A 114,124-nucleotide genomic window follows, 5' to 3' on the forward strand; every position below is an offset into this window, starting at 1 on the left:
AGCAGCCTCGGCTACCGCAGTCCCGCCGAGTACGAGACCGCGCTCGCGGCCTGACCACCACACCAATGGTGTCCGTCAAAGCGGAGCAAGCTCAGGCGGTCGGGTCGGGACTGGGGCTCGGGCCCGGGTCTGTGGGGCTCGGGTCGGTCGGGTCCGTCGGGTCGGGGCCCGGGTCGGTGGGGTCGGGGTCGGTGGGGTCGGTGGGGCCCGGATCGGTCGGGCCCGGATCGGACGGATCGGGGTCGGTCGGGTCCGGATCGGTCGGGTCCGGGTCCGTCGGATCGGTCGGGTCCGTCGGATCGGTCGGGTCCGTCGGGTCCGTCGGGTCCGTCGGGTCGGGGCTCGGTGAGCCGGGGTCCGGCGGGCCGGGCGGGGGCGTCGGGCCCGGCGGCCGCGTGGGCTGTGGGCCGACAACGATGCCTCCGTCGCCCTTGCCCGGACGTTCCGGCGTGCCGGGGCCGTCGCCGACCGGGGCCTTGGGCGGGGTCTTCCCGCCGGGGCCTGGGCCGGCCGGGAGGACTCCCGTGCCGTCGGCGACCGGATGGCTGCCCTCGCGGTAGAACTCCAGCCAGGACAGCACCGTCCGCAGATAGGTCTCGGAGCGGTTGTAGCTGAGGATCGCCCGGTCCAGGTCGGCGCGGCGGGCCAGATCGCGGGACCCGGCACAGAGGTAGTGCCCGGCGGCGAGCGCCGCGTCGTAGATGTTGTTCGGGTCCCGGCGGCCGTCGCCGTTGCCGTCCGCGCCCCAGGCCGCCCAGGTGGACGGGATGAACTGCATCGGCCCGACGGCCCGGTCGAACGTGCGGTCGCCGTCGTACGCCCCCTTGTCGGTGTCCCGGATCAGGGCGAAACCGTTGCCGTCGAGCGCGGGGCCGAGGATAGGGGTGAGCGTCGTCCCCCGCGCGTCGACCCGCCCGCCGGACGCCTGGCCGGACTCGACCTTGCCGATCGCCGCGAGCAGCTGCCACGGCAGCCGGCAGCCCGGATCGCTGCGCCCCACCGCTCTCTCGGCCTTGCGGTAGGCGGCCAGCACCGTGGCCGGGATGCCCGCCTCGGACCAGACACGGGCCACCACGGGATCGGGTTTCGTCCCGGGCTTCAGAGGCGCGGGCGGCTTCGGGGACCGCAGCGGCGGTAACTCGGTGTGGTAGACGTCGTCTCCCGGCACCTCGGTCCACACGACATCGTCCGAGGACGCCGCCTTCTCCTGCCGGGGCTCGGGCCGCGCGAACCCCGGGGCCTGGGACGCGGTGAGCACGGTCATCGCGGCGACGGCGGTGGCCGTGGCGCCGAGCCGGCGGCGCACCGTGCGGTTGACACTCATGCGGGCTCCCCTCTCCCCCGGCGTCCGGGGTTCTCTGCCGGTCTCCCGGGGGCCCGGGGTCCGGGCTCCCGGCTTCAGCGGGTGAACGTGTCGATGGCGGCGATCAGCCAGGTGTCCCCGCGTCGGACGGCGTCCACGGCGAACATGGCCGCCGCGTACGTCGTCTCCTCGTCCTTGCCGGTACGGGTGTTGCTCTGGTCGGCGAAGATCAGCAGGCGGGCGCGCTCGCCGTCGAGGAACTCGACCCCGCTCCCGGTGACGGTGGTGGTCAGGACGAGCTTCTGCTTCGGGGCCTGCTCCCGTACGTCGGCGAGCATGTCCTTGTGCTGCTGCACGGCCCGGCCGGTCAGATAGGTGCTCGCCGCGCGGTCGGACCGGGCGGGTGAGGCGTAGTCGTACGAGAACACCGCACCGACCGCCTCACTGATCCGGCCCTTCACCTCACTGGTGCGGCCGATGTCGGTGAGCGCGGTGTTCTGCCGGGCCGGCTCGTCGCGGAGGCTGCCGGCCGAGGCGAACGCCCAGGCGGCGAAGGCTCCGAGGACGACGGTGAGGACGCACAGGACGACGACGGGGAGCGGGACCCGGGGGCGGGATGCCTTGACACGGGGAGCAGCCGCCGGGGCATCAGGATCCGTGCCGGTCTCGGCAGTGGCATCGGTGCCGGTCTCGGTGTGCGTGCCACGGCCGATGCCGGTGTCGGTGTCGGTGTCGGTTTCCGTGTGGCGGGCGGTGTCGGTGCTTGCTTCGGCCTGTGGTCCGGCGTCGGTGGCGACAGCCGTGTCCGGCGCGGGTGCCGGATCCGTCTCGGCCCCCGGCGTACGCGGTGGAGCCGTGGCCAGTCGGCGGCGGCGGTTGACGAGGTGACGGGTCGTCGACATGGGCGGATCCTCTCCGGGGCGTGCGGGGCGGGCGGATGCGGGGCAGAGAGGTCAGCCGGCCGTGCCGCCGACCGGCGCCTGGCCCAGCGCGCTGAGCTTCCACCCCTCGGCGGTCCGGGTGAGGCTCCCGAGCAACCGGCTCTCCTTCACCGCCGGTTCGCCCTTCGGTGCGGTCACGGTGACCCGGAGCGCCACCATCACCCCGGCCCGGCCCGCCCGTTGGTCCAGTTCGGTCACCGCACCGGAGAGGACCTTGGCCGTGCTCACCGTCTTCGCCTCGGCGATCTGCTGAGCGAACGTGTCACGTCCGTCGATGAGTTGGCGGTGCAGATCGCCCGTGGTGGACTGCTCCCAGTTGTCGAGCCCCTTCTCCAGTGAGCGGTGGTCCAGGGTGTTCATGTTCTGCACCGCCTGTTCGCCCGCCGCCAGCACGTCGTCCCGCGCCTGCGCGAAGACCGCCGCGTCGTCGTGCGTGGCCTCGTAGCGCAGCCAGCCGCCCCAGCCCGCCGCTCCGGCCGCGCACACCGCCAGGGCCAGCGCCGCGATCACCAGCGGATTCCTCGCCCGCGCCCGTGCCGACCCCGCCGGTGCCGGCCTTGCCGGTGCCGCGTCCTGCCGTGCCGTCCGCTCGCGTGCCATGTGCTGCCTCTCCCCTGCCTGCCGAACCGGACCGGTGCGCCATCGCCTCCGGCCCGCCGTCATGTGGAGCCGATCTCGACGATCCACCAACGCCCGTCGCGCAGTTCGGCGGTCACCGTGAGCTGCGCGGAGGCGGTGGCGGGGGCGCGGCCCCGGCGCTCGTAGACCTGGTCGAGGAAGACCAGGAGGTGGGCGCTGCTGCCGGTCAGCCGGGTCACTCCGGCCTTGACGACGTCGGTGGTGAGCGTCAGTTCCTGGTCGGTGGACTGCCGCTCGACCTGGCCGAACAGCGCCGCGTACTGCTGGAGCGCCTGGTCCGCCAGGACCTCTTTCGCCGCCGCCCTGGTGGCGGCGGTGGCCCCGGGGCCGTACGAGAAGACCTTCCGGAGGGCGCTGCTGACGTCGCCGGTGACGCGGGCGGTCGCCTCGGCGTCGGTGAGCGCGAGGTTCGCGGTGGCCGGGGTGTCCCGCAGGTGGCGTCCCTCGGCGTACAGGGCGCCCCCCGTGGCGATCAGGGCGACCGTCAGGAGCGCGCCGAGGACGCGCGGCCACCGGCGGTGGGACGCGTCCACGGAATCCGTCAGATCCACCGCGTCCGTCACGTCTGCCGTGTCCGTCACGTCTGTCGCTTCCACCACGGCCGCCTCTGCCGTGGCGTCCGCCGCGTCCGTCGCGTCCGTCGTCGTGCTGTTCACCGTCGGCGTTCCTCCCCGCGGCCTCATCGGCTGCCGCCCGTCCCGATCGCCGTGAGCGACTTGACCTTCCAGCCGTCGGACGTACGGGCGAGGGTCGCCGCGAACCGCTTGCGCTGGGTGCCGGCCGGGCCGGTGCGCGGGGTGACCTCGACGTCCACGGTGGCGATCAGCTCCGCCGTGCCCGTGCGCTCGTCCAGTGCGGTCAGCGCCGCCGATGTGACCTTGCCCCGGGCCGTGTCGCCCGCTGTCGTCAGGGACTTCGCATCGGTGTTCCGGGTCCGCTCCAGCTGGTCGTGCAGCGGTCCCGTGGAGGAGTCCAGCCAGGCCCGTAACCCGTCGTCGACCCGCTTCGCGTTCTCGCCGTCCAGGCTGTTCAGCGTCGCGAGGTGCCGTTTGCCCTCGGTCAGGGCGGTGTCGCGGGCCTTCGCGTAGGACAGCGTGCGGTCGCCGCGCGCCTGCCCGTACGACCAGGCCCCCAGGCCGCAGAGCAGGGCGGCGACGAGCAGCACGGCCCAGCCGGTCCGGCGTCGGGTGCGGGGGGTCATGAGCCGCCTCCCAGGCCGAGCAGCCCGGCCATGCCCTCGGTCGGCGGCTGCGCGGTCGCGGAGGCGCCGTCCACGGTTCCGGGCAGCTTCATCGAGCCCGGAACGACCGGTTTCGGCACCGGGCCGCCCTTGGGGGCGTTGGCGCTGCCCCGGACGTTGATGCCGGTGCCGGGCGAGGACGTGCAGCGGGCGGCGGTGTTGACGGCGGGCCCGGCCGAGGTGTTGAGGCCGTTGCGGTAGACCGTCCCGCCGTAGCCGGCGGTGCAGGGCAGCGGTTCGAAGAAGGTGACGGACATCCCGAACCGGGCGCCGTCGTCGTCGACCGCGCTCGCTCCGGCGGCGGCGACGGCGGGCAGCTTCACGAGGAGTTCCTCCAGGCCGCGTTGGCGGGTGACGGCGACCTCCGAGGTGGTGAGGAGGTTGGCGACGACGACGCCGAAGGCCGGGTCCAGGTCGCGCAGCAGTCCGCTGATCTGGACGGCGGCGTCCGGGGTGGTCGCGATGAGGCGGCGCAGGTCGGCGTCGGATCCCTTGAGTTCGGCGGCCAGTTCCCTGGCCCCCGAGGCGAAGCCCTTGAGGGCCTGGCCCTGTTCGGCCTGGGTGCGCAGGACGCGCTCGCCGTCGGCCATCAGCCGGGTGGTGACCGGCAGGGCCTTGTCGGCGGCCTCGATGAAGTCGCCCCCGGTGTCCAGCAGGACCTGGAGGTCCTCGCCGCGCCCTTCGAAGGCGGCCCCGAACTCCTCGACGACCGTCCGAAGGCTCTCCAGGTCCACCGAGCTCGCCAGGTCGTCGACGCTGGTGAGGACGTCGGTCGGGGGCGCGGGGATGGTGGTGTCGGCCTCGTCGATGACGGAGCCGTTGCCCAGGAAGGGGCCGTCCCCGCGGGTGGGCCGCAGATCGACGTACTGCTCGCCGACCGCCGAGAGGTTCGCGACGACGGCGGTGAGGCTGTCCGGGATCGGCGGGGCGTCCTTCTCGATCCGCAGCTCGGCCTCGACGCCCTCCCCGGTCAGCTCGATGGGGCCGACCCGGCCCACGGAGACGCCCCGGTAGGTGACGTTGGAGTGGGTGTACAGGCCGCCCGTCTGCGGGAGTTGGACCGTGACGGTGTAGTAGCTGCGGAGTCCGACGTAGTGGCCGAGATCGGCGTACCGCACGCCCAGATAGCCCAGCACCAGGACGGCGATGACGAGGAAGGCGATGTTCTTCAGCCGGATGGCGAGGGTGATCACGGTGTCGCCTCCTTCTCGGTCTTCGGCGCCCCGGACACGTCGGTCCCCGGTGTGCCCGAAGCGGTGCTCTTCGGCGTGCCCGACACGGCGGGCAGCGGCAGCGGGAGCGCGCCGCGGGCCGCCGCCACGCCTTCGCCCTCGGACGGAGGCAGCGGGATCCCGGGCTCGTCCGGGGTGAGCGCGGGGATGATCTGCGTACCGGGCAGGGCCGTCACATCCAGGTAGACGTTGAGGTAGTCGCCCTTGACGCCGCGCAGCACCTCGTCCGTGAAGGGGTAGGTCAGCAGCACCTGGAGGGAGTCGGGGAGGTCCTGGCCGGAGTCGGCGAGTGCCTTGAGGGTCGGGGCGAGCGCCTTGAGGTCGGCGATCATGTCGGCTTTGCTCCGGTTGATCGTGTCGACGGCCACCGTGGAGAGCGTGTCGAGGGAGCGCAGCATGGTCAGCAGCGAGCCGCGCTGCTTCTCCAGGACCTTGAGTCCGGGGCTGAGCCCGGTCAGGACCGTTCCGACGTCCTGTTTACGGGTGGCGAGGGTGGCGGCGAGCCGGTTGACCCCGTCGAGGGCCTTGGTGATGTCGCCCTTGTTCTCGTCCAGGTTGGTCACGAGTGTGTCGACCCGGTTGAGCATGGAGCGGATCTGCGGTTCCTGCCCGGCGAGCGCCTTGTTCAGCTCGGTGGTGATGGTCTTGAGCTGGTTGACGCCGCCCCCGTTGAGGAGCATCGACAGGGCTCCGAAGACCTCTTCGACCTCCGGGTTCCGGTTGGTGCGGGAGAGCGGGATGCGTCCGTCGGCGGCGAGCGAGCCGCGTCCGGTGCCCTCGGGCGGCGGGGTCAGCTGGATGAACTTCTCGCCGAGCAGGCTGGACTGTTCGAGGCGGGCGTAGGCGTTGGCGGGGAGCTTGATCTTCCCGTTGACCCGCATGGTGACCCGGGCCCGCCAGCCGTCCGGGGCGAGGGCGATCCTTGTGACGCGCCCGACGGACACGTCGTTGACCTTGACCGAGGACTGCGGGGCGAGGCTGAGGACGTCGCCGAACTCGGCGGTCACCTCGTACGGGCGGTCGCCGAGGTCCGCGCCGCCGGGCAGCGGGAACTGCTCGATGCCGGTGAAGGAGGGAACGTCGGGGCGGACCACGACCAGGGCGGTCAGGGCGCCGGTGGCGAGCAGGGCCACGGTTGCGACGGCGGCCCGTACGACGGGTCCGCGCCGGGCGTCGTCGTTCATCGTCGCGCCCCCTTCTGCTCGCCGGGCTGCTTCTCGGACTGCTTGCCGGGTTGCTTCTCGGACTGCTTCTCGGGGGTGCCGTAGACCGTGCCGACCTCCGGCAGCGGCAGGACGGGCAGCGCCTTGCGGCGGTTCGCGTCGACGGGGGCGAGGCCGGTGAGCCGGCCGGCCGAGGCGGCGGGGTCGACGAGCGGTCCGCCCATGGACAGTTCGTTGAGGTTGGTGCGCCCGTTGAGGGTGCGGTTGGCCGGGTCGTAGGCGTTGAGGACGTTGCCCGCGGCAAGCGGGAGGGTGTCCATCGCCTCGGCCAGCGAGGCTCGCTGGTCGACGAGTGCCTGGGTGACGGGCACCAGGGCCTCGACGTTCTTCTTGAGCGCGCCGCGGTTCTTGGCGATGAAGGCCTTGACCTGGCCGAGGGCGGTGCCGAGTTCCTTGAGGGCCGCGCTGAGGTTCTTCTTGTCGTCGGCGAGGAAGGAGGTGACCGTGTTCAGCTGCTGCTCGGCGCTGCGGACGTTGCCGTCGTTCTCCTTGAGCATGGTGGTGAAGGTCTGGAGGTGGGCGAGGGTGTCGAACAGGTTTCCGCTGCTCTTGTCGAGCGTCTTGGTGGCCTTGCCGAACTGCTCGATGGACTCCCCGATGGCCTTGCCGTTGCCGTCGAGGTTCTTCGCCCCGGTGTCCAGCAGCCGGGCGAGCGCCCCGTCGGCGTTGGCCCCGTTCGGGCCGAGCGCGGTGGAGAGTTCGGTGATGGAGGCGTACAGCTCGTCGACCTCGACGGGGGTGGCGTTGCGGGCGGCGGGCAGGACCGCGTCGTCGGCGAGCCGGGGGCCGCCGTCGTAGGCCGGGGCGAGCTGGATGTAGCGGTCGGCGACGAGGCTGGGGGCGACGACGACGGCGTGGGCGTCCTCGGGGACGTCGATGCCCCGGTCGAGGCGCAGGACGACCTTCACCTCTTCGCCGCGGGGCTCGACGGAGTCGACGGTGCCGGCCTTGACGCCGAGGATGCGCAGGTCGGATCCGGCGTAGACGCCGGTGGCCCGGTCGAAGTAGGCGGTGACGGTGGTCTTCCCGTCCTCCTCCAGGGCGCTCACACCGGTCGCCGCCGCGACGGCGACGAGGGCCAGTCCGGTGCCGATGCCGATGATGCGGGTGCGTCTCATGTCAGCGGCCCCCTTGCTGCCGGGGTGGCATGCATCCGGTCGCCGGGGGTGTGCCGGCGGGAAGGTAGTTCTTGGGCACGACGCCGCAGACGTAGTTGTCGAACCAGCGCCCGCTGCCGAGGGTGTTGCCGACGAGCCGGCTGTACGAACCGGTCATCGCGAGGACCTTGTCCAGGCTCTTGCGGTTCTTCACCAGGACGGCGGTGACCCGGCCGAGGGACTCCAGGGTCCGCCCGAGCTGCTTGTCGTTGTCCCGGACGAGTCCGGTGAGCTGGGTGCCGAGGTCGCGGGTGCCGGTGAGCAGCAGATGGATGGAGTCGCGGCGGGCCCGGATCTCGCCGAGGAGCAGGTTCCCGTCCTCCAGGAGCGTCTCGAAGCTGCTCTTCTTCCCGGCGAGGGTCTTGGTGAGCTGTTTGCTGCTGCGGAGCAGGGTGGCGAGCTGGGCGTCGCGTTCGGAGACCGTACGGGAGAGGGCGGAGAGTCCGTCGGCGGCGCTGCGGACGTGGGGCGGGGAGTCCTTGAAGGTGGCGGAGATCGTCTCGAAGCTCTTGGCGAGCTGTTCGGTGTCGATCTCCCCGATGGTCTCCCCGAGCCCGTTGAACGCCTGGGTGACGTCGTACGGGGAGGTGGTGCGGCTCGCGGTGATGCGGGAGCCGGGGTCCTGCGGGGCGTCGCCGAGGGGGTCGACGGCGAGGTACTTCTCGCCGAGCAGGGTCTTGATGGCGATGCCCACGGTGGAGGAGTCGCCGATCCAGGCGTCCTTCACCCGGAAGTCGACCCGGACCTTCGCCCTGTCGAGCGAGACTCCGGTGACCTCGCCGACCTTCACCCCCGCGATGCGTACCTCGTCGCCGTCGGCGAGTCCTGCGGATTCGGTGAAGTCGGCGCTGTAGGAGGTGCCGCCCCGGACGAAGGGCAGGGAGTCGGCGCGCCAGGCGGCGAGGCCGACCAGCGCCAGGACGAGGAGTCCGACGACGGCGACGGCGACCGGGTTGCGTTCCCGGATGGGGGTGATTCTCATGCCAGGCACCTCGGTTGGGTGATCGCGATGCCGCCTGGCGGCGTGCTGCCGTCGTCGTGGGTGACACCGCTGACCTTCGCTTCGCAGAGGTAGAGGTTGAGCCACGATCCGTAGGACGTCAGCCGGCTGATGGCCGCCATCTTGGCCGGGGTCTTCTGCAGGAAGTTCTCGATCTGCGGGGTGCCCTTCTCCAACTCTCCGCTGAGTCTTCCCAGTTGACGGATGTCGTCCTTGAGCGGCTTCCTTCCGTCCTGGAAGAGGTCGGCGGTGACGGTGGTGAGCGCGCCCATCGCGGTGATGGCCTCGCCGAGCGGTTCGCGGTCGCCGGAGAATCCGGTGACGAGCTTCTGGAGGGTGACGACGAGGTCGTCGAAGCCCGCCTCCCGGTCGTTGACCGTCTTGAGGACCGTGTTGAGGTTCTTGATCACCTCGCCGATCACCTTGTCCTTCGCGGCGACGGTGGTGGTGAGCGAGCCGACGTGCCGCAGGATGCTGTCGACGGTGCCGCCCTCGCCCTGGAGGACCTGGACGATGGAGCCGGCGAGCTGGTTGACGTCGGGCGGTGACAGCCCTTCGAACAGGGGCTGGAAACCGTTGAAGAGCTGGGTGAGGTCGAGCGCCGGGGTGGTGCGGGAGAGCGGGATGGTGTCCCCGGGCGCGAAGGCCCGGCCGACGGGTCCGGCGCCCCGGTCGAGGTCGACGTACCGCTGGCCGACCATGTTGAGGTATTTGATGGACGCCGTCACCGAGGCGGGGAGGGAGCGCCCCTTGCGCACGGCGAAGGCGACCTCGGCGACCCGCCGGTCGGCGACCTTCACGGATTCGACCTGGCCGACCTTCACGCCGGCGATCCGGACGCTGTCGCCGGGGATGAGGCCGGTGGCGTCGGTGAACCTCGCCTTGTACGTGGTGGTGTCCCCGACGCCCGTGTTGGCGATGGAGAGCCCGAGGACGGTGGTGGCCAGCACGGTGACCACGATGAAGACGAGGGACTTGGCGACCGGTCCCACGAGCGAGCGGCGTTTCACTTGAGCTTCACCTCCGCACCGCGGAAGGCCGGACCGATGAGCACGCTGCTCCAGTCGGCCAGGTCTCCCGGCCGGACCTTCAGCGAGGGTGCGATCAGTTCGTTGACGAGCCGGGACTCCTGGGGCGAGTTGGGCAGGCCGAGCGCGGTGTCCGTGTCGCCGCCGCCATCGTCGGGGTCCGGCGGCGGTGCGGTGACGTCGGCGGCCCGGCGGGTGTCGGCGGTCGGCGCGTGCTTGCCGACGTACGGCACCGAGTAGCAGTGCGGTCCGCCGGAGGCGCTGTAGACCGGTGTGTCCTTGCCGGGGACGTACTTGCCCTTGGAGGGAACGGACTTGACCGTCACATGCAGTCCCGGCTGGTCGGATCCCTTGCCGAGGGCCTTGTCCATCGCGGGCACGAAACCGGCCATGGTGCGCAGGGTGCAGGGGAACGCATCGGCGTATTCGGCGAGGAGTTCGAGGGAGGGCCTGCCGGCGGCGGAGAGCCGGATGAGGTTGTCCTTGTTCTCCCGCAGGAAGGAGGTGACGTCCCGCGCGGCGGCCGTGGTGGTGCCGTAGAGACCGGCGAGCCGTGCTTCCTGGTCGGCGAGGGTGGAGCTGGTGACCGTGGCGTCGGTCAGCGCGTCGAGGACGTCCGGCGCGGCGTCCGCGTACAGCGTGCTCACCTTGACGAGTTCCTTGATGTCGGCGTTGAGCGTGGGGAGTTGGGGGTTGAACTTCTTCAGGTGACCGTCCAGCGTGGTCAGCGTCTCGCCGAGGCGTTCGCCGCGGCCCTCCAGGGCCTGGGAGACGGCGCCCAGGGTGGCGGCGAGCTTCTCGGGCTTCACGGCGGTCAGCAGCGGCAGGACGTTGTCCAGGACCTGTTCCAGCTCGATGGCGTTGCTGGAACGGTCCTGCGGGATGACCGCACCGGCGCGCAGGGCACCGCCCGTGGGGATGCGGGGCGGGACGAGTGCGACGAACCGTGCGCCGAAGAGGGTGGTGGGCAGCATCTGGGCGGTGACGTCGGCGGGGACCCGGCCGAGCTGGTCCCGGTCGATGGCCAGGGTGAGGCGGGCGCCCTCGCCGTCGGTGGCGATGGAGCGGACCTGCCCGATGACGACGCCGCGCAGCTTCACATCGGCGTGTGTGTGCATCTCGTTGCCGACCGAGCCGGTGCGGACGGTGACGGTGGCGTCGTCGGTGAAGTCCTTCTCGTACACGGAGACCGAGACCCACACCAGGACGGCGGGCACCAGCAGGAAGGCGATTCCCGCCAGTCGCCGGCGGACCGTGCGCGTGCTGGATGTACGCATCAGCCGGCCACCTTCACGGTCGTCGTGGCGCCCCAGATGGCGAGCGAGAGGAAGAAGTCGGTGACGCTGATGAGGACGATGGCGTTGCGCACCGACCGGCCGACCGCCACGCCCACGCCGGCCGGTCCGCCGGTGGCGTGGAAGCCGTAGTAGCAGTGGGCGAGGATCACCAGCACGCTGAAGATCAGCACTTTGAGCACCGACAGCAGGACGTCCTGCGGGGAGAGGAAGAGATTGAAGTAGTGGTCGTAGGTGCCCGCCGACTGCCCGTTGAAGAAGATGGTGATGTAGCGGGAGGCGACGTACGAGGAGAGCAGCCCGATCGCGTACAGCGGGATGATCGCGACGACTCCGGCGATGATCCGGGTGGTGACGAGGTAGGGCATGGAGCGGACGCCCATCGCTTCCAGGGCGTCGACCTCCTCGTTGATCCGCATCGCGCCGAGCTGGGCGGTGAAGCCCGCGCCGACGGTGGCGGAGAGGGCGAGTCCGGCGACCAGGGGGGCGATCTCCCGGGTGTTGAAGTAGGCGGAGATGAATCCGGTGAACGCCGAGGTGCCGATCTGGTTGAGGGCCGCGTATCCCTGGAGTCCGACGACCGTCCCGGTGAACAGGGTCATGGCGACCATCACGCCGATGGTGCCGCCGATGACGCCGAGTCCGCCGCTGCCGAAGGCGACCTCGGCCAGCAGCCGCTGCACCTCCCGCAGATAGCGGCGCAGGGTGCGCGGGATCCAGACGAGTGCCTTGACGTAGAAGATGAGCTGGTCGCCCGAACGGTCGAGCCGGCTGAGCATCGCCATGGGTCAGCTCCCCTTCGCGGGGACGATCTGGAGGTAGATCGCCGTGAGGACCATGTTCACGAAGAACAGCAGCATGAAGGTGATGACGACGGACTGGTTGACCGCGTCGCCGACGCCCTTGGGGCCGCCGCGCGGGTTGAGGCCCCGGTAGGCGGCGACGATGCCCGCGATGAAGCCGAAGACGAGGGCCTTGAACTCGCTGATGTAGAGGTCGGGCAGCTGGGCGAGGGCGGAGAAGCTCGCGAGGTACGCGCCGGGGGTGCCGTCCTGCATGATCACGTTGAAGAAGTAGCCGCCGAGCGTGCCGACCACCGAGATCAGTCCGTTGAGCAGGACGGCGACGAGCATGGTGGCCAGCACCCGGGGGACGACGAGGCGCTGGATGGGCGAGACGCCCATGACCTCCATCGCGTCGAGTTCCTCGCGGATCTTGCGCGATCCGAGGTCGGCGCAGATCGCGGACCCGGCGGCCCCGGAGATCAGCAGCGCCACGATGATCGGGCTCGCCTGCTGGATGACGGCGAGGACGCTGGCGCCGCCGGTGAAGGACTGGGCGCCGAGCTGCTGGGTGAGGGAGCCGACCTGGAGGGCGATGACCGCGCCGAACGGGATGGAGACGAGGGCGGCGGGCAGGATCGTGACGCTCGCGACGAACCAGAACTGTTCAATGAACTCCCGCACCTGGAACGGTCTGCGGAAGATGGCCCGTGCCACCGCGACGGCGAGCGCGAACAGTTTCCCGGTCTCACGGAGCGGGGCGAGCAGCCGGGACGGGCGCCGCTGCTCGGGTGCGGGGCGGGCGGCGGAGGCGGGGCCGGTGGCCGGCGGGGGTTTCTCGGGCGGCTCGGGCGGCCGCACCGGCATCGGGGCGGTCACGCGCGCGCACCTCCCGCGGCCGGGGTGTAGCTGTTGAGGATCGCCGTACGGGCGGCCTCCGGCAGCTGGCCCATCATCGACATGACCCGCTCCCGGCGGCGCAGCGCGCCCTGGCGTACGGGCATCCCGGGCGAGGGCTCCAGCTGGGGGACGACGGTGCGGAGTCCGGTGCGCAGCGGGGCGGTGTCGCCCCGCTGCTCGGCGGCGAGGGTGGCGGCGTCCTTCTCCTCGGACATGCCGATGGGTCCTTCGCGGCGTCCGGCGAGGAACTGGGAGACGACCGGGGTGTCGCTGGTGAGCAGCACCTCACGCGGGCCGAAAGTGACGAGGTTGTGGCAGAACAGCATGCCCATGTTGTCGGGGACGGTCGCCGCGATGTCGAGGTTGTGGGTGACGATGAGCATCGTCGCGTCGATCTGTGCGTTGAGGTCGATGAGGAGCTGCGACAGGTAGGCGGTGCGGACCGGGTCGAGCCCGGAGTCCGGCTCGTCGCAGAGGATGATCTGCGGGTCCAGGACCAGGGCGCGGGCGAGGCCGGCCCGCTTGCGCATGCCGCCGGATATCTCGCCCGGCAGTTTTCCCTCGGCGCCGAGGAGCCCGACGATATCGATGCGCTCCATGACGATGCGGCGGATCTCGGATTCCTTCCTGCGGGTGTGCTCGCGCAGCGGGAAGGCGATGTTGTCGAAGAGCGACATCGAGCCGAAGAGTGCCCCGTCCTGAAACATGAGGCCGAAGAGCTTCCGGGTCTCCATGATGGCGCGTTCGGAGCTGTTCACCATGTCGACGCCGTTGATGAGGACGCGTCCCTGTTCGGGCTTCAGGAGCCCGATGATGGATTTCAGGAAAACGGTCTTTCCGGTTCCGGAAGGACCGAGCATGACGCTCACTTCACCGGCGGGCAGCGTGAGGCTGACGTCCTGCCAGATGTTCTGCTTGCCGAAGGACTTCGTCAGGCCCTCGACGACTACTTCGATTCCCATCGGCCCTCCCTCGAAGTGGCGGTGAACGTGTTCATCGTTATGCGCTCCGGCTCTGAGAAAAACGACGGCGGCTCGTCACACATGCACCAGGGGGCGCACGTTATGTCCGCCGAAACCGCCAGGGCAAGCCGTTGAACAGCAGAGATCGACGAACGCGGGGCTGAGAATGGATCACTTGTCATTCAGTGACAAGGCCGTTTCCCGACCTTGTCGAAATCTGCGCAAGCACCCGGGCATCCTCCCCGGGGTGACCCGGGACCGGAGCGGAACGAACCGGGACCGGGCATGCCCGACGAACAGGTGCACAGGCATCTCCGGTCGGCACGTCTGGGACGCTACGGGCCGGTAACCTGACTTCGCAATACTGGGTACAGATTTTCCTCGGCGAGAATTCATGTGCGGCGGAGGATTGTTGCCGGGTGAGTAATCCGGCCGCCAAACCTGTCGGATGATGAGGAATCACACGGACGGCGGACGGCCCCGGGGGCCGGACAGGAAGAGCCCTTCCGGTCCTGGGAACCGGAAGGGCTCGGGGTGTTCACGCTTCGGCGGCCGTGGCGCCGCCTGAGGGCTGTCCCGTCATCCCTGGTGGATCAGCGCGCGGCGTCGGATGCGGTGCATCGCAAGGCGGAGGGACGTCCGCGTACTGGATGTATTCGGGCGTTCCGACAACGCGGCGAGGTGCCGTAGCTGTCGTCGTGCGCCCGCCAGGGATGACGGGACAGCCCTTGGGCTCACCGTTCGGGGTCGGGCACCTTCGGCGGGCAGTCCGGCCCTTCCGGGTTCGTGGCCACGCACAAGGGCGCCTGCGTCATCTTGGTGTAGTTGTCGGCCTTCTTGCCCGGACTGGAGATGGCCGAGGTGAAGATCGGGTCGAGGTCCTCGGTCACTCCGCAGCCCTCGAACGGCGGGATGTGGGCGTACCCGGTCAGACTGCCGCCGAACGCCACCAGGTAGCCGGCCGGCGGATAGCTCTGGCCGTAGCCTCGCAGGACCTGTTCGAAGGACCGTTCCGTGCGGCAGTCGGGCCCCACATCCAGGGGCACCCCGTTCACCTCGACGTCGGACAGCCGCATGACGAGCTGGGCCGTGACCGTCGTCTCCTCCGGGTAGGTCGGCGTGTTGGTGACCGTGTGGGTGTGGATCGCGGCCGGGGGGCCCACCTGCTCCAGCGTCATGGTCGCGGTCGTCGGCATGAATCCGTAGCTGAGGAACGTGGCCTTCGTCGGGGGGAGTTGGCGGCGTCCTTCGTAGTCGAAGTCCACCTCCGAGGTGACGTCGACGGTCGAGGCGCAGGAGTCGTTGATGTAGCGCTTGTTCAGCACCACCTTCATGAACGCCGGCCCCAGCGCCGCCGCGCCGTCCAGCTTGGCGGCGTTGGCGTAGCCGGCCGCGTAGGTCTCGGCGGTGGTCATCACCCACTCGGGCGGGATCTCGATCGGGCAGCTGCCCGGATCCTCGTCGGCGAGGGCTTCGCGCCGTTCGTCGGCGAGGGCGTCGATCCGCTCCCGCGCGGTGGGCGGCAGGCCCTCGTCGGGGCGGCTGGGCGTCGGTTCCGGTGCGGGGCCGCTCTCCTCCGGCCGGGGGGCGGGGGCCGTGGGTCCGGTGTCGCCGCGGACCGTGATCGCGGCCAGTTCGGGCTCCTGGCCCGGGACCGGTTCGCAGGCGACGTCGAGTCCCGGGGGCGTGGTCGGCTCGCCGTCACCCGTGCGGCCGGCGAGCGACAGGGCGAGCGCGGCGGGGGCCAGCGCCGCGCGCCCGGAGCTGCCGAAGGAGACCGTCGGCACGTCCCCCGTAGCGGTCAGGGCCAGGTCGCCTTCGTCGGGCAGGGCGACGGCCGGGGCGTTCAGGTCCTGCCAGGAGGCGTCGGCGGACCGGTCGCCGACGGTGTTGCGAACGGTGAGCCGTGCGACGGCCGACAGGGTCTCGGCGTCGAGGTCACGGAACCGGGCGAGCGCCGTGGGCGGCAGGCTCACGTCCACCGAGACCTGGCCGGGGCGGATCTCCTCGCCCGTACGGGCCGAGGTGGGGAGCACTGCCGAGACGGCGACGTCCACTTCCTCGGTCCCGGAGGGGAACGGGCAGGCGTAGCGGAGGGCGACCTCCGACCTCTGTTCCGCGGCGGCCGATTCGGCGCTGGGGACGAGCGCGGTGGCGACGACGAGCGCCCCGCCCACGGCCCAGTGGATCGGTCGTCTCGCTGCGGGGCGTGCATCGACGGTCATACGGATGTGTCCTTCCGGCGCGCGTGGGCCCAGGGGGTGTCTTGTCGGTCAGGCCGGGTCAGGGAGCGGGGTCTGGTGCCGTGCATCGCAAGGCGGAGGAGGGAGTCGGATGGGGTCTCCCCTGCTCGAGCGCAGCCGAGAGCTTGGGGAAGGAGCCACGGCGACCGACGACAACGCCGCGAGGTGCGGCGCCAGGGCACGCGAACCCGGCCTGACCGGCAAGACACCCCCTGGAGGATGGGTGGGCTGCGGACAGCGGGTCCGGTTCGCGGCGACGGCCCTGCGGGCGGAGGCCGGACGGACCGCGATCGGACGTCGAGCGGGGATTCGGCCGTACGCCGGGTCGGGTTCGGCCGTAGGTCGACCGGGCTCGGCCGGGCTGCGGATCCCCCTACCGACGGGTACGGTACGCACGCCGACGACGCCTGGGAAGGGCCTGGCTCCCGATCGGATCACCGGCCCGCGGACTTTGGCAGACAGTGACAATCCGCCGTCACGTCCTTGTCGTCGGGTGCGCGAAAAAAAGGGGGCGTGCCCGGCCGTCGGGTGCGTACGGCCGGGCACGACGCTCATGTACGGGACGTCATCGGCGGCAGGTCAGCCACTGATGACCGGGGACTGGCCCGTTGCCGCGTTCACGATGGTGTACAGGCCCTGGAAGCTGGCGCTGGTACCGACGATGCCGCAGCCGCCGCCGGACTTGTTGGTGATGGCCAGGGTGAGCCCGCCGCCCGAGGTGTCCAGGGTGCCGTTGCTGCCGCCCGCGCTCGGGTTGTTGTACTTGGCCGCGACCTTGCCGGTCACGTCGAAGGTGCAGGGGCCGAGGATGCTGTTCCCGGACACCTTCGCCTTGATCGCTCTGATCTCACCGGTCGTCCGGCCCGTGGAGTTGGTGCCGGCGCCCGCCGCGTAGTCCAGGCCCCAGATCTCCCACGGCGGCGTGGTGGCCACCGACCAGGTGGAGCTGAACGGCCCGGTGCACGGCGAGTTGAACGAGATCGCCGAGATGGACGCGAGCTTGGCCGGGCTGCCGGCGACCGGGGAGCTCGGAGCGTTGCCCGAAGCGGCGGAGGTCGCGCACTGGATCTTGTTGCCGTTGTTGTCGGTCAGGACGGTCACTCCGGCGCTGCCGTCGAAGTCGCCGGTCGGGCTGATCGTCCAGCTGGTCGGCGCGGCGACGGCCGAGGGGGCCGCGAGGACGACGGCTGCCGCGGCGGCACCGATCGCGGTCAGGACACCGGTTCTCTTGAACATGGGGGTACTCCCTTTTCTCGTCCCGTTGGGGATCTGATCTGAACGTGACTGGAGAGGTGCTTGCTTGTTGTTCGCCGTGCCGGACGGTTCGGCACTCGGCGGGTCCACGCCACGGATGTGAGGTGCGTGGACGAGGATCTGAGGTGTGCGGGCAGGGACTTGAGGTGCGCGGACAGGGACCTGATGTGCGCGGGCAAGGGCCTCGAGGTGCTCGGGCAAGGGCTTGCGGGCGGCTTTCGCATCACCTCCTCGTACCGGGGGGAGGGCCTACCGCTTCGCGGAGTGCCAGAATTCCGACAGCTTCCTGCCCTCGTCCGGCGCGAGGCCGGCGGGGTCGTAGGGGCTGCCGAAGTACGTCGTGGTGGCGTCCAGCGTCACGCTGTTCTTCCCGGCCGCGGACGGGAGACCGGTCTTGAGGTTCACCGCCCAGTCCAGTAGCCCGGCGCCGCAGCCACTGGCTCCGGGAACGGCGAAGGCCGCATCGCCCTGGTCGGCGCCGTCGAAGGTGTAGCGCCCCATCTCGCCCTCGTCGTCGTTCGGGGTCCCGTCGGCCGCGAACCGCTGGAGCGAGAGGCTCGGCGCCGTCACGTTCTGCGGCTTCAGGAGCACCGGATCCGCGGTGGTCCCGATGTAGCACTTGTCACCCAGGAACGGATTCTTGAGGTGGATGCGGACCGGGATGGTGAGAATGGGCTCACCGGTGGAGAAGGCGGCGCTCATATTGAAGTCGCGCGGCGCTCCGGCCGGTTCGATGGTGGCCGTCACGCGGTTGAGGTCGTTGTCCGTCAGCAGGCGGCAGATTCCTGATACGAGAGGAATTCCACTCGGGCACATCAGCCCGATCAGGCCGCCCGGGATCTCCGCCGGATCCGCGGTCAGCGCCCCCTCGGGCGGGGCCACCAGCGAGGGGGAGCCGTCGGGTCGCTGGATGACTCCGAGCTGCAGATCGGTACGGCCGGTGGAGACCTCCGTCGCGCCCAGCGTGATGGACCCGGTGGCCGAGCTCGACGCTATGCAGGTGGCGATGGTGTTCACGCCGTCCGCGGCCAGCATGGCGGGCGCGTCGACCGGGCAGCGGTCGAAGGGCGCCCAGTCGCCGTTGAGCTGGGTGGCGGCGGCGGCCGATCCGGTGGAGAGCAGAGCGCTGAACGCCGTGAATGCCGCGAGCAGACCTACGCGGGTTCGATTGGAAACGGATCTCATGTCGTCCCCTCTGTCGGCCGCCGTGGCGCGGCCTCGTGCACGAAGTTGACCGGTTCTGCAACGCATGCCCGCACCGCGACGACCGTCTACGGTGATGGAGCCTCGGGTGGGCCCGGGGGCGGAGGATCGGAGCATCAATTTCGGGCAGATTTCGTGACCGAATTGATCGATGTGTGATGTTACTCGCGGGAAACAGGGCGACACAATCCGTCCGTCTAAGATTCTTTGCATCGCACTCATTTTGATCCGGAAATGAGCATCGGAGCCCGGTCCTTTTATCAAGGAATGCGCACCCGGAGGCGTGGAATTGCTCATCGGCGGCCGGAATCCCGCGCGCCGTGCGTACCCGGCACCGCCGGGCGGGGGACCCCTGGACTACCCGCCTCCACTCGCTCACCGATGGCATGGAAAATGAGCCATGCGGCTGGAAATGTCCGCTCAGGAGAGGTCGCTCACCCGCGTTCTCCATGGTGAGCCGCCTGTACGTCCGGCCGCGCCAAGGACCGGCCGCCGCGGTGCGCACCACGCCGGGAACCGCCCGGCCGCCGCCGAACGGCTTTGTTGTCATCACCGGAGCAGGCGGCCGAAATTCATTGTCCGAAAGCGCGCAGTACCGCCCGACCTGCACGGAAGTCGCACCGTGCGGCCGGGATGCGTGCCCCCTGCACTCCGATCTTGTCCAAGTGGTGTGCAGTGCCTGTTCCTTGGTCTATCTTCGTCGCGAACTTGGTACGCACCTGCCGGTTCGTGGGAGCGCTTTCCCCCCACCGCCTCACCCCACCACCGGGCGCCGAGAGCAAGGGGACATGTCATGGCACATCTCATAAGGCCGCTGGATACCGAAGACCCGCTGGGGCCCCTCCCCCAGGAATTCGCGGCGATCATGCGGCCCGAACTACCCAGCCTCATCAAGGAAATCGGCGTCGAGGTCACCCGGGCCTATCCGGAATACGCCCGACTGCTCGACGGCCCGAACGGACAGTCCATCCGGGTGGGCGTGGAGCAGAGCCTCGCCTCTTTCGTCGATCTGGTGGCCGAGCCCTCCTCCTCCACCACGCTCCGGGACGACATGTGCCGGCGCTTCGGACGGTTCGAGGCGTACGAGGGCCGAAGCATGGACACCCTCCAGGGGGCCTACCGGCTGGGCGCACGGGTGGCCCTGCGGCGGGCGAAGAAGGTCGGACAGAGCTATCACCTGTCCCCCACCTTGATGCTGAGCTTCGCCGACGCGCTCTTCGCCTACGTCGACGAACTGGAATCGCTCTCCCGGGAGGGATTCCTGGAGGTGCAGTCCCAGTCGGGCGAGCACAGCGAGGCGCTGCGCCGCCGTCTGCTCCACCTCATCCTCGCCGGACGCCCCGCCCCCGGCAGCGCCATCGCCGATCTGTGCGAACAGGCCGGGTGGACGCTGCCGGAGGAGGTCACGCTGATCGCCGTCCGCGCCCCGGCGGAGCTGGACCGGCTCAGCGCGGACCGCGACCTTCTCCTCGACCTCAGCGCCCCGCAGCCGCACCTGCTGATCCCGGGAGCACCGAACGACGCACGGAGGTCCATGCTGGAACAGGCCCTGCCGGCCGGCCGTGCGGCGATCGGGCTGACCGTCCCCACGGCGCTGGCCTGCGAGTCGATCCGCTGGGCCCGCCGGGTCCTGGAGCTCGTCGACTCCGGCGTGATCGACGACGCGCCGCTCATCCACTGCGAGGACCATCTCACCACCCTGTGGCTGCTGTCCGACCCCGCCCTGCTCGACCAGCTCGCCCAGCGGGAGCTGGCCGCCGTCGCGGGGATCAGCGCCACCCGCCGCGACCGGCTGGTCGAGACGCTGCGGATCTGGCTCGACACCCGGGGCACCGCGGCGCAGATGGGGGCGCTGCTGGATGTCCACCCGCAGACCGTGCGCTATCGCATGCGGAGCCTGGAGACCATCTTCGGTGACCAACTCGTCGACCCCGAGAGCCGTTTCGCCACCGAGGCGGTGTTACGCGCGCTGCGTCTGCGCTCCCGTTCCACCGGCACGTCCCCCTGATCCGGATCACATTCGGCGCGCCGGGTCAACTTACCGGCGCGTAAGGCGAAATAGACGGTCAGTCCCAAACGGTTGCGACACGGAGACGTATCCGGCGAGAAATCCGGAACCGCGTCCCGTACACAGGAAGGAACCTGCCGCTCATCAGGCGGCAGGCCCCGTGCACCGCCTCCTGGCCAACCATCCGAGAGGGAACGTCCCATGACCGCCTCGCACCTCCTCGTCCCCGTGCCGATCCCGGACCGGGTCGCCGCGCTGATCGGATCGTGCGTTCCGCCGCACGTCCTCCAGGCGGAGTTCGACGCCTACTGCGCGGCTCGCGAGGTCCGCAGGTTCCGCGGCCCCCGGCTCGGCGTCGAGGACCAGGCCGACCGCGAGCAGGCGCTGTCCGACCTGGCCCGCGTCAACAAGGTGCTGGCCGCGCACCACCCGCGGCTGGCGGTGCTGCCCGGCTCGCCCTTCTGAACCGCTCCCCCATCGAGCCCATCGAGCCCGTCGGCGGCGGTCACACCGGGGACCTGCGTCGGGATGACCGGGCGGCCTCCCGGTCATGCCGACGGTGGGCCGGGCGGGGGGCTGCCGGAGCTGCCCGATGTCCCCCGGTACGTTCGCCCGGCGCGCCGCTGCTCGTGGAGCTGGAGGACCTCACTCCGTATCCGTCGCTCGACCGGGTCGGCGAGGACGTCCGGGAGGCGTTCGTGGCCCGCTGAGGGCGTCGATCGCCCGCTGACCCGCTGACCCCCGTCCGGCCCGCTCCCGCATGCGGGGGCGGGGGGCCGGTGTGAGGGTGCAGAAGTGACCACTGCCAGCGAGCAAACTCCCGCCGTGCAGAGTGCCGCCGCGCCGCCGACCGTCCTCGACCGGCGGCGGCGCAACATCATCTTCGTGACGATCGTGCTCGGCATGCTGCTCGCGGCACTGGACCAGACGATCGTGGGCACGGCCCTGCCGACGATCGTCTCGGAGCTGGGCGGCGCCGCGCACATGTCGTGGGTGGTCACCGCCTATCTGCTGGCCGAGACGGTGGCCACCGTCCTGGTGGGCAAGTTCGGCGACCTGTTCGGGCGGAAGCTGGTCTTCCAGGTTTCGGCGGTCATCTTCGTCACGGGATCGTTCCTGTGCGGCCTCGCGTCGGACATGCTGCTGCTGATCATCTGGCGCGGTATGCAGGGCATCGGCGCGGGCGGCCTCATGGTCACGTCGATGGCGCTGATCGCGGATGTGATCCCGCTGCGCGAACGGGGCAAGTACCAGGGCGCGATCGGGGCCGTCTTCGGCATTTCGACCGTGATCGGACCGCTGCTCGGCGGGCTGTTCACCGACCATCTGACCTGGCGCTGGGCGTTCTACGTCAACGTGCCGATCGCCATCGTGGTGGTGATCGCCGCCGCCCGGAACATTCCGTCGGTGAAGGCCGCGGGCCGGCCGGTCATCGACTACGCCGGAATCGCGCTGGTCACCGTCGGGGCGAGCGCGTTGATCCTGGCGACGAGCTGGGGCGGGAACGAGTACGCCTGGGGCTCGCCCATGATCATCGGGCTGTTCGTCGCGGGGCTGATCGCCCTGGTGCTGTTCTGCCGGGTGGAGACGCGGGCGAAGGAACCGATGCTGCCGATGCGGCTGTTCCGGAACCCGGTGTTCACGGTCTGCTCGATCCTCAGCTTCATCGTGGGTTTCGCGATGCTCGGCTCGATGATCTTCCTGCCGACCTACCTCCAGTACGTGGACGGGGACTCGGCGACGCTCTCGGGGGTGCGGACGCTGCCGCTGGTCGCCGGGCTGCTGGCCGCCTCGATCTTCAGCGGCAACGTGGTGAGCAAGACGGGCCGCTACCGGGTGTTCCCGATCGTGGGGACGCTGGTCATGGCGGCGGGGCTGTTCCTGCTGTCCCGGATGGGGTCGGGGACCGGCGTCTGGCTGGAGTCCCTGTACATGGTGGTGCTGGGGCTCGGTATCGGACTGGCGATGCAGGTGCTGACGATCGCCGTGCAGAACACCGTCGATTACGAGGACCTGGGCACGGCCACCTCGGGCGTGACGTTCTTCCGCACGCTGGGCAGCGCCTTCGGCACGGCGGTGTTCGGCACCATCTACGCCAACGCGCTCGAACCGAACCTCGCCGAAGGCGTCGCGCGGGCGGCCGCCGCCGACGGTGATCCCGCGGTGCTGGCCGGTGCCTCGCAGAGCCCGCAGGCCCTGCACGCGCTGCCCGCCGCCCAGTCGGAACCGCTGGCGCTGGCCTACGCGGACACGCTGCACACCGTGTTCCTGTGGACCGTGCCCATCGCGCTGATCGGCTTCGTCGTGGCGCTGTTCCTGAAGGAGGTGAAGCTGCGGGACTCGGCGCGGCTCGGGTCGACGGACATGGGCGAGGGCTTCGCGCAGCCGGGCAGCGGGGACTCGGCGAAGCTCCTCGAATTCTCGGTGGCCGCGATTCTGCACGGCGCGGGCCCGGACACCGCCCGGCGGATCGTCGCCGGGTCCGACACCCGCCTCGACATGGCGGGGGCGTGGGCGGTGATGCAGGTGGACCTGTTCACCCGCATGGTCGGTCACGCGGGCCTCGGCCTGATCGCCGCCCGGCACCGCATCCCTCCGGAGGTGCTGGTGCCCGTCTTCGACCGGATGATCGAGGAGGGCTATCTGACGGGCGACGGCCGGCTCTTCTCGCACACGGCGGCGGGCCGGCGCGAGGCGGCGGTGATCTCCGACGCCTGGGGCCGCTGGCTCAACGACCGCCTGGCCGAGGACGGCGCCCGCCCCGACGACCGTCAGCTCCGGGCCACCGTGGACATGATCGCCAAGCGGCTGCTGGCGGAGGACCTGGCCCAGGAGCTGTCGCCCGCGACCGGCCACGGCGGATCGACGCGGGTGGGTGCCCCGGTCTGACGGGCGGCGCCGGTCAGTCGACGAAGACCGCCGTCGTGTAGACCCAGGCGCCCTCGTGGCGGGCGAACCGGCTCGTCTCGTGGAGGGAGTCGGGACGCCCGTCGTCGGTGTAGTGGGCGCGGAAGGTGACCGTTCCGGTGGAGTGGAAAGCGCTGCCCTCGGTGGTGTCCAGGATCTCCAGGCGTACCCAGCGCATCGACGGGTCGAAGTCGACGCCGGGTGGCCGGGTCCCGGGGTGCCAGGTGCGCAGCAGGTACGCCGCGTCCCGGACGACGAAGGCCGCGTACCGGGAGCGCATCAGGGCCTCGCAGGTCGGCGCGGCGGCGCTGCCGGAGTGGAAGCGGCCGCAGCACTCCCCGTAGGCGGCGGGAAGGCCGCAGGGGCAGGGCGAGGCGGGAGTGATGCGCGGGGCGGCGGGGCCCCGGGGCCGGGAGGTGCGTCGTGACATGGGTCCATTGTGACGCGGGGCGGCGGGCTCAGCGGGCCGGGGCGAAGCGGCGGCGGTATTCGGTGGGCGTCAGCCCCGTACGGCGGCGGAGCTGGGTGCGCAGGCTGGTCGCCGTTCCGAGTCCGCTGGCGCGGGCGATCACGTCGAGGCGTTCCTCGCCGCGCTCCATGAGGCGGCGGGCGAGGGTGACACGCTGCTCGGTGAGCCAGGCCAGCGGTGTGGTGCCGAGCTGGGCGCGGAAGCGGCGGTGGAGGGTGGCGGGGCTGACGGCGGCGCGGGCGGCGAGCGCCGCCACGTCGAGGCCGTCGGTCAGGTGCCCGGTGGCCCACTCCAGGAGCGGCCCGAGCGAGGCGTCGGCTGCCTGGGGAACGGGGTGCTCGACGAACTGGCGCTGGCCGCCGTCCCGGTGGGCCGGATGGACGAGCCGTCTGCTGACGGCCGCCGCGGTCTCGGCCCCGTGGTCGGCGCGGACGATATGGAGCGCGGCGTCCAGGGCGGCGGCGCTCCCGGCCGCCGTGATCACCTGCCCGTCGTCGACGAAGAGGACGTCCGGGTCGAGGTCGACCCGCGGGTAGCGGGCGGTGAAGGCGTCCGCCCATCGCCAGTGCGTGGTGGCCCGTCTGCCGTCCAGCACTCCGGCTGCGGCGAGGGTGAAGGCTCCGGTGCAGAAGCTGACGAGACGCGCGCCGCGGGCGTCGGCGCGTCTGATCGCGGCCAGGACGTCCGGGTCGGGCTCCTCCAGCGGGTCGGGCCGGTTGGGCACGATCACGGTGTCCGCGTGGTCCACGGCGGTCAGTCCCGGGACGCCGGAGAGCTGGAAGAAGCCGGCGTGCATGCGGACCGTGGGCGTGGTCGAGCAGAGGGTGAAGTCGTACCAGTCGACGGGCAGCTCGGGCCGGCGCAGCCCGAAGAGCTCGGTCGCGACCCCCATCTCGAACGGATTGGAACCGGCCGAGACGATCATCACCACCCGGTGCGAGGATTCTTTCGTCATATGCGATTCGTAGCACTCACGGGCGTCGGGGTCCAGCACGCAGAGTGGAGCCCATGAGTAACGAGAACGCGGCGCGGCCCGCCACCGAGCCCATCCTGCTGAGCGCCGCCCTGGCCTCCTTCGAGGCGCTGTGGAGTCCGCGCATCGTGACCCGGGTCAACGACTACGACGTACGCGTGGCCAAGGTGCGCGGCGAGCACGTGTGGCATGTGCACGAGGACACGGACGAGTTCTTCCTCGTGCTGGACGGAACGCTGGAGATCGCTCTGCGCGACGGCGACGGAAACGGCGACGGTGACGGTGATGGGAAGGGCGGGGACGGCGAGCGGTCCGTCACCCTGGAGCAGGGCGCGGTCTTCGTCGTCCCGCGCGGTGTCTGGCATCTGCCCCGCTCCGGTCGCGGCGCCTCGATCCTGCTCTTCGAGCCGTCGGGCACGTCGACGGTGGGCGATGCGCACGACGCGGTGCCCGGACATGTGGACGTCACGACGGGACACGCTCTCGACGCCTGAGCACGGATCTCCACCGCCCCGGCCCGCCCGCGTCGGACACGGGCGGGCCGGGGCGGATGAGAGCGGTCAGGGCTTCCGGGCGACGCCCGCGTATCCCGGGATCGGCTCGTCGCCCGGGACGTCGATGACCTCGCCGAGCTCCGGATGCCACGCGGCGGAGAGCGTGACGCCCGGCTCGACCAGTTCGAGGCCGTCGAAGAACGCCGTGAGTTCGGCGTGGCTGCGGGGCCGCAGCGTCATCCCGCGCGCCTTGTACATCGCCCGCGCCTGTGCCGCGCCTTCCGGGTTGAAGTCGCCGGTGGTGTGCGAGAGCACCAGATAGCTGCCGGAGGGGAGCCGCTCGACCAGCTTGTCGACCAGTTCGCCCGCGCCGTCCTCGTCGTCGATGAAGTGCAGCAGGGCCAGCAGCGACAGGGCGATCGGCCGGTCGAAGTCCAGGACCTTTCCGGCCTGCGCCAGGATGGCCTCGGGCTTGCGGGCGTCGGCCTGGATGTACTCGGTGGCGCCCTCGGGCGTGGAGCGGAGCAGGGCCGCCGCGTGGGCGAGCACGATCGGGTCGTTGTCGCAGTAGACGACGCGCGCGTCGGGGGCCGCCCGCTGGGCGATCTGGTGGAGGTTCGGTTCGGTGGGTATGCCGGTGCCGATGTCCAGGAACTGGCGCACACCGCTCTCGGCGAGCCAGCGGGTGGCCCGGTGCATGAACGCCCGGTTGACCCGCGCCATGTCACGGCCCCGCGCGTCCAGGGCGAGCAGCTGACGCGCCATCTGTTCGTCGACCGGGTAGTTGTCCTTGCCGCCGAGGAACCAGTCGTACATCCGGGCCGGATGCGGCTTGCTGGTGTCGATCTCGATGGGGCGGGGTTCTTGCCCGGTCATGGCGCGCTCCGTGGTCGGGGTCCGTACGTCGACGATGGGAATACGAATGACGAAGGAGTGTGCGGGAACGTGCCCGAGTGCGGTGCGGGAACGCGCCCTTCGGTGGGCCCCTCCGCCGGGCCCTTCGGTGCCCGGAAGGATAGGGGGTGTGGCCTCAGGTGAGAAGGAAGTCTGCCTGGCCGGCCTTGGCACCCTGGATGAACGCGGCGATCTCGCCGTTGGAATAGATGAGAGCGGGGCCGTCCGGGTCGGCGGACTGGCGTACGGCGACGCGCCCGTCGGCGAGCTTCATGGCCTCGACGCAGTTGCCGCCGTTCCCTCCGCTCCACGGCTTGTACCAGCCTTCGGAGCCGAGGTCACCGGCCGGCATGCCGTTGTATATGTGGTTCATCACAGCTCCTTGCGGAAGTCCCGGAGGATTTCCTTCGTGCGTTGTGCAGTTGCGGCCTGAGCCGCCATGCGGTCCATGACTTCGAGATAGGAGGCCACCTCGGGTCGGGCGTCGAAGTAGACGGCTCCGGTCAGGTACTCGCTGTAGACCATGTCGGGGAGTTCGGGAACGGCGAACCGGAAGAGGACGAACGGACCGTAGGTTCCCGGATGGTGGCCGGTGGCGAACTCCGCGATCTGCAGCGTGACGTGGGCGAGCTCCGTGGCTTCGAGCAGCTTGTCGATCTGCCCGCGCATCACCTTCGCGCTGCCGACGGACCGCCGCAGGACGGTCTCGTCCATGATCGCCCACAGTCTGGGGGCGTCGTCCTTGGCCAGCAGGCACTGGCGCTCCATACGCAGCGCCACATGGCGTTCGATGTCCTCGGGGCGGGTCTGGCCGACCGCGCCGGTCCGCATCACGCAGCGCGCGTAGTCCTCGGTCTGGAGGAGTCCGGGCACGAAGTGCGGCTCGTACATGCGCAGCAGGCTCGCCGCGCCCTCCAGGCTGACGTACATGCTGAACCAGTCGGGCAGGACGTCGTGGAAACGCTGCCACCAGCCCGGCTTGTTCGCCTCCTCCGCCAGTTCGACGAAGGCGTCGGTCTCCTGTTCCCCGACGCCGTACGCCTTCAGCAGCGCCTGGACGTAGGGGATCTTCAGCCCGACCTCGGCCGTCTCCATTCTGCGTATCGTCGCCGGGGCGACCCTGAGCACCTTCGCCGCCTGGTCACGGGTCAGGCCGGCACCCTCACGCAGATCCTGCAGGCGCTTACCGAGAACGACCTGGCCCACGGTCGGGGCGGACCGCGGTTCGCTCACTTCAGACCTCCCCATGCGCTGTTTTGCGAGCAGTGTGCCATGCGTGCGCCCCCAACGACACAGTCACTCTGGAAATTTCAGAGTGCCTCTTGCCAAGTGTCATCGTCAGGGGGAGAGTTGACTCCAGAACCAGTTCGCTCAGTCATGCCCGCCCCCGAATACCCGGGGAACGAAGCGTGATGCAGCCCCCACTGTGAGGAATCGGTCGTGGCACCTGGCAGTGCGCTCATCCCCCGGCTCATGGACCTCAGTCCCGGGACGGAGACGCTCCGTTACTGCTTCGCGCTGCCGGCGCACCCCGAGTCGGTGGCCGGTGCGCGCGAGCTGACGCGAGCCCGGCTGGACGCCTGGGAGCTGGGCCACGACTCCTGTGACGCGGCCGTCCTCGTCGTCTCCGAGCTGGTGACCAACGCGGTCGTGCACACCGCGAGCACCAGAGTGGTGTGCGAGCTGAGCCGCCTCGGCAGACGGCTGCGGATAGCCGTGCAGGACCAGGGGCACCAGCCCGGCGGCCCGCGGCTGCGCCGCACCTCCGACGACGAGCACGGCCGTGGTCTGCTCCTCGTCGACGCGATGAGCAGCGCCTGGGGATCGCACGACGCCGGGGCCGCCTGCGGGCGCATCGTCTGGGCGGAGCTGCCGTACGACGCCGAGTTGTCCGGCACGGAGCAGCCATGCTGAGAAACGCGCTGTCCCGGCTGCGCGCGGCGCACCGGGCCCGGACGCCCGAGCAGGCCTGCGGCGGCCGGGTGCGGCTGGCCCTGCCGGCCTCGATGTCGGCCAGCCTGGGCTGCGACGCGGTCGGGGTGCCCGCCCGGCACGGCTTCCGCCTCATGTCCCATCTGCCGCGCACCGGATGCGTCTTCGCCGACGCGGACCGCTGGTGGTGGATCGTCCCGGCCGGCTCCGACCTGGATCTCGACTGGCCCGAGCAGGTGACGTACGCGCGGGACGCGGAGGTGCCCGGCGGCCGGCCCCGGTTGATCCACTCACCGGAGAGCCTCACTCCGTACACCCCGCCCATCCCGCTCTTCCTGATGGTCTGCCAGGTGACCGGGGTGACGCCGAGCTGGGCCGCCGCCGGTGCGCCGAGCGTCGCGTCCGCGCCGTAGGAAGCCGCCGTCGGACTCCCTTGCCCACCGCGCCGGCGGCGGTTGCTCAGGGCCGGTCGAGATACGCGAGCCCCGGGTGGACCTCGGTGTACCGGTCGACCAGCCGCCGGGCCACCGCCACGGAGTCGACCAGCGGGTGCAGCGCGAAAGCCCGGACGGCCGCCGCGCGCGACCCGCTCTCCGCCGCCTCCAGCACCGCCCGCTCGGCGGCCTTCACCGCGGTGACGAGGCCGACCGCGTGGTACGGGAGGGGCGAGACGGCCACCGGGTGGGCCCCGTTGGCGTCGACGAGGCAGGGCACCTCGACGACGGCGTCCGCGTCCAGGACCGAAAGGGCGGTGCGGTTGCGGACGTTGAGGATCAGGGAGGTACGTTCGTTGCGGGCGACGGCCCGCATCAGAGCGAGCGCGACTTGTTCGTAGCCGCCGGACTCCAGGTCGCTCTCCTCCCGCTCCCCCGCCCCGGCGACCTCGCGGCTCTCCGCCATGTACGTCGCCTCACGTTCGGCGCGGCTGCGGTCCCAGGTGGCCAGGGCGGGGGTGCCGGGCTCCCGCATGCGGGCGTAGAAGCCCTCCTGGTGATCCCGGAGAAAGGCGCCCCGGGTCTGCTCGGCCTTCTGGTAGGCGCGTACGGCTTCACGGTTGAAGTAGTAGTAGTGCAGGTACTCGTTCGGGATCGCGCCCAGCGACCGGAGCAGGTCGGCGCCGAAGAGCCGGCCCTGCTCGAAGGAGTCGAGCAGCTTCGGGTCGGCGAGCAGCCGGGGCAGTTCGTCCCGCCCGTCCACATAAAGCCCCCGCACCCACCCGAGGTGGTTGAGCCCGGCGTAGTCGACCCAGGCCCGGTCCGGGTCGGCGCCCAGGACGCGGGCGATGCTCCGCCCCAGCCCGACCGGCGAGTCGCAGATCCCGATGACCCGGTCGCCCAACTGCTGGGACATGGCCTCGGTGACGAGTCCCGCCGGGTTGGTGAAGTTGATGACCCAGGCGTGCGGGGCGAGCCGGGCGATGCGCCGGGCGAGTTCGATGGCGACGGGGACCGTGCGCAGCCCGTACGCGATGCCGCCGGCGCCGACGGTCTCCTGGCCGAGCACGCCTTCGTCGAGGGCCACCCGTTCGTCGGCGGCGCGTCCGGCCAGTCCGCCGACGCGGATGGCGGAGAAGACGAAGTCGGCGCCGCGCAGCGCCTCGTCGAGTTCCGTGGTGGCGACGACGGCGGGGGCGTTCGCGATGCCCCGCCCCTGTTCCGCCAGGACGCGGGCGACGGCGGTGAGCCGGTCGGCGTCGGTGTCGTACAACGTGACCCGGGAGATGCGGCCCTCGGCGTGATCGCCGAGGAGGGCCCCGTACACGAGAGGCACCCGGAATCCGCCACCGCCAAGAATTGTCAGCTTCACGCTGCTCGATGGTACGGGCACGCCTGGGCTCCCGGGTGATCCCCGCTCCGGCAGGTCCGGGCTCCCCCGCCCGGGTGCACGACGCGGCGGCCCCGGGCCCGTGGGCGTGATCCGGGGCCGCCGCGGCCGGACGGTCGACGGCGTGTCAGTAGCCGCTCCACCAGCGGGCGACCGCCTGCCAGAGCCGGGCGGGGGCGGCCGGGCGGCGCTGCTGCGGGATCGTCGCCACCGGAGCGGGTGCGGGGGTGGGGGCCGGTTCGGCCGCGGGAGGTGCGGCCGGTGCGGGCCCGGGGGCGGCGCCCGGGGCGTGGGCGGGCTGCGCCCCGGCCGCCTCGTGCCGGGGCTCGGGAACGGGCCTGGCCGGGGAGGAGATCTCCCAGGCGTCGGCCGGGCGGGCGGTACGGGCCATCACCGAGAGCGGGTCGGCGTCCAGCTTCTGCTGCGGGCTGGGGGCGAACTGCACCGGCAGCTCGACCAGGTGGCGGGACATGATGTTGCCGACCCAGCGCAGCTCGCTCTCCCCGACGCCGAGCTCCAGGTCCGGAAGGCGCATCAGGAGCGCGTCGACCCCGACGTCGGCGATGGCACGGCCGATGTCCTGGCCCGGACACTCGTGGGGGCCGCCGCTGAAGGCGAGGTGGGCGCGGTTCCCGCCCATGTCGGCGCCCAGGTCCGGCCGGACGGCGGGGTCGGTGTTGGCCGGGGCGATCCCGACGAGCAGGGCGTCGCCCGCCTTGATCTGCTGGCCGCCGAGCTCGGTGTCGCCGACCGCCCAGCGGCCGAAGACGGCGGTGAACGGCGGCTCGTCCCAGAGGGTCTGCTCCACCGCTTCGGGCACGGTCATGTGCCCGCCGCTGAGCCGGGCGCGGAAGCGCGGGTCGATCAGGACCATGCGCAGCACGTTGGCGATGAGGTTGGCGGTGGACTCGTAGGCGGCGATGAGGATGAGCCGCAGATGCTCGACGACCTCGATGTCGGTCATCGTCGCGGGGTGCTCGACGAGCCAGGTGGCGAAGTCCGGCGCGGGGTCGGCGCGGCGCCGCTCGACCAGGCGCGTCAGCACGGACACGATGTGGGCGTTGCTGGCCACGGCGGTCTCGGTGCCGCGGGTCATGTCCCGGGCCGCCTGGACGAGGCGCTCGTCGTACTCCTCCGGCATGCCGAAGATCGCGCACATCACCATCATCGGCAGGTGCTCCGCGAACTGGCCGACCAGGTCGGCGGTGCCCTTCTCGCAGAAGTCGTTGACGAGGCGGTTACTGAAGCGGTTGATGTGGCGGCGCACCCCGCGGGTGTCGATGCGCTCCATGCTGTCGGTGACCGCGCCGCGCTGCCGTTCGTGCTTGGCGCCGTCGGCGAACACGCAGACGGGCTGCCAGGTGAAGATCGGGGCGAGCGGGTGGTCCGGGGCGACGCTGCCGTCCTGGAGGGCCCGCCAGCGCCGCGAGTCCCGGGAGAACTGGGACGGCGTACGGGTGAGGTGGAGGTTCTCGCTGTGGCCGAGCACGAGCCAGGCGGGCACGTCGCCGTGGAGCAGGACCGGGGCGACGGTGCCGTGTTCGGCGCGGAGTTTGTCGTAGAGGCCCGCGGGGTCGTTCTCCGCCTCGGGGCCGTAGAGCCGGCGCAGTCCGCCGGGGCCGATGTCGAGGTTGTGGGCCGGGCACTGGGGCGGCGGCACGGCGCCCGGTTCGTGGTGGAAGGGGGTTGTCACAGGGGCTCCAGGGATCGGATTCCAGGGCTGGGTGCGCAAGCGGGTGGGACGGGCGTTCGGGCGCGGACCGGATCGGGCCGGGGGCGTACGCCGGGGGATGGCGCGCGCTCCCGGTCGTGGATCCGGTCGTGGATCCGGTCGCCCGGGGCGTCCCGAAAGGAGAGGTTCCGGCGTCAGGCGAGCGGGACGGCCAGGCTGTGCAGATAGCGCATCAGGGTCATCAGCACATCGCGGCTGGAGGCCCGCAGCCGGGCGTCGCAGTCGACCATCGGGACCTCGTCCGGCAGGTCGAGGGCTCTGCGCAGGGCCTCGACCGGGTGGTGCGGCGCGTCGGGAAAGGTGTTCACGGCCACCACGAACGGCACTCCGCGCTCCTCCAGCCGGCCGATGACGTCGAAGCTGACTTCGAGTCGTCTCGTGTCGATGAGGACGACCGCGCCGAGGGCGCCCTCGAAGAGGCCGTTCCACAGGAACCAGAAGCGTTCCTGGCCGGGGGTGCCGAACAGATAGAGGATCAGTTCATCGCTGAGGCTGATCCGGCCGAAGTCCATGGCCACGGTGGTGGCGGTCTTCGTCTCCACCCCGGCGTTGTCGTCCACGCCGACGCCGGCCTGGGTCATGGTCTCTTCGGTCGTCAGTGGCCGGATCTCGCTCACCGAGCCGACCATGGTCGTCTTGCCGACGCCGAACCCTCCGACGATCACGACCTTCACCGCGGCGGTGGCCGTGGTGGGAAGGACGTCCTCGCTGCGGGGTCCGGTGATCGTGTCAGAGCTTCTGAAGTCCATGCATCACCGCTTCGAGAAGGGACCTGTCGGGGAGAGTGGCGCGGACGATCGGCGCGCGCGACTCGATGAGTTCGGTCGCGAGGAGATCGCTCAGGAGCGAGGTGACCACACTGAACGGCAGGCTGAGATAGGCCGAGATCTCGGCGACGGACAGGGGGGCCTGGCAGAGCCGCAGGATGGCCGCCTGCTCGGGCTGGAAGGTCGGCGAGGGCTCCGCCTGCGCGACGACCATCGTGACCAGGTCGAGCGCGGCCCGTTCACTGTCGTCGAGATCGCCGGTGATCACGTACAACCGCTCCGGATCGAGGAGGTCCGGATCGGCCTTGCGGCGCTCTCGTCGAGGACCACTCATCCGGACTGCCCGCCGTGGCGGGGCGGGCTGGTCAGGTGGGCTCCGATCCGCACGACCATGTCCCGCATCCGGGCGCCGACGAGTCCGGCGTCGACCGTCTCGCCCGCCAGGACCGCGAGATAGGCGCCGGCCCCGGCCGCCATCAGGTAGAAGAAACCGCCCGTCACCTCGATGACGACGAGCTTCATGAGTCCGTCGCTGTACGGGATCTCGGTGGCCACCGCGGCGGCCAGGCTCTGCAGCCCGGCGCAGGCCGCCGCGAGCCGGTCGGCGACGTCGGGGTCGCCGCCGTGCATCGCGATGCGCAGGCCGTCCGAGGAGAGCACCACGATCTGGTGGATGCTCGGAACGTCGTCGGCCAGTTCCTTGAGCATCCAGTCCATGTTTCCCCGCTGCTGGATCACTTCAGGTCTCCCTTGTCCCACGCCTCATCGGAGTCTTCGCCGTGCTTTCGTTCCTGCGGTACGCCGTTGACGGCCTTGGTGAAGGCCTCCAGCCACAGGCCGGGGGGCTTCTCCTCGCCGCGCCCGTCCTCCCCGCCCTCGTCCCGGCCGGGCTGGTACCCGTCGGCGGGGGCGGCGGGCGGCGGGGGCTGCTGCGGGAGGTTGTGCGAGCCGAGCGGGGCGCGGCCCCGGCTGCGGCGCTGCGGCAGCCCGTTCTCGGTCCACTCGGTGACCACGGGAAGGTCGTCCTCCATGGCCGCCGCGGGTACGGCCGGGCGCGACGTGGCCGCGGGGGCACCGGTGGGGACCGGTGCGGCCACCGACGGCACGGGCCCGGTGGCGGCGGGCTTGGGCTTGCGCTTGCCGGGCGGCGGCACCACGTGCTGGAGCTGCGACATGTCCAGCGAGCTGGTGGGCCGCGAGGTGGCGCCGATGCCGTGGGCGATGCCCGGGGCGGGCCCGGTGGTGATCATGTCGCGCGGCACGATGAGGACGGCGCGGACGCCGCCGTACGCCGACTGACGCAGCGACACCTGGAGCTGGTACATCCGGGAGAGCCGGCCGACGACGGCCATGCCGAGCCGCGGGGACTCCCCGAGGTCGTTCATGTTGATGCCGGCCTGGGCCTGGGCGAGCATGTTCTCGGCGCGGGCGCGGGCCTCCTCGCTGAGGCTGACGCCGCCGTCCTCGATCTCGATGGCGATGCCGGTCTGCACCTCGACCGCGGTGACGTGCACCCGGGTCTGGGGCGGCGAGTAGCGGGTCGCGTTGTCGAGGAGTTCGGCGCAGGCGTGGATGAGCGGTTCGACCGAGGTGCCGACGATGGCGACCTTGGCGATCGAGTGCAGATCGACGCGCTGGTACTCCAGGATGCGGGACATCGCACCGCGCAGCACGCTGAACAGCGGTACGGGCTTGGGCCATTGGCGGCTCGGACGGGCGCCGCCGAGCACGGCGATGGAGTCGGCGAGACGGCCGATCAGCGCGGTGCCGTGGTCGATGCGCAGCAGGTCGTCGAAGACCTCGGGGTTGCGCCCGTAGTGGTCCTCCATCTCCCGCAGTTCACTGGCCTGGCGGTGCACGATCGCCTGGACGCGGCGGGCGACGCTGACGAAGGCACGCTGGGCGGAGTCACGCCGCGCCTCCTCGTTGTCGATGACTTCGAGGACCTGGTAGACCTGCTCGCGCAGCGCCTTGGGCAGATGGCGGTTGGCCACGTCCGCGTCGACGATGTCGCGCATCACTTCTTCGGGCGAATTGCCCACCCGCAGCCGCCGGATGGCGGCGGGCATGACGTCCTTGGTGAGCCGTACCGTCTCGGCGTCGTGCGAGAGGATCCGGTGTTCCAGGTAGGCGATGCGCTGTTCGTACTCCGCACGCTGGACGCGCGTGGCGCGCCGATGACGGTGCAGCGCCACGGTGAGTACGGCGACCACGAGCGTGGTGATCGCGCCGCACACGGCGACTGGTATCCGCGCGGCCGGTGCGACCAGGGCCGACCCGGCGGCGGTGGCGCCGAGGAGCAGGGCCACGGGCAGCAGGACTACGCGGACGACGGGAATTTCTCTGTCGGTCGGCGGTGATTCAACACGGACCATCTAAAACCCTCTGGCGGTTGATTCCGGGATGTATGCGCACGTGAGCGGAGACTCGGAACAAGTGCTCGAATTCATCTCAACTCGTCTTCACTGCGCGTGAGCTTAGCCAGATCAGAACAGTGCTTCGGCATATTCACCCAACCCCCTGCGAAAGCTCGCCAAGAGGAATACACTCACCAGTTTTTGCACTCAACGCTGTGGAGCGTGCGCGAGGAGTGACAGATTCCGGAAGTCACCGCCCCGAGGGGCTCGTCGTCCCGAACAACGGTACGGACTTCTTCGACAAAAGTTTCCTTATCGGGCAACTCATCGCACAGGCCTACTCTGCCGTCCCACAGAGAAGGACGGAGGCACAGGTGATCGAATCGGATCGAAAGGTACGGATTCCTGAGCGACGGACGGGTGGCGCGAAAAGTCGCCGTGCTGACGCGTATGCGGACGCCCTCCGCCGCGTACGCTCCGACCGCCCTGCACGGCGGCGCCGGACCGGGAATCATGTCGGTCGGCGGCACACCGACGGTGACGAGAAGGATCGGGCGGAACATGAGCATGACGGCGGCCGGCGGCTACACGATCGCATCGCTGGACACGGGACTCCGGGCCCTGCGGCTCTTCCTGACCCATGACACCCTCACCGTCAGCGAGACCGCCGAGCGGCTGTCCGTCGGGCGGTCCACCGCGCACCGGGTGCTGAGCACCCTGGAGAGCCGGGGGTTCGCCATCCGCGACACGTCGGGGCGGGGTTACGCTGCGGGCCCGGAGCTGGTGCGGCTCGGCCGCCCCGCGGGGTTCGGCCGGGCGGCCCGCGACCGGCTGCGGCCGGTGCTGGACGACGCCGTCGCGCGGACGGGCGAAACGGTGCACTGCGTGGCCCTCATCGGCGACCAGGTCGTCGTCACCGACGGCCGCGAGTCGGCCCACCCGGTGCGGGTGGGGCTGGAGTTGGGGTGGACCGGCCCGGCCCACGCGGATGCGGGCGGCAAGCTGCTGCTGTCGCGGATGACGGCGGACCAGGTGTGCGCGCTGTACCCGCGGGAGGAGCTGGAGCCGCTGACGCCGCGCACCCTCACCTCGCGTACGGCCCTGCTGGACGAGCTGGCGCTGATCCGGTGCAGCGGGCACGCGGTCGGCCGGGGCGAGTCGGCCCCCGGCCTGAGCGCGGTCGCCGTCTTTCTGGGCGGGTCCAGCTGGCGGGACCGGCTCGCGCTGGTGGCCGCCGCCCCGGCCGACCGGTCGGACGACGCCGCGACGGCCGAACGGGCGGTGCTGCTCGGCGAGTCGGCCGCGCTGCTGCCCCCCGCGCACCCCGGCTGAGCCCGGCTCGCCCCGGTCAGCGGACCCCGCCGAGCCGCCCTTCCAGCTGCACGAGCAACTCGCTGAGCCTGGAGGTGAGTTCGTCGCGGCCGTCCTCATCGAGGCCGGCGAGCACCGCGCGTTCGTACGCGAGCTGCTCGGGCAGCAGCCGGTCGACCAGGGCCCGGCCCTCGTCGGTGAGGCGGACATGGGCGACTCTGCGGTCGCGGTCGTCGCCCCGGCGGTCGACCAGGGCGCGGCCCTGGAGGGCGCGCAGCCGCTTGGTGACGGCGGCTCCGGAGGAGAAGGTCTCACGGGCCAGCTCGCCGGGGGTCAGCTCCCGGTCCGTCCGGCGTACGGCACCGAGGAGGTCGAACTCGGCGCGGGTCAGTCCGGCGGAGCGCAGCGGCGCGTCCTGCGCCTGCTGGAGCAGGGCGGCGCAGCGGTTGATCCGGCCGATGATCTCCATCGGCCCGGTGTCGAGCCCGGGGTTGACGGCCTGCCACTGCCGGACCACCGAGGCAACGATGTCGTCGGTCACTCCGCTCCGATCGAAGGGGCGTGGACCCCAGGGGTCCCCCGCCGTCGCACTGTCGCGGCGAGCGTACGGTGTCCGGCCCGCTCGGCCGCGAGAAGGCGGTGCTCGGGCAGGGCGCGCTGCCGCCATTCGCCCGCCGCGGTGTCACCGGCCTCGCGCAGTTCGACGAGGCTCGCGGTGAGCGTCCGGCACGCCCGGTCCCGTTCGGCGGGGGCGGCCCCGGGGTCGGCGGCGGTCCGTTCGGCGTCGGCGCGGGCCCGGCGGGTGGCCTCCAGCGCCCGCTCGACCCGCCCCGTCGCCCGCCGGTTGGTGACGAGCGTCATGGCCAGGAAGCCGGCGACCGCGCCGAGGACGGTGTCCAGGACCCGGTCGCCGATCAGCTCCCCGGCCGGGTGGGCGCCGCCGAACTCCAGGACCAGCAGGGCCATCGGGGTCACCGCCACGGAGCCCAGCCAGTAGTTACGGGTGATGAGGGCCTCGGCGGCGAAGCTGAAGAAGAGGCAGCAGCAGACGAGGGCGAGCGGGCTGATCCGGGACACCGGCAGGACGGCGGCGAAGACGAGCACGCCCAGGAGGTTGCCGAGGGTGCGCTGGAGGGCCCGGTTCCACGACAGGGAGATGTTGGCCTGGCAGAGGGAGGCGGCGGTGACGATCGCCCAGTAGGGGCGGCCGACACCGAGCGCGGCGCAGAGGTATCCGGCGAGCGCGCAGCCGGTCAGGGTGCGGACGGCCAGGGGCAGCAGCGGTGATCCGGGGCCGAGGCGGCGCAGCAGGGCGCGCCGGGCCGCGCGCCGCCCGGCGGGTGCCCGCAGGGCGGTGCGTTCGGCGTCGATCCCGTAGAACTCCTCGGCGGTTCCGGCGTCCGGGGCCGACGGCGCGGGCACGGGGCCCCGGGCCCGGGTCAGGGCGGCCCAGGCGCGCAGCCGGTCCGGATCCGCCGCCCCGCCTCCGGGGCGCGGGTCCGCGAAGACCGCTTCGGCGTGCGTCACCAGGCGTTCCAGCGACCGGCGTACGGGGGTGGGGCGGCCGGAGACGAGCAGGCACTGCCGGCCGGCGTGCACGGCGGCGGCCGCGGCGTTGCGGGTACCGGGGCCGGGGTCGGCGGCGCACGCGGCCGCGGCCTCCAGGGCGCGGGCGACGGCCCGGCGTTCGGGGCCTTCACGGCGGACCAGGACGGGCGCGACGGCGACCAGCCAGGCGAACACGCCGGCGCCGAGGGTCAGGGCGAGGTGGCCGGGGATCTGCTCCGGGCGCTGCGGGGCGAAGAGGGCGGCGGAACTGACGAAGGTGAAGATCACCTGGCCGGGCGGTCCGATCCGGGTGGCGTCGCACAGCACCTTCTGGGCGGCGGCGAGCAGCGCCCCGACGGCGATGAGCACGGCGGTCGATCCGGTGAGGGAGGCGGTGACCAGGGAGACGGCGAGGCCGGCCGTCATCCCGAGCACCACGCCCGCGACCGCTCGGGCCCGCCGGGCGTACGGCAGTCCGTGGCCGTACAGCGCGCAGAGCGATCCGGCCATCGTGTACATCACGAGGTCCAGGCGCCCCGCGGCCAGCAGCGTCAGATGGGGTACGGCGGAGGCGACGACCACGCTGAGGGCCGGCTTGAACCAGGTGTCCGAGGGGCGCGAGAGCCGGAGAGCCGCCGAGGCCGGCGGGAGGGCCCGGACGGAGGGCCGCCGAGACCATATGGATGTATCACTCACCCATATACGTTAACAGGTATTACACCCGTGAATGATTACTGGCGCAGACAGCAGGATGCCGCCGCCCGGTTCCGGGCGGCGGCATCCTGCGGGGTCGGGCGGGGAACAGCCGGTCAGCCGAGGCCCCGGGCGTCCTGCTTGAGGGCGGTGTCCACCGTCAGCGCCGTGGCGACGACCAGGCTGAGCAGCGGATCGGGCAGGCGCCGGTGGATCTGGAGCACGTAGTTGTCGGCCGTCGTGAACATGGTCTTCGCGAGGCCTTCCCAGGTCTTGGTGATCCGCGCGATCTCGGTGCCGTCGTGGTCGACGACGGCGAAGTTCCAGGCGCGCCAGTTCTCCGCCCTGATCGCGCCGACCTGCACACCACCGGCCGTCATGGCGAAATTGATCTTGCCGATGGCGTTCTGCTGGACGATCTCGCCCACGGGCTGCCCGTCGGGCCGCTGGACGATGACGCGCGACTTGATGAACTTCGCGGGGCGGGTCAGCAGCAGCTGCGGCCGGCCGTGCGCGTCGCGGATCTCCAGGCGGTGCGTCAGATACTGGTCGACGCTGGAGACGAACCGGATCACCTTGCGCAGCGCGCTCTGCCCGACCTGGACGACCGAACCGACGGTCGCGCCGTGCTGGTCGAACACCCGGTACTCGTTCGTGACCTCGATCAGCTTGGCCTTCTGGCTCACCACCAGGACCGGCTGGTCGAAGAGCGAACCGGCGGACACGGCTTGCCCTGCGGGGACCCCGGCAGCGCCCGGAGCCTGCTGGGCGGGGATGCCGGCGGCCCCCGGAGCCTGCTGGGCGGCGGCGACGGCGGGGGTCTGCTGCCCCTCGGCCGGGTGCGTGTGCTCGGTCCACCGGGCCCCGTCCCAGTAGCGCAGCAGCTGGGGAGCGCCGTGGGGATCGGGGAACCAGCCCGCGGCTATGTTCGATTGCGTGGTCACTCGGGCACACTATCCCGCGGACAGCGCGACCCATATTCTTTGAACCTTCATACACCTACTACGATGACGGGCGATGACCAGGGTGAGCTCGCGGACGGACCGGCAGCGGTACCGCTCCCGTGCGCCCCTCGCCCTGGGCTGGGTGTTCTTCCTGCTGGCCATGCTCTTCTGCTGTTCGGTCACCACCTCGTCCGCCACCGTGCCGGTCGCGGCGGGCCCGGCCGAGGCGACCGCCGTCCGCGCGTTCACCCCCACGCCCGACGCGGCCTTCGAGCCGGTCGTCATGGCCACCCCGGCGGACCGCGGGCTCGGCACGTCGTGCCACGGCGGATCGACGCACACGGTGGCCGTCGTGCTTCCGGCGTCGGCCGCCCCCACCGCCGTTCCGTCCTCCGTGGCCTTCGTCCCCGCCACCCCGCTCACCGGTGCGGCGGCCATCCGGGGTCCCGCTCACGACGGTGTGCGTTCCGTCGATCAACTGCTCCTTCAGGTCCAACGGATCTAGAGGCCGGGTCCGCTCTCCCGCCGCGCCCTGGCGCCGGTTCACCGGGAGCGGCTTTCCGTATGCCCTGCATCCCCTGCCCCTTCATGCATCGTCCCGTATGCATCGGTTGAACGACGAGGACTTCCCCATGGCTTCCCCGAAGAACCAGAACAGCCCGGCCTCGGCGCGTCGCGCCAAGCTCGAAGAGGCGCGCCGCAAGGAGCGCGCCCGCGAGCGGCGGGTCCGCATCATCACCATCAGCGCGTCGGTGGCCGTCGTCGCCGCCCTGGTCGCCGGAGGCGGCTATCTGATGGCGCAGGCGAACGAGCAGGACCAGAAGGAGGAGCAGGCCAGGACCTCGCCGGTCACCGGGGAGCGCAGCTGGGACAAGCTGACGCAGGAGCATGTGGCGACCAAGGTCGACTACCCGATGAACCCGCCCGTCGGCGGCGACCACCACCAGGTCTGGATGAACTGCAACGCGGACGTCTACACCCACGAGATACCGAAGGAGAGCGCCGTGCACTCGCTGGAGCACGGCGCGGTCTGGGTCACGTACAACGACCAGGCATCGGACGCCGACATCGAGGCGCTCACGAAGAAGGTCAAGTCGACCCCGTACTCCCTGATGAGCCCGGTCAAGGACCAGAAGGACCCGCTGATGCTCAGTGCGTGGGGCAAGCAGGTCACGGTCAAGAGCGCGACGGACGACCGCGTCGGACAGTTCTTCACCAAGTACGTGCAGGGCCCGCAGACCCCTGAGCCGGGGGCCGCCTGCACCGGCGGGCTGGACAAGTGACCGCCCCGGCGGCTTCCGGCACGACCCGTCGGATGGTCCTCGCGGGAGCCCTGGTGCTGCTCGTGGCACTGGGGCTGGTGGCGCTGATGGTCGTACGTCCCTCCGCGGCCTCCCCGTCCGGGGCGTCCTCGGCGGCGCGGTCCGCGCCGGCGGAGGACTCCGTGGACGCGGGCTTCGCCCGGGACATGGCGATCCACCACCAGCAGGCGGTCGAGATGTCGTTCATCGTGCGGGACCGCACCGATGACGAGGACATGCGGCGGCTCGCGTACGACATCATCAACACCCAGGCCAACCAGCGCGGCATGATGCTCGGCTGGCTGGAGATGTGGGGGCTGCCGAAGAGCGCGGCCGGGCCGCCGATGGAGTGGATGGGGCACACCCTCACCCCGACCGACGACGGTTCGCTGATGCCGGGCATGGCCACCGACGCGGAACTGGCGGCACTCACGGCCGCGAAGGGCGAGCGGGCCGAGGTGCTGTTCCTGCGGCTGATGACCGTGCACCACCGTGCGGGCGCCGACATGGCGCAGGCTGCCGCCGGTACGGCGGGGACGGACGCCATCCGGAACCTGGCGGCGGGCATGGTCCGCGGCCAGCAGTCGGAGATCGGTCTGATGGCGGACATGCTGACGGCCCGGGGCGCCAAGCCCTGAGCGGAGCCTGAAGGGGGCGGGGGCGGTTCCGGCCGGACGGCCGGGGCCGCCCCCACCTCCTTTGCCGCCCCCTTTGCCGATTCCGCGATACGGCCCTTCCCGTACCCCCCGCCGGAAGCCCCCCATCACATAGGCTCGTCGACGATATGAAGAGCATCCTCACTCCGCTGGGGCCCAAGGCCGACAAGGACACCGTGCGGCGGCACAATCTGAGCCTGGTTCTGCGCGCCGTGCGGGACGAGGGCGAGCGCGGCGAGGCGACCCGTGCCGGGGTGGCCGCCCGGGTCGGGCTGACCCGGGCGGCGGTGTCCTCGCTCGTCGAGCAGCTGATGGACAGCGGGTTCCTCACCGAGTCGGGCAAGACGTTCAGCGGGCACGCGGGCCGCCCCGGCACCGCGCTCAAGGTGGCCCGCACGGGCCCGGCCGGGCTCGGCGTGGAGATCAACATCGATTACGTCTCGGTGTGCGTGGTGGATCTGGCGGGCACCGGCCGGGTCCGGCAGACCGAACACCTCGACAACCGGGGCGCGCCCGCCGGGGAGGCCCTGGCGCGGGCGGCCCGGATCGCCGCGCGGACCCTGGAATCGGCGTACGAGCAGGAGTTGCGCCCGGTGGGCGCGACACTGGCGCTGCCGGGTCTCGTCTCCGGCGGCTCGGTGCGGCAGGCCCCCAACCTCGGCTGGAACGAGGTCCCGGCGCAGCGGCTGTTCGCCGACGCGCTGGCCGCCCTGCGCCCCGGCCACCCCGTGCTGCCGGTCGCATCGGAGAACGAGGCCAATCTCGCGGCGCTGGCCGAGCTGTGGTTCGGCGGGCTCGATGAGGTACGCAGCTTCCTCTATCTGACCGGGGAGATCGGAGTGGGCGGCGCGCTCGTCCTGAACGGCGAACTGCTGCGCGGCGCGCACGGGTTCGCCGGGGAGATCGGCCATGTGGTGGTGGATCCGGCGGGGCCGGAGTGCCGGTGCGGGTCGCGGGGGTGCCTGGAGCAGTACGCCGGACAGGCGGCGCTGCTGCGGGCGGCCGGGATCGAGGGGCTCGGCGGCGCCTGTGGGGTGCTGGAGCTGGAGCGGCGCGCGGCGGCCGGGGACCCGCGCGCGGTGGCCGCGGTCGGTGAGGCGGGCCGGATGCTGGGCCGGGTGCTGTCGGGGGCGGTGAACCTGATCGACCCGGACGCGGTGGTGCTCGGCGGGATCTACCGGGGCCTGATGCCGTGGCTGGCGCCGCCCGCCGACGAGGAGCTGACCGGCCGCGTGGTGTCGGGGCTCTGGTCCCCGAGCGGCGACCGGCTCCGGGCCTCATCGGTGGCGGGCGACGCGGCGCGGGGCGCGGCGGCGCTCGTGGTGCAGGACGTGCTGGACGATCCGGTGGCCTACGCGGAGCCGTCCGGCGGGTGAGCCGGGGCCGGGCGGCTCCGGCTCACCCGGTACGCCACCGTCCACGGCTCACCCGGTACGCCACCGGAACCGGCTCACCCGGTACGTCAGCGGCCCCGCCTCACCCAGTACGCCGCCGGCTCCCGACTCACCCAGTACGCCACCGTCCACGGTTCGCCCAGTACGTAAAGCGGCCCCGGCTCACCCAGTACGGTCGGCTCCCGGCTCACCCAGTACGGTCGGCTCCCGGCTCACCCAGTACGGTCGGCTCCCGGCTCACCCAGTACGCCGCCGGCCCCGGCCTCACCCGGTACGTCAGCGCACGGCGAGCAGGTGGTCCATGGCGAGCTGGTCCAGCGCCTCGAAAGCCATGCCGCGTTCGGCGGCGGCGTCCACGTCGAAGTCCTCGTACGCGCCGCGGTCGGCGAGCAGGCCCGCCAGGCCCTCGTCGACGGTGGGACGCGCCAGTTCGTCCAAGCGGGACGCGCGCAGGGCCGCCCGCACCTCGGGGTCGGCGCGGAAGGCGGCGGCCCGCTCCTTGAGGATGAGGTAGTTGCGCATACAGCCCGCGGCCGAGGCCCAGACGCCGTCGTAGTCCTCGGTGCGCGGGGGCTTGAAGTCGAAGTGGCGGGGGCCTTCGTAGCCGCTCTCCAGCAGGTCCACGAGCCAGAACGCCTGGCGCAGGTCGCCCGCGCCGAAGCGCAGGTCCTGGTCGTACTTGATGCCGGACTGGCCGTTGAGGTCGATGTGGAAGAGCTTGTCCGCCCACATGGCCTGGGCAACGCCGTGCGGGAAGTTGAGCCCGGCCATCTGCTCGTGCCCGGTCTCCGGGTTGACGCCGACCAGTTCGGGGCGCTCCAGGCGCTCGATGAAGGCCAGAGCGTGGCCGATGGTGGGCAGCAGGATGTCGCCGCGCGGCTCGTTCGGCTTGGGCTCGATGGCGAAGCGGAGATCGTAGCCCTGCTCGGTGACGTACTCGCCCAGCAGGTCGAAGGCCTCCTTCATCCGGTGGAGGGCGAGGCGGACGTCCTTGGCCCCGCCGGACTCGGCCCCTTCCCGGCCGCCCCACGCCACGAACGTGGTCGCGCCCAGTTCGACGGCGAGGTCGATGTTGCGCAGGGTCTTGCGGAGCGCGTAGCGGCGTACGCCCCGGTCGTTGGCGGTGAATCCGCCGTCCTTGAAGACGGGATGGGTGAAGAGGTTCGTCGTCACCATGGGCACGACGAGCCCGCTGCTGTCGACCGCCTGCCGGAAGCGCTTGACGACCCTTTCGCGCTCCGTCTCCGGCGCCCCGAAGGGGATGAGGTCGTCGTCGTGGAAGGTCACACCCCAGGCGCCCAGCTCCGCGAGCCGCCGCACCGACTCGACGGGGTCGATGGCCGCGCGGGTCGCGTCGCCGAAGGGGTCCCGGCCCTGCCAGCCCACGGTCCACAGACCGAAACTGAACTTGTCCTCCGGGGTGGGGGTGAAGCGTTCCGTCATGGTCCGACCGCCTTCGCCTGCCGTCGGGACGCCCGGTCGAAGTCCGGAATCCCTATTTGTTCAGTGTCATGACTAATCAAGCACACCGCACCCCGGGCACGGAACCCCCTGGCCGCAAGGAGCAGATCCGGCCCTCTGTGCAGGGGACCGTGCATCCCGTAATTTGTTCGTGTCGCAGCCAAATGGCAGGCACCCGTGACCAGCACACCCGCAGCGCGAAAGAGGCTCCCCATGCCGTCACCCGCCGTCATCATCGGCGTGGACAGCTCGACCCAGTCCACCAAGGCCGCCTTCATCGACGCCCTGACCGGCGAGCAGCTCGCCGTGGGGCGCGCCCCGCATGTGGTCACCGGCGAGGCCGGGGCCCGGATGAGCGATCCGGAGATCTGGTGGCGTGCCCTGTGCGAGGCGGTGGCCGCCGGGCTGAAGGAGTCCGGCCTCCCCGCCCGTGCGGTCACCGGCATCGCGGTCGCCGGGCAGCAGCACGGGCTCGTCGTACTGGACGGGGCGGGCCGGCCACTGCGCCCCGCGCTGCTGTGGAACGACACCCGCTCCGCACCGCAGGCCGCCGCCCTCACCGAGGCGCTCGGCGGGCCCGGGGCCTGGACGGAGCGGACCGGATCCGTACCGGTGGCGTCCATCACCGCCTCCAAATGGCAGTGGCTGCGCGAGAACGATCCGGCCAGCGCGGCGAACGCGGCGGGCGTCCGGCTCCCCCACGACTTCCTCACCGAGCGCCTCGCGGGCGTCGCCGCCACCGACCCGGGGGACGCATCGGGCAGCGGCTGGTACTCCACCGCGACCGGCGGCTACGACCCCGTCCTGCTGGAGCTGCTCGGTCTCGACGCGGCCCTCCTCCCGGAGGTCGCGCCCACCGGGGCGGCCCGGATCGGATCGCTCACCGAGGCGGCGGCGGGCGCGCTCGGGCTGCCCGCGGGCATCGCGGTGGCAGCGGGCACCGGCGACAACATGAGCGCCGCCGTGGGACTCGGGCTGGGCGGCGACGGCCTGCTGGACCACCCCGTCCTCAGCCTCGGCACCTCCGGCACGGTGTTCGCCGCCTCCCGCACCCGGCCCGCGTCCACCGTGCTGAACGGGTTCGCCGCCGCCGACGGCACGTACCTCCCGCTGGCCTGCACCCTCAACTGCACGCTCGCCGTGGACAAGGTGGCCGCCCTGCTCGGACTGGACCGCGAGGACGCGGCACCCGGCGGCGAGGCGGTCCTGCTCCCGTACCTCGACGGTGAACGGACCCCCGACCTGCCGACCGCCTCCGGCCTGCTGACCGGGCTGCGCCACGACACGACCCGGCAGCAACTGCTGGGCGCCGCCTACGAGGGCGCGGCCGTCACCGTACTGCGGGCGCTGGACGAACTGCTGTCGGCCTGCGGCCTGGATCCCGCCGCACCCGAGATCGCGGCCCGCCCGCTGCGCCTGATCGGTGGCGGGGCGCGGGGGCGGATGTGGGTGGAGACGGTACGCCGGCTCTCCGGCCGCCCGCTCGTCATCCCGGGCAGCGGGGAGCTGGTCGCCCTCGGCGCGGCGGCGCTCGCGGCGTCGGCCGCGGGCGGGGGCGACCCGGTGGCGCTGGCGACGGCCTGGCAGAAGTCCGGGACGGACCGTCAGCCGGCCCCGGTGGAACGGGACGTGGAGACCTGGCAGCGGGTCACCTCGGTCCTGGAGCGCGCGTCCGGCCCCCTGCTCGGCGGCTGAACCACCGGCCTTCGGCGGCCGGAGAGCCGGGCTTCGGCGGATCCCGGGGGCCCCGGTTGGGAATGCGAACTGATTTTCCATAAGATCCGGCGATGATCACAAGAAAACGGCTGACGACCGGGGTGGGCATAGCGCTCGCCACTCTGGCCGCCGGGCTCGGCACCGCGATCCCCGCCGCCGCCGACGAAGCCCCCGCCACCCCCTCCCCCAAGGTCGAGCTGGTGCTCGACGTCAGCGGCTCCATGCGCACCCGCGACATCGACGGCCAGTCCCGGATGGCCGCCGCCAAGCAGGCGTTCAACGACGTCCTGGACGCGGTGCCCGAGCAGGTGCGGCTCGGCATCCGGACGCTCGGCGCGGACTATCCGGGCGAGGACCGCAAGGTCGGCTGCAAGGACACCCGGCAGCTCTACCCGGTCGGCCCGCTGGACCGTACGGAAGCCAAGACCGCGGTCGCCACCCTCGCCCCGACCGGGTTCACCCCGATCGGCCCGGCCCTGCTCGGCGCGGCCGACGACCTGGAGGGCGGGGACGGTTCGCGACGGATCGTGCTCATCACGGACGGCGAGGACACCTGCGGGCCGCTCGACCCGTGCGAGGTGGCGCGGGAGATCGCCGCGCGCGGCACCCATCTGGTCGTGGACACGCTGGGCCTGGTGCCCAACGCCAAGATCCGCCAGCAGCTGACCTGTATCGCGGAGGCCACCGGCGGAACGTACACCGCCGTCCAGCACAAGGAGGAACTGTCCGACCGCGTCAAGCAGTTGGTGGACCGGGCCGCAGAGCCCGTCGTCACTCCGGTGGCGACCGAGGGCGCCGGGAGCTGCTCCGCGGCCCCCGAGCTGGAGCCGGGTCTCTACACGGACCGTGAGGAGATCGGCGAACACCGCTGGTACCGCGTCGACGTGCTGCCCGGTCAGGAGCTGCGCGCCTCGGCGAGCGTGGCCGCCGACCGTGCCGTGGACAACGACTACGGGGTGCTGCTGCGCGCGGTGACCGTGCACGGACGGGAGATCGTCCGGGGTTCCGAGGCCGGGTCGGGCCGCACCGACGCGATCTCGTCCGGGCTGCGCTATCCGAAGCCCGAGGTGGAGGACGACGGCGACGGCGAGCCCGCCGCCGAGACCGTCTGCCTCCAGCTCGCCCACTCCTTCTCCGCGCCCGCCTCGGTGAAGAAGTCCCCCGGTCTGCCGGTCGAGCTGACCGTGGATCTGGTGGACGGCCCGGACAACGCCGCCGATGTCGCGGCGTTCGGGCTCGGCCGCGGCTGGTGGCTGCTCGGCGTGCTCGTCCTGACCGGACTGGTCGCCGGCCTGCTGGCCGGCTGGATCTCGCGCTGGCGCGTCGCCGTATGGAGGACCAACTGATGCGTACGACACATCGCCGCACCCACGGCGTGCGACGCGCGCTGACCGGAGCGCTGCTCGCCGGACTGACCCTGCTCACCTCGGCCGGCGCGGCGGTGGCGGACGACCCGTCGGCGAGCGCGAGCCCCGCCGAGGACGAGGCGGGCCCCACCGAGGCCGGGACCACGTTCCGTACCGCCACGGCGCTGAAGCAGGACCAGACGGGCACCGCCCAGGCCTCGGCGGGCGACTACCTGTACTGGGTGTTCCCCGCCGACGCCGGTCAGCGGCCCACCGTCGAGGCCACAGTGAAGCTGCCCGGGAGCGCCGCCCGGCGCGGCACGTCCACCTGGCAGGTCGACGTGTACGACGGGCTGCGCCGCCGCCAGGCCTGCATGTACGGGCACCAGACCAGGAAGGCGGCGGCCGACGCGGCCACCGTCGAGCTGTCCTGCGTGCTGCGGACCGTGCGGTCCTGGTCCGAGCCATGGGCGAACGACCCGCTGCCCGGCAGCTACTACATCCGTCTCACGGTGGTGGACCTGCCCGCCGCCGACCTCGGACTGCCGGTCGGCGTCGAGGTGAAGGCGACCACGAAGGAGCAGGGCGGGGCCCACGACGTGGACGGCACGCTCTCCGAGCCGCTGGTGCCGGGCGTCTCGGCCGCCTCGGCGGGCGAAGGGGACGCTTCGGCCCCACCCCGGGCCTCCGGTGAGCCGGAGGACGGCTGGGCCTCGGGCTGGTGGACCGACCGCTGGCTGTGGACGGTGGGCGGCGGCGTGCTCGCCGCGCTGGCGGCCGTGTTCGGCTACTCGCTGACGCGCGGCCGGGGCCGGCCGGCCCGGGTGCCGCAGGGCGTCTGACGGTCCCACCGGCAAGCCCCCGCATGGCGGCCTTCCCGTGCCTCGAAGATCCTGGCAGCCGACAGGGGTGGGATCGTCGGGGCCGGGAAGGCACGGCCACTGCGGCTGTTCTTCGCGGACAACCCGTGGGTCGCGGTGTCCGCCGCGATCACGCCCGGCGCGCCGCTCGGCACGGCCCGGTCCGGCTCGGCGCCACCGGGTCCTGCCCGTCGACCCGCTCCCCCGAGCTCTCGGCTTCGCCCGAGCAGGGGAGGGGAAGGACCATGGCGAGTGACGACGAAGCGGCGAGGCGCGACGCCAGGGCACGCGAGCCCGGCATGCCCGGCAGGACGCCACCCGGGCCGGCCGCTTGCCCGGCCGTGGCGGAGGGGAACGGGATGAGCGGGACGAAGTCGTACGTACGGTTCCAGAGCACCGAGCGCAACCAGCGGGGCATCTTCACCGGGATCTTCGGACTGGCCAACGGACTGGCCAGGGAAGGCCGCCTGACCGCCGAGCAGCACCGTTTCTGGCGAGCGGCGAACGACTGGTACGACGCCGCGTACACCAACCCCTCGCGTGTCGACCCCGCGGTGTACGACCCCGGGGTGAACCCGGGGGCGGTCGCCTGGTTCAAGACCTCGGCGACGCATCTGCTGGACCGGGTTCCCGGCTGTCTCGCGCTGCTGGCCGCGCACGGGGTGCCGTGCGAGCGGCTGGAGTCCACGGATCCCGGCAGGATCGTGTACGAGGACGAGCACCAGGTCGTCGTGGTGCCCCGGGACAGCTGGAGAGAGTCCGGTGGCGGAAGGCTCTGTGCGAATCCGCGGCCGACCGGGGCCGACCTCGACAACTCGCGTACGCCGCAGGGATGATGGCGGTTTCCGGCCACCCCCTGCCGATGCCCTGGTGGAGCGCCTAACCCATCCTGTTCGATGAGGTTCGAACGGTTGCGTGCCGGCAGTGGCGCGCCCCAGCGAGCGGAGTTCCTCGATGTCCACGCAGACCGGCCCGGCGCCCGGCACCCGGCCCCGCGGCCATGTGTTCACTCCGGGCCCCAAGGGGCTGCCGTTCCTGGGCAATCTTCCGCAGTTCGCGAAGAACCCCCTCGCCTTCTTCGAACTCCTGCGCGGACACGGGGACATGGTGCGCTGGCGGTTCGGGCGCAACCGATGCGTGTTCCTCTCCGATCCCGGCTGCATAGGCGAGCTGCTCACCGAGACGGAACGCACCTTCGACCAGCCGAAGCTGGGGGTCGCGTTCCGGACGGTGATGGGCAGCGGGATCATCGTGGCGCGGGGCCGGGACTGGCGGCGCAAGCGCTCGCTGGTGCAGCCCTCGGTCCGGCCCAAGCAGGTCAGGTCGTACGCGGACACGATGACGGCCTGCACGGTGGAGCTGGCGGACAGCTGGTCCGACGGTGAACGGGTCGACGTCAAGCGGGAGATGGCCGCCCTGACGCAGAGGATCGCGGTGCGCACCATCTTCGGGGTGGACACCCCGGCGGACTCGGAGGCGATGGGCCGGGCGATGGACGTCGCGCAGCAGGAGATCGGCAAGGAGTTCGCCGGGCTCGGCGCACTGCTCCCCGACTGGGTGCCGACGCCCGGCCGGGCGCGCATCAGGAAGGCCGCCGCCGTGATCGACGCCGAGGTGGGGCGGGTAGTGGCCCGGCACCGTGATGGCGGGACCGAACGCCCGGACCTGCTCAGCCGGTTGCTCACCGCGGTCGACGAGAGCGGGACGCGGCTCAGCGACGAGGAGATCCGCGACGAGACGGTCACCCTGTACATCGGCGGCCACGAGACGACGAGTTCGACGCTGGTGTGGGCGTGGTATCTGCTCGCGCGCAGCCCCCGGGTCCGGGAAGCGCTCGCCGAGGAGCTGGACCGGGTGCTCGGCGGCCGGGAGCCCGGCTTCGACGACTACGCCCGGCTGACGTACACCCAGGCTGTGGTGAAGGAGACCCTGCGGCTGTATCCGACCGTCTGGCTGATCACCGGGGTCGCGAAGGAGGGGGCGACGATCGGGGGTCTGCCGGTCGAGGAGGGGACCCGGGTGTGGACGAGCCAGTGGTCCACGCACCGCGACGGACGGTGGTTCCCCGAGCCGGAGGAGTTCCGCCCCGAGCGCTGGGACGCCACGGGCGGCGACGAGATCGCGGAGTACGCGTGGTTCCCGTTCGGCGGCGGGCCCCGGGTCTGCCTGGGGACCCGGTTCGCGATGGTCGAGTCGGTCCTCATCCTGGCCGTACTGGCCCGCCGCTTCGAGGTGGACGTCGAACCGGGCGTGATCGGGCCCGTGCCGAGCCTGACGCTCCAGCCGGACCGGGACGTCCTGGCGACGGTCCGGGCGCGGTAGCGGGTCCGGTGGTGGGTGCCCGGCCCCTCAAGCCTCAAGGGGCCGGGCACCAGGATCTCAGTCCTGCGGAAGCCACTTCTTCCAGACGTCCGGGTGACGCTCGATCCAGCGCTCCGCCGCCTCCTGGGGCGTGAGCCGCTGCTGGGCGATCATCTCGGAGACCTCGTTCTGGTCCTTCTCCGACCACTGGAACTTCTTCAGGAACGCGGACGCCTCGTCGCCGCGCTCGGCGAAGTCGGCGTTGAGGAACTTCTGCAGCGGCGTCGTCGGGTACGCGCAGTCGATGTCCGCGGGGTCCTTGGCCGCGCACGCGTCCGTGTACTCGGGGAGCGTCACCTCGACCATCGGCACCTCGTTGAACAGCCACTGCGGCTGGTACCAGTAGCTGAGGAAGGGCTTCTCCTCCTTGGCGAACTGCTGGATCTGGGTGATCTGGGCCGCCTCGGAGCCGGCGAAGACCACCTTGTAGTCCAGGTCCAGGTTCTTCACCAGTGCCACGTCGTTGGTGACGTAGGACGGCGAGCCGTCCAGCAGCTGGCCCTTGCCGCCGCTCTCGGCGGTCTTCAGCTGGTCCGCGTACTTGTTGAGGTTCTTCCAGTCGGTGACGTCGGGGTTCTGGTCGGCCCAGTACTTCGGGACGTACCAGCCGATGTGGCCGGTGACCCCGAGGTCGCCGCCGCGGACGATGGTCTTCTTCTCGTCGATGTACAGCTTCTCCTGGTCCGGGTGGCCCCAGTCCTCCAGGATCGCGTCGACCCGGCCCTGGCTGAGGGCGTCCCAGGCGGGGACCTCGTCGGTCTGGACCAGGTCGACGCGGTAGCCGAGCTTCTCCTTGAGGAGCTGCTCCGCCACGGCGACGTTCGCCTGGGCGCCGACCCAGGACTGGACGGAGAGCGTGACCGTCTTGACGCCGGCGGGGGCCGCGAAGGGGGAGGCCTGCTTGGTCATGTCGGCGGCGCCGCAGCCGGCCGTGGCGAGCAGGGCCCCGGCCGAGGCGAGCGCCACGAGCAGGCGGGTGCGGGAGCGGTTCATCTCAGCTCTCCTGTCGCTGGCGGCGGGTGGTGGGCTGGGTGACCCGGTCGAGCATCAGGCCGAGGCAGACGATGGCCGCTCCGGCGACGAGGCCGGTGGCCAGGTCGCCCTGGGCGAGGCCGAGGACGACCTCGTAACCGAGTGCGCCCGATCCGACGAGTCCGCCGATGATGACGACGGCGAGGACCAGGACCACGGCCTGGTTGACGGCGAGCAGCAGGGAGGGCCTGGCCAGCGGGATCTGGACCTGGCGCAGTTGCTGGCCGGGGGTCGCGCCGAGCGAGCGGGCGCACTCCATCGCCGCCGGGTCGACGCCTCGCAGGCCCTGGGTGGTGATGCGGATGACGGCGGGCAGGGCGTAGACGACCGCGGCGGCGGCTGCGGGGGCGCGGCCGACGCCGAAGAGCGCGACGACGGGGATCAGGTAGACGAACTGCGGCATGGTCTGGAAGACGTCCAGGACCGGTCGCAGCAACCGTTCCAGGCGCTCGCTGCGCGCGGCGCCGATGGCGACGCCGAAGCCCAGGACCAGGGTGACCGCGACGGCGGCGAGCACCTGGCTGAGGGTGTCCATCGAGGGCTCCCACACGCCGAGTACGCCGATCGCGGCCATGGCGAGGACGGCGGTGGCGGCGGTGCGCCAGGTGCCGATCGTCCAGGCGAGGGCGGCGACGATCAGCAGCACCGACCACCAGGGCAGACCGGTGAGTCCGCTGCGCAGCGGATTGAGGACGCCGCTGGTGAAGTGGGAGGCGAGGTCGGCGGTACCACCGACGACGGGCACCCCGGAGTAGAGGTGGTCGACCATCCAGTCCTTGGCGGTGTTGACCGGTCCGGCGATCGCCACGGTCATGTCCTCGGGCCAGACCCGTCCGTCGGTGGCCCGTCCCACGACGGCGACGGCCGCGGTGACCACGGCGGCCAGGGTCCAGCCGCGCGGGCCGCGCAGCAGGGCCGGTCCGGTGGGCTCGGCGCCGATGCGGCGGCCGGCCGCCTCCGTCGTACGGTCCAGCACGACGGCCAGCAGCACGATCGGGATGCCCGCGGCGAGGGCGGCGCCGACGTCCACGAAGGACAGGGCCTGGTAGACCCGGTCGCCGAGTCCGCCCGCGCCGATCACGGAGGCGATGACGGCCATCGACAGCGCCATCATGATGGTCTGGTTCAGGCCGAGGAGCAGTTCCTTGCGGGCCAGCGGAAGCCGGGCGCTCAGCAGTCGCTGCCGGCCGGTCGCCCCGAGCGAGGTCACGGCTTCCATGACGCCGCTGTCCGCGCCGCGCAGGCCGAGCGCGGTGAGCCGGGCCATCGGCGGAGCCGCGTACACGACGGTGGCGAGGACGGCTCCGGGGACGCCGATGCCGAACACCAGCACCACCGGGAGCAGATACGCGAACGCGGGCAGCACCTGCATGGTGTCGAGCACCGGGCGCAGCACGCGGAACGTACGGTCCGACAGGCCGGCCGCCAGGCCGAGGAGCAGCCCCAGCACGACGGAGGCGAGGACCGCGACGACCATCAGCGCGAGCGTCTGCATGGTCGGCACCCACATGCCGAGCAGCCCGCAGACCAGGAACGAGACGGCCGCGGTGAGGGCGAGGCGGAGGCCCGCGACGCGCCAGGCGAGGGCGGCGGCGAACACGGTGACGCCGGCCCAGCCGAGGGCCAGGAGGACCAGGTAGACACCGCGTACGGAGAGCACGACGGCGTTGCTGATGTGGCCGAAGAAGTAGAGGAACAGCGGGTGGCTGTCGCGGTTGGAGACGATCCAGTCCGTCACGTCGCCGAGCGGCGCGGAGAGGTCGGCGGTCAGCGCGTCGGGCCAGCTGCCCCCGCCCCAGCGGGCCTGCACCACGGGGACGACGACGACCGCGACGAGCGCGAGCAGCAGGAGCTTCGCCGCGGCCGGTCGGTCGCGCAGGGCGGCCAGCGGCCCCCGGCGCGCGCCCGTCTGCACGGGGCGGGCCGGGGTGGCCTGTGCGGTGGCCATCAGAGGGTCACCTCGCGGGAGCCGTCCGGCGCTTCGGACGCTTCGGGGGCGGCGGGGGCGGCGGGTCCGTCCGGGGCGGCGGACGCGGTCCGGGACGCGGTCCCGGACGTAGTCGCGTCCCCAGGACCGGACGTAGTCGCGTCGCCGGAGCCGGACGCGGTCGCGTCGCCGGAGCCGGTCGTTCCGGCGACGACGTCGAGCAGGCACGCGTGGTCGACGACGCCGACGAGCCGGCCGCCGTCCATCACCCGGGCGGCGGGGTCGCCGGAGCGGGAGACCGCTTCGATGGCCTCGGACACGGTGGCGTCGGGGCGCACGGCCGGGCCGCGCTCGCTCTCCCCCGCGCGGGCGGGCCGCATGGCGGTGGCGACGGTGAGGACCTGCTCGCGCGGCACGTCGCGGACGAACTCGCGCACGTAGTCGTCGGCGGGCGAGCCCACGATCTCCTCGGGAGTGCCGAGCTGGACGATCCCGCCGTCGCGCATGAGCGCGATCCGGGTGCCCAGGCGCAGCGCCTCGCTGAGGTCGTGGGTGATGAAGACCATGGTGCGGCCCTCCTCGCGGTGCAGCCGGACCACCTCGTCCTGCATCTCGCGGCGGATCAGCGGGTCCAGCGCGCTGAACGGCTCGTCGAAGAGGAGGACGGACGGGTCGACGGCGAGCGCGCGGGCGAGCCCGACGCGCTGCTGCTGGCCGCCGGAGAGCTGGGACGGGCGGCGGTCCTCCAGGCCGGCGAGGCCGACCTTCGCCACCAGCTCGACCGCCTTGGCGCGGCGTTCGGCCTTGCTCAGGCCCTGGATCTCCAGGCCGTAGGCGACGTTGTCCACGACCGTGCGGTGCGGCAGCAGCCCGAAGTGCTGGAAGACCATCGCGGCGCGGTGGCGGCGCAGTTCGCGCAGCCGGGAGCGGTCCATCGCGAGGACGTCCTCGCCGTCGATGGCGAGGGTGCCGCTGGTCGGCTCGATCAGCCGGGTGAGACAGCGGACGAGCGTCGACTTGCCGGAGCCCGACAGGCCCATGACGACGAAGACCTCACCCTTGCGGACGTCGAAGGAGACGTCACGTACGGCGGCGGTGCAGCCGGTGGCCTCGCGCAGTTCGGCGGGCGGGAGCGCGGCGTGCTCGCTGCCGGGGATCCGGTCGGCCTTGGGGCCGAAGACCTTCCAGAGGTTGCGTACGGAGAACACGGGGCTCTCGGCGTCCCCGGCGGACGCGGCGCTCCCGGCGGGCTCGGCGGCCTTGAGGGTCTCGGTCGCGGTCATCGGACATCGCCTCCGGTGCTGGTGCTGGTGCTGGTCCCGGCGACCGGCGCGGTGACACGCGCCTGGTCCGCGAGGAGTTCGGCGCACTTCTCGCCGACCATGAGGACGCCGATCATCGGGTTGACGGCGGGCATGGTCGGGAAGACGGACGCGTCGGCGATCCGGATGCCCTCCAGGCCCCGGATGCGCAACTGCGGGTCCACGACGGCCTCGTGGTCGTCACTCGCGCCCATCTTGCAGGTACCGGCCGGGTGGTAGACGGTGTGGGCGACCTTACGGGCGTACGCGCTGATGTCCTCGTCCGAGGTGACCTCGGGCCCGGGGCAGACCTCGCGCTTGAGCCAGTGGGCGAGCGGTTCGGTGGCCGCGATCTCACGGGCGAGCTTGATGCCGTCGACCAGGGTGCGGCCGTCGTAGTCGTCCTCGTCGGTGAAGTAGCGGAAGTCCAGGGCCGGCTTGACCTCGGGGTCGGCGCTCGTGAGGTAGAGGCGGCCCCGGCTGCGCGGCTTGGGAATGTTCGGCGTCATCGACACCCCGTGCTCGGGCTTCTCGTAGCCGAGCCGCTCCGGGTTGTCGGTGAACGGGATCTGGTAGAAGTGGAACATCAGGTCCGGGCCCCGGGATTCGGGGTCGCGGCGGACGAAGAGTCCCGCGTCGGAGTCCATCGCGGAGTTCTCCGGGATGGGCCCGTCGGTCTCCCAGACGATGACGGACTCGGGGTGGTCGAGCAGGTTCTCGCCGACGCCCGGCAGATCGTGGCGTACGTCGATGCCGAGCGCGGCCAGGTCCTCGCGCGGACCGATACCGGAGTGCATGAGCAGCCGGGGCGTGTCCACCGCGCCCGCGCAGACGATGACCTCGCGGGCGGCGCGCAGCAGGATCTCCTCGCCGTCCTTCGTCCGCACGTGTACGCCGGTGGCGCGGGTGCCGTCGAACTCCAGCCGGTACGCCCAGGTCTCCAGCATGATCCGCAGGTTGGGGCGGTCACCGGCCTCGATGTGCGGGTGGAGGTAGGCGACCGAGGCGGAGGAGCGCTTGTTGTTCTCCGGGTGGTAGGCGAGGTCGAAGAACCCGGCGCCCTCGTGGAACGGCTTGCGGTTGAAGCTGTCCACGCGCGGGACCCCGGCCGCCTCCTGGGCGGCGTCGACGAAGTCGCGGGCGATGGCGTTGCGGTCCTTCTCGTCGACCGGGACGATGTTGTTCCGCAGCTTGGCGAAGTACGGGTCCATCGCGGCCGCGTTCCAGCCCTCGGCGCCCGCCTCGGCCCACTCGTCCCAGTCGCCGGGCAGCGGCTTGAAGCTGATGAGGGTGTTGTGCGAGGAGCAGCCGCCGAGGACCCGGGCGCGGCTGTGCCGGATGTGGGAGTTGCCGCGCGGCTGCTCGGTGGTGGGGTAGTCGTAGTCGAGGTCGCCGCCGAGGAGGCCGAGCCACCGGCGCAGCGTCAGCACGTCGTCGCGGTCGATGTCGGTGGGGCCGCCCTCGATGACCGTGACGGTGACGTCCGGGTCCTCGGTGAGCCGGGAGGCGATGACCGAGCCGGCGGTGCCGCCGCCGACGATCACGTAGTCGGTCACGGGGCCGTCGGGGACTGCGGTGCTGTGGGGGGTGGAAGGCATCGGTCACTGCTCCTTCTGCAAGGTTCGTGCGTGTGCGTGGTACTGCGAACAGCCGGGCGGGACCGGACGGCGGGTTTTCCGTCCGGTCCCCGCAGGCGTCAGGGCCTGTCGTCCAACTGCCGTCGCCGCCCGCAGGGCGGCGGTTCGGCGACAGGCCCTCAGCCGGCGAACCAGCGCTGGGGGCGCGGGTTGAGGTTCTGGTAGATGTGCTTGGACTCGCGGTACTCGGCGAGCCCCGTCGGGCCGAGCTCGCGCCCCGTGCCGGACTTCCCGAAGCCGCCCCACTCGGCCTGCGGCAGGTAGGGGTGGTAGTCGTTGATCCAGACGGTGCCGTGGCGCAGCCGTCCGGCGACCCGGCGGGCCCGGCCCGCGTCGGCCGTCCAGACAGCGCCCGCGAGGCCGTAGTCGGTGTCGTTGGCCAGCGTGATGGCCTCTTCCTCGGTACGGAAGGTCTCGACGGTGAGGATCGGGCCGAAGGTCTCCTCGCGGACCACCCGCATCTCGCGGTGGCAGCCGTCGAGGACGGTCGGCCGGTAGAAGTAACCGCCCTCGGGCCGTACGTCGCTGGGCTCGGGGCGTTCGCCGCCCGCCCGGACGATCGCGCCCTCCTCGCGGGCGGAGGCGACGTACGCCTCGACCTTGGCGAGCTGCTGGGCGGAGACGAGGGGGCCGCACTCGACGCCGTCCAGGGTGCCCCGGCCGAGGCGGATGGCGTCGGCGCGGCGGGCCAGCTCGGTGACGAACCGCTCACTGACGCTGTCCTGGATGATCAGGCGGGCGCCGGCGGAGCAGACCTGGCCGCTGTGGAAGAACGCGGCGTTCAGGGCCTGGTCGACGGCGGTGTCGAAGGCCTCCTCGGTGGCGCAGGCGTCGGCGAAGACCACGTTGGGGTTCTTGCCGCCGAGCTCCAGGGCGACCTTCTTCACGGTCGGCGCGGCGGCCTGGGCCACCTTCGTACCGCTGGCGAGGCCGCCGGTGAAGGAGACCAGGTCGACGTCGGGGTGCTCGGAGAACCGGGCGCCCACCGGGTCGCCCGCGCCGGTGACGAGGTTGGCCACGCCGTCGGGGAGTCCCGCCTCGGAGAGCAGCCGGATCAGGTGGACGGTGGAGAGCGGGGTGACCTCGCTGGGCTTGAGCACGAAGGTGTTGCCGGCGGCGAGGGCCGGGGCGATCTTCCAGCTGGCCTGGAGGAGGGGGTAGTTCCAGGGGGCGATCAGGGCGCAGACGCCGACGGGCTCGTGGACGACGATGCTGTGGATCTCGGGGTCGCCCGCGTCGACGACCCGGCCGCCGCTCTCGTTCATCACGAGGTCGGCGAAGTAGCGGAAGGCGTTGGTGACGTCGTCGACGTCGACCCGGCCCTCTTCGAGGGTCTTGCCGGTGTCGCGGCTCTCGGTGATCGCGATCTCCTCGCGGTCCCGCTGGAGCAGCTCGGCGACCCGGCGCAGCAGCCCGGCCCGCTCGGCGACGGGCTTGTGCGGCCAGGGGCCGTCGTCGAAGGCGCGCCGCGCCGCCGTGATCGCCGCGTCGGCGTCCTCGGTCCCGCCCTCCGCGACGACGGCCAGGACCGTGGCGTCGGCGGGGTCGATGACCTCGCGCGTCGCGCCTGATCCGGCGGCCCGCCAGGTGCCGTCGATGTGGATGGTATTGAGCGCCGACATGTCGATTTTCGCCTTCCGTGCCTGAAATGCCCCCTCCGGTTCGGCCGGGGCGGTGCGCGGTGGACCGGGGTACGGCGCACCAGCAGCCTGGACCCCTCCCCGGTACGGCGGAATGTATGCCGAGAATTTCACTCAGAGTGACGCGGCTCACGTGGGGAGGGTGATGAGGAGGACGATGGGGAGGACGATGAGGGCGAGTGGGAGGGGCTCGGAGAGCCGTCGCGGACGGCGCGCGCCGGCGCCGCCAGACTGCCCGGACGGGCCGCGCCGGGCGGGCCAGGAGCCGCTGGTTGCTGGTTGCTGGTTGCTGGTTGCTGGTTGCTGGTTGCTGGTTGCTGGTTGCTGGTTGCTGGTTGCTGGTTGCCAGGATGGAGCGCGGTGGGCGTCAGCGGTCGGCCGATGATCAGATGCGGGGTCTCCCGGGGCGGCGGACACCGCGCCAGGCGTACGCCTCCCGAGCCGCTCCGGCCTCGTCGCGGACCGGTAGGACGTCGGCGCGGCTCGCCGGACCCGGCGCGATGTCCGGGCGATGGTGGAGCGCGCCCCGTACGTCCTGCCGGTGGGTGCGCTCGCGGCCGAGACCAGGCGGGGCCGCTGCCCCCGGGCGGCGGCGGGGCACCGGAGCGCAGCGCCGCGACCGGCCCGGCGCGCCCCTCGTCCGCACAGCGCGGATGGCACACCCGCACACCCGCACACCCGCCACTCGACCGGGCGGCCGGGCCCGGTGAGCGCGGTGAGCGCGGCACGGGCCCGCCAGGGTCCGCAGGACGTACGGGCCTGGACTCCGCAGGACCATACGGGTCTGGACACGGCGGAGCACGAACCGGAAGGGCGCAGGGTCCAGCGGATCGGCCGCCCGGTCGCCGATCCGGTCCCGCCGGAATCCGGCGACGCGCAGGGCGACCGAGTCGACGCCGGGGCGGGCGTATCGCTCCAGGGAGCGGACGGAGGCGTGGCGGGAGCGGGCCGGCAGCATCGGGTCTGGGGGTGCCGTTCTCCGCGTCGTGCGTCAGGGCAATGTGCCGGAGCCGGTGAAGCGTCCAGCCGTCCAGGTCCTCGACGTCGTCGGGTGAGGCGAGGGGGTTGGCCAGGAGCCTGGTGTTGTCCTCGAAGACCTCCTCAGCGCGGCGGTAGGAGAGCCGGGCCCGCCCGGTCTCCGGGCACACGTCGAGCGTCGGTGTTCACGCCGGGGCCTTGCGGTCGGTGAGGAACAGCGGGCCTCGGGTGCGGCGGGCGATGAGCCGGGGCAGGAGCTGGGCGGTGCCGGACTGCCAGTGAATCCACTCGGTCGCCCCGCCCTTGGCGGTGATCCTGCCGCGCTTGTCCTGCGGGCAGAGGTCTTCCACGTTGAGGCACTGCACCTCGTCGGGCCCGTGCGGCGGACTCGTAGAGCATCTTCCACTGCGTCTTCTCCCGCAGGGCAACGCCGAGGCGCCACAGGGCGGCGATCTGGCTCTCGGCCAGGGCCTCGGTGCGGTCCGGAGGCACCCGCCGCCGCTCGATGCCGAATGCGGGATCGCCTTCGATCCAGCCCTGGCGCTGCCACCAGCCGATCGCCTTGCGCACGATGGACAGCTCCCGGTTGACAGTGTCGGCGTCCATCACGTCCGCCCGCGCCGCCGCCGGCTCAGCCGGCGGCACGATCCGGGCGCGCGGCAGGCGGACCGCGCCCCCGCTCCCGACTTCGGTCACCGGTTCGATCGTCACGGCGTCCCGCCCTTCCGGGCGCTGCCGCAGTAAATGCGTACACCTCGCCCCGGCAGGTCGCGATGATCGCAGTAGGGACTCTGCCGCGGTAAATCCGATATTTACTGCGGCAGTTGTGAATACGCTTCCGCGATCGATCATCTGCCCCAATCCGGTTCTGCTGCGCGGACTTGAGGGGAGGTGGCTGTCAGTGCCCGACGCCGACCAGGCCCGGCGTCAGCGTGTTCGACTGGATCATGCCCCCAGATCCTCCTTCATGGGCAGGCACTCGGTGAGCAGGTCGACGATGTCGCGCCAGGCTCGCTGCGCGTGCTGTGGGTGGTAGCCGACGCCGGGGACCACGGGGTGGTCGACCGGTGGGTGGTGGAAGGCGTGCAAGGCGCCGCCGTAGACCGTGAGGCGCCAGTCGACGCCCGCGGCCTGCATCTCAGCGGTGAACGCGTTCCGTTGCGCGGGCGGCATGATCGGGTCTTCCGACCCGACCCCGGCCCACACCGGGCAGCGAATGCGCGCCGCCTCGCCCGGTCGGCCCGTGGTAGTTGCGTTGACTGTCCCGATCGCGCGCAGGCTGACGCCGTCGCGCCCGAGTTCCAGCCCGACGGCGCCCCCGGTGCCGTAGCCGACGGCGGCGATCCGGTCGGGGTCGGTCCGCGGTTCGGTGCGCAACACGTCGAGCGCCGCATGCCCGATGCCCCGCATCCGGTCGGGATCGGCGAGCAGCGGCAGGCAACGGGCCAGCATCTCCTCGGGGTCGCCCAAATAGCGCCCGCCGTGAAGGTCGAAGGCCAGCGCTACGTATCCCAGCTCGGCGAGAGCATCGGCCCGGCGACGCTCGACGTCGCTGAGCCCCATGCCCTCTGGTCCGAGCAGCACCGCGGGCCGGCGGTCGACACCGGCCGGGAGCGCGAGGTGCCCGATCATCGTCAAACCGTCGGCCGGATACTCGACCGTACGCGTCGTAATCGTCGTCATAGGACTGGACTGTAGTGATGATCGTCGAGCCCGCGCTTGCAGAACATCGTCGCCAGGTCGTCCCGCACCCGGATCCGCGCCTTGTGCGCCAAGGGCGCGACCAGCGCGATCGCTTGACGGGGACGAAGTCCGGCAGCTCCGAGGCATCCGTCGCGTCCGCCTCCCGGCGAAGTCGGTGACCTTCCCCGCGGCGACTCCCCCCATCCACACATCGGTCCCGCCCAGCTCGTCCAGCCATTCCAGACGCTTGGTCAGGTTCTTGAAGTGCGACCAGGTCGGGCCCTTGGCAGGCTTCTTCAGCCGGTTGAACAGCGTCGTCCCGTCGCTGTCACGCTCCTCCAGCAGCCGCATGAGCCCCGCCCGCTGGGCAGCGCTCATGCGGTCGTGGATACCAGTGCAGATCGACGCGTTCACTCGGTGCGGATCTTCGAGGCCATCTTGTCGAAGGTCGAGAACCCGGGCAGCTGAGGTGCCGTCGAGCGGTTGGCAGCGGCCGAGGAGTACGCGGTGGACCGAACGCGGCGGTGACGCGCAGCGTGTAGCCCTGGCCATGCCGTACGGTCACGCCCTGGTCGAGCGCGTCCCGCTCGGCGGGCTTCAGTTCAGCGGCGCGCTCGGGCATAAGTCGGCGACGGCCGTGCGGATGGCACCGTGGCTGACGCAGTGCTTGCGAGCCAGGGCGGTAAGGGAACGGCCCGAACTTCGGGCGCTGGAGCGGGTGGAGGCGGCTGGGAATACCGGATTTTTCCTCGAACGGGATCGAGTCCTCGACCCGGCCGCCCAGGACCAGTCTGCCGGCCAGTCGACTGCTGGTCGGTCGAGACCCGCTTGTAGACCAAGTTCGCCATCGGGGCCCCTCCCGTACGGAGGAGCGGACCCTGTCGGTCGTCAAACCTAGCCATCAATCAGCATCGGATCTGATTGGATCGGCGCTGCCTCGGCGCCCCGGATGGTCCGGGTTCATTGGACACCCGTCGCGCCTGTCGTCATTCGATCGTTTGCGACACCCTGAGCCGGTCAACTAGCTCGGGCAGATTGCGGCCTCGATGTGGGCGAGGTGGGCGGCGAGGATCTCTTCGAACGCAGCGCGGCGATCCGCCCCGAGGGGACGGACGTCGCGGGCGAAGTGGGCCAGAGCCGGGAAGCGTTCGGGGTCGGCGCCCAGAACCGCCACGCGGAACAGCTCCATGCCTTGTTCGTACTCACCGGAGGTGACGGTACTGACCCCGGCCTCGGAGGCGATCAAAGCGGCGATGAGGACCGCGATCCGATGGTAGCGCGCCGGGATCTCCTCGTCGGGCAGCCCCGACGCGCGCAGAGCCTGCAGCACCTCTTCCATGACCAGTCGGGAACCGGTGCCGCTTGATGCGTAGCGTCCCCAGACCGCGGCGAGCTGAGGCTGCTGGCCGAAGGCCTCTCTCACGCGCAGGGCCAGGGATGTGATGCGCTGCTTCCAGTCGCCCTCGGGGCGGTAGCCGTCCATTGCAGCCAGGAGGATCCGGTCAGCGACCGCGCGCAGCAGCTCGGTCTTGCTGCGGAAGTGCCGGTAGAGGCTGGAGGAATCGGTCCCGAGGGTCGCGGCCAGCTTGCGCACGCTGAACGAATCCGCGTCGCTCGTGCGCAGCAGTTCCGCCGCCGTGTCCAGGATCTCTTCGGTTGACCAACGCCTTCGGCCTGCCATCTTGCTCCTCTCGCCAGATCTCAGCCTAACCTATGCACTTGGCGTTGCGCGCACTGCGTGCATAATGAGGGCAAGAGCGTGCCGGGCGGGTCGCCATGCCACTCGTGCCCTGTTGTCCGGGTCAGCGACCGTTGCGGAGCTCACCCCGGGGAAGGCGAAAGGACTAATGACGTGAAGAGCTCACTGGATTGCGCGGCACTGAACGCCGCCATGGGGAACGTCCACCGCGCCGGTATGCCGGGCCTGTTCGCCGAGGTGCGAGACGGCGACCAGGTCTGGCGCGGCGCTGCTGGGGTCGCCGATGTCGCCACCAGTCGTCCCGTCACCGCCAACATGCGGCACCGAGTCGGCAGCATCACCAAGACCTTCACCGCTGCCGCGGTTCTGCAGCAGGTCGAGAGCGGTCAGATCGGTCTCGACACACCGATCGGCCGGCACCTTCCGAAGCTGATTCCCGGAGAACTCGGTGCCGCGATCACGGTCCGGATGCTGATCAACCACACCAGCGGCCTCGCCGAGTATCTCCCGTACGCCTACCCCTCCCTCAAAGCGTTCCCCGCCCTGGCGGACACCGGACCCCAGAGCCTGGACGACCACCGGCTCACGCAGTTCGACCCCGCTGAACTGATCGGGATGGGGGTCACCGCACCTGCCGTCGGCACTCCGGGCGGTGCTCCGGGGGTGTACTCCAACACCAACTACCTGCTCCTTGGCGAACTCCTGGAACAGGTGACCGGCACTACGGCCGAGCGGTACATCACCCAGCACGTCATCGAGCGCGCCGGGCTCCGGGACACCGAACTCCCCGCCGGACCGTACGTGAACGGGCCGCACTCGCAGCTCTACGAGGCGTGGTTCGGCATGATCGACCCACCGCGCGACTACAGCGTCTACGACATGTCATGGGTGGGGCCGTCAGCCTCGCTGATATCGACCGTCACGGACCTCAACCGCTTCTTCGGCATGCTGCTGGCCGGAGAGATCGTCAGTCAGCCGTCGCTGGCGCAGATGCAACGCACCGTCCCGGTCATCTCCCAAGAGGGAAGGACGATCGACTACGGTCTCGGCCTGCACCCGATGGAGGGTCCCGGTCAGGGCACCTTCTGGGGCCATGGCGGCACGGTCTGGGGTAGTGGGGCGCTAGCCATGACCCGTGCCGACGGCAAGCGGCAGATGTCTGTCGCGGTGAACCTGCAGAGGTGGAACAGGCTCGACTCCTCCGGCAAGCCGCAGCACCACCCCATCGACGACGCGCTTGCGGCTCTTTACCGCGTGGCGATGTACGGCTGACCGGGCCGCCTGTTGACCCGTCGGCTGCTCTCATCCCTCTTCGTCCTCGTCGAGACCGCCCGCACCAGGGTCGCGCAGCGGGGCGCAGCCCGCCGTCGACCGGGATGGAGGCGCGGAAGCGGTGGCGGCCGAGCACGTTGAGTTGCACCTGCTTGAGCGGGGAGACGCGGGCGACGTCCTCGTCCAGGACGTCGCGCTCGCGGTGCCGACGTGTTCTTGTCGGAGCCCACTGTCCACGTTGACGAGCGAGGACCGCTCCGGTAGCTCCGCCGCGTCCACGAAACTCGAACCACTGACCCCGCCCGGTCCTTCACGCAGTCGAGCAGTCGATCAGGGGCAGCCCATCGACCAGGACCCGCGCGAGGTCCGGTGCTGAACCAGGCCGTGCCGGCAGAGTGATTCGGGCGATTCGCCAACGCCGCGAGGCGTCGTGCCAGACGTCGTGAAGCCCCCGGCCATGATCGACGAGGCACCGACAAGACATCGACGAGACACCCCGGAGCGGTGCGGCGCGAGCGCCAGGAACCCCGGTCCCGATGGCGTACGCCCCTCCCCCGGCCCACCGGCTCTGCTGTCAGCCCAGGAGGACCGGGAAGGCGGCCAGGTCGTTCTGCGTCATCACCGGAAGGTTGATGATCTCCTCGTCCGGGATGGCGAGGCGGAGTCCGGGGAAGCGGGCGAACAGGGCGGGCAGCGCGATGCCCGCCTCAAGGCGCGACAGAGCCGCGCCGGGGCAGATGTGCGGGCCGTGGCCGAAGGTCATGTGGCGGCCCCGCGTCGGCCGGGTGATGTCGAAGACGTCGGCGTCGGGGCCGTGCTGCTCGGGGTCGCGGCCGATGGCCCGGTAGGAGATGACGACTCCTTCGCCCTTCCGGATCACGCCGTCGCCGACGGCGATGTCCTCGGTGGCGAACCGCATCAGCAGGTGGGTGGTGGGGGTGTCCCAGCGCAGCGTCTCCTCGATCACCGCGTCCCAGCCGGCCTCCCCCGCGAGCACCGTGCGCAGCTGGTCGGGGTGGGAAAGCAGCGCGCGCACAGCGTTGAGGATGAGACCGATGGTGGTCTCGTGCCCGGCGGCGACCATGGCCTTGAGGTTGCCGACCACCTCCTCCTCGGTGAGCGGCTCGCCACCCTCCTCGGCCAGGAGCAGCGCACTGGTGAGGTCGTCCGTGGGCCGGGCGGCCCTCTCCCGTACGAGGTCGGTGTAGAAGACGTCCAACTCTGCCAGCAGCGCCAGGCGTTCGTCCTGCGGGGTGAGCATGGAGAAGAACGCCTTGTACTGCTGGGTGAGCATGGCGTGCCGGGACTCGTCGACGCCCATGAGCATGCCGACGACCCGCATCGGCAGCGGCTGGGCGAACACCGCCTTCAGGTCGACGACCCCGTCCTCACCCCGCGCGGCGTCGAGGGCGTCCAGCAGTTCCTCGGTGAACTTCTCGATCTCGGGGCGGATCGCCTCCAGCCGGCGCGGGGTGAGCGCCTGCGAGGTCTTGGTGCGCAGCCGCCGGTGCTCGGGCCCGTCGACGGTGAACATGGAACGTCCGGCGTCGATCATGCCGATCAGCGGCCATGCGTGCGTGACCTCCCCGCTCCGCCACAGCGCCCAGGCGTCGATGTCCTTCACCAGCCGCGGGTCGACCAGGAGTTGGCGTGCCTCGGCGTGCCGGGTGACCGTCCAGGCCGGAACGCCGAGCAGGTCGATCCGGGCGAGGACCCCGGCGTCGCGCAGCCGTGCGGTCTCGCCGTCCAGATCCTGGACCATGGGGTCGATGGTGACGGTCCCGGCGCTCCGGTCTGCCGGTGCGGCTTCGGCGTGCGGGCAGTTCACAACGCGTCTCCTGTCGTACGTACGGGGGTGAAGCGGACGGGCAGCGCGGTCATCCCGCGCAGGAAGGCGGACGGCCGGCGGACCAGTTCGGCTGCGGGGACGGCCAGTTCGAGGTCGGGCAGCCGGTCCAGCAGCACCTCGATGCCGGTACGGGCGATGATCTCGGCGATCTCCTGGGCGGGGAAGGGGCAGCGGTACTCGCCGTGGCTGAACGCCAGGTGCGCGTGGTTGCCGCCCTGCCCGGAGCGGACGGCGGAGGCGGTGACCTGCTGCCGGATGTGGGGGTCGGCGTTGGCCGCGCCGAGGCCGAGGAGCAGCAGGTCGCCGCGGGCGATGTCCCGTCCGCCGAGCCGGGCGTCGCGCGCGGCCCACCGACCGGCCAGGATCTGGGTGGGGCCGTCCTCCCAGAGCACTTCGTTCATGGCCTCGGCGACACTGTGCCGGCCGCCGGACAGGGCGTCGGCGAACTGGTCCTCGGTGAGCATCAGCCGGGTGGAGTTGCCGATCCAGTCGGCGGTGGTCAGGTGCCCGGCCGCCGTGATGGCCATCAGGTCGAGCGCGTACTCCTCGTCGGTGAAGGGTTCGGGGTGGGCGAGCATCCGGGAGGTCACGTCGTCCCCGGGCCGCGCCCGCTTGGCCGCGACGAGCCGGTGCATGTGCTCGCCGAAGCGCAGGTGCGCCTTCTGGGCCCCGGGCCCGCCGTCGGCGAGGTCCTTGAGCACCCGGGCGATATCGGCGCCTTCGTCGTCGGGGAAGCCGACGAGCCGGGCGAGTACGAGGACGGGCAGCGGCTCGGCGAACTCGGCGACGAGGTCGGCGGTGCCCCGGCTGCACACGGCGTCGATGAGCCGGTCGGCCAGCTGTTCGCAGTGCTTCCGGATCTCGAAGGGGTCGGCTCCTTCGAGGGCCGGTACGACCATGTCGGCGTGCCGGCGGTGCTCGGCCCCGGCGGTGAAGTAGATGGACGGCATGGGCGTCCCCACCATGGGCAGCAGCGGCCAGTCGGCGGGGATGTTCTGCCACTGGTTCCACAGCGAGACGTCCCGGGGGTACAGCTCCCCGTCGCTGGTGACCTGGTGGAGCTCCCGGTAGCCGATCACCAGCCAGGCGGGAAAGCCGCCGGGCAGCTCGACCGGGACGACGGGCCCGTGCTCGTGCCGCATGGACCGGTAGAGCACCTGCGGTTCGGTGGGGAAGCCGGGGCCGCCGAGCACGACGGCCCCCGTACCGGCGCCCATGGGGCAGCCTCCGCCTGCACCGGCCGTGGACGCGGGCGTGGCGGACGAGGGGTTCGTCATCGTACGGACTCCAGTGGCGGCGGCTTCGCGCGTTGTGACCATACGATCAACGCGGCACCACTATAAGGAGGTTGCGTGAGCCGCTGGAGCCCTTCCCGCTCATTTCCGCCCGATCTCCGAGCGATTCGGTCTCGCTTTCCCTCTTTACCCCTATGACATCTGCACACCTTTGATCACAAGGCCGACAGCGGCGGGGTGAACGCCACGTGGACGCTCCACCGTCCGGTGCGGACCGTCAGGCCGTCCGTCAGGTCCTTCGACCGCTCCAGGTCGGTCAGCCACAGATTGACGGCCGAGCCCAGGAGCACCGGATCGAGCGCGGGCCGCCGGGCGCCCCAGGCGCGTCCGGCGCGGGCCTCCAGCTGCCGCCCGCCGCGCAGCTGGACGAGACAGCGGGTCTCGTCCAGCCGGGCGACCAGCACGTTGAGGTTCTCGTGACGCAGGGCCGCGTCCGCGATCCAGTCGAGCGCGGCCACCTCCGCGTCCGCGACCGTACGGGCCAGCACCTCCGCGGCGTGCGGCCAGTGGGGGTGGTTCTCCTCGGTGGTGACGGCGTAGAAACCAAGAGCCCGCGTGTGGTAGCCCGCGACAAGAGGGCGCCGCTGGACCTCGACGGTGCCCCACGCATCGTGGGTCCCCGTCACGTCGTACGCCGTGACCGGTGCCCGGCGCACCGGTTCGGGTGCCGGTACGGCAACGGGCCGCGGCGCCTCCCGGGGCACCCGGACCCCGCGCCGGGCGAGGAACGCGTACATCCGGGCCCGCGTCACCTCACCGGAGGTGTCGACCGACGCGAGCTGCCCGTCGACCACGGGCCTCAGTGCTGCCGGGTCGTGCCGGCGCGCCGCGTCCAGCAGCTGCGCGTGGACATCCCCGTCGGGATCCAGCCGCGGCGCGCCCCGTCCGAACGCGGCGGCGGGAGAAAGGGGGTCCAGCTCGTCGAGGCCGGTGGCCGCGAGCATCGTGACGCGGTCCGCGGCAGCCGAGTAGAACGAGGTACTGCCGTGATCGCCGACCACCCAGTCGCTGGCCACCACGGCGGCCCGCCAGCCCTCCTGAGGCGGAATGATCATGAGCCCGGCGTCCATCGCGGCGCCGAGCCGCTCCAGCACTCCGGCGCGGGTGTGCCGGGCCCACACGTTGGGGTGGAAGACGGCCGCGACGGCGAACTCGTCGGCCGGGAGCGAGGTGACCAGCCGCAACGGCAGCTCCGGATGCCGCCCGAGCAGCGAGTGCTCGCTCCAGGTGGAGTGGATGACGACCAGCCGCCGCCCGTCGACCGCGCCGAGCCCGGAGCGGTACCGGTCCCGGTGGGGCATGCTCGCGATGATGCGCTGGAAGCACCAGTCGCCGACGGTCAGGGCGTACGGCACCGCCTCGGGACAGGTCTCGGCGAGCCGGTCGATCTGCCCCTGGTGGGAGACGCCGATCGCCTTCGGTACCACCTTCCCGCGCCACATCAGCTCCCGCCGCGACAGCCCGGCGGGGGCGAGGGCGTCGCCTGTCGACTCGGTGACGAGGCGGTTGTACCCGGCGCCGTGCGGCAGCACCATCAGCGGGGCGTCGAGCCGGCGCATCGTCGGATGCACCGAACAGCTCACGGCCAGGTCGAAGGAGCGCCGGGTCGCCTCCTCCCAGCTCAGCACATGGATCCCGAGGCCGGACAGATAGGAGTCGAGTCCGTCCGCGAACGCCGATCCCGGATTGACCGTGTAGTACTTCTCGATGCCGTCCTCGCTCCGCAGCAGATGCATCACGTCCATCACCCGGGTGGCGGACGTGAGCGTCCGGGCCACTCCGAGCACCTCGGCCCTCGGCGGATCCCAGGTGTTCCAGCGGGACGGGGCCGACCGGCCGGAACGACGGAACCAGCTGGACGGGCGGCTCAGCAGCGATGACACCGAGGACAACATGGCTCCGGGAAGATGGAGAGGAAAGGAAGAAGGAAAGGAACGAGGACGGGAGGGTAAGGGGACCGGCGAGTGGAGGGCGGGGTTGGCGGGACGGCAGGACAGCGGGACTCCGGCCGACCCACCAGAACCGGCCCGGCCGGAGTACCGAGGGCCGGAGTGCCGGAGCGGGGCCGGAGGGCCGAGGGCCGGATGCTGGAGTACCGGGGCCGGAGTACCGGGGCCGGAGTACCGGGGCCCTGGTGTCAGCCCGTGCCGTCCCGTGGCGTCAGCCCCATCAGCCCGTGCCGTCCGGTGGCTTCAGGCCCATCGCCTGCCGCAGCGCCCGCAGTTTCTCCTCGCACGCGGCCCGCAGTGGCTCGTCCTCGGTCCGATCGGCCAGCGAGACCAGCAGGGCGAGCGCCTGGTCGAGCTTGGCCAGCTGCTTGAGTTCCGCGGAGCCTTCGGCCGCGGAGCCCGCCGCGGCCACCGCCCGGCCCAGCTCCCCGAGTCCGGCGAAGGCGCGGGCCCGGACCAGGTCGATCCTCGGCAGCATGGGGTCGTCGCCGGTGACCCGGGCGACGCCGGCGGCTTCGTCCAGTACGCCGAGAGCCGCGGCCCACTGCCCACCTGCCACCAGCGCCTGCCCGACGTTGTAGCTCTGCACGACGACGCCGTGCGCGTCCGGCACCGCCCGGTTGGCCTCCAGCGCTCGTTCGAACAGCTCCCGGGCCTCTCCCGGCCGGTCGCGAGCCAGCGCGATCAGACCGCGGGTCTCCCACACGACGCCGCTCAGCCGTGGGTCAGCGGCCAGGCCGAGCAGGTCCGTGGCGGCGGCCAGTTCGGCGTCCGCGTGGTCGAGGTCGCCCTGCTCGTACGCGGCACGGGCGACCTGGTTCCGCATCCGGATCTCCACGTCGGAACGGGCCTCGTGCTGGGCCGCCTCGATGCCCAGCCGGCCGGTCGCGACACAGTCGGCGAGGTGTTTACGGCTGTGGTAGAGCGCCCACAGCGACTCGCACAGCCGCCACACGTCCTCGTACCACTCGTGCTCCGCAGCGGTGCGGACGATGTTCTCCAGGTTGACGCGTTCGGCGTCCAGCCAGTCCAGCGCGTCCGGCCGGCCCACGAACAGCGGTTCCCTCGCGGAGAGTTCGGCCAGGGTCCGGCCCGGCGGCGGTTGGATCCTGAACCGGTCACCGAGCACCAGCGCGTCCGCGTGCGCCGCCGAGTCCCGGTAGAAGTCCACGGCGAGCCGCAGGACGGACCGCCGCCTGTCCTCGGGCAGCGCCCGCGCACGCAGCCGGGCGTGGGCCCGCACCACATCGTGCAGCCGGCAGCGGCGGGGCCGGTCCGGCGACTCCACCAGGACCGCGAGCCGGGACGAGACGAGTTCGCCGAGCGCGTCGTCGACCCGGACGGCGCCCGTGGCCCGCAGCAGATCCGTCGTCACCGTCGTGCCGGGCAGGATACCGAGGAGGTCGTAGAGATGCCGGGTGTGCTCGGACACCTCGGCGACCACCGAGTCCAGTACGGTGTCGACCGCCTCGCCCACGCCGCCCTCCCGAGGTCCCCCACTCGCGCCCATGGCCGCTCCCCTCGCCCCCTGCACGCCGACGCCGTCGCCGTCCGTGTCGTACCGCCCGGCGGCCGTCAGATCACGCACCACGTCGTCGAGGGTCAGATGCGGCCGCGCCGCCAGCCACTCCACCGCGGCCCGCAGCGCCAAAGGGTGCCCCGCGCACAGCCGTACGACGTCCGCGGCCGTCTCCTCGTCGGCGTCCGCATGCCAGCGGCGTACGAGCTCGGTCCCCGCCGCCTCGTCGAGCGGCTCGACGCCGATCACAACGGCCCCGTCCATCAGCAGCGACGGCAGGGCCCGGCGGCCGGTCACCACCAGCAGCCCCTTCGGTGGCACGAGCGCCCGGACCTCCGGAGCGTGCTGGGCGTTGTCCACCACCACGAGCAGCCGCTTGCGGGCGGCGACGCTGCGGTAGAGAGCCGTGCATTCGGCGAGTCCGCCGGGCACGTAGTCCTTACTGACCCCGAGGGCGCGCAGGAACCGGCCGAGGACGGCGGCGAGATCGACCGCACCGTCCCGGCGGAGGTCCTCCAGGTCGACGTAGAGCCGCCCCTCCGGGAAGAGCTCCTTCAGCTCCCGTCCCACGCTCTGGGCGACGAGCTGCGTCTTGCCGACCCCGCCGACACCGACCACCAGCAGCATCCCCGGCTCCGGTTCGGCGGCCAGGGCCACGGCGGCGTCCCGCAGACCGGCGAGCTCCTTCGTCCGGTTGACGAACACCCTGCTGGGCGGGGGTCCCTGGCTCGGCGGGACGTCGGGCGCCCTGTCCGGCATCCGCAGGCCCTCGATGTGCCGCGCCATCAGGACGGGCCCCACGATGACGGCGTCCCCCGACACCGTGTTGTACGTCGCTCCGCCGCCGTCGGTACCGAGGCTGTTCAACCCGTCTCCTTCCGCCGGTGCGGCCACCTCGCAGGTGAACACGCCGGTTCCCTTCCCGGCTTCCGTGTTCCGGAACCCGCCCCGGCCTCGCACTGTAGTCCCGCCGCTCTACGATCGGGGGTGTGTGCGCAGACGTCATAGTTGCCGAGGACGACGAGAAGCAGGCCGAGCTCGTACGCCGCTATCTGGAACGGGAAGGACACGCCGTACGGATCGTGGGCGACGGCCTCGCCGCGCTCGACGCCGTCCGGCACCAGGAGCCCGACCTGCTCGTGCTCGATGTGATGATGCCCCGGGCCGACGGCCTGGACGTGGTGCGGGTGCTGCGGGCCGAAAGCCGCGAGCTGCCGGTGCTGATGCTGACCGCCCGCTCGACCGAGGACGATCTCCTGCTCGGTCTCGACCTCGGCGCCGACGACTACATGACCAAGCCCTACAGTCCGCGCGAGCTGATGGCCCGCGTCCGCACCCTGCTGCGGCGGACCCGGCGGCCCGTCTCCCCGGAGCCGGTGGCGGCCGAGGACCCCGTCCTGCGGGTCGGCGCCCTCGTGGTCGACCCGGAGCGGCACGAGGTGTCGGTGGGCGGCGGGACGGTGGAGTGCACCCCGGGCGAGTTCCGGATCCTGGCGGCCCTGGCGGCGGCACCGGACCGGGTGTTCAGCCGTCAGCGGCTGCTGGAGGAACTCCACGGGTTCGACCGCTACATCAGCGCCCGGACCGTCGATGTGCACGTCATGAACCTGCGGAAGAAGATCGAGCGGGCCCCACGGCGGCCGGAGCGGCTGCTCACCGTCTTCGGCGTCGGCTACAAGCTCACCGACCCGGCGAAGGCCACCCGGAGTGCGTAGGGCGCGCGGCGGGGACGGCACCGGAAGTGGGGGCCGAAGCGGGGGCGGCGGTAGGCGTGAGTCGGCGGACCGGGCGCGGCTGCCGCTGCGTCGGAGCCTGCTGGGGCGGCTGCTCGCCGTTTCGGCGCTGGTGGCCGCGTGTTCGGTGGCGGCCACCGCCTGGATCGCCGTGCAGACCACATCGGGCGCGATCAAGCAGGAGCAGGGGCAGAACCTCACCGCGGACGCCCGGATCTACGACACCCTGCTGGACTACGCCGCCCGCAACCCGACCTGGGACGGGGTCGGTGCGACGGTGCGGGAGCTGGCCCGGGAGTCGGGCCGCCGGGTCGCCCTCACCACGCAGAGCCGGCAGCCGCTCGCCGACTCCGCCACCGGGGAGAGTGCCCCGGCGCTCCCGCCGCAGGCGTCCGCCGTGGTCGACCCGTTGTCCGTGGACACCGTCCTGGCGGCGCGCGGCGCCGACGGGCAGGGCACGGCGGCCGACCGGATCGATCCCCGGGCGGTGGGGCCGTTCCGGCTGTCGGCCGCCGACAGCACGGCGTTGCGGCGGACCGCCGACGCGAAGGTGGAATGCCTGAACCGGGCGGGGATCGCCTCGGACGTGGTGGTCGGCGCGAGCGGCCGCCCCCGGGTGCAGATCGTGGGCAACGATCCCGAACGCGCGCTGAGCACCCGTTGCGATCTCGCCGCGCTGGACACACCCACCCGTTCGGAACAGAAGGCGCTCGACGCGCTCACCGAGCTGGCCGACGCCTGCCTGAAACGCCAGGGCCGCGAGGGCGTACGGCTGAACAGCGATCTGTCCTGGGGCGATCCGGACGGGCCCATACCCAGCGAAACCGGGCCGCTGGTGCCGCTGCCCGCGCCGGAGCCGCGCGACGCCCCGGTGAAGGAGACCGCGCCGTCCGTCGTGACGCCGGAGCGCACCGGGGAGAACGACCGGGCCATCGCGTCCTGTGTGGGAACGGCCCGAAGCGAACAGCTCAGCTCGTACGTGGCCTCCCCCGCCCTCCTCTTCATCGGCGACGAGGGCGGCGCGACGCTGCCCGGCTTCGACCTCTCCCCCGCGAACACGGCCAGGATCGCCGGCGCGGCGGCGCTCGTGCTGGCCCTCACCGTGGGCGCTTCGGTGTTCGCCGGGGCCCGGCTGGTGCGGCCGCTGCACGCGCTGACCGGTGCCGCGCAGCGCATGCGGGACGGGGAGCAGCCGGCGTCGGTGCCCGTCCACGGGGACGACGAGGTCGGGCGGCTGGCCGCGGCGTTCAACGACATGTCCGCGCACCGGGCCCGGCTGGAGGAGCAGCGCAAGGCGATGGTGAGCGACGTCGCCCATGAGCTGCGCACCCCGCTGAGCAACATCCGGGGCTGGCTGGAAGCCGCCCAGGACGGACTCGCCGACCCGGACCCGGCGTTCGTCTCCTCGTTGCTGGAGGAGGCCGTGCTGCTCCAGCACATCATCGACGACCTCCAGGACCTGGCCGCAGCCGACGCCGGGGTGCTGCGGCTGCATCCCGAACCCGTCGAGGCCCCGGAGCTGCTGAGCCAGGTCGCCGCCGCCCACCAGGCGCGGGCCGAGAGCGCGGGCGTCACCCTCGCCGTCGCGGCCACCGCTCCGGCCCCGGCCCCGCATACGGATCCGGCCCTCCACACGGACCCGGTACTGCTCGCGGACCCGGTCAGACTCCGGCAGGCGGTGGGCAACCTGGTGTCCAACGCCGTACGGCACACAGCGGAGGGCGGGCGGGTGACCCTGCGTGCGTACGTCTCCGGCCCCTCCGGCTCCGGCGAGGGTGGTGACGGGACGGTGGTGATCGAGGTGAAGGACACCGGCTCCGGCATCCCGGCCGAGGATCTCCCGCACGTCTTCGACCGGTTCTGGCGCGCCGAGAAGTCCCGCAGCCGCCGCACGGGAGGCAGCGGCCTGGGCCTGGCCATCGTCCGCAAACTGGTCGAGGCCCATGGCGGCACGGTGGACGCGACGAGCACCGAGGGCGAGGGCTCGACCTTCGTCCTGCGGCTGCCCGGAACGACACCGTCCGGCCCCTGCCCCTGCCCCTGCCCCTGATGGGATGACCACAGCGTTCTGACAGCTTCTTCATATCTCCACGCCAGCCTGGCGGCATGCCCCGTCCCCGGTGCGAACCCGCATCCGGGACCGTCACGGGGCCGAGTATGGAATGGAGCCATCCGTATGACCGCTTTCACCTCTCGCCTCACCCTGCGTGCCGCCGTCCTCGCCGCTGTCGCGGCCGGTGCGGTGCTCGTCCCGTCCGCCGCCGCCTTCGCCGACGCCTCCCCGAAGCCGTCCGAGCCCGCCGTCGTCGACCTGTCCCGGAGCGAGGCCGCCAAGGACGCCCCGAAGGAAGCCGCCCGGCCGGCGGTGACCCCGCGCGGCGGCGTGGCAGCCGGCGAGGGCCCGGCACCCGCAGCGAAGGAAGCCGCCCCGGCGGTGACTCCGCGCGGCGGCGTGGCGGCCGGCGAGGGCCCCGCGCCCGCAGCGAAGGAAGCCGCCCCGGCAGTGACCCCGCGCGGCGGTGTCGCGGCCGGTGAACGTCCCGCCGGGAGCGGTGACAACAGCACCACCGTGCTGGCCGGTTCGGTGGCCGGGGCCGCGCTGCTCGCGGGCGCGGGCACGCTCGTGCTGCGCCGCCGCTCGGCGGCCGGGCACAACGCCTGACCCGCACCGCTCACCACCACTGACCGTGGCGCCGCCCCGCACCGGGGCGGCGCCACGCCCGCTCGCCCGGCCCCTCACCACCCGGCCCCCGCCCCGACTCCGGAGTCCTCTGTGCCGTCCCGTACGCCCCACCGTTTCCGGCGGACCGCCGCCCTGCTGACCGCCGTCGCGGCCTGCGTCGCCCTGGCCGGATGCTCGTCCGGCGAACCCTCCGCGTCCTCCTCCGGCGCCACTTCGGCGCAGGACAAGTCGCACTCCAAATCGACCGAGCCGCCCAGGACCGACCAGCAGGACCAACAGGACCGGCAGGATCAACTGGGCCAACAGGACCAGCCGGCCCCCACCCAGGTCTCCATCCCCTCGATCGGCGTCAAGAGCACCCTCATGGAGCTGGGGCTCAACGCGGACGGCACGGTCGAGGTCCCGCCCGCGGAGAAGGGCATGACGGCCGGCTGGTACAGCGGCGGGTCCGCGCCCGGCGCACCCGGGCCGGCCGTGCTGATCGGCCACAACGACACCCGCTTCGGCCGGGCCGTCTTCCACGACCTCAAGAACATCCGCAAGGGCGCCGAGGTACTGGTCCGCGACGGGGCGGGAAAAACCCTGCGCTTCACGGTCACGGGTAAAGAAGCGGTCAGCAAGCAGGCGTTCCCCACCGAGAAGGTCTACGGCCCGACGAAGGGCAGCACGCTGCGGCTCATCACCTGCGACGGGGAGTTCGACGCGGAAGGCCATACGGTCGACAACCTCATCGTGTACGGCGCTCTCGACTGAGAGTCGGCGCCCCTGACCGGGAATCCGGATGGCAGCCGACCGGACAGACTCGTGCCACCCGAAGTCTACCCGTGGGTAACTGGCGCTGCTTTGATGGGTGGCACCCAGTACGCCCCCCACCACATCGCAGGAGACCTCGTGCCGAACACCGCGCTCCGCCGTCTGACCGGCGTGGCACTGTCCGCCACACTCGCCACGGTCACGCTCGCCGTGACCGCGCCGCAGGCAGCGGCTGCCGAGACCCCGTCGCTGCGGGTGCTCTCGTACAACGCGTTCCTCTTCAGCAAGAACCTGTACCCCAACTGGGGCCAGGACCACCGAGCGGCCGAGATCCCGAAGACCTCGTTCTTCCAGGGCAACGACGTCGTGGTGATCCAGGAGGCCTTCGACAACGGCGCCTCCGACGCGCTGCTGCGGAACGCCGCCCCCCAGTACCCGTACCAGACCCCGGTGGTCGGCCGGAGCAAGAGCGGCTGGGACGCGACGGGCGGTTCTTACGCGGCGGCGACGCCGGAGGACGGCGGCGTCACCATCCTGAGCAAGTGGCCGATCGTGCGCAAGGAGCAGTACGTGTACAAGGACGCGTGCGGCGCCGACTGGTGGTCCAACAAGGGCTTCGCGTACACGGTGCTGAACGTCGACGGCGCCCGGGTCCACGTCGTCGGCACCCACGCCCAGTCGACCGACCCCGGCTGCTCGGCGGGCGAGGCGGCGCAGATGCGCAGTCGGCAGTTCAAGGAGATGGACGCCTTCCTCGACGCGAAGAACATACCGGCCTCGGAACAGGTCGTCGTGGCGGGCGACTTCAACGTCGACGGGCACTCGGCCGAGTACGCGTCGTTCCTCTCCGACGCCGGCCTCAGCGCGCCGGAGACCCGGACGGGCCACCCGTACTCCTTCGACACCCGTGACAACTCCATCGCCTCCGAGCGCTACCCCGACGACCCGCGCGAGGACCTGGACCACGTCCTGCACCGCGCGGGCCACGCCAAGCCGTCGGGCTGGAAGAACGACGTGATCAAGGAGGAGAGCGCCCCCTGGACGGTGTCCAGCTGGGGCACGGACTACACGTACACGAACCTCTCCGACCACTACCCGGTGATCGGTTCCGGCCAGTAGCCACACCCCGCCATGACGTCGTCGCCCCTTCCGCTCCTCGCCGGAGGGGACGGCGACGCCGCCGGGCTCCTGCCGATATATCGTGGCCAGCGCTTGTGTCCGGAAGCGCGGGAGGGCCGGTATGGACGAGGGGCAGGACCAGTGGATACGGGTGCCGGTCGGGGACGACGCGGCGCGCTGGGCCACGCGGGTGCGATGCCGGCGCGTGCTGCTCGTCGTGCACAACGTGACCTCGGCGACCCGGCTGCTCGACGTCCTGCCGCTGTTCGACGACGACCTCGGGGTGCAGCTCCTCGCCACCTGCACGGGGTCCTCGGCGTTCCGGTCGGGCGTCGCCGACCTGCTCGCGGACACGGGGGTGCCCGTACTGCCGTGGGAACAGGCTCTCGCGACGCCGGTGGACCTGGCGATCTCGGCCAGCTTCGGGGGCGAACTCCACGCGATCCAGGGGCCGTTGGTCGTCCTTTCGCATGGAATTGGCTATACTAAAAGGCTGGCGGCACCGAGCACCGAGCACCGAGCACCGAGCACCGAGCACCGAGCACCGAGCACCGAGCACCGAGTTTCGGATGCGGATGCGGATGCGGCAGGCGCGCCCCGGAGTTCGCCTCCTCCTGTCTTCGGGCTCGCACCGGACTGGCTGCTCTCGGACGGCGTCCCCCTCGCCGACGCACTCGTCCTCTCCCACCCCGAACAGTTCGACCGGCTGGCCGCCGCCTGCCCGGAAGCGCTGCCCACCGCCGTTCTCGCGGGTGATCCCTGCTTCGACCGGATGCTGGCGGCACGCCCGTACCGCGACCGGTTCCGCAGAGCGCTCGGGCTGCGGCGCGGACAGCGTCTCGTGCTGCTCAACTCCACCTGGAGCCCGCAGTCGTTGCTGGGCGACGGAGGCGGAGACGGGTCCGGTGACGATGTGCTGCCCGCGCTGCTCCCCCGGCTCACATCGGAACTTCCCGCCGACGAGTACCGCATCGCCGCCGTGTTCCATCCCAACATCTGGCACGGCCACGGTCCCGGCCAGATCAGGGCCTGGCTGGACCGGGCCAGGCGCAGCGGCCTGGCGCTGATCGACCCGCTGGAGGACTGGCGGCAGGCGCTCCTCGCCGCCGACCTGGTCATCGGGGACCACGGCTCGGTCACCTATTACGCCGCCGCGCTCGGCACCCCCGTTGCCCTGGGAGCCGCACCCCTGGACAGCCTCGACCCCGATGCGCCCGTCGCCGACTTCGTCCGGACCACGCCGAGGCTCGACGCCCGGTCGCCCCTGCGCGGCCAGGTGGACGCGCTGATCGAGAGCCACATCCCGCAGCCGGGCCCGATGCGCTTCACGTCCTCCGTTCCGGGCGAGGCGGCGGTACGGCTGAGGCGCGCCTTCTACGCGCTGATGGCCTCCCCCGAGCCGTCGGGTCCCGCCCTGCTCGTACCGCTGCCGCTGCCCGCCCCGGAGCCCGCTCGCCGTACGGCTCCCCTGTGGGTGCTGACGCGTTTCCTCGCGGGGCCGGAGGTCGTCGTGACCCGGTACGCCGATCCCGCCCGGGAGCCGGCCGGGACGGGGGACGCCCACCTCGCCGTTCACGAGGACACCCGTGATCCGGGCCAGCTCGACCTGGCCGACGTCGTCTTCCGGGACGGCTCCCCGGACGACCCGCGGTTCGGCCCGCCCGGCCGGTGGGCCGCCGAGGTACTGGCACGGCACCCGCACTGCGCGCTCGCGGCGTACGTCACGGGGCCCTCGTCCTGCGTCGTACGGACCCGTGACGGCACCCTCTCCCGGGTCACCGCCGGAGCGAGGGCCGACGCGGACCCGGCGGTGTACGCGTCGGCGGTGCACGCCTGGCTCGCGGCGGGCGGGACCCGCGCCGCTCTGGTCGCGGACGGCCTGACCGTCCGTACGGGCAGCACCGCCCACCACGTGGTGGTCACGACCGAGACGGACGAGCCCACTGCGGGCGGAACGCGGCCGCGCCCCCGCCCTGCCACTGCTCCTGCTCCTGCTCCTTCCCCTACTGCTTCTCCTGCGCCTACTCCTGCGGACCGGAGCACCGCTCACGCAAGCGGCGCAGATACTCCACGTGCTGGTCGGCGTTCTCCTCGGACAGGATCCTGATCGCCTCGTCGATCGGCGGCAGCGCCTCGGCGGGCTGCTCACGGGCCAGCAGGATCTCGGCCAGATCCGTGAGCGCCCGTGCGGTGTTGTACGCCTCGCCGTTCGCCCGGAAGGCGGCCAGCGCGCGCCGCACATGCTCCTGGGCCTCGTCCAGCCGACCGAGACCTCGCAGGGCCCGGCCCCGGTGGCGTTCCAGCAGAGCCCGCGCTCGGGGCACATCCGCCGCGCCCTCGTCGTCGGGGCCGATGCCGTCGAGGACGGTGCGGGCCTCGTCGAAGCAGTCGTACGCGTCTGCGAAGCGCCACTGCCGCAGCCGCAGCAGGCCCAGGAACTCGATGGCGGAGGCCAGACCGCGGGTGTGGCCCGCCGCCCGCTCGTCGCGTGCGGCTGCCGCCGCCTCCGCACCGGCCTCGTCCCCGAGCTGCAACTCTCCCAACGTGTGGGCCAGTTGTGCGTGAAGGGCGCCCGCGGTACGGCTGCCGGGGAACTGGGCGTCGGCGACCGCCGTCCCGATCCGCAGGGCCGGGAGCAGCGCCTCGTGGTGGCCCGCTTTGAGCTGGAGCGGCCACAGGGCGCGGCAGAGTGTCAGCACCGTGTCCGGCTTTCCGAACTCCTCGGCGGTCACGACGGCTTCGACGAGGTTGGGCAGTTCCACGGCGAGACGTGCCACGGCGTCCCCTCGCCCGGCGTAGGCACCGGCAGGGCCGTCGGCCGGGGAGTCCGGTACCCGCCAGCTCTCCGGGAGTGCGGCCCGCGCCGCCGTCACGGACAGGCGCAGGTAGTAGTCCACGGCGCGGGTCGTGGCCGCCGAGCAGCCGGCGATGCCCTCCTGGCGGTATGCGGCTTCCTCGGCGTGGGCGCGTACGGACGGCCGGTAGCGGTAGCGCCCGTTGTCCGTGTGCTCCAGCAGCAACGCGTCGGCCAGCCTGCCGAGCAGTTCCTCGGCGGCGTCGACGTCGACGCCCGCGACCTGCGCCGCCGCCTCCGCGTCGAAGGCGGGCCAGAGCCGCAGCCCCATGAGGCGGTAGAGCCGGGCCGCGTCCGGCTGCAGCAGCCGGTAGGCGTCCTCCGCGGCCGTACGCATCGGGTCGCTGTCGCTCATGGTGAGGCCTCCCGTCGGTTCGCGATGGGACAGTGGGGGCGGCGGGGCCGCGGTGAGCGGCCCGGGGTCGAGGAGTCTGGGTGCGGCTGCACGCAGGGCGTACGGCGATCCGCCGCAGCGTGCCAGCACGGCGGGGAGCGCGGCACGGGCGGAGCGCATGACCTGCTTGCCCACGATCTTGGTGAGCAGGCGGGACGCGTCCCGGTCGCTGAGGGGCCCGACGGGCACCGGGAAGGCGTCGAGACCGGAGAGCGGGCGCCGGGCCACGACCAGGGTGAGAACGGAGGGCGCGGAGGTCAGCAGCGGTGCGATCTGCGCGGCGGACCGGGCATGGTCGAGGACGAGGAGCAGCTTGCGGTCCGCGACGATGCGGCGGAAGACATCGATGCGCTCAGCCTCCGAGGGCGGGATCTGCTCGTCGCGCAGCCCGAGTCGGCACAGCAGTTCCCGCAGGGCGCTGCCGGCGGTGTGGGCGCTGCCCGCGCCGCGGCGGCCGAGGTCCACGTAGAGCTGCCCGTCCGGGAACAGGTTCTCCGCCCGCCAGCCCCAGTGCACGGCGAGGGCACTGGTGCCCATGGAGTCGTCCCCGTACAGCAGGGCGACCCGGGGGCGCCCGTCCGCCTTGCGGGCCGCCTCGCGGTCCAGCAGCCTCATCGCCCCCTTCCGGTCCGTGAAGAAACGTACGGAAGCGGGCAGCCGAGGCCGTCCGATCGTTGTCCCCGTGGTCTGCACGCTGCGGGCGAACGCGCTCCAGGTCCTGGCGAGTTCGGGGTCGCTGTGCACGCTGTCGTGGATGATCCGCGCCACGGCGTCCCGGTCCTCGGGCCGGGTCGGCGCGACGACCTCGCGCCCGGCCATCCGCCGGACCAGCCCGCCCGCGGTCTCCCAGGCCCACTTGCCGGCCTCGCTCGCCACGCCCGATCCGACCGCGCCGAGCACCGCGGTGATGGCGGCCATCGATATGGGATCCAGCATGCGGTGCGCCCCCTGTTCCCGCCGGTCCGCCCGGTGCACCCCTCCCGGGCACCGCCGCGACCGATCGCAGGAATCAACGGTATCCGCTGGACCGGCGCGCTGACGGGCTGCCAGGGGAACGGAAGAGGTCCTCCGACGCCTTCCGAAGCCGGGCCGAAGCCGGGCCGGAGCCGGTCCGGGGCGGGGCCGGAGCCGGTCCGGGGCGGGGCCGGAGCCGGTCCGGGATGCTGGCGCGGAGCCGGTCCGGGATGCTGGCGCGGAAACGAACGATGCACACCGAAGGAGTACCCGTGAGTGATCCGCAGCAGCCGTTCACGCTCATCCCGGGGGCCGTCGACTCGCCGGTCCTCCTGCACGTACCGCACGGATCCCGCCGCATCCCCCAACAGGTGCGCGAGGCGATCACGTTGGACGATGCCGCCCTGGAGCACGAGCTCGACCACATCACCGACGCCCACACCGCCGAACTGGCAGCCTCGGCGGCGGCGATCGTCCCGTCCACCCCGTGGCGCTTCGTCAACAACCTCTCCCGGCTGGTCATCGACCCGGAACGCTTCCCGGACGAACGGGAGGAGATGCTCGCCGTGGGCATGGGCGCCGTCTACACCCGCACCACCCACCGCGAGCCGCTCCGCCCGCCGCAGGCGGACCCGGGACCGCTGCTGGAGGCGTACTTCCACCCGTACGCCGACGCGATGACGGCGGCGGTCGATGCGCGCGTCGCCGCTGCGGGCCGCGCGGTGATCATCGACGTCCATTCGTACCCGACCGCACCCCTGCCCTACGAGCTCCACGGCGCCGGTCCCCGCCCGCCCGTCTGCCTGGGCACCGACCCGTTCCACACCCCGCCGGAACTGCTCGCGGCGGCGGAGAGGGCATTCGGCGGCCGCGTCGGCCACGGCGGCATCGGGCACAACACCCCGTTCGCGGGTACGTACGTCCCTCTCCAGCACTACGGAACGGACCGCCGGGTCACCGCGCTGATGATCGAGATCCGCCGCGACACGTACATGAGCGAGCCGGGCGGACCGGCCGGGCCGGGGCTCGACACGCTGGCCGGGGCGCTGGCGGAGCTGGCGCGGTCATGCTGACCGGGTGGAACCGCCCTGACCGACCGCTGGGGCCGGTTCCCCCGTACGACGGCCCCGGAACACCGTCCGGGCCTCCCTGGACCTGCGACCGCCCGCCCCAGAGGCCGACCGCATCCCTGTCCGCCGCCGTAGCCGCCGGCGGCTGGGAGCCTCCACGGCCGAGGAAGAGGCCGAGGAAGAGGCCGAGGGAGGTCGGGCGTTCGCTGCCAGGAGGTGAGGCTGTCGCCCCGAGCCTCGCCTCCCGCGAACCCGGCGTGCTCCGCTCCTCCGACAACGGGGCCCGCCCGACGGGTGATCGGGCGGGCCCTGTTCCGGTCATCCCGGGCCTGGCTCATTCACGCACAGGCCGCGGCCCCGCCAGGAGGCGGGTCTAGCACTTGGCGGAGTACGGCAGGTTGCCGTACTTGTTGCCCGAGAAGTAGATCGCGCTGGAATAGCCCCACCGCCCGTTGCCGTTCTTCGCGTAGATCCACACGCTGTTGGTGGTGCCTTCGGCGGTCACCGTCTGGCCGAACTTCCAGCAGCTCACCGTGTAGTACCTGTTCGCGTAGAGCTTGCCTATCACGCCGTAGCTCCCGGACGGTCCCGTCCGGTGGTTCACCGTCTTCCAGACCTTGCGGGCGTACAGGGCCTTCGCCTGGACCTGGTCGGCCGCCGGTACCACCTCTGTCTGCTGGGTGGACTCGGCAGCCGAAGCCGCACCGGACGTGCCGAGAATTCCCGCGAAAGCAATCGCCCCCGCTCCGACAGTGACGGCCGTACGTCGCATAAGAGTTCGCATGTTGTTCCTCCTGAGTCATGGTTCCCGGTGGCGCGGACACGCCCACAGTTCTGCGCTGTTGAGCAACCATGACCGACCTCGGCCGAATCCGGCCATGACGTTCGGGCTCACCAGAAAAGCCGAGTTCACAGGGGGGAACAAGATGCTCCACATCTTCTGCCGAGGGCGCTTTCGCCGACGCACTCCGAAGCGCCCCGTCGATCCGGTGCTCCTGCCCGTCCTGTGCCATCCGGCGCTCGGGAGCCCGGTACCCCCTCCCCTTCCCGGGCCACCGGGGCTACGACTGGGCAGTCACCCGAGCGGCAGGAGGCTGCGCGGCGGCGCAAGCGCAGAGGGCTGCGCGACAGCCGCAACCGCGGGGATCCGCGCGGCGGCCGCGAGCCGGAGCGCCGCGCTCCACCAGCGATCTCGCTACCCGATCTCCACCACCCGCGCCCATGCCGGCGGTCGGCGAGGCACGTAGCCGGGGTTGTCCTCGTCCCAGGAGCGGCGCCTGTGGTCCCTCGGGAACAGGCCGACGACCGTGCGGCACGCCGGCTGCGCGGCGGGCCACGGGGTCTGACCGTCCGTCAGGACCACGATGGCGTCGGGACGCGGCTGCGCCCGCAGTGCCGTGGCGAAGCCCGTACGCAGATCCGTGCCGCCGCCTCCCAGCAGCGGGATGCCCTCGGCCTGGCACAGCGGGTGGACCACCCGGGTCGCCGCGTCGCACGCCAGGACGGTGACCAGGTCGCGGCGGCCGCCCACCGCACGGGAGATGGCGGCGACTTCCAGGAGGGCGCTGCCCAGTTCGGCGTCGCTGACCGAGCCGGAGGTGTCGATCACGACGCAGACCCGGGGCGGTCTGCGGCGCAGGCTCGGCAGGACGACGCCGGGCAGTCCGGTGGAGCGCCGCGACGGGCGGCCGTAGGTGTAGTCCTCCCCCGCACCGGCCCCGGAGGCGGCCGAGCGGACGGCGGCGCCCAGCAACTCCCGCCAGGGCTGCGGAGGATGGAACGCCTCCTCCGCCCACCGCTTCCACCCCTTCGAGGCGTTTCCCGGCCGGCCCGTGATGCCCTGCGCCACCCGGAAGCGGACCGCGTCCTGTTCCTGCGCGCTGAGCCCGTGCGCGCCGTCCGGCCCCAGATCCCATTCCCGCTCCAGCCCGTCGGCGCCGCTTCCGCAGTCCAGCCAGGCGATGTCCCGGGTGCGCGGGCCGAGGCGGAACTGGTACAGGTAGTCCTCCATGAGCTCGCCGGGCCGCAGGTGCAGGGTCGACGGGTACACGATGCCTTTCGGCCGGGCCAGTCCGTCGCCGTACACATCGTCGTTGATCTCGCAGTCGGCGGCGATGTTCATCCGCAGCCGGTCGCCGGGGCCGGTCAGCCCGCGCTGCCGGGCGACCCGGTCGCTGCGTCCGTGGTGGTCGCGCAGCAGGTGCGACACCTCGTGCACCCAGACCCCGGCCAGCTCCTCGACCGGGGTCCGGGCCACGAAGGACGGCGAGACGTAGCACCGCCAGTGCCGGTCGACGGCCATGGTCGGCACCTGCCGTGACTCCACGGTGTGCAGGGCGAACAGGGCCGTCGCCAGGTAGGGGCGGACCCGGGCCGCCTGAAGACGGGCGGCGAAGAGTTTGTCCAGGTCGAGCGCGCTCGGCGCGGCCTTCGTCGTCATCGGCCCGCCGTGGCCTTCGTCTTCGCCGCGACCCGGGCCGTGGCCCGGTCCGCGCGCCCGGACAGGGACACGACGCCCGCGAGCTGTTCGATGGTGGCCGGTACGTCCCAGTCCTCCTGGCGCAGCGCGGCGAGGGTCGTCGCGGGGACGACCACCAGATCCGGGGCTCCGGTCTCCAGCGCCCGGACGAGCAGCGCCCACGCGGCGTCCCAGCGGGCCCTGTCCGGGCGGGTACGGATCGCCGCGACGACCCCTTCGAGCGCGGCCTGCCGGAGGTCTCCGCGCTCGGGCAGGACGGCGCCCGCCGGGTCGGCGAGGAGGTCCTCCGGGTCCGGAAGGTCCATCCGGTCCAGGCTCGCCAGCAGCTCCAGCCCCGGGCCGTCCCCCACCGTGCCTCTGACCAGCAGGGACAGCACGTCCCGGGAGGATCCGGCGGCGGTCGCGAAGGCGATCAGGTTCAGCGTCATGTCCCAGCTGCGCGGCGAGGGCCATGGGCCGCCCCGGCGCGTCTCGGTCGTGGGCAGCCGGTGGACGAGCGTGGGCCTGGCGGAGAGGAGCCCGCATACCGCGCGCCGGGCGAAGTCCACTGCCTCGGGCAGCGTTTCGGGGTCGAGGCGGGGCAGTGTCGCGCGGGGCCAGGTGCCGGCGAGTCCGCGTACGACGACCTCGTGCTCATGTGCCCACTGGAGGTGGACGAAGCGGTTGGCGAGCGGCGGGCTCAGCTCCCAGCCGTCGGCCGCCGAGGAGCGCGGGTTGGCGGCGGCCACGATCCGTACGCCGGGCGGGAGTTGCAGCGCTCCGATCCGCCGCTCCAGTACGAGGCGCAGGAGCGCGGCCTGCACGGCGGGCGGTGCGGTGGAGAGCTCGTCGAGGAACAGCAGGCCCTTTCCCGCCCGTACGAGGCGAACGGCCCAGTCCGGCGGGGCCATCGGGACTCCCTGCTCGGCGGGGTCGTCGCCGACGATGGGCAGCCCGGAGAAGTCGGACGGCTCGTGCACGCTGGCGATGACCGTGGTGAGCGGCAGGTCCAGGGAGGCGGCGAGCTGGGTGAGCGCCGCGGTCTTGCCGATCCCCGGCTCGCCCCAGAGCAGCACGGGCAGGTCGGCGGAGACCGCCAGGGTCAGCGCCTCCAGTTGGGTGTCGGGACGCGGCTCGGTTGTGGTGTCGCGGAGCAGACTCATCAGCGCGTCGGCAACAGCGAGTTGAGAGCCGGGAGCGGAGTCCGTGAGCACGGGCGCGGGCGCGGCGGACAGCGTGTTCGTGGGCATGAGTGATCACCTGAGGGTATGCGAGAGGGCGAATGAGCACGGGTGCGTACAGGGGTGGATGGGAGTGGACGGGGGTGTGGGTGCAGACGCGGGTGGTCACGGAGCGGGCATCGACGGGCCCGGTGCCCCCGGAGTCAGCGGACGGCTGTGTGGCGCGGGCGCCGGGCCCGGCGCGGACGGCGGTCGACGGGGCGGCGCGGGTCCGAGCGGTGGCGGATGGGGCCGGGCCCGAGCAGGTCGGCCCGGAACAGTCCGTAGGTGATCCGCCGTTGCGCGGCGGCCTCCAGTTCGTCCCGCAGCGGACCGTCGCGCAGCACCGCCTCAGGACCGAGCAGCCCTTCGACGACGGCCAGCGCACCGGCGATGTCCCCGTGGTCGAGGCGTTCCCGGACACCGGTGAGGCAGTCCGGCCTTCGGTGCGCCTCGTCGATGGCCTGGAGACAGGGCAGTGGAGTGCCGGTCAGAGCGACCAGCAGTTCCTCGCGGCGGACCTCGGCCGGGTCGTGGTCCAGCGGAGCGAGGGCCCCTCCGACCAGGCCGATCCGGTGCTGGGCACCCCGGCACTCCACGAGGCGCACCGCTCCCGCCCGATCGCCGGTGCGTGAGCGAGCAGATGCCGAAACCGGCTGCGGGAGGTCCGGCACGAGGGCCCGCGCGACCAGTGGGTGCAGCTGAGCGGCCTCGATCGCCCCGGTGCGGAGCAGATCGAGGTCGGGCAGCACCCAGGTGGCCGCGTCCGGCAGTACCGGTGCCGTGGAAGCACCGCGCTCCGGGGTCGCCGCCGCGATCCGCGCGACAGGCGTCCCCCGGCCGTCCTCCATGTGCAGGAGAAGCCGGTGCCGGCCGCCCAGCCGCACGCTCACCGTTGCGTCCGGCTGCTGCCCTTCGGCCCGGAGCAGGATCGCCGCCTCCGCCGCCCACCTGCCGACGGCACAGCGGCGGTCCGGCGGCACGGCGCCCCACGGACCGGGGTCGGCTGCCCTGGCGGCGTGGCCGGTCGACGGGTCATCCAGCCCGGAGCGGATCCGCAACTCCCCGGTCCTGCGCGCATCCCACAGATGCCGGTGCAGATCGAGGCGGTAGCGCCGGTTCGGATGTGGGTGAGGGTGTCGGCGGGCGCCCGGTTCGGTGTGCGAACCGTCCCACAGCGCGAGGCTGATCCGCTGTCCGGCGTCCGCCCAGGCGGGCGGGGTCCGGACGACCAGGTGAAGGGGGCCCGGCCCGTCACGCTCCGGTGGGTCGTAGCGGGCCAGCGCGATCGTCAGCCCCGGGCGCAACAGCCCGTGCGGGGCGATTCTCGGCAGGTGCCAGCGCAGCAGGTCGGGAGCCAGGTGGCGAAGGTCCGCCCGGATGCGGGCGGTGAGTTCCCGGCCGTGGCTGCGTGCCACGGACCGGAGGCGGAGATCGATGTCGACGCCTGCCGCGGCGCACGCTCCTGCCCAGTCCCCGGCCTCACGGCGGGCGGTCGCAGTCTCGATCATGGTGGCCGGTACGGCGAACTCGCGTACGCGCGGCCAGAAGGACGGGTGGGAATCCCGATTCGCGTTCGAAGTGAGCATCAGCACTCACCTTGCGCGGATGGGTCCCCCGATCTGCTCTTGGAGTGATTCATCGCCGGAAGCGTAGCCCGCCTCGACGGGATGCGCCAGGAATTTTCTTGCCACCCGAACTGCCTTTCCCTCCCGCGTGCATCACCTCGCAGCGACCAGGCCGGCTTGCGGCGGGCGGGGGCAACGGCAGAGGACGGGCCGCTCCCCGCGTGGGGCGCGGCCCGTCCTCGTAACCGTGCGTGGGGCGCGGCCCGTCCTCGTCCCGTCGTCAGATCGGCCCGGCGAAAGGGCACTCGCTCATCCGGGAGGAGCGCACTCGCTCAGAAGAAGACCCCGCACCGCAGCAGTACGTTCGCGTACGGCCGGGCCTCCCCCGTCCGTACGACCAGGCGGGCGGCCGAAGTGAGCGCTTTCACCTGGTCGTGCGGGACCAGTTCCAGCCCGGGGAAGTGACCGGCCAGCAGCGCAGCGGCCTCCGGGTTGGCCTCGCGGATCTCCTCGGCGGCCGTCGCGCCCTCCACGACCAGCTCGTCGAGCAGGCCGTCCAGCACCTCGGCGAACGACGGGACCCCGGCGCGGAAGGCCAGGTCGACGACGCGGGGGCCGGGCGGGATCGGCATGCCCGCGTCGCAGATCAGGACGCCGTCGCCGTGACCGAGTTCGGCGAGCGCGCCTGCCAGGTGACGGTTGAGGATGCCCGACTTCTTCACAGCGCGTCGACCTCCTCCAGGGTCGGGAAGGACTCCTGCGCCCCCCGCGCCGTGACCGCCACCGCGCCCACTCTGACCGCGAAGGCCGCCGCCTCCCGCAGGTCGTCGCCACGGCCCAGACGCCAGGCCAGGGCCGCTGTGAACGCGTCCCCCGCGCCGGTCGTGTCGAGGGCCTCGACCTTCGGGCTGACCAGGTGGTCCAGGGAGTCCGTACGGCTGTCGGCCACCAGGGCCCCGGCGGCGCCCAGGGTGATCACGACCGAGCGGGGGCCCAGTGCGAGCAGCGCCGGGGCCCAGTCCTGCGGTGTCTCCCCGGCGTCCTCGCCCAGGATGTACCGCGCCTCGTGCTCGTTGACCACCAGCGGATCGCAGGCGGCGAGCACCTCCTCGGGGAGCGGGGCGGGCGGGGACGGGTTGAGGACGAGGCGGGTGTCCGGCCCCCGGCCGCGTACCGTCTCGGCCACCGTGTCGAGCGGGATCTCCAGCTGTACGGAGACCACCCGGGCGGCGGCCAGCAGCGGGGCCGCCGCTTGGACGTCCTCGGGGGTGAGGCGGCCGTTGGCCCCCGGCGAGACCACGATGCTGTTGTCGCCCGAGGGGTCGACGGTGATCAGGGCGACGCCTGTGGGGGCCCCGCCCACCAGGACGCCGTCCGTGTCCACGCCCGCCGCGCGCTGGGTCTCCAGCAGCAGGCGTCCGTGGTCGTCGTCGCCGACCCGGGCGAGCAGGGCGGTTCTGGCCCCGAGGCGGGCTGCGGCCAGCGACTGGTTGGCGCCCTTGCCGCCGGGGTGGACGGCCAGGTCGGAGCCGAGGACCGTCTCGCCGGGTGCGGGGCGGCGCTCGACTCCGATCACCAGGTCGGCGTTGGCCGACCCGACGACCAGGAGGTCGTACCGGACCTCGGGGGCGTTGTCGTGCATGTGCGTGCTTCCTGCTTTCTTCGTTCCCGGATCAACAGGCCGGTTCGCGTGCCGGGTTCAGGAGAAGTCGGCGACGTTCTCCCGGGTGACCACCTTGACCGGCACCTTCACCATGCTCTCGACCTTCTCGTCCTTCGCGGCCTTCACGGCGTTCCGCACCGCGATCTTCCCCAGTTCGGCGGGCTGTTGGGCCACCGAGGCGTAGAGCGTGCCGGCCCCGACCGCCTTCAGGCCGCCCGGGGTTCCGTCGAAGCCTACGACCGAGACGGACTTCCCGGCCTTGCTGCCGAGCGCCTTGACCGCGCCGAGCGCCATCTCGTCGTTCTCGGCGAAGACGCCGGTGACGCCGGGGTGCGACTGGATGAGGTTCGTCATGACGTCCAGGCCCTTGGTGCGGTCGAAGTCCGCGGGCTGCTTGGCGACCACCTTGATGTCCGGGTACGCCTTCAGCCCCTCGGTGAAGCCTGCCCCGCGCTCACGGCTGGCGGAGGTGCCGGCCGTGCCCTGGAGGATGACGATGCTGCCCTTGCCGTCGAGCTTGTCGGCCAGCGCGTCGGCGGCGAGCTTCCCGCCCGCCACGTTGTCGGAGGCGACGAGCGTCGCGGTGTCCGCCTCGTTGACGCCCCGGTCAGCGGCGATCACGGGGATGTCCGCCTTGTTGGCGCTGCGGACGCCCGGTCCGACGGCGTCCGAGTCCACCGGGTTGACGATGATCGAGGAGACTCCCGAACTGGTGAAGTTCTGGAGCTGGTTGGCCTGCTGGGAGGCGTCGTTCTGGGCGTCGGTGACGGTGAGGTCGACGCCCGCCTTCTCCGCCTCCGCCTGCGCGCCCTCCTTCATCTGCACGAAGAAGGGGTTGTTGAGCGTGGAGAGGGACATGCCGATCTTCGTCGTGCCCCCGGAAGAACCGGAGTTGAAGAAGGAGACCGCACCGACGACGACCGCCACGCAGAGTGCCGCACCCCCCAGTTTCAGCGCGTTCCCGCGACCGGCCCCGGGCGCGCCGGGGGTGGTGCCCGCCGAGGAGGCCGCGCCCGAACCGGCCTTGCGGCGCAGCGTGTCGAGCAGGACGGCCAGCGCGATGACGACGCCGATGACGACCTGCTGCCAGAACGCCGACACGGAAAGGAGGTTGAGGCCGTTACGGAGGACGGCGAGGATGAGCGCGCCGATCAGGGTGCCGGACGCCTTGCCGACGCCGCCGGCCAGGCTCGCCCCGCCGATGACGACGGCGGCGATGGCGTCGAGTTCGTACCCCTGGGCGGCCTGCGGCTGCGCGGAGACCAGGCGCGAGGCCAGGACGATGCCCGCGACGGCGGCGAAGAGGCCGGACAGGGCGTAGATGACGATCTTCTGGCGCTTGACGCGGAGCCCGGAGAGCCGGGCCGCTTCCTCGTTGCCGCCGATCGCGTACATCGAGCGGCCGATGAAGGTGCGGCCGAGGATCAGTGCGGTGATCAGGCCCATCGCGATCATCACGAGGACCGGTACGGGGAGCCACCCGCCGAGTGTTTCGCCGAGCACCGAGACGGAGTCGGGGAAGGCGATCGGGCTGCCCTGCGAGATGACGAGGGAGAGACCGCGGGCGATCGAGAGCATCGCCAACGTCGCGATGAACGGCGGGAGTTTGCCGTACGAGACGAGGGCGCCGTTCACGAAGCCGCAGGCGATTCCCGTGAGAATCGCGAGCACGACCGCGAGGACGACCGGCACCCCGGCCGATGTCGCCGACCAGGCGAGGACCGTCGCGGACAGGGCCGCCACCGAACCGACGGACAGGTCGATGCCCGCCGAGACGATGACGAAGGTGACGCCGAACGCGAGGATGGCGGTGACGGCCGCCTGGACGCCGACGTTCAGCAGGTTCTGGGTGGTCAGGAAGTCGCCGGAGAGCAGCGACATCGCCACCACCAGGACGACCAGGGCGCTCAGCGCGCCGTTGTCGAGCAGGACGCGGCGTATCACGGAGATCCCGCCCGTTCCCGCGCCGGTCTTGGCTGTCTCAGTGGCCACGGGGGCCCTCCTCTTCCTTCTTCGGTGCGTGATGTCCGGTGGTGGGGGCAGGGCCCCGGGTGGTGGTCGGGGTGCCGACGGCGAGGGCCATCACGGCGTCCTGGGTGGCTTCGCCCGCGGGGAGTTCCCCGGCGATCCGGCCCTGGGCCATGACGAGCACCCGGTCGCTCATGCCGAGCACTTCCGGTAGATCGCTGGAGATCATCAGGACGGCGTGCCCGGAGGCGGTCAGCTCGTTGATGAGCTGGTAGATCTCGACCTTGGCGCCGACGTCGATGCCCCGGGTGGGTTCGTCGAGGATGAGTACCCGGGTGTCCGCCAGCAGCCATTTGCCGATGACGACCTTCTGCTGGTTGCCGCCGGAGAGCGTGCGGACATGCTGGCCGAGGCCGGACATGCGGACGCCGAGCTGCTGCGCGATGCGGGCGGCGGCCGTGCGCTGCCCCTTGAGGTCCACGAGCCCGGAACGGGTCGCGGACCGCAGGGTGACCAGGCCCAGGTTCTCCTGCACGGAGGCGTCCAGGACCAGGCCCTGGCCCTTGCGGTCCTCCGGTACGAGTCCGATCCCGGCGCCCATCGCGGCGGGGACGTCGTGCCGGGCGAGGCGTTCGCCGCGTACGTCGACGGTGCCCGCGTCGTACGGGTCGGCGCCGAAGACCGCGCGCACCACCTCCGTACGCCCGGCGCCGACGAGGCCGGCGAGACCGACGACCTCACCCGCGCGCACATCGAAGCTGATGTCGTGGAAGACGCCGTCCCGGGTGAGTCCGCGCACGGACAGCAACGCCTCACCCGTGTCGGCTCGTTCGCGCGGATACTGCTGCTCTATGCTGCGGCCGACCATGAGCCGGACGAGTTCGTCCTCGGGGGTCGACGCCGGAACCTGATCGACGCTGCGGCCGTCGCGGAGGACGGTGACGCGGTCGCCGAGTGCGGCGATCTCCTCCAGGTGGTGGGTGATGAAGACGATCCCGACGCCGTCCTCACGGAGTTGGCGGACGATCGCGAAGAGCTTGTCGACCTCCTCGGAGGTGAGCACGGCGGTCGGCTCGTCCATGATCAGGACACGGGCCTCCAGGCTGAGCGCCTTGGCGATCTCCACCATCTGGAGCCGGGCGATGCCCAGTTCACGGACCTTGGCGTCGGGCCGCACGTTGACGCCGACCCGGCGCAGCAGCTTCTCCGCGTCCTGGCGCATCCGACGGTGGTCGACGAGCCCGAAGCGGCGCGGCTGGCGGCCCAGGAAGATGTTCTCGGCGACGGTGAGATCGGGTACGAGGTTGAACTCCTGGTAGATGGTGGCGATCCCGAGCCGTTCGGCGTCCTGCGCGCCCTCGATACGGACCTCGCGGCCCTCGGCCAGGATGCGGCCGCGATCGGGGCGGTAGGCGCCGGAGAGCATCTTGATGAGGGTGCTCTTGCCCGCGCCGTTCTCGCCGAGCAGGACATGGACCTCGCCTCTGCGGAGGTCGAAGTCGACGTTGTCGAGCGCCACCACGCCGGGAAAGGTCTTGCGCAGACCTTCGATGCGCAGCAACTCGTCTGGTGCGGTCACCAGTTGCCTGTCCGGTGCGGTCACCGCTCGCTCCTCTGGTTCGATGCGGCCCCGCCGCACGAGCGGCGTACGACGAGGCGGGCGGGCAGGGTGACGGACTGCGGAGTCCGTCCTTCGATCAGGTCGGCCAGCGCGCGCACGGCGGCCCGCGCCAGGTCGGCGGTCGGCTGGGCGATGGCGGTGATCGGCGGATCCGTGTGGACGAACCACGGGATGTCGTCGAAGGCGGCGAGCGCGATGTCGTCGGGCACCCGCAATCCCCGGGCCCTGATCGCGTCCAGCGCGCCGAGGGCCATCAGGTTGTCAGCGGCGAACACGACCTCGGGCGGCTCGGCCAGCGCCAGGAAGCGCTCGGTGGCCCGCCGGCCGCTGGCCGCCTGGAAGTCGCCCTGCCCGATATAGGTGTCGGGCAGGGCGAGCCCGAGTTCCCGCATCGCGTCGCGGAAGGCCTCGACGCGCTCGTTGCCGGTGGTGGTGGCCGCGGGCCCGGCGATGATGGCGAGCCGGCGGTGACCGAGTCCGTGCAGATGCGCGACGAGATCCTTGACCGCGCCCGTACCGTCGGCCCGCACGACGGGGACGTCGATACCGGGGATCCAACGGTCCACGAAGACCATCGGCGTACCGCTCGGAGCGACGTCCCGCAGCACCGGGGACCCGCCGTCGGCGGGCGACACGAGGAGCCCGTCGATCCTGCGGTCGATGAGCGTGCGGATGTGATGGTCCTGGAGCTCGGGCCGCTCGTCGGCGTTGCCGATGATGACGCTGTAGCCGAGCGCGCGGGCCTCCTCCTCGACGAAGCGGGCCAGCTCGGTGAAGTACGGGTTGAGCACATCACTGATGACCAGGCCGAGAGTGCGGGTCTGCGCGGTGCGCAGCGACCGTGCCACCGCGTTGGGCCGGTAGCCGAGAACTTCGACGGCGGCGAGGACGCGGGTGCGCGCCTCTTCACTGACGGACGGATGGCTGTTCAGCACGCGCGAGACCGTCGCGACGGACACGCCCGCCTCGGCCGCGACATCCTTGATGCCCGCCATGTCCGGACCACCTCCTTGTGGTTTCCGTACACCTCGAAACCTGGGGGCCGACCGGTACGGACTGGTGAGAGACCGGTGGGTGCGACGCCGTGGAATCGATTACACGGATGATTGGAATCGATTACATGGCTGAAAACAAGACCCCATCCCGTGTCCGAGACCAGATCGTGACGGGAGGGAGTGACGGCTGCTGAAGCGCCCCGCGTTCAGCGCCGCTGGAACCGGACCCGTCGCTTCCGTACTACTGCGAGGGCACCGGAGCGGCCGCTTCCCGGTGGGCCGCCGGCCGGACGGCGATTTCGCGGAGGCGTCCGCGCGTACCTCGTTCCCCCGGGGTCATCTCGGCAGACACCGGCCTGAAGAAACGGGACCCGTGACACCGGGCGGCCGACTCCGCGCGCTCAACGTGCCGATCGCCGGACCGCCCACGCCCATCCACCGCCCACCCGGTAGGCGCCGTCGGCCCGCACCTGCGGGACGGCCCGGTCCACCGGGTTTCCGCACGGCCGCCGCGAAGGAACTGTGCCCCGCCGACGCGGAGATGGTCGTCGCGCCTCTGAAGACGGAGCGCAAAAGCCCGCTGCGGCCAGGGATCGCGGGCCTGTCGGGCGTCTCCGGCTCATGTCACCGAACCGTAAGCCCTGCGGCCCCCGCAGGGCGGGGAGGGTGGATCTAGAGTCACTCCCATCCCGACCACACAGGAGTCCTCCATGCGCGCCCGCACCGTTCTGCCTGCCGCCCTCGCCGCCGCCCTGCTCGCCCTCACGGGGTGCGGATCGGACAGCGGCGCCGACAACGAGACGGCGGGCACACAGCCCTCGGGCTCCTCGTCCCCCGAGCAGCCGCCGGCCACCTCCGACGCCGACGCCGACGCCGACAGCGATGGGACCACCGCTCCCGCGGTGCCGCAGGCACTGCGGTTCACCGCGAACACGGTGGACGGGAAGCCGTTCGACGCCGAAGCACTGGCGGGCAAACCGACCGTGCTGTGGTTCTGGGCGCCCTGGTGCCCCAAGTGCAAGGCCCAGGCCACGGCGACCGCGAAGGTCGCCACCGACTACGCGGGCGAGGCCAACGTCGTCGGCGTGGCCGGTCTGGACAAGAACGAGGCCATGAAGGACTTCGTCGCCGACACGGGGACCGACGGCTTCCCGCAGTTGTCCGACGAGAAGGGCGAGATCTGGAAGCGCTTCGAGGTCACCGAGCAGAGCCGGTACGTCATCCTCGACAAGGCAGGGAAGACCGTCTACGAGGGTGTCCTGCCCGGGGGCAAGGGGCTGGCCGAGAAGGTCGCCGGACTGACCGGCTGACTCGCGATGTCCGACCTCCCGCTCGCCCTCGCGCTCACCGCGGGCATTCTCGCCGCCGTCAACCCGTGCGGCTTCGCCCTCCTCCCCGCCTACCTCTCGCTGCTCGTCCTCGGCGACGACAGCCCCACCCGTGGTGTCGCCATCGGCCGGGCTCTGACCGCGACCGCTTCGATCACCGTCGGTTTCGCCGTCCTGTTCGGCGTGTTCGGCCTGGCGATCCAGCCGGTGGCCGGACAGGTCCAGGAACATCTTCCCTGGTTCACCATCACCTTCGGCATCATCATGGCCGCCGCGGGTGGCTGGCTGCTGGCCGGCCGCCAACTGCCCGCCCTCATGCCGAAGGTCCGCCGGGCGCCCACCGTGACCCGGTCCATCCCCTCGATGGCCCTGTTCGGCATGGCGTACGCCACCGCGTCCCTCGGCTGCACCATCGCCCCGTTCCTCGCCATCGTCGTCTCCGCCTTCCGCAGCGGCTCCACCACCGAGGGAACCGTCCTCTTCGCCGCCTACGCGGCCGGCATGGGACTCATCGTCGGCGTCGCTTCCCTGACCGTCGCCCTCACCCGCAGCACAGCCGTCAGCCAACTGCGCCGCGCCGGCGCACTCACTCCCCGTATCGGCGGCGGGCTCCTCCTTCTCGTCGGGGCGTACGTCGCGTACTACGGCTGGTACGAGATCCGCGTCCAGCGTGACCCGGCCACCACCGACCCGGTCATCGACGGCGCGGGCGCCGCCCAGCGCGTCCTGGCCGACGCCCTGGACGACATCGGTCCCGCCACCCTGGCCGGGCTCCTGGCCGCTCTGCTCCTGACGGCCTGGGTCATCCACCGCAGGAACGCGCGCCGCTCCTCCCGCACACAGGCCCGGCCCGCCTCGCCCTCGCCCTCGCCCTCGCCCTCGGAGCACACCGACTGATGCGACCGGGTAGGCGGCCCGCAGGACCATGAAAAGGTCTTGGCCCGGGTGGCCCACCCGGCGCACCCGTTTGAGGCGGCCCGATGACTTTCGCATCCACGACCGGCTACGCAGCAAGGTCACGAACGGCTTGATGGCCGGGGAGAGCCCCCAGAGGTCTCGGCGAACATGCGGCACCACTCGCCGGGCTGCACCACGGCCCGGTACTGGGCACCCACGTAACGACGGAGCGCGGAAGCTCGCTGCCTCCGGTGCGGGCGGACACGGCCTGTCATCCCCGGCCTGACCCAGCCAGGACGTCTTCGGAGCCGGCCACTTTGCCGTATCGGCAGCTCCGGTACCAGCAAGTCCCGGAGCCCCTCGGCCCGCACAGCCACCATGCGCACCAGTGCTTCACGCTTCCGCGCGTACGCAACCATGGCCCGCTCTCTCGTGCGCAGCAGCATGAGCGCGGGGTTTCGGCGCAGGGGGCCGGCGTCCGCACCCGGCGCGGCGCCGAGCGCGCGATCGGATGCCTAGATGCCTAGATGCCCGGATGCCTAGATGCCCGGATGCCCGGATGCCCGGATGCCCGGATGCCCGGATGATCAAGCGTACGACCGTGATCCGGACCCGTATCGCATTCGCCAAGCGGTCCTGCGGTGCTTCACCCGCAGCCCCTGGCTGAACCCGCACCCTCGGCCAGTGCCCCGTTTTGCACCCTTTGCGGATGGTAGCCCTCTGTGCTCACATGTAACTGCAAGTGACGTCATGTCTTGCCGTCTGCATATTCAGCGCCGCCCTGGAGGCGGGCGTCATGCACACGTGAACCGACAGACCACGAGGAGCCCCATGTCGCGACCACGGCTGTCCAGGCTGGTTTCCGCCTGCGCCGTCATTTCCGCCCTGACCACCCCACTCATCACGACTCCCGCCGCCGTCGCCCACGACAGCGGGTCGGGGTCACATTCCGTCGACCAGGAGAGCAAGCCCGATACCCGTGACGAGGTCACGGTGGACCAGGCCGAGGCCGCCGTGCTCGGCAAGGAGCACGCGAAGGAGCACGCCGAGACCCGGGCACGGGCCGAGGACCTCGGTGACTACCCGCAGCCGATGCGTACGGCGCGTCTGGAGTCGCTCACCAGGTCGCAGACGGCGCACAACCGCCAGTTCAGCGCTCAGGAGTACGGGCGCTTCAAGGAGTACTTCCCGTCCCCCGACTTCGCCGTGCACGTGGCCCAGTTGCCCACGGGCAAGGTCCTGATGTTCTCCTTCGAGAGGATCGAGACCAACCCGACGAAGGAGACCGCGCCCACCCAGATCATCGGCAAGGAGAACGCGGGCCGGGCCTATGTGTGGGACCCGGCCAAGGGCAGCGGTGCGGACGCGTTCGAGAAGGTCACGCCACCCAGCGTCATGATGCCGGACGGCAAGGACGAACTGCGGCCAGCGCCCTTCTTCTGCGCCGGTCACGCCTTCCTGCCCAACGGGATGCTCGGCGTCTTCGGCGGCAACCTCGGCAGCAACCACGGCGCCGGCGCGAAGCTGTCCCTCGTCTTCAACCCCTGGACCCAGAAGTGGTCACTCAACGAGGAGATGTCCGTGGGGCGCTGGTATCCCAGCGCTGTCACCGGCGCCGACGGGCGGATCCTCATCATGTCCGGCCAGTCCGAGCTCGGCTGGGCAACCCCCACGCCCGTCGTGGAGCGCTTCCCGGCTCTGACCCACGCGGTCCCGGTCAGCAAGACCAATGTCCCCGAGAGCGTGCCCGTGGATGTCTTCGGGGCGGAAGCCCCGTTCAAGCACGACTATCCGCATCTGTTCTCCCTGCGTGACGGCAAGATCTACGGGCTCGGCCGGAACCACGACCAGCAGTGGCGCTTCGACCCGGTCACCGAGACCCGTACGAGCCTGCTCGACCGGCCCGGCACCGCCCTGCGCAGCTACGGCTCGGCCGTGCCGCTGCCGGCCGGTTTCAAGGGCCCCGACTCCGTCCTCGTCCTCGGCGGCGACCGGGACGATCCGAACACGTACCAGCTCGTCGGCGGCCAGTGGAAGACCAAGGAACCCCGGGCCTTCGGCCGTACACAGGACGACACCCTGATCCTGCCCGACGGAACCCTGTTCACCGTCAACGGCGCCTACGACATCCGCGACTACGGCAACGGGCCCTACAACCCCAACGCCGACCTGAAGTACCGGCAGACCGAGATGCGTGACACCGACGGCAACTGGAAGCTCGGGCCCGCCCAACGGCTGCCACGCGGCTACCACTCCAACGCCGTGGTCCTGCCCGACGGCCGGATCATGGTCACCGGCGACGAGGCGCAGCAGATCGCCAACGACCCGGACATCAGCGACGACATGGACGGCTCCATCGAGATCTACGAGCCCGCCTATCTGCACAACGGCGAACGACCCGATCTCACGGCGGTACCCGGGCGCGCGGTCACCTACGACTCCCGGTTCACGGTGCTCACCTCCACCCCCGAGGACGTCACGCGAGCGGTGCTGCTCGCACCCACGACAGCGACCCACGCGGTGAACTTCAGCCAGCGTCACCTCGACGTCCGCATCAAGAGCCGCGGTGACGGCTCCTTGGAGCTGCAGGCCCCACCCTCCGCCAACGCCGCGCCTCCGGGCTACTACATGCTCTTCCTCCTCAACGAGGACGGCGTGCCCAGCACGGCCAAGTTCGTGTCCTTCGGCCCGCCCGCCGCAGGCTGACGACCGGCCGGAAACCGGCGCAGGAAACCCGTACCGAAGAAAACGGACCCCCTAGGGAGTGGAGACAGCATGGCGACAGACCTGGTACTGAGGGCGAGTACCGAAATTCAGGGCGATGTGCTCGCCGGCTTCAAGAAGGACCATGTACAGCTGCTGTTCCTGAAGTTCGACGACGCGACACGGGCCAGGACATGGCTGCGGCGGCTGAAGCCGCGCATCGCCACGACCCGGCAGGTCGCCGCGTTCAACGAGGCGTTCAGCAAGGCCCGCCGCAACTCCGGCGGTGACGATCCCCGTGCCATGAACGCACTGTGGCGCACCATCAGCTTCACCCACTGCGGCCTGCAGACGCTGACGGGGAAGGACCCGTTCCCGGAGGCCAGGGCGGACACGACCCAGCACGCGTTCAAGGAGGGCTCGGCCCTTCGGGCCGGGAAGCTCGGCGACACCGGGGACAACTCCCCGGAGTACTGGCTCTTCGGCGACAGCCGGGCCCAGCCCGTCCACGCGGTGCTCACCATCGCCGCCGACCGGGTGGAGGATCTGCGGGCCGCCCTCGCGGAGGAGCGCCAGGAAGCCGCCACCCACAAGGCGGTGATCATCTTTGAGCAGGACGGCCAGACGCTGCCCGGCGACCGGGCCGGCAAGGAGCACTTCGGCTTCAAGGACGGCGTCAGCGAGCCGGCCGTGGAGGGGTTCGACGAGCCCGACCCGGAGCACCCCGAGTGGAAGAAGGGCAGCCCGGGGACCCGGATCATCCCGGCCGGCGAGTTCGTCGTCGGTGAGCGGACCGTTGACGGCAAGCCCTCCGACCTGCCGGAGTGGGCGAGGAACGGCTCCTTCCACGTGGTGCGCCGACTCGGCCAGGACGTCCCCGGCTGGTGGGCCCAGGTCGGCGCACGGCTGAAGGAGCTGAAGAGCAAGAAGGTGGTACCACCGGAGGCCACCACCGAGTGGCTGGCCGCCCGTCTGGTCGGCCGCTGGCGCTCGGGCACGCCCGTGGCGAAATGCCCGTACGCCGACATGCCCTCCGACCCGGCATCGGCGAACGACAACGAGATCAGCTTCGCCGACGACCCGGAGGGCGAGATCACCCCGCTCTTCTCCCACCTGCGCAAGACCAACCCCCGGGACGGTCTTGTGTTCAAGGAGGGACAGCCGCCCGTCCCGGAGAAGGGGAACCTGGACGGCCGGCGCATCATGCGCCGGGGCATCCCGTACGGGCAGCCGTTCGACCCCGCCGGGTCGAGCCGGCACGGGCCCGACGCGGCTCGCGGTCTGGTGTTCGTCAGCTACCAGTCCGACCTGGTCCGGCAGTTCGAGTTCATCCAGAAGGACTGGATCAACGCGGTCGACTTCCCGTCGCGCAAGCCGTCGGTCGGTGCGGACCCCATGGTCGGTGAGTCGACCGACGTCAGCTTCAAGGGCCAGCAGGTGCGGTTCGAGCAGTTCGTCCGGACCGAGGGAGCCGTGTACGCCTTCGCGCCGTCGCTGTCGACCCTGGACCGGCTGGCCGACGGCAAGCTGTCGGACGACGCCCCCAGGATCAAGGTCCGCGTCGAGGAGAACGGCAACCACACCATCTCCGCCGTCTCGACCTTCCTGCTCATGGACAGCGTCGACGCCGGCAAGGCCAGGCTGGTGCTCCAGGACGACGGGCGGCTCGTCGTCTTCGACGAGGACGAGTCCCCCCGCTGGGCCTCGAACAACCCGGCCACTCCCGATGCCCGCGCGGTCTTCCAGGAAGACGGCAACCTCGTCATCTACACACCGGACAACCAGCCGGTATGGGCGTCCGGAACAGCCGACAACCCGGGCGCCGTACTCGTCGTCCAGGCAGACGGCAACGTAGTGATCTACGACAGCGAGAACGCTCCGATCTGGAGTACCAGGACCCAGCACTGATCCGACCACCGTGGTCCTGTCCTGCTCCCCGGTAGCCGGCCGGCTCCTCGGTGCCGGCCGCATGACGGGTGGCAGGATGCTCTGCCCCGCAGCAGGCACTCACCCCACCGTCACCCGCCCCACCCCACCCCACCTGAACAGCACAAACACATCTGGCCCTCTGCGAACCCGCAGAAGGCCAGACCACGTCCACCACAACAACAAAACCGGTCAAAGCGACAAAGTGTCGCTTTGACTGGTTTCATTTGGTCGATTGACCCTGGTGTCCGAGGGGGGACTTGAACCCCCACGCCCGATAAAGGGCACTAGCACCTCAAGCTAGCGCGTCTGCCATTCCGCCACCCGGACAAGGTGTCTGCCGTTCGCGGTGTGTTTCCCGCGGCGACATGGAAAACAATACCAGGGGTTCGGCGCGCCCTTCACCTGCATATCCGGTGGTCAGTGCGGTGCGGCGTGCCGGTGGGACCTCGGCCTCCCCGGTCCGCGGAGTTCCCGGGGCTACCTTCGCGTCCATGAGTGATCGCGGCTACCGCCGGCCCCGTCCGCTGTCCCCTCTGCGTGAGCATCTGCGTGACACGTTCTGGTTCGCCCCGACCATGGGGTTCGTCTGTGTGTTCGTGCTGTGGTTGGGCGCCACCGAGCTGGACGATGCGATCGTCTCGCTGCTCCGGCGGGAGGAGGCGTACGACGAGCTCGGCCGGCTCATCGCGTTCTCCCAGGACACGAAGACGATCGTCACCACGATCAGCTCGGCGATGATGACGTTCATCGGGGTCGTGTTCAGCATCTCTCTGGTCGCGGTGCAGATGGCCGGCGGGCAGCTGACGCCGCGAGTCGTACGGATCTTCGTCAGGAGCCGGATCACCAAGCTCACGCTGACGGTGTTCCTGGCGACGTTCCTGCTGTCACTGCTCGTGCTCTCCTCGTTCGAGAGCGAGACCGACCCACGCCGGGTGGTCTCGGTCCCGCTGGTACAGAGCCTGCTCATCCTGGTACTGCTCGGGCTGAGTCTGCTGCTCTTCGTCGTCTACGTGAGCGCGACGCTGCGGCTGATGCAGGTGGGGCCGGTCGTCGACAGAATCGCGCGCGACTCGTTCCGGGTGCTGGGCAGGATGCCGAGCGGTCCGCGGGGAGAGGACGGGCCGGGGCCGGAGACCGCGCGGGTCATGCACGAGGGGCGGGCCGGGGTGCTGCGGGACGTGAACACGGCGCGGCTGGTCCGGGCCGCGCGGCGGCAGGACGTCGTGCTGCGGCTCATCCCGCGGATCGGCGACTTCGTGGTGCCGGGGACGCCGGTCCTCGCCGTCCACGGCGGGTCCGTGCCGCCTCGGCACCGGCTCCGGTACACGGTGTCCGTCTCGGTGGAGCGCACCCTGCACCAGGATCTGGCGTTCGGGCTGCGTCAGCTCACGGACATCGCGTTGCGGGCCCTGTCGCCGTCCGTGAACGATCCGACCACCGCCGTGCAGTGCCTGGACCGGACCGTGCAGTTCCTCGCGGCCGTGGCCCACCTGCCGCTCGGTGCCGTCCACCACCGGGACCGGGCCGGGCGGGTGCGCCTCGTGCAGGACGGTCCGGAGTGGGACGACCTGGTCGACCTCGCCTTCGAGGAGATCCGCTGGTGTGTCGCCAGGAGTCCCCAGGTGACGCGCCGGCTCATGGCAGGCCTCGACGACCTGCTGCTTCTCGCCCCCGAGGAACGGAAGAAGTCGCTGGACAGGCATCGTGCGCTGCTCGTCCAGACCGTTGAGCGTACGGTGCCGGTGGCCGCCGACCGCGAGTTCGCCCTGCTTCCGAACCGCCAGGGCATCGGGTAGGGGCCGCAGCGCGGAAGTCGGTGCGGCCCGGGCCCTGCCGTCCGTCCCGCCGGAGCGACTCCGGCGGGACCGGCCGCACCCGTCAGTCGCCGCAGCGGCCCTCGCGCAGGGAGTGCAGGTGCTCGCTCGACTTACGGGCGAAGGCGAGCGACTCGACCGGGTTGTCGTGCTCGGTCTGCCAGTGGTGGTACGTCCGGCCTCGGTGGGTCCGGCTCGTGACCTTGGACAGGAACGTCCTGTAGTCGATGTCCCCGTCGCCGACGTCCGACATGCGGTAGCCGTCGCGCGTCGTGTCGTCGCGGACGCCGTCCTTGACGTGGAACAGCGGGTAGCGGTCAGGGTGCTTCAGGACGTACTGCAGCGGGTCGAGCGGGGCCGGGCTGCCGTCCACGCGCCTGCTGAAGCGGAACTGGGCGCAGAACGCCCAGTAGATGTCCATCTCCAGGTGGACGAGGTCCGGGTCGGTCTCTTCGAGCAGCACGTCGTAGAGGCGTACGCGCGGCTTGTCGGTCGCGAAGGAGAATTCCTCGGCGTGGTTGTGCTGGTAGAACTTCATGCCGCGTTTGCGGGCGGCCGCCCCGTAGACGTTGAACTCCTCCGCGACCCGCTTCCAGCCGTCCACCGTGGAGCCGTACCGGAACGGGCCGGAGGGCGTGCCGATGTGCTTGAGGCCGAGGGCCTGGGCGTCGTCAAGGACCTTCTCCAGGTTCTGGGCGAAGGTGTAGGCGCCGGGGTTGTTGTCGTCGTAATAGCCGACGTGGCTGCCGATCGGGTTGAGTCCGTGGTCGCGGGCCAGCCGCTTGAGCTGGGCCAGGGTGATGGCGCCGGCCGAGCCCTGGGTGTAGCCCGCGAACTCGATCTCGTCGTAGCCGTACTTCTCCAGTTCGGTGAAGACGGGGCCGAAGCCGAGTGTGGAGACCTGGTCGCGGAGACTGTAGAGCTGGATGCCGAGGCGGCCGGGGGGCAGGACGGGCCTGCCCTTGCCATGCCCGTGCCCGTGACCCTTGCCATGCCCGTGGCCGTAGCTCTGGTCATGTCCCCGGCCGTGGCCCTGGCCGTGGTCACGGCTGTCGGCCTGGGCGCTCGCCTCGCCGGTGATCGTGGCGGCGGTGGCTCCGGCGGCGACACCGAGGATATTGCGGCGGCTCAGTCTGCGGGCGAGTTCGGTGTCCTTGGAGGTGCGGCTCATGTTGGCGTGTACTCCCTTGCTGACCTGACGGGGTGAGTGGTGCGGTGCCGAGTACGCGAGGAGTGTCAGTGCAGTCCGGCAAGCTTGAGGAGCAGGGACTTGACTTCGGTGGCCCTGACCCGGTCGGTGAACGCGTGGGGGGTGGAGCAGAGGATGAGCGGACCTTCGTCGTCGCTCTCGGGGAGGCGGCCGTGGCTGCCGCGAATAGGTGAGGGGTCCAGGGGGACGACCGCCATGCGGTAGCGCAGGCCGAGCTTCTTGCGGGCGACCGCCGAGACGGCCTTGACCCGGACGTAGGGGTCCCGGGGATCCATGAAGAGCTCGACGGGGTCGTAGCCGGGCTTGCGGTGGATCTCGACGAGCTGGGCGAAGTCGGGGGCGCGTGCGTCGTCGAGCCAGTAGTAGTACGTGAACCAGGCGTCCTTCTCCGCGACGGCGACCAGTTCGCCGGAGCGGGGGTGGTCCAGGTGGTTCGCCTTCTTGCCCTCGTCGTCGAGGAGCTGTTCGATTCCGGGCAGCTCCGCGAGGGCCGCCCGGGTCGCCTCCAGGTTCTCGGGACGGCGTACGTAGATGTGGGCGAGCTGGTGGTCGGCTACGGCGAAGGCCCGGGAGGTCATCGCGTCCAGGTATTCCATGCCGTCCTGGGTGTGGACCTCCAGCAGGCCCGCCCGGCGCAGTGCGCGGTTGATGTCGATCGGCCGGTCGACGCGGGTGATGCCGTATTCGGAGAGCGCGACGACGGTACGTCCTTCGGCACGGGCGTCCGCCAGCAGCGGGGCCACGGCCCGGTCCAGGTCGGTGGCGGCCCGGTGCGAGCGGGGGTCGTCGGGGCCGTAGCGCTGGAGGTCGTAGTCGAGGTGCGGCAGATAGCAGAGGGCGAGGTCGGGGGTGCGGGTGGCGATGATGTGCCGGGTGGCGTCGATGATCCACCGGGAGGAGACGAGGTCGGCGCCGGGGCCCCAGAAGTGGAAGAGGGGGAACGTGCCGAGTCTGTCGGTCAGTTCGTCGTGGAGCGCGGGGGGCCTGGTGTAGCAGTCGGGTTCCTTGCGGCCGTCGGCGTAGTAGACGGGGCGCGGGGTGACCGTCCAGTCGGTGTCGGCGCCCATCGCGTACCACCAGCAGATGTTGGCGACGGTGTAGCCCGGGTGGGCGCGGCGGGCCGCGTCCCAGAGCTTGTCGCCCTCGACGAGCCCGTTGTGCTGGCGCCACAGCAGGACCGCGCCGAGCTCGCGGAAGTACCAGCCGTTGGCGACGATGCCGTGTTCGGCGGGCGTCGTGCCGGTGAGGAAGGTCGACTGGGCGGCGCAGGTGACGGCCGGCAGGACGGTCGAGAGCGGTGCCCGCGCACCCTGCTCCCCCATGGCCCGGAGGTTCGGCATGTGGGCCAGGAGCTGCGGGGTGAGGCCGACCACGTCGAGGACCAGGAGAGGGGTGGGACCGGGGGCGGCTCCGTCGGTCATGGCAGTTCCTTGAGGCCGAGGTCGACCAGGAGGTCGCGGGCGAGGGTGAGTTCGGCGGCGATGCCGTCGGCGAGCCGGCCGCGGGTACGGGGACGCAGCTCGGCGGGCAGCGCCTGCCAGGTGTACGTCTCCACCTCCAGGTGCCGGGTCAGGGGCGCGGGTCCGCCGACGAGGCGGGCGAGCGTGTCGCGGAGCACCGGCAGGGTCGAGGTCAGCGGGGGCGCCGGGGGTGCGTGCAGCGGTACGTGGAAGTGCGCGCGCCAGGGCGTGCTGTCCGGGAGCGCCCGGCCGGTGAGGGCCTCGTCCAGGTCGTCGGTGCCGCGCAGCCCGGCGGCGGGTGGCCCCTCCCCTGCCCGGGTCTGTTCGAGAGCTCGGGGAAGCGTGCGCGTCTGGTGCAGGAAGCGTGGTTCGGCGAACGCGGAGAGGGCGGTGCGGACCTCGGGCAGGTGGGGGTGCTCGGCGTGCAGGGCGGCGGAGAGCTGGGACTTGACGACACGGATGCCGGCGGCGGCCAGGGCGTCGAGTGCGGTGGCGGGGTCCTCGAAGGAGGTGGCGAGGTGGCAGGTGTCGACGCAGATGCCGATGCGGTCGTGACCGATGCCGGTGAGCGGGGCGATGGCGTCGGCGGTGGTCTCCACCGTGCAGCCCGGTTCCGGTTCGAGGCCGACGCGGATGGACTTGCCGGTCAGTTCGGCCAGTGCGTCGAGGCGCTGGGCGAGTGTGGTGAAGGCGGCGCGGGCGGTGCGGGCGGCCGCGGGGTCGCCGTCGTAGGGGGTGCGCCAGGCGAGCGGCAGGGTGGAGATGCTCCCCTCGGTGACGTCGTCCGGGAGCAGGGCGGCCAGCAGCCGGGCGAGGTCGGTGGTGTGGGTGAGGCGGTCGGGTTCGGTCCAGTCCGGCCGGTAGACCCGGTATTTGACCTCTTCGGTGCCGAACCCTTCGTACGGGAAGCCGTTGAGGGTGACCACTTCGAGGCCGCGGCTGTCGAGCTCGGCGCGCAGGGCGCGGAGTTCGGCGGGGTCGTCGGTCAGGGCGCGGGCGGCGTCCCGGGCGAGCCAGAGGCCGATGCCGAGCCGGTCCCGGCCGAGTCGGCGGCGTACGGGTTCGCAGTGGTCGCGGAGCTGGGCGCGGACTCCGTCCAGGGTTTCGGCGGGGTGGACGTTGGTGCAGTAGGCGAGGTGGACGGTGGAGCCGTCCGGGTGGCGGAAGCGCATGGCCTCACTCCCCGCCGCGCAGGATGGAGTTGCCCTCGTGGAGCGGCCGGCGCAGATCGGGTGCCGGGGTGTCGAGCTGGAGGCGGCCGCTCTGTCCGTAGAAGGTGACGGGGTTGCGCCACAGGACCTCATCGACGTCGTCCTCGGTGAAGCCGGCCTTCAGCATGGCGTCGGCGACCTTGCGGGTCTTGAGGGGGTCGCTCCTGCCCCAGTCGGCGGCCGAGTTGACGAGGATCTTCTCGGTGCCGTGGTTCCGGAGGATGGTGACCATCCGGTCCTCGTCCATCTTGGTGTCCGGGTAGATGGAGAATCCGGCCCAGCAGCCGCTGTCAGTGGCGGCCTCTACGGTTGTCTCATTGAGGTGGTCGAGCAGGACGTGCTCCGGGGGGAGGTCCGATTCGCGGATGACGTCGATCGTGCGGTGCAGACCGGAGAGCTTGTCGCGGTGCGGGGTGTGGACGAGGGCGGGCAGCCCGTGGTCGGCGGCGAGCTGGAGCTGTGCGGCCAGCGCGTGGTCCTCGGCCGGGGTCATGGAGTCGTAGCCGATCTCGCCGACGGCGACGACGGAGTCCTTGACGAGGTAGCGGGGCAGTGCGTCCAGGACGGGGGTGCAGCGGGGGTCGTTCGCCTCTTTGGGGTTGAGGGCGAGTGTGCAGTGGTGGGCGATGCCGTACTGGGAGGCGCGGAAGGGCTCCCAGCCGAGGAGTGCGTCGAAGTAGTCGAAGAAGCTGGCGGGCGAGGTACGGGGCTGGCCGAGCCAGAAGGAGGGCTCGACGAGCGCGCGGACGCCCGCGTCGTGCATCGCCCGGTAGTCGTCAGTGGTGCGGGAGGTCATGTGGATGTGGGGGTCGAAGATGCGCATCAGGACTCCTCCGTGGGGGCGGGCGCTGCGGGAGCCGCGGTCGGCCTCGGCGGGGCCTGGTGGGTGCCATCGCCGACCGGGGCGGTGAGGGCGAGGACCGTGCGCAGGTCTTCGGGGACCGTGCGGCCCGCCGCCGTGCGTTCGGCGGCGAAGTCGTCGAGCATCCGGGCGAGTTCGGCGTCACCTCCGGCCCGGTCGCCGAGCCGGGCGACGGCCGCCACCGGCACCTCGGTGAACAGGCACTTCAGTACGGCGTGCCGCCAGGCGTGCGGGCCCAGATGATCGGCGGCGTAGGGGCCGACGGCCGCGGCGACCAGCCGGGTGTCGCTGGTGCGCAGGGCGTCCTCGACGAGCGGGAGGGCGGTGTCGCCGAGGCCGAGGCGATGCAGGGTGAGCAGGACGGCGCGGCGTTCGGCGGCGGTGCCCTGTTCGTAGAGCCGGGTGACGGAGGGCAGTGAGGCGCGGGCCTCGACGAGCAGGAGGGAGCGTACGGAGTCGGCGTGCTCCGGTCCGCAGTGCCGGCCGGCGGCGGCGTAGCGCAGCTCCCACGGCGGGGAGGTGTACGGGCCGGTGGCCTCCGGACCGGGGGCGTCGGGCGCGACTTGTGTGCGGACCGCGTCGTGGGCGGCTTCGGCGAGGGCCTCGTCGAGCCAGGCGCGGGCGGCCCCGTCGAGTTCGGCGTCGAGTTCCTTGCGGGACTTCAGCACGGGGCGGCTCCCTCGGTCGTGGCACCGCGTGTCATGGCGTCGTGCAGGAAGTCGATCGACGTACGGGCCAGCTCGGGGCCCGCGTGGGAGTGGCGGGGCAGTTCGACGACGGTGAGGCCCCGGTAGTCCGAGGCTGCCAGGGCGGCGAGCACGGGCGGGAAGTCGATCTCCCCGTCACCGAACGGGAGGTGTTCGTGGACGCCGCGCCGCATGTCCTCGATCTGGACGTGCCGGAGCCAGGGGGCGGAGTCCTTGACGCACGCCACGGGCGATGCCTCCTCCAGGCACTGGCAGTGGCCGATGTCGAGGGTGAGGCCGAGCGGTCCCGGGTCGCCGAGGAGGGCGCGCAGGTGGTGGAAGTCGGCGAGGGTGGCGAGGAGGTGACCGGGTTCGGGCTCGATGGCGAGAGGAATCCCTGACCGGTCGGCGGCTTCGAGGACGGGGGCGATCGCTTCGGTGAACCGTTTCCACGCGGTGTCGGCCGGGGTGCCGGGCGGGGTGATGCTGCTGAAGCAGTGGACGGCGTGCGCACCGAGTTCGGCGGCCACGTCGACGGCGCGGACGAGCAGCGCGGTGCGGGCGGCGCGGGCGTCGGGGTCCGGGTCGAGGAGGGAAGGGCCGTGCTTGCGGCGCGGGTCGAGGACATAGCGGGCGCCGGTCTCCACGGTGACCCGGAGGCCGAGGGAGGTGAGCCTGCGGCGGACCTGGCGGGTGCGCTCGGTGAGGTCCGGGGCCATGGGGTCCAGGTGCATGTGGTCGAGGGTCAGGCCGACGCCCTCGTAGCCGAGGTCGGCGAGCAGGCGGAGGGCGTCGTCGAGGCGGAGGTCGGTGAGCCCGTTGGTGCCGTATCCGAGGTGGAGGGTCATGTGAGGCTCACCTTCCGGGCGAGGCTGCGGGCGAGGGGGACGAGCCCCATGCCGGCGAGACCGGTGACGGGCGCCCCGGCGCGGACGGCGAGCGCGGCCTGGAGCGGGATCATGGCCCGGATGCCCCCGCCGACCGCCCGCTGGGTCAGCGGCGGGGACGGGTTCAGTGCGGCATGCAGGAGGGGAGGCCCGGCGGTACGGAGATAAGCGCCGGTGAGCGTGATGAGGAGGAGACGGGTGGGGCCGGTGGTCCACCCCGGACGGCCCGTGCCGCGGGAGCCCCCGGGCTGCGGACTCGCTGCGGCGTCGGCGGCCCGCCTGCTACGGCCCGCCTCCTGCAACACCGCGCCAAGAACGGCAACCCGTCCAGGGAGACCTGGCTCCTGCGAACTCGCTCCGACGACGGTGGCCCGCCTGCTATGGCCTGTGTCCCGCAGCCCCGCGCCAAGAACGGCAACCCATCCGGGGAGACCTGGCTCCGGCGGCCTCGCTCCGACGGCGGCTGCCCTCCTGTCAAAGCCTGCCTCCTGCGCACGCGCTCCGAGGCCGATCACCCGTCCGAGGCGGCCCGCCTCCACCGTCCTCGCGCCGGGAACGGCGTCCCGGCCGGAACTGCTTGTATGCCACAGCCCTGCCCCGGCATGGGCCGTGGTCGCCCCGGAGTGCTCCGGGGCCCGTCCCCGGAACTCCCCCAGCACCGCTGCCGCGAGTGCCGTCGTCGTGGCCAGCACCGCGAGCGGGGTGCCGGTGGAACCGCCCTGTGCCTCGTGGCGCGACACGGCGGTGACGCCGTAGGTGTGGGCCCCGAGCACCAGGGCGGCCGGCAGCGCGGGCAGGCATGCGGTCAGGCCGCCGAGCGCCGGAGCCGATGTCGCCGTACCGCGTGCCGGAGCCGGGATCGCTCCTACCGGTATCCCCCTTGCCGGCAGTGCTCCTGTTGCCGGTAGCGCTCCTGCCGGGGCCGCCCCTCCCGCAACGTTGCCGGGTCGGCCTCCGCCGCCCGGCGTACCGGGCGGCGCCACCGTCCCCACTCCCACTCCCACTCCTGCCGCCGTCGCCGTCGCCGTCGCGCCCAGCAGCACGTCCAGGGAGCGGGCCGCGGCCATGGCCGCCGGGCCCGCCTCTGTGTGCTTCAGGCGGAGGTCGTAGGCCCAGACCGTGGCGGCCAGGCCCGTGGCGACGGCCAGCGCGGGGCGGCCGGCCCTGGCCGCCAGGGCGAGGCCCGCTGCGGTCAGTACTCCGGACGCCCCCAGGGCCGCCGCCGGGCTGATGCGGCCCGAGGGGATCGGGCGGTGCGGGCGGTCGACGGCGTCCTCGTCGCGGTCGGCCCAGTCGTTGAGGGCCATCCCGGCTTCGTACAGGCACAGCGACGCGCCGATCGCCAGTGCGGTGCCCCGGCCGGGCCGCCGGCCCACCGCCGCCGCGCCCGCCAGGGCGTCCCCGGGCACGGAGAACAGGGCGGAGACGCGCAGCAGTTCCGCCCAGGCCCGCAGGCGCTCCCGGGGCGTGCCCTCATCGGCACTCCCATCTGCACCCGGGTCGGAGCCCCGGTCGCAACCCCCGTCTGCACCCAGCTCGGAGACCCCGTCTTCACCCCGGTCGGAGCCCCCATCGGTGCCCCGGCCGGCGCCCGCGTCCGGTCGGCCCTCGCCCACGGCGTCCGCGCCCCGTTCCCAGCTCCGGCCCGTGGGGGGCGGTCCGGGCCTGTCCGGTGCGGGCGCAGTCCCACCCGCACCGGACAGGCTGTCATCGGTCACGGCGGCCGGCCCGCCGTGTGCGGAACCGTTCCGCCGCCCGGCCGTGAGCTCCGACAGGGCCGCCACGAGCGCGGCCGGGAAGGCACGTCGCCGCCTCATGCCTGGCCCCGCAGCCGCTCGGCGAAGGAGAGCAAGGCCGTGTACTGCTCGGCGAGTGCCGCCGATGTGCCGCCGTCCGGGTCCTTGAAGTAGAAGCCGAGCTCCGGCAGGGGGCCGCTGATCCCGGCCTCGTGGGCGCGGGCGAGCAGCCGTGCCAGGTCCAGGACCAGCGGGGCCGCGAGCGCCGAGTCGCAGCCCTGCCAGATGGTCTGGAGGATCATGCGGGAGCCGAGGAAACCGTCGAAGGCGATGTGGTCCCAGGCGGTCTTCCAGTCCCCCATCGCGGGCACGTCGTCGATGTGCACCTCGCCCTCGGGGGCCGCGCCGAAGGTGTCGGCCAGGACGCGTTCCTTGCCGGCGTTCTTGGCGGCGGCGGCCGCCGGATCGGCCAGCGCGGCTCCGTCCCCGCCGCCCAGCAGGTTCGACCCGGACCACGCCCGTACGGCGAGGGCGCGCTGGAGGAACATCGGGGCGAGTACGGAACGGAGCAGCGTCTGGCCGGTCTTGCCGTCGCGTCCGGCATGGGGAAGTCCGCAGGAGGCGACGGTGTCGGTGAGCGCGGGGGTGCGCAGGCCGGTGGAGGGGGTGAAGTTGGCGTAGGCGCAGCCGGCCCGCAGGGCTGCGGCCGCGTAGAGCGAGCTGGCGGGCAGCCGGGTGTCGTCGGGGCCGGGCGCGGGTTCGGTGGAGGCGACGTTGACGACGACGGTGCGGGCCAGGCCGTGGCGGTGGGCGAAGTCGGTGAGGTCGGCGGTGAACGCGGCGATGAGTTCCCGGTCGCTGCGGGTGTCGCCGGGTAGCGGTCCGCCGCGGCGGATCTCGGCGTCGGCTGCGTCGAGTTCGGCGCGTACGGCGGAGGGAAGTCCGTGTGGCAGCACACCGCCGTCGGCCAGCGCCTCGGCCCGCTTGGACAGCGGGCAGTCGAGGGTGTCGTGGCCACCGAAGACCAGGCTGGTCAGGGCGGGCAGGCCGCTGTCGGCGAAGGGGGGCGTCTCGGTGACCATGCCGGTCGGCGGGTGCAGGCCCGCGGCGATGGCCGCGCAGCCCGCGGTGGCGGTGGTCGCCACGGAGCCGCGTGCTCCGATGAGCCAGACGCCGGTACGGCTCGCGGCGCCCGCGAGGCCGGGAGCCCCCGAGGGGCTCGGGGCGTCGATGCGGCCCGGGGCATCGGTCCGGCCCGGGGTATCCGTTCGGCCCGGGGTATCCGTTCGGCCTTCACGATCGGCGTGTGCGGTCACGGGCTGCCTCCCTGGGGGATGTCGGGGTGGAGGAGGTCGGGCGGGGGAAGTGTGAGTGCTTCCCCCGCCCGACGTCGGCAGAGGCGGTCGCCCTACTGCGAGGGCAGCTCCCTCAGTTGGATGTTGCGGAAGGACACCTGGTCGTCGGGGCCGTGGTTCTGGAGGCCGATGTAGCCGTCCTTCAGGCTGCGGGCCGGGTCGGTGTTGGTGAAGTCGTTGATCTTCGCTCCGTTGAGGAAGACCTGCAGACGTTCGCCCCGGACCTTGATCTCGTAGCTGTTCCACTGGCCCGGCGGTCGCAGTACGCGGTCACGGGCTTTGATGTTGGCGGACTTGAACCCGTAGACGGAGCCCGTGGTGCGGTCGGCCGCGTCGGTCGCGTCGATCTGGATCTCGTACCCGTTGTTGACCGCGGACCAGGGGTCGTCGGACTCCGGGAAGCCCACGAAGATACCGGAGTTGTCGTCGCCGGCCATCTTCCAGTCGAGCTTCAGTGAGTACGCGTTCAGTTCCTTGGCCCGGTAGGTGAGCAGGCCCATGCCGCCCTCGGAGTGCAGGGCGCCGTCACTGATGGAGAACGCCCCCGGGCCCGCCTGCTTCCACCCCTCCTGTGTCTTGCCGTTGAAGATGGGCCGGTAGCCCTTGTCCGGCTTGCAGTCGGCCTTGACCTGACCGGTGGCGTAGCGCAGACCGCCCAGCAGGTGGCCGCGGAAGTCCGGCTCGGCGTAGGACTCCTTGGTGTGGCCGAGGCCGGTGCAGAAGGAGCGGCCGCCCTCGTAGGTCTGGCACCAGGAGATCGGGTGATCGCCCTTCATGTTCCCGCCGGTGTAGGTGGTCTCGTCGAGTGTGGCGAGAACCTTGGCCTTGCCCCGGGGGTTGGTGGCGTAGTTGTACCACTCGTCCGTGCGCTCCCACTCCTCGCCCAGGTGGGCGGTCGCGGGGTGGTCGTGGTTCTCGATGCGGACGGTGGCGGGCTGGATCTGCGGATGGGAGTCGAAGTAGGCGCCGACGAGGCCGCCGTAGAACTCCCAGTCGTACTCGGTGTCGGCGGCGGCGTGGATGCCGACGTAACCGCCGCCGGTCGCCACGTAGTTCTCGAACGCCTGCTGCTGCTCGGCGTCGAGGACGTCACCGGTGGTGGAGAGGAAGGCGACGGCGTCGTAACGGGCCAGGTTGCTGGTGGTGAACTGGGCGGCGGACTCGGTGGAGTCGACCGTGATGTTGGTGTCCTTGCCGATCTCCTTCAGGGCCTCGATGCCCGTGGGGATGGAGTCGTGGCGGAAGCCGGCGGTCTTGGATAAGACCAGGACGCGCTTGGCGGTCTTGTCGACCGGGGTGTCGGACAGTTCGAAGTCGTCGACGTCGTAGAGCGCTCCGTCGCCGCCCTTGAAGACCAGGAAGAGTTCCGTCTGCTTCTTGGGCACGCCGCGCAGCGGGATGTCGATGTCCTGGAAGGTGTCCCAGCTGCCGGTCACCGGGACGGGTCCGGAGCCGAGGATCTTGCCGTTGGGTGAGCCGGTGCGCACTTCGAGGAAGCCACCGGAGCCGGCCGAGGAGATGCGGGCGGTGAGCTTGGTGGTGGCGCCGAGGACGTAGGTGTCGAAGGAGATCCAGTCGTCGTTGTGGATGTCGCCGACGGTCTTCCCGCCGTGCGCGCTCGCCTTGTCGAAGGTGGCGACGCCGAAGGAGTCGTCGAAGTGCTCGGCCTGCCGGTGCTTGGGCTGCAGCCGGGATGCGTCCCTGCCGGTCAGCTTGGCCTGGCCGCCACCGCCGTTGTCGGTGTACGAGGCCGAAATGCCGCCGTAGATATTGGCGTTGGGGTCATGGCCGCCTTCCATGGCGGTCTTGATGGTGCCCTCGCAGCCGTGTTCGGTGGTGATGTCGTGGCCGTGACTGTCGTGACCCAGGGTGAACTTGACCTCGACCTCGGTGCAGTCGATCGCCCCGTCCTCCGGGTCGCCGACCTTCACCTTGAACGGTACGGAGTCACCGAACTCGAAGAGCTGCCCGTCCTTGGGGAGCACCAGCTCCACGGTCGGGGCGGTGTTGCCGACGGTCACGTGGACGCTCGCCGAGCCGGTGCGGCCGGTCGGGTCCTCGGCGGTGAGCGTGGCGGTGTAGGTGCCGTTCTTCCTGTACCTGTACGTCGGGTTGGCGGCGGTGGAGGTGCCGCCGTCCCCGAAGTCCCAGGAGTAGGTCAGGACGTCGCCGTCACTGTCGGACGTTCCGGCGGAGGAGAACTTCACCTTCAGGGGTGCGGTGCCGGAGGTCTTGTCGGCCGAGGCCTCGGCGACGGGTGAGCGGCCTCCGGTGGCGTTCTCGATGCGGTAGAGCGCGGAGTTCTCGTCGCCGCCGAACCAGGCGAGTCCGTAGTCGAGGACGTACAGCGCCCCGTCCGGGCCGAAGGCCATGTCCATCACCTGCGTACCGGACCACGGCACGTCGTTGATGGACTGGACGCCTCCGTCGGCGTCCTGCTCGATGCGCTTGATCCACCGGCGGCCGAACTCACCGGCGAAGAAGTCACCGTCGTAGGCCTGGGGGAACTTCACCGGGGAGTCCAGGTCCGCGTCGTAGCGGTAGACGGGTCCGCCCATCGGGGACTCGGAGCCGGTGCCGAACTCGGGCACGGAGCCCCCGTCGTACGGAATCCACGCGGCCTCGGCCGGCGGCAGGTCGACGAGTCCGGTGTTGTGCGGCGACTCGTTCTTCGGGGCGGCGCAGTCGAAGGCGGCGCCCGGCTCCTCGGTGGCGAAGTCGTAGTCGACGTAGGGCTCGTTGTCGCCGACGCAGAAGGGCCAGCCGAAGTTGGCGGCCTTCGTCACGCGGGCGAACTCGACCTTCCCGGCGGGTCCGCGCTGGGGGTCGGCCGCGCCCGCGTCGGGGCCGTAGTCGCCGACG

The 114,124-nt window shown here is 71.8% G+C and carries 93 protein-coding genes and 1 tRNA gene (1 of these 94 cut by a window edge); 29 read left to right on the plus strand and 65 right to left on the minus strand.

Annotated elements, in window-relative coordinates; genetic code table 11:
- Positions 1-91 precede the first annotated feature (91 nt).
- From ACGF2Y_RS25395 to ACGF2Y_RS25475, 17 genes are all read right to left on the minus strand, one after another.
- A complete protein-coding gene (locus ACGF2Y_RS25395; protein WP_392951672.1) occupies positions 92-1,324 on the minus strand; it encodes a lytic transglycosylase domain-containing protein in 1,233 nt (410 codons plus the stop codon).
- Between the two features lie 74 nt (positions 1,325-1,398).
- On the minus strand, positions 1,399-2,205 hold the full coding sequence (locus ACGF2Y_RS25400) for a hypothetical protein (RefSeq protein WP_392951675.1): 807 nt from the start codon (positions 2,203-2,205) through the stop codon (positions 1,399-1,401).
- 51 nt (positions 2,206-2,256) lie between these two features.
- A complete protein-coding gene (locus ACGF2Y_RS25405) occupies positions 2,257-2,754 on the minus strand; it encodes a hypothetical protein (protein WP_392951950.1) in 498 nt (165 codons plus the stop codon).
- A gap of 149 nt (positions 2,755-2,903) precedes the next feature.
- Positions 2,904-3,539 (minus strand): hypothetical protein, encoded by a 636-nt coding sequence (locus ACGF2Y_RS25410; RefSeq protein WP_392951678.1) that lies wholly within the window; start codon positions 3,537-3,539, stop codon positions 2,904-2,906.
- 23 nt (positions 3,540-3,562) lie between these two features.
- Positions 3,563-4,084: a hypothetical protein gene (locus tag ACGF2Y_RS25415; RefSeq protein WP_392951680.1), complete on the minus strand. Its 522-nt coding sequence runs from the start codon at positions 4,082-4,084 to the stop codon at positions 3,563-3,565.
- Positions 4,081-5,316, minus strand: a complete 1,236-nt coding sequence (locus ACGF2Y_RS25420) for an MlaD family protein (RefSeq protein ID WP_392951683.1) — start codon at positions 5,314-5,316, stop codon at positions 4,081-4,083. Before ACGF2Y_RS25420 ends, ACGF2Y_RS25415 begins: the two co-directional genes overlap by 4 nt.
- On the minus strand, positions 5,313-6,539 hold the full coding sequence (locus tag ACGF2Y_RS25425) for an MCE family protein (protein ID WP_392951685.1): 1,227 nt from the start codon (positions 6,537-6,539) through the stop codon (positions 5,313-5,315). The genes ACGF2Y_RS25420 and ACGF2Y_RS25425 overlap by 4 nt, the downstream gene beginning before the upstream one ends.
- Positions 6,536-7,696: an MCE family protein gene (locus tag ACGF2Y_RS25430; protein ID WP_392951687.1), complete on the minus strand. Its 1,161-nt coding sequence runs from the start codon at positions 7,694-7,696 to the stop codon at positions 6,536-6,538. The genes ACGF2Y_RS25425 and ACGF2Y_RS25430 overlap by 4 nt, the downstream gene beginning before the upstream one ends.
- Before the next feature lies 1 nt (position 7,697).
- Positions 7,698-8,717, minus strand: a complete 1,020-nt coding sequence (locus ACGF2Y_RS25435; RefSeq protein ID WP_392951690.1) for an MCE family protein — start codon at positions 8,715-8,717, stop codon at positions 7,698-7,700.
- Positions 8,714-9,745: an MCE family protein gene (locus ACGF2Y_RS25440; protein ID WP_392951693.1), complete on the minus strand. Its 1,032-nt coding sequence runs from the start codon at positions 9,743-9,745 to the stop codon at positions 8,714-8,716. Before ACGF2Y_RS25440 ends, ACGF2Y_RS25435 begins: the two co-directional genes overlap by 4 nt.
- Positions 9,742-11,040, minus strand: coding sequence for an MCE family protein (locus ACGF2Y_RS25445; protein ID WP_392951696.1), 1,299 nt, complete (start codon positions 11,038-11,040; stop codon positions 9,742-9,744). Before ACGF2Y_RS25445 ends, ACGF2Y_RS25440 begins: the two co-directional genes overlap by 4 nt.
- Positions 11,040-11,843 (minus strand): MlaE family ABC transporter permease, encoded by an 804-nt coding sequence (locus ACGF2Y_RS25450; protein ID WP_392951699.1) that lies wholly within the window; start codon positions 11,841-11,843, stop codon positions 11,040-11,042. The genes ACGF2Y_RS25445 and ACGF2Y_RS25450 overlap by 1 nt, the downstream gene beginning before the upstream one ends.
- 3 nt (positions 11,844-11,846) lie before the next feature.
- Positions 11,847-12,719 carry an MlaE family ABC transporter permease gene (locus tag ACGF2Y_RS25455; protein WP_392951701.1) on the minus strand — a complete coding sequence of 291 codons (873 nt, stop codon included), beginning with the start codon at positions 12,717-12,719 and terminating at the stop codon, positions 11,847-11,849.
- The gene (locus tag ACGF2Y_RS25460) at positions 12,716-13,702 is read right to left on the minus strand and encodes an ABC transporter ATP-binding protein (protein ID WP_392951704.1); all 987 of its coding nucleotides are present in this window, start codon (positions 13,700-13,702) and stop codon (positions 12,716-12,718) included. Before ACGF2Y_RS25460 ends, ACGF2Y_RS25455 begins: the two co-directional genes overlap by 4 nt.
- Before the next feature lie 734 nt (positions 13,703-14,436).
- Positions 14,437-15,927, minus strand: a complete 1,491-nt coding sequence (locus tag ACGF2Y_RS25465) for a DUF6801 domain-containing protein (protein WP_392951707.1) — start codon at positions 15,925-15,927, stop codon at positions 14,437-14,439.
- 597 nt (positions 15,928-16,524) lie between these two features.
- The gene (locus tag ACGF2Y_RS25470; RefSeq protein WP_392951710.1) at positions 16,525-17,181 is read right to left on the minus strand and encodes a hypothetical protein; all 657 of its coding nucleotides are present in this window, start codon (positions 17,179-17,181) and stop codon (positions 16,525-16,527) included.
- Positions 17,182-17,448: 267 nt separating this feature from the next.
- Positions 17,449-18,384 (minus strand): hypothetical protein, encoded by a 936-nt coding sequence (locus tag ACGF2Y_RS25475; protein WP_392951712.1) that lies wholly within the window; start codon positions 18,382-18,384, stop codon positions 17,449-17,451.
- A gap of 811 nt (positions 18,385-19,195) precedes the next feature.
- Here ACGF2Y_RS25475 and ACGF2Y_RS25480 point away from each other — a divergent pair.
- The 3 genes from ACGF2Y_RS25480 (at position 19,196) to ACGF2Y_RS25490 (ending at position 23,299) form a co-directional block, all read left to right on the plus strand.
- On the plus strand, positions 19,196-20,410 hold the full coding sequence (locus ACGF2Y_RS25480; RefSeq protein ID WP_392951715.1) for a helix-turn-helix domain-containing protein: 1,215 nt from the start codon (positions 19,196-19,198) through the stop codon (positions 20,408-20,410).
- 201 nt (positions 20,411-20,611) lie between these two features.
- Positions 20,612-20,875 carry a hypothetical protein gene (locus ACGF2Y_RS25485; protein ID WP_392951716.1) on the plus strand — a complete coding sequence of 88 codons (264 nt, stop codon included), beginning with the start codon at positions 20,612-20,614 and terminating at the stop codon, positions 20,873-20,875.
- 330 nt (positions 20,876-21,205) lie between these two features.
- On the plus strand, positions 21,206-23,299 hold the full coding sequence (locus ACGF2Y_RS25490) for an MDR family MFS transporter (protein WP_392951719.1): 2,094 nt from the start codon (positions 21,206-21,208) through the stop codon (positions 23,297-23,299).
- Between the two features lie 13 nt (positions 23,300-23,312).
- Here ACGF2Y_RS25490 and ACGF2Y_RS25495 read toward each other — a convergent pair whose 3' ends face one another.
- Together ACGF2Y_RS25495 and ACGF2Y_RS25500 are read right to left on the minus strand one after the other, a co-directional pair.
- A complete protein-coding gene (locus ACGF2Y_RS25495) occupies positions 23,313-23,747 on the minus strand; it encodes a YchJ family protein (protein ID WP_392951721.1) in 435 nt (144 codons plus the stop codon).
- Positions 23,748-23,775: 28 nt separating this feature from the next.
- The gene (locus ACGF2Y_RS25500) at positions 23,776-24,741 is read right to left on the minus strand and encodes a helix-turn-helix domain-containing protein (protein ID WP_392951723.1); all 966 of its coding nucleotides are present in this window, start codon (positions 24,739-24,741) and stop codon (positions 23,776-23,778) included.
- A 53-nt stretch (positions 24,742-24,794) separates the two neighbouring features.
- Here ACGF2Y_RS25500 and ACGF2Y_RS25505 point away from each other — a divergent pair, with 53 nt between their 5' ends.
- Complete coding sequence (locus tag ACGF2Y_RS25505) at positions 24,795-25,253, plus strand: cupin domain-containing protein (protein ID WP_392951726.1); 459 nt, start codon at positions 24,795-24,797, stop codon at positions 25,251-25,253.
- Positions 25,254-25,319: 66 nt separating this feature from the next.
- Here the strand turns inward: ACGF2Y_RS25505 and ACGF2Y_RS25510 are convergent, their stop codons facing one another.
- The 3 genes from ACGF2Y_RS25510 to ACGF2Y_RS25520 form a co-directional block, all read right to left on the minus strand.
- On the minus strand, positions 25,320-26,129 hold the full coding sequence (locus ACGF2Y_RS25510) for an SAM-dependent methyltransferase (RefSeq protein ID WP_392951728.1): 810 nt from the start codon (positions 26,127-26,129) through the stop codon (positions 25,320-25,322).
- A gap of 154 nt (positions 26,130-26,283) precedes the next feature.
- Positions 26,284-26,520: a DUF397 domain-containing protein gene (locus ACGF2Y_RS25515; RefSeq protein WP_018955330.1), complete on the minus strand. Its 237-nt coding sequence runs from the start codon at positions 26,518-26,520 to the stop codon at positions 26,284-26,286.
- Positions 26,520-27,380, minus strand: a complete 861-nt coding sequence (locus ACGF2Y_RS25520; protein ID WP_392951731.1) for a helix-turn-helix domain-containing protein — start codon at positions 27,378-27,380, stop codon at positions 26,520-26,522. Before ACGF2Y_RS25520 ends, ACGF2Y_RS25515 begins: the two co-directional genes overlap by 1 nt.
- A 207-nt stretch (positions 27,381-27,587) precedes the next feature.
- On the opposite strand from ACGF2Y_RS25520, the gene ACGF2Y_RS25525 reads away from it, so the two are divergent.
- Positions 27,588-28,061, plus strand: a complete 474-nt coding sequence (locus tag ACGF2Y_RS25525) for an ATP-binding protein (protein WP_392951734.1) — start codon at positions 27,588-27,590, stop codon at positions 28,059-28,061.
- Positions 28,055-28,492 (plus strand): hypothetical protein, encoded by a 438-nt coding sequence (locus ACGF2Y_RS25530; protein WP_392951736.1) that lies wholly within the window; start codon positions 28,055-28,057, stop codon positions 28,490-28,492. The genes ACGF2Y_RS25525 and ACGF2Y_RS25530 overlap by 7 nt, the downstream gene beginning before the upstream one ends.
- A gap of 46 nt (positions 28,493-28,538) precedes the next feature.
- Here ACGF2Y_RS25530 and ACGF2Y_RS25535 read toward each other — a convergent pair whose 3' ends face one another.
- From ACGF2Y_RS25535 to ACGF2Y_RS25560, 6 genes are all read right to left on the minus strand, one after another.
- Positions 28,539-29,885: a 6-phospho-beta-glucosidase gene (locus tag ACGF2Y_RS25535; protein WP_392951738.1), complete on the minus strand. Its 1,347-nt coding sequence runs from the start codon at positions 29,883-29,885 to the stop codon at positions 28,539-28,541.
- A 145-nt stretch (positions 29,886-30,030) separates the two neighbouring features.
- Positions 30,031-31,596 carry a cytochrome P450 gene (locus ACGF2Y_RS25540; RefSeq protein WP_392951741.1) on the minus strand — a complete coding sequence of 522 codons (1,566 nt, stop codon included), beginning with the start codon at positions 31,594-31,596 and terminating at the stop codon, positions 30,031-30,033.
- Positions 31,597-31,769: 173 nt separating this feature from the next.
- Positions 31,770-32,384, minus strand: a complete 615-nt coding sequence (locus tag ACGF2Y_RS25545; RefSeq protein ID WP_392951744.1) for an ATP/GTP-binding protein — start codon at positions 32,382-32,384, stop codon at positions 31,770-31,772.
- The gene (locus ACGF2Y_RS25550; protein WP_103509680.1) at positions 32,365-32,736 is read right to left on the minus strand and encodes a DUF742 domain-containing protein; all 372 of its coding nucleotides are present in this window, start codon (positions 32,734-32,736) and stop codon (positions 32,365-32,367) included. The genes ACGF2Y_RS25545 and ACGF2Y_RS25550 overlap by 20 nt, the downstream gene beginning before the upstream one ends.
- Positions 32,733-33,140, minus strand: coding sequence for a roadblock/LC7 domain-containing protein (locus ACGF2Y_RS25555; RefSeq protein WP_007454741.1), 408 nt, complete (start codon positions 33,138-33,140; stop codon positions 32,733-32,735). The genes ACGF2Y_RS25550 and ACGF2Y_RS25555 overlap by 4 nt, the downstream gene beginning before the upstream one ends.
- Positions 33,137-34,777, minus strand: a complete 1,641-nt coding sequence (locus ACGF2Y_RS25560) for a sensor histidine kinase (RefSeq protein WP_392951748.1) — start codon at positions 34,775-34,777, stop codon at positions 33,137-33,139. Before ACGF2Y_RS25560 ends, ACGF2Y_RS25555 begins: the two co-directional genes overlap by 4 nt.
- A gap of 543 nt (positions 34,778-35,320) precedes the next feature.
- Between ACGF2Y_RS25560 and ACGF2Y_RS25565 the strand changes: the two genes are divergently transcribed.
- Positions 35,321-36,091: an IclR family transcriptional regulator gene (locus tag ACGF2Y_RS25565; RefSeq protein WP_392951751.1), complete on the plus strand. Its 771-nt coding sequence runs from the start codon at positions 35,321-35,323 to the stop codon at positions 36,089-36,091.
- A 16-nt stretch (positions 36,092-36,107) separates the two neighbouring features.
- On the opposite strand, the gene ACGF2Y_RS25570 is transcribed toward ACGF2Y_RS25565, so the two are convergent.
- The 3 genes from ACGF2Y_RS25570 to ACGF2Y_RS25580 all read right to left on the minus strand — a co-directional run bounded on the left by ACGF2Y_RS25570 (position 36,108) and on the right by ACGF2Y_RS25580 (position 39,255).
- Positions 36,108-36,611: a MarR family winged helix-turn-helix transcriptional regulator gene (locus ACGF2Y_RS25570; protein ID WP_392951754.1), complete on the minus strand. Its 504-nt coding sequence runs from the start codon at positions 36,609-36,611 to the stop codon at positions 36,108-36,110.
- Positions 36,608-38,314 carry an FUSC family protein gene (locus ACGF2Y_RS25575; protein ID WP_392951757.1) on the minus strand — a complete coding sequence of 569 codons (1,707 nt, stop codon included), beginning with the start codon at positions 38,312-38,314 and terminating at the stop codon, positions 36,608-36,610. Before ACGF2Y_RS25575 ends, ACGF2Y_RS25570 begins: the two co-directional genes overlap by 4 nt.
- 113 nt (positions 38,315-38,427) lie before the next feature.
- Complete coding sequence (locus tag ACGF2Y_RS25580) at positions 38,428-39,255, minus strand: phospholipid scramblase-related protein (protein ID WP_392951760.1); 828 nt, start codon at positions 39,253-39,255, stop codon at positions 38,428-38,430.
- A gap of 73 nt (positions 39,256-39,328) precedes the next feature.
- Here ACGF2Y_RS25580 and ACGF2Y_RS25585 point away from each other — a divergent pair, with 73 nt between their 5' ends.
- The 4 genes from ACGF2Y_RS25585 to ACGF2Y_RS25600 all read left to right on the plus strand — a co-directional run bounded on the left by ACGF2Y_RS25585 (position 39,329) and on the right by ACGF2Y_RS25600 (position 42,588).
- Positions 39,329-39,760, plus strand: a complete 432-nt coding sequence (locus ACGF2Y_RS25585) for a hypothetical protein (RefSeq protein ID WP_392951763.1) — start codon at positions 39,329-39,331, stop codon at positions 39,758-39,760.
- A gap of 127 nt (positions 39,761-39,887) precedes the next feature.
- On the plus strand, positions 39,888-40,538 hold the full coding sequence (locus ACGF2Y_RS25590; protein WP_392951765.1) for a DUF3105 domain-containing protein: 651 nt from the start codon (positions 39,888-39,890) through the stop codon (positions 40,536-40,538).
- A 32-nt stretch (positions 40,539-40,570) separates the two neighbouring features.
- The gene (locus ACGF2Y_RS25595; protein ID WP_392951768.1) at positions 40,571-41,194 is read left to right on the plus strand and encodes a DUF305 domain-containing protein; all 624 of its coding nucleotides are present in this window, start codon (positions 40,571-40,573) and stop codon (positions 41,192-41,194) included.
- Positions 41,195-41,340: 146 nt separating this feature from the next.
- Positions 41,341-42,588 (plus strand): ROK family protein, encoded by a 1,248-nt coding sequence (locus ACGF2Y_RS25600; RefSeq protein WP_392951771.1) that lies wholly within the window; start codon positions 41,341-41,343, stop codon positions 42,586-42,588.
- Positions 42,589-42,882: 294 nt separating this feature from the next.
- Here the strand turns inward: ACGF2Y_RS25600 and xylA are convergent, their stop codons facing one another.
- Positions 42,883-44,049 carry a xylose isomerase gene (xylA, locus tag ACGF2Y_RS25605; protein WP_392951774.1) on the minus strand — a complete coding sequence of 389 codons (1,167 nt, stop codon included), beginning with the start codon at positions 44,047-44,049 and terminating at the stop codon, positions 42,883-42,885.
- A 231-nt stretch (positions 44,050-44,280) separates the two neighbouring features.
- Between xylA and xylB the strand changes: the two genes are divergently transcribed.
- From xylB to ACGF2Y_RS25630, 5 genes are all read left to right on the plus strand, one after another.
- Entirely contained in the window at positions 44,281-45,762 is a 1,482-nt protein-coding gene (xylB, locus tag ACGF2Y_RS25610; protein WP_392951777.1) for a xylulokinase, read from the plus strand.
- Positions 45,763-45,854: 92 nt separating this feature from the next.
- On the plus strand, positions 45,855-47,129 hold the full coding sequence (locus ACGF2Y_RS25615) for a VWA domain-containing protein (protein WP_392951779.1): 1,275 nt from the start codon (positions 45,855-45,857) through the stop codon (positions 47,127-47,129).
- Positions 47,129-47,971 (plus strand): hypothetical protein, encoded by an 843-nt coding sequence (locus ACGF2Y_RS25620; protein ID WP_392951780.1) that lies wholly within the window; start codon positions 47,129-47,131, stop codon positions 47,969-47,971. Before ACGF2Y_RS25615 ends, ACGF2Y_RS25620 begins: the two co-directional genes overlap by 1 nt.
- Before the next feature lie 377 nt (positions 47,972-48,348).
- Positions 48,349-48,825 (plus strand): hypothetical protein, encoded by a 477-nt coding sequence (locus ACGF2Y_RS25625; protein WP_392951782.1) that lies wholly within the window; start codon positions 48,349-48,351, stop codon positions 48,823-48,825.
- Between the two features lie 118 nt (positions 48,826-48,943).
- Positions 48,944-50,311, plus strand: coding sequence for a cytochrome P450 (locus ACGF2Y_RS25630; protein ID WP_392951785.1), 1,368 nt, complete (start codon positions 48,944-48,946; stop codon positions 50,309-50,311).
- Positions 50,312-50,368: 57 nt separating this feature from the next.
- On the opposite strand, the gene ACGF2Y_RS25635 is transcribed toward ACGF2Y_RS25630, so the two are convergent.
- The 9 genes from ACGF2Y_RS25635 to ACGF2Y_RS25675 form a co-directional block, all read right to left on the minus strand.
- Positions 50,369-51,343 carry an ABC transporter substrate-binding protein gene (locus tag ACGF2Y_RS25635; RefSeq protein ID WP_392951788.1) on the minus strand — a complete coding sequence of 325 codons (975 nt, stop codon included), beginning with the start codon at positions 51,341-51,343 and terminating at the stop codon, positions 50,369-50,371.
- Between the two features lies 1 nt (position 51,344).
- Entirely contained in the window at positions 51,345-53,330 is a 1,986-nt protein-coding gene (locus tag ACGF2Y_RS25640; RefSeq protein ID WP_392951791.1) for an ABC transporter permease, read from the minus strand.
- Entirely contained in the window at positions 53,330-54,592 is a 1,263-nt protein-coding gene (locus ACGF2Y_RS25645; protein ID WP_392951793.1) for a glycine betaine/L-proline ABC transporter ATP-binding protein, read from the minus strand. Before ACGF2Y_RS25645 ends, ACGF2Y_RS25640 begins: the two co-directional genes overlap by 1 nt.
- A complete protein-coding gene (locus tag ACGF2Y_RS25650) occupies positions 54,589-56,208 on the minus strand; it encodes a GMC family oxidoreductase (protein ID WP_392951795.1) in 1,620 nt (539 codons plus the stop codon). Before ACGF2Y_RS25650 ends, ACGF2Y_RS25645 begins: the two co-directional genes overlap by 4 nt.
- A 158-nt stretch (positions 56,209-56,366) precedes the next feature.
- Positions 56,367-57,869, minus strand: a complete 1,503-nt coding sequence (locus tag ACGF2Y_RS25655) for an aldehyde dehydrogenase family protein (protein WP_392951798.1) — start codon at positions 57,867-57,869, stop codon at positions 56,367-56,369.
- 403 nt (positions 57,870-58,272) lie between these two features.
- On the minus strand, positions 58,273-58,845 hold the full coding sequence (locus tag ACGF2Y_RS25660) for a hypothetical protein (RefSeq protein WP_392951800.1): 573 nt from the start codon (positions 58,843-58,845) through the stop codon (positions 58,273-58,275).
- A gap of 205 nt (positions 58,846-59,050) precedes the next feature.
- Positions 59,051-59,215 (minus strand): hypothetical protein, encoded by a 165-nt coding sequence (locus ACGF2Y_RS25665; RefSeq protein ID WP_392951803.1) that lies wholly within the window; start codon positions 59,213-59,215, stop codon positions 59,051-59,053.
- A gap of 595 nt (positions 59,216-59,810) precedes the next feature.
- Positions 59,811-60,548, minus strand: a complete 738-nt coding sequence (locus tag ACGF2Y_RS25670; RefSeq protein WP_392951952.1) for a dienelactone hydrolase family protein — start codon at positions 60,546-60,548, stop codon at positions 59,811-59,813.
- A 1,021-nt stretch (positions 60,549-61,569) separates the two neighbouring features.
- A complete protein-coding gene (locus ACGF2Y_RS25675; RefSeq protein WP_392951805.1) occupies positions 61,570-62,229 on the minus strand; it encodes a TetR/AcrR family transcriptional regulator in 660 nt (219 codons plus the stop codon).
- A gap of 210 nt (positions 62,230-62,439) precedes the next feature.
- Between ACGF2Y_RS25675 and ACGF2Y_RS25680 the strand changes: the two genes are divergently transcribed.
- Positions 62,440-63,519, plus strand: a complete 1,080-nt coding sequence (locus ACGF2Y_RS25680; RefSeq protein WP_392951955.1) for a serine hydrolase domain-containing protein — start codon at positions 62,440-62,442, stop codon at positions 63,517-63,519.
- A gap of 574 nt (positions 63,520-64,093) precedes the next feature.
- Here ACGF2Y_RS25680 and ACGF2Y_RS25685 read toward each other — a convergent pair.
- The 4 genes from ACGF2Y_RS25685 to ACGF2Y_RS25700 all read right to left on the minus strand — a co-directional run bounded on the left by ACGF2Y_RS25685 (position 64,094) and on the right by ACGF2Y_RS25700 (position 70,998).
- Positions 64,094-65,347, minus strand: coding sequence for a cytochrome P450 (locus tag ACGF2Y_RS25685; RefSeq protein WP_392951808.1), 1,254 nt, complete (start codon positions 65,345-65,347; stop codon positions 64,094-64,096).
- Positions 65,344-66,645: a cytochrome P450 gene (locus ACGF2Y_RS25690; RefSeq protein ID WP_392951811.1), complete on the minus strand. Its 1,302-nt coding sequence runs from the start codon at positions 66,643-66,645 to the stop codon at positions 65,344-65,346. Before ACGF2Y_RS25690 ends, ACGF2Y_RS25685 begins: the two co-directional genes overlap by 4 nt.
- Positions 66,646-66,818: 173 nt before the next feature.
- Complete coding sequence (locus tag ACGF2Y_RS25695) at positions 66,819-68,558, minus strand: hypothetical protein (RefSeq protein ID WP_392951814.1); 1,740 nt, start codon at positions 68,556-68,558, stop codon at positions 66,819-66,821.
- Positions 68,559-68,832: 274 nt separating this feature from the next.
- Positions 68,833-70,998 carry a regulator gene (locus ACGF2Y_RS25700; RefSeq protein WP_392951817.1) on the minus strand — a complete coding sequence of 722 codons (2,166 nt, stop codon included), beginning with the start codon at positions 70,996-70,998 and terminating at the stop codon, positions 68,833-68,835.
- Between the two features lie 122 nt (positions 70,999-71,120).
- Here ACGF2Y_RS25700 and ACGF2Y_RS25705 point away from each other — a divergent pair, with 122 nt between their 5' ends.
- The 6 genes from ACGF2Y_RS25705 (at position 71,121) to ACGF2Y_RS25730 (ending at position 78,526) form a co-directional block, all read left to right on the plus strand.
- Positions 71,121-71,846: a response regulator transcription factor gene (locus ACGF2Y_RS25705; protein WP_392951819.1), complete on the plus strand. Its 726-nt coding sequence runs from the start codon at positions 71,121-71,123 to the stop codon at positions 71,844-71,846.
- Complete coding sequence (locus ACGF2Y_RS25710; RefSeq protein ID WP_392951822.1) at positions 71,839-73,914, plus strand: sensor histidine kinase; 2,076 nt, start codon at positions 71,839-71,841, stop codon at positions 73,912-73,914. Before ACGF2Y_RS25705 ends, ACGF2Y_RS25710 begins: the two co-directional genes overlap by 8 nt.
- Before the next feature lie 126 nt (positions 73,915-74,040).
- Positions 74,041-74,526, plus strand: a complete 486-nt coding sequence (locus tag ACGF2Y_RS25715; RefSeq protein WP_392951825.1) for a hypothetical protein — start codon at positions 74,041-74,043, stop codon at positions 74,524-74,526.
- A gap of 111 nt (positions 74,527-74,637) precedes the next feature.
- A complete protein-coding gene (locus ACGF2Y_RS25720; RefSeq protein ID WP_392951828.1) occupies positions 74,638-75,300 on the plus strand; it encodes a class F sortase in 663 nt (220 codons plus the stop codon).
- A gap of 138 nt (positions 75,301-75,438) precedes the next feature.
- Positions 75,439-76,419: a sphingomyelin phosphodiesterase gene (sph, locus tag ACGF2Y_RS25725; protein WP_392951957.1), complete on the plus strand. Its 981-nt coding sequence runs from the start codon at positions 75,439-75,441 to the stop codon at positions 76,417-76,419.
- Positions 76,420-76,540: 121 nt separating this feature from the next.
- On the plus strand, positions 76,541-78,526 hold the full coding sequence (locus ACGF2Y_RS25730; protein WP_392951831.1) for a hypothetical protein: 1,986 nt from the start codon (positions 76,541-76,543) through the stop codon (positions 78,524-78,526).
- Here the strand turns inward: ACGF2Y_RS25730 and ACGF2Y_RS25735 are convergent.
- Entirely contained in the window at positions 78,441-80,603 is a 2,163-nt protein-coding gene (locus ACGF2Y_RS25735) for a tetratricopeptide repeat protein (RefSeq protein ID WP_392951833.1), read from the minus strand. The two genes, ACGF2Y_RS25730 and ACGF2Y_RS25735, sit on opposite strands and share 86 nt — an antisense overlap.
- 269 nt (positions 80,604-80,872) lie before the next feature.
- Here ACGF2Y_RS25735 and ACGF2Y_RS25740 point away from each other — a divergent pair, with 269 nt between their 5' ends.
- The gene (locus tag ACGF2Y_RS25740) at positions 80,873-81,694 is read left to right on the plus strand and encodes an N-formylglutamate amidohydrolase (protein WP_392951836.1); all 822 of its coding nucleotides are present in this window, start codon (positions 80,873-80,875) and stop codon (positions 81,692-81,694) included.
- A gap of 370 nt (positions 81,695-82,064) precedes the next feature.
- Here ACGF2Y_RS25740 and ACGF2Y_RS25745 read toward each other — a convergent pair whose 3' ends face one another.
- The 9 genes from ACGF2Y_RS25745 to ACGF2Y_RS25785 form a co-directional block, all read right to left on the minus strand.
- Positions 82,065-82,475, minus strand: coding sequence for an SH3 domain-containing protein (locus tag ACGF2Y_RS25745; RefSeq protein WP_392951839.1), 411 nt, complete (start codon positions 82,473-82,475; stop codon positions 82,065-82,067).
- 411 nt (positions 82,476-82,886) lie between these two features.
- Complete coding sequence (locus ACGF2Y_RS25750; RefSeq protein WP_392951841.1) at positions 82,887-84,131, minus strand: VWA-like domain-containing protein; 1,245 nt, start codon at positions 84,129-84,131, stop codon at positions 82,887-82,889.
- Positions 84,128-85,399 (minus strand): AAA family ATPase, encoded by a 1,272-nt coding sequence (locus ACGF2Y_RS25755; protein ID WP_392951844.1) that lies wholly within the window; start codon positions 85,397-85,399, stop codon positions 84,128-84,130. The genes ACGF2Y_RS25750 and ACGF2Y_RS25755 overlap by 4 nt, the downstream gene beginning before the upstream one ends.
- A 134-nt stretch (positions 85,400-85,533) precedes the next feature.
- On the minus strand, positions 85,534-86,958 hold the full coding sequence (locus ACGF2Y_RS25760) for a hypothetical protein (RefSeq protein ID WP_392951847.1): 1,425 nt from the start codon (positions 86,956-86,958) through the stop codon (positions 85,534-85,536).
- A gap of 311 nt (positions 86,959-87,269) precedes the next feature.
- Positions 87,270-87,659, minus strand: a complete 390-nt coding sequence (gene rbsD / locus ACGF2Y_RS25765; protein ID WP_392951850.1) for a D-ribose pyranase — start codon at positions 87,657-87,659, stop codon at positions 87,270-87,272.
- Positions 87,656-88,579 carry a ribokinase gene (locus ACGF2Y_RS25770; protein WP_392951852.1) on the minus strand — a complete coding sequence of 308 codons (924 nt, stop codon included), beginning with the start codon at positions 88,577-88,579 and terminating at the stop codon, positions 87,656-87,658. The genes rbsD and ACGF2Y_RS25770 overlap by 4 nt, the downstream gene beginning before the upstream one ends.
- A gap of 57 nt (positions 88,580-88,636) precedes the next feature.
- Positions 88,637-90,592 carry a substrate-binding domain-containing protein gene (locus ACGF2Y_RS25775; protein ID WP_392951855.1) on the minus strand — a complete coding sequence of 652 codons (1,956 nt, stop codon included), beginning with the start codon at positions 90,590-90,592 and terminating at the stop codon, positions 88,637-88,639.
- A complete protein-coding gene (locus ACGF2Y_RS25780; protein ID WP_392951857.1) occupies positions 90,582-92,171 on the minus strand; it encodes a sugar ABC transporter ATP-binding protein in 1,590 nt (529 codons plus the stop codon). Before ACGF2Y_RS25780 ends, ACGF2Y_RS25775 begins: the two co-directional genes overlap by 11 nt.
- Entirely contained in the window at positions 92,168-93,184 is a 1,017-nt protein-coding gene (locus tag ACGF2Y_RS25785) for a LacI family DNA-binding transcriptional regulator (protein ID WP_392951860.1), read from the minus strand. Before ACGF2Y_RS25785 ends, ACGF2Y_RS25780 begins: the two co-directional genes overlap by 4 nt.
- A 710-nt stretch (positions 93,185-93,894) precedes the next feature.
- On the opposite strand from ACGF2Y_RS25785, the gene ACGF2Y_RS25790 reads away from it, so the two are divergent.
- From ACGF2Y_RS25790 to ACGF2Y_RS25805, 4 genes are all read left to right on the plus strand, one after another.
- Entirely contained in the window at positions 93,895-94,494 is a 600-nt protein-coding gene (locus ACGF2Y_RS25790) for a redoxin domain-containing protein (protein ID WP_392951862.1), read from the plus strand.
- Positions 94,495-94,500: 6 nt separating this feature from the next.
- On the plus strand, positions 94,501-95,409 hold the full coding sequence (locus tag ACGF2Y_RS25795) for a cytochrome c biogenesis CcdA family protein (protein WP_392951864.1): 909 nt from the start codon (positions 94,501-94,503) through the stop codon (positions 95,407-95,409).
- Positions 95,410-96,240: 831 nt separating this feature from the next.
- Positions 96,241-98,115 (plus strand): galactose oxidase-like domain-containing protein, encoded by a 1,875-nt coding sequence (locus tag ACGF2Y_RS25800; protein WP_392951866.1) that lies wholly within the window; start codon positions 96,241-96,243, stop codon positions 98,113-98,115.
- A 69-nt stretch (positions 98,116-98,184) separates the two neighbouring features.
- Positions 98,185-100,020 (plus strand): Dyp-type peroxidase, encoded by a 1,836-nt coding sequence (locus ACGF2Y_RS25805; protein ID WP_392951870.1) that lies wholly within the window; start codon positions 98,185-98,187, stop codon positions 100,018-100,020.
- A 260-nt stretch (positions 100,021-100,280) separates the two neighbouring features.
- Here the strand turns inward: ACGF2Y_RS25805 and ACGF2Y_RS25810 are convergent.
- Positions 100,281-100,368, minus strand: a tRNA-Leu gene (locus tag ACGF2Y_RS25810).
- Between the two features lie 164 nt (positions 100,369-100,532).
- Here ACGF2Y_RS25810 and ACGF2Y_RS25815 point away from each other — a divergent pair.
- A complete protein-coding gene (locus ACGF2Y_RS25815) occupies positions 100,533-101,837 on the plus strand; it encodes a DUF2254 domain-containing protein (RefSeq protein ID WP_392951873.1) in 1,305 nt (434 codons plus the stop codon).
- Between the two features lie 82 nt (positions 101,838-101,919).
- On the opposite strand, the gene ACGF2Y_RS25820 is transcribed toward ACGF2Y_RS25815, so the two are convergent.
- The 9 genes from ACGF2Y_RS25820 to ACGF2Y_RS25860 form a co-directional block, all read right to left on the minus strand.
- Positions 101,920-103,026: a sugar phosphate isomerase/epimerase family protein gene (locus tag ACGF2Y_RS25820; RefSeq protein WP_392951876.1), complete on the minus strand. Its 1,107-nt coding sequence runs from the start codon at positions 103,024-103,026 to the stop codon at positions 101,920-101,922.
- A 65-nt stretch (positions 103,027-103,091) separates the two neighbouring features.
- Positions 103,092-104,486 carry an alkaline phosphatase family protein gene (locus tag ACGF2Y_RS25825; RefSeq protein ID WP_392951878.1) on the minus strand — a complete coding sequence of 465 codons (1,395 nt, stop codon included), beginning with the start codon at positions 104,484-104,486 and terminating at the stop codon, positions 103,092-103,094.
- Positions 104,483-105,697, minus strand: a complete 1,215-nt coding sequence (eboE, locus tag ACGF2Y_RS25830; RefSeq protein WP_392951879.1) for a metabolite traffic protein EboE — start codon at positions 105,695-105,697, stop codon at positions 104,483-104,485. The genes ACGF2Y_RS25825 and eboE overlap by 4 nt, the downstream gene beginning before the upstream one ends.
- A gap of 4 nt (positions 105,698-105,701) precedes the next feature.
- Complete coding sequence (locus ACGF2Y_RS25835) at positions 105,702-106,559, minus strand: TatD family hydrolase (protein ID WP_392951882.1); 858 nt, start codon at positions 106,557-106,559, stop codon at positions 105,702-105,704.
- Entirely contained in the window at positions 106,559-107,266 is a 708-nt protein-coding gene (locus ACGF2Y_RS25840) for an EboA domain-containing protein (RefSeq protein ID WP_392951884.1), read from the minus strand. Before ACGF2Y_RS25840 ends, ACGF2Y_RS25835 begins: the two co-directional genes overlap by 1 nt.
- Positions 107,260-108,132, minus strand: a complete 873-nt coding sequence (locus tag ACGF2Y_RS25845) for a sugar phosphate isomerase/epimerase family protein (protein WP_392951886.1) — start codon at positions 108,130-108,132, stop codon at positions 107,260-107,262. The genes ACGF2Y_RS25840 and ACGF2Y_RS25845 overlap by 7 nt, the downstream gene beginning before the upstream one ends.
- Complete coding sequence (locus ACGF2Y_RS25850) at positions 108,129-109,787, minus strand: SCO3242 family prenyltransferase (protein ID WP_392951888.1); 1,659 nt, start codon at positions 109,785-109,787, stop codon at positions 108,129-108,131. The genes ACGF2Y_RS25845 and ACGF2Y_RS25850 overlap by 4 nt, the downstream gene beginning before the upstream one ends.
- A gap of 197 nt (positions 109,788-109,984) precedes the next feature.
- A complete protein-coding gene (locus ACGF2Y_RS25855; RefSeq protein WP_392951960.1) occupies positions 109,985-111,139 on the minus strand; it encodes an inositol-3-phosphate synthase in 1,155 nt (384 codons plus the stop codon).
- 176 nt (positions 111,140-111,315) lie between these two features.
- Positions 111,316-114,124, minus strand: partial view of a ThuA domain-containing protein gene (locus ACGF2Y_RS25860; RefSeq protein WP_392951891.1) — the 3' portion only. The gene runs 911 nt beyond the window's last position; the window shows 2,809 of its 3,720 coding nt (coding positions 912-3,720); its start codon lies beyond the right edge, outside the window — the gene reads right to left on this strand; its stop codon occupies positions 111,316-111,318.

Source organism: Streptomyces sp. NPDC048142, assembly GCF_043202835.1.
Taxonomy (GTDB): domain Bacteria; phylum Actinomycetota; class Actinomycetes; order Streptomycetales; family Streptomycetaceae; genus Streptomyces.

Excerpts from the sequence above, each read along its gene's own strand:
- ACGF2Y_RS25395 (WP_392951672.1), bottom strand. The coding sequence starts at position 1,324 with ATGAGTGTCAACCGCACGGTGCGCCGCCGGCTCGGCGCCACGGCCACC.
- ACGF2Y_RS25400 (WP_392951675.1), bottom strand. The coding sequence starts at position 2,205 with ATGTCGACGACCCGTCACCTCGTCAACCGCCGCCGCCGACTGGCCACG.
- ACGF2Y_RS25415 (WP_392951680.1), bottom strand. The coding sequence starts at position 4,084 with ATGACCCCCCGCACCCGACGCCGGACCGGCTGGGCCGTGCTGCTCGTC.
- ACGF2Y_RS25425 (WP_392951685.1), bottom strand. The coding sequence starts at position 6,539 with ATGAACGACGACGCCCGGCGCGGACCCGTCGTACGGGCCGCCGTCGCA.
- ACGF2Y_RS25430 (WP_392951687.1), bottom strand. The coding sequence starts at position 7,696 with ATGAGACGCACCCGCATCATCGGCATCGGCACCGGACTGGCCCTCGTC.
- ACGF2Y_RS25435 (WP_392951690.1), bottom strand. The coding sequence starts at position 8,717 with ATGAGAATCACCCCCATCCGGGAACGCAACCCGGTCGCCGTCGCCGTC.
- ACGF2Y_RS25445 (WP_392951696.1), bottom strand. The coding sequence starts at position 11,040 with ATGCGTACATCCAGCACGCGCACGGTCCGCCGGCGACTGGCGGGAATC.
- ACGF2Y_RS25450 (WP_392951699.1), bottom strand. The coding sequence starts at position 11,843 with ATGGCGATGCTCAGCCGGCTCGACCGTTCGGGCGACCAGCTCATCTTC.
- ACGF2Y_RS25460 (WP_392951704.1), bottom strand. The coding sequence starts at position 13,702 with ATGGGAATCGAAGTAGTCGTCGAGGGCCTGACGAAGTCCTTCGGCAAG.
- ACGF2Y_RS25465 (WP_392951707.1), bottom strand. The coding sequence starts at position 15,927 with ATGACCGTCGATGCACGCCCCGCAGCGAGACGACCGATCCACTGGGCC.
- ACGF2Y_RS25470 (WP_392951710.1), bottom strand. The coding sequence starts at position 17,181 with ATGTTCAAGAGAACCGGTGTCCTGACCGCGATCGGTGCCGCCGCGGCA.
- ACGF2Y_RS25475 (WP_392951712.1), bottom strand. The coding sequence starts at position 18,384 with ATGAGATCCGTTTCCAATCGAACCCGCGTAGGTCTGCTCGCGGCATTC.
- ACGF2Y_RS25480 (WP_392951715.1), top strand. The coding sequence starts at position 19,196 with ATGGCACATCTCATAAGGCCGCTGGATACCGAAGACCCGCTGGGGCCC.
- ACGF2Y_RS25485 (WP_392951716.1), top strand. The coding sequence starts at position 20,612 with ATGACCGCCTCGCACCTCCTCGTCCCCGTGCCGATCCCGGACCGGGTC.
- ACGF2Y_RS25495 (WP_392951721.1), bottom strand. The coding sequence starts at position 23,747 with ATGTCACGACGCACCTCCCGGCCCCGGGGCCCCGCCGCCCCGCGCATC.
- ACGF2Y_RS25500 (WP_392951723.1), bottom strand. The coding sequence starts at position 24,741 with ATGACGAAAGAATCCTCGCACCGGGTGGTGATGATCGTCTCGGCCGGT.
- ACGF2Y_RS25505 (WP_392951726.1), top strand. The coding sequence starts at position 24,795 with ATGAGTAACGAGAACGCGGCGCGGCCCGCCACCGAGCCCATCCTGCTG.
- ACGF2Y_RS25510 (WP_392951728.1), bottom strand. The coding sequence starts at position 26,129 with ATGACCGGGCAAGAACCCCGCCCCATCGAGATCGACACCAGCAAGCCG.
- ACGF2Y_RS25515 (WP_018955330.1), bottom strand. The coding sequence starts at position 26,520 with ATGAACCACATATACAACGGCATGCCGGCCGGTGACCTCGGCTCCGAA.
- ACGF2Y_RS25530 (WP_392951736.1), top strand. The coding sequence starts at position 28,055 with ATGCTGAGAAACGCGCTGTCCCGGCTGCGCGCGGCGCACCGGGCCCGG.
- ACGF2Y_RS25545 (WP_392951744.1), bottom strand. The coding sequence starts at position 32,384 with ATGGACTTCAGAAGCTCTGACACGATCACCGGACCCCGCAGCGAGGAC.
- ACGF2Y_RS25550 (WP_103509680.1), bottom strand. The coding sequence starts at position 32,736 with ATGAGTGGTCCTCGACGAGAGCGCCGCAAGGCCGATCCGGACCTCCTC.
- ACGF2Y_RS25560 (WP_392951748.1), bottom strand. The coding sequence starts at position 34,777 with ATGGTCCGTGTTGAATCACCGCCGACCGACAGAGAAATTCCCGTCGTC.
- ACGF2Y_RS25565 (WP_392951751.1), top strand. The coding sequence starts at position 35,321 with ATGAGCATGACGGCGGCCGGCGGCTACACGATCGCATCGCTGGACACG.
- ACGF2Y_RS25585 (WP_392951763.1), top strand. The coding sequence starts at position 39,329 with ATGACCAGGGTGAGCTCGCGGACGGACCGGCAGCGGTACCGCTCCCGT.
- ACGF2Y_RS25590 (WP_392951765.1), top strand. The coding sequence starts at position 39,888 with ATGGCTTCCCCGAAGAACCAGAACAGCCCGGCCTCGGCGCGTCGCGCC.
- ACGF2Y_RS25595 (WP_392951768.1), top strand. The coding sequence starts at position 40,571 with ATGGTCCTCGCGGGAGCCCTGGTGCTGCTCGTGGCACTGGGGCTGGTG.
- ACGF2Y_RS25600 (WP_392951771.1), top strand. The coding sequence starts at position 41,341 with ATGAAGAGCATCCTCACTCCGCTGGGGCCCAAGGCCGACAAGGACACC.
- xylA (WP_392951774.1), bottom strand. The coding sequence starts at position 44,049 with ATGACGGAACGCTTCACCCCCACCCCGGAGGACAAGTTCAGTTTCGGT.
- xylB (WP_392951777.1), top strand. The coding sequence starts at position 44,281 with ATGCCGTCACCCGCCGTCATCATCGGCGTGGACAGCTCGACCCAGTCC.
- ACGF2Y_RS25615 (WP_392951779.1), top strand. The coding sequence starts at position 45,855 with ATGATCACAAGAAAACGGCTGACGACCGGGGTGGGCATAGCGCTCGCC.
- ACGF2Y_RS25620 (WP_392951780.1), top strand. The coding sequence starts at position 47,129 with ATGCGTACGACACATCGCCGCACCCACGGCGTGCGACGCGCGCTGACC.
- ACGF2Y_RS25625 (WP_392951782.1), top strand. The coding sequence starts at position 48,349 with ATGAGCGGGACGAAGTCGTACGTACGGTTCCAGAGCACCGAGCGCAAC.
- ACGF2Y_RS25630 (WP_392951785.1), top strand. The coding sequence starts at position 48,944 with ATGTCCACGCAGACCGGCCCGGCGCCCGGCACCCGGCCCCGCGGCCAT.
- ACGF2Y_RS25635 (WP_392951788.1), bottom strand. The coding sequence starts at position 51,343 with ATGAACCGCTCCCGCACCCGCCTGCTCGTGGCGCTCGCCTCGGCCGGG.
- ACGF2Y_RS25640 (WP_392951791.1), bottom strand. The coding sequence starts at position 53,330 with ATGGCCACCGCACAGGCCACCCCGGCCCGCCCCGTGCAGACGGGCGCG.
- ACGF2Y_RS25645 (WP_392951793.1), bottom strand. The coding sequence starts at position 54,592 with ATGACCGCGACCGAGACCCTCAAGGCCGCCGAGCCCGCCGGGAGCGCC.
- ACGF2Y_RS25650 (WP_392951795.1), bottom strand. The coding sequence starts at position 56,208 with ATGCCTTCCACCCCCCACAGCACCGCAGTCCCCGACGGCCCCGTGACC.
- ACGF2Y_RS25655 (WP_392951798.1), bottom strand. The coding sequence starts at position 57,869 with ATGTCGGCGCTCAATACCATCCACATCGACGGCACCTGGCGGGCCGCC.
- ACGF2Y_RS25660 (WP_392951800.1), bottom strand. The coding sequence starts at position 58,845 with ATGCTGCCGGCCCGCTCCCGCCACGCCTCCGTCCGCTCCCTGGAGCGA.
- ACGF2Y_RS25670 (WP_392951952.1), bottom strand. The coding sequence starts at position 60,548 with ATGACGACGATTACGACGCGTACGGTCGAGTATCCGGCCGACGGTTTG.
- ACGF2Y_RS25675 (WP_392951805.1), bottom strand. The coding sequence starts at position 62,229 with ATGGCAGGCCGAAGGCGTTGGTCAACCGAAGAGATCCTGGACACGGCG.
- ACGF2Y_RS25680 (WP_392951955.1), top strand. The coding sequence starts at position 62,440 with ATGGGGAACGTCCACCGCGCCGGTATGCCGGGCCTGTTCGCCGAGGTG.
- ACGF2Y_RS25690 (WP_392951811.1), bottom strand. The coding sequence starts at position 66,645 with ATGACGAACCCCTCGTCCGCCACGCCCGCGTCCACGGCCGGTGCAGGC.
- ACGF2Y_RS25695 (WP_392951814.1), bottom strand. The coding sequence starts at position 68,558 with ATGTTGTCCTCGGTGTCATCGCTGCTGAGCCGCCCGTCCAGCTGGTTC.
- ACGF2Y_RS25715 (WP_392951825.1), top strand. The coding sequence starts at position 74,041 with ATGACCGCTTTCACCTCTCGCCTCACCCTGCGTGCCGCCGTCCTCGCC.
- ACGF2Y_RS25730 (WP_392951831.1), top strand. The coding sequence starts at position 76,541 with ATGGACGAGGGGCAGGACCAGTGGATACGGGTGCCGGTCGGGGACGAC.
- ACGF2Y_RS25735 (WP_392951833.1), bottom strand. The coding sequence starts at position 80,603 with ATGCTGGATCCCATATCGATGGCCGCCATCACCGCGGTGCTCGGCGCG.
- ACGF2Y_RS25740 (WP_392951836.1), top strand. The coding sequence starts at position 80,873 with ATGCACACCGAAGGAGTACCCGTGAGTGATCCGCAGCAGCCGTTCACG.
- ACGF2Y_RS25745 (WP_392951839.1), bottom strand. The coding sequence starts at position 82,475 with ATGCGAACTCTTATGCGACGTACGGCCGTCACTGTCGGAGCGGGGGCG.
- ACGF2Y_RS25750 (WP_392951841.1), bottom strand. The coding sequence starts at position 84,131 with ATGACGACGAAGGCCGCGCCGAGCGCGCTCGACCTGGACAAACTCTTC.
- ACGF2Y_RS25755 (WP_392951844.1), bottom strand. The coding sequence starts at position 85,399 with ATGCCCACGAACACGCTGTCCGCCGCGCCCGCGCCCGTGCTCACGGAC.
- ACGF2Y_RS25760 (WP_392951847.1), bottom strand. The coding sequence starts at position 86,958 with ATGCTCACTTCGAACGCGAATCGGGATTCCCACCCGTCCTTCTGGCCG.
- ACGF2Y_RS25770 (WP_392951852.1), bottom strand. The coding sequence starts at position 88,579 with ATGCACGACAACGCCCCCGAGGTCCGGTACGACCTCCTGGTCGTCGGG.
- ACGF2Y_RS25785 (WP_392951860.1), bottom strand. The coding sequence starts at position 93,184 with ATGGCGGGCATCAAGGATGTCGCGGCCGAGGCGGGCGTGTCCGTCGCG.
- ACGF2Y_RS25790 (WP_392951862.1), top strand. The coding sequence starts at position 93,895 with ATGCGCGCCCGCACCGTTCTGCCTGCCGCCCTCGCCGCCGCCCTGCTC.
- ACGF2Y_RS25795 (WP_392951864.1), top strand. The coding sequence starts at position 94,501 with ATGTCCGACCTCCCGCTCGCCCTCGCGCTCACCGCGGGCATTCTCGCC.
- ACGF2Y_RS25800 (WP_392951866.1), top strand. The coding sequence starts at position 96,241 with ATGTCGCGACCACGGCTGTCCAGGCTGGTTTCCGCCTGCGCCGTCATT.
- ACGF2Y_RS25805 (WP_392951870.1), top strand. The coding sequence starts at position 98,185 with ATGGCGACAGACCTGGTACTGAGGGCGAGTACCGAAATTCAGGGCGAT.
- ACGF2Y_RS25815 (WP_392951873.1), top strand. The coding sequence starts at position 100,533 with ATGAGTGATCGCGGCTACCGCCGGCCCCGTCCGCTGTCCCCTCTGCGT.
- ACGF2Y_RS25820 (WP_392951876.1), bottom strand. The coding sequence starts at position 103,026 with ATGAGCCGCACCTCCAAGGACACCGAACTCGCCCGCAGACTGAGCCGC.
- ACGF2Y_RS25825 (WP_392951878.1), bottom strand. The coding sequence starts at position 104,486 with ATGACCGACGGAGCCGCCCCCGGTCCCACCCCTCTCCTGGTCCTCGAC.
- eboE (WP_392951879.1), bottom strand. The coding sequence starts at position 105,697 with ATGCGCTTCCGCCACCCGGACGGCTCCACCGTCCACCTCGCCTACTGC.
- ACGF2Y_RS25835 (WP_392951882.1), bottom strand. The coding sequence starts at position 106,559 with ATGCGCATCTTCGACCCCCACATCCACATGACCTCCCGCACCACTGAC.
- ACGF2Y_RS25845 (WP_392951886.1), bottom strand. The coding sequence starts at position 108,132 with ATGACCCTCCACCTCGGATACGGCACCAACGGGCTCACCGACCTCCGC.